General features: G+C 36.8%; 113 protein-coding genes, 7 tRNA genes and 13 pseudogenes (2 of these 133 running past the window's edge). 26 read left to right on the forward strand and 107 right to left on the reverse strand.

The window, feature by feature from the left end; translation table 11 throughout:
* Window positions 1-3,740 (reverse strand): annotated as a pseudogene (locus tag N4G44_RS20215) (CusA/CzcA family heavy metal efflux RND transporter); it reaches 620 nt to the left of the window's first position.
* A 153-nt stretch (window positions 3,741-3,893) separates the two neighbouring features.
* On the reverse strand, window positions 3,894-4,220 hold the full coding sequence (locus N4G44_RS20220; protein ID WP_474929443.1) for a DUF6660 family protein: 327 nt from the start codon (window positions 4,218-4,220) through the stop codon (window positions 3,894-3,896).
* Between the two features lie 370 nt (window positions 4,221-4,590).
* Between N4G44_RS20220 and N4G44_RS20225 the strand changes: the two genes are divergently transcribed.
* Window positions 4,591-4,944: a hypothetical protein gene (locus N4G44_RS20225; protein WP_474929445.1), complete on the forward strand. Its 354-nt coding sequence runs from the start codon at window positions 4,591-4,593 to the stop codon at window positions 4,942-4,944.
* Between the two features lie 344 nt (window positions 4,945-5,288).
* Here N4G44_RS20225 and N4G44_RS20230 read toward each other — a convergent pair whose 3' ends face one another.
* From N4G44_RS20230 to N4G44_RS20385, 32 genes and pseudogenes are all read right to left on the reverse strand, one after another.
* The gene (locus N4G44_RS20230) at window positions 5,289-6,155 is read right to left on the reverse strand and encodes a hypothetical protein (RefSeq protein ID WP_474929447.1); all 867 of its coding nucleotides are present in this window, start codon (window positions 6,153-6,155) and stop codon (window positions 5,289-5,291) included.
* A gap of 1 nt (window position 6,156) precedes the next feature.
* Window positions 6,157-6,666 carry a Rieske (2Fe-2S) protein gene (locus N4G44_RS20235; RefSeq protein ID WP_474929448.1) on the reverse strand — a complete coding sequence of 170 codons (510 nt, stop codon included), beginning with the start codon at window positions 6,664-6,666 and terminating at the stop codon, window positions 6,157-6,159.
* Window positions 6,667-6,668: 2 nt separating this feature from the next.
* Window positions 6,669-7,210, reverse strand: a pseudogene (locus N4G44_RS20240) (di-heme oxidoredictase family protein).
* Between the two features lie 17 nt (window positions 7,211-7,227).
* Window positions 7,228-7,887, reverse strand: coding sequence for a di-heme oxidoredictase family protein (locus N4G44_RS20245; RefSeq protein WP_474929450.1), 660 nt, complete (start codon window positions 7,885-7,887; stop codon window positions 7,228-7,230).
* A 227-nt stretch (window positions 7,888-8,114) separates the two neighbouring features.
* Window positions 8,115-8,484: pseudogene (locus tag N4G44_RS20250) on the reverse strand (transposase); the annotation flags it as partial.
* 623 nt (window positions 8,485-9,107) lie between these two features.
* A pseudogene (locus tag N4G44_RS20255) lies at window positions 9,108-14,272 on the reverse strand (Eco57I restriction-modification methylase domain-containing protein).
* The gene (locus tag N4G44_RS20260; protein WP_474929452.1) at window positions 14,265-14,945 is read right to left on the reverse strand and encodes a hypothetical protein; all 681 of its coding nucleotides are present in this window, start codon (window positions 14,943-14,945) and stop codon (window positions 14,265-14,267) included. Before N4G44_RS20260 ends, N4G44_RS20255 begins: the two are co-directional and overlap by 8 nt.
* A gap of 65 nt (window positions 14,946-15,010) precedes the next feature.
* Window positions 15,011-15,976 carry a hypothetical protein gene (locus tag N4G44_RS20265; RefSeq protein WP_474929455.1) on the reverse strand — a complete coding sequence of 322 codons (966 nt, stop codon included), beginning with the start codon at window positions 15,974-15,976 and terminating at the stop codon, window positions 15,011-15,013.
* A 242-nt stretch (window positions 15,977-16,218) separates the two neighbouring features.
* Window positions 16,219-17,094: a hypothetical protein gene (locus tag N4G44_RS20270; RefSeq protein WP_474929459.1), complete on the reverse strand. Its 876-nt coding sequence runs from the start codon at window positions 17,092-17,094 to the stop codon at window positions 16,219-16,221.
* A 62-nt stretch (window positions 17,095-17,156) separates the two neighbouring features.
* On the reverse strand, window positions 17,157-17,867 hold the full coding sequence (locus N4G44_RS20275; RefSeq protein ID WP_474929462.1) for a hypothetical protein: 711 nt from the start codon (window positions 17,865-17,867) through the stop codon (window positions 17,157-17,159).
* 12 nt (window positions 17,868-17,879) lie between these two features.
* The gene (locus tag N4G44_RS20280) at window positions 17,880-18,764 is read right to left on the reverse strand and encodes a M23 family metallopeptidase (RefSeq protein WP_474929465.1); all 885 of its coding nucleotides are present in this window, start codon (window positions 18,762-18,764) and stop codon (window positions 17,880-17,882) included.
* A 4-nt stretch (window positions 18,765-18,768) separates the two neighbouring features.
* Window positions 18,769-20,755 (reverse strand): annotated as a pseudogene (locus N4G44_RS20285) (type IV secretory system conjugative DNA transfer family protein).
* On the reverse strand, window positions 20,755-21,111 hold the full coding sequence (locus N4G44_RS20290) for a hypothetical protein (RefSeq protein WP_474929468.1): 357 nt from the start codon (window positions 21,109-21,111) through the stop codon (window positions 20,755-20,757). Before N4G44_RS20290 ends, N4G44_RS20285 begins: the two are co-directional and overlap by 1 nt.
* Before the next feature lie 12 nt (window positions 21,112-21,123).
* Window positions 21,124-21,993, reverse strand: a complete 870-nt coding sequence (locus N4G44_RS20295) for a DUF4138 domain-containing protein (protein WP_474929471.1) — start codon at window positions 21,991-21,993, stop codon at window positions 21,124-21,126.
* A 4-nt stretch (window positions 21,994-21,997) separates the two neighbouring features.
* Window positions 21,998-23,209, reverse strand: a complete 1,212-nt coding sequence (gene traM, locus N4G44_RS20300) for a conjugative transposon protein TraM (RefSeq protein ID WP_474929473.1) — start codon at window positions 23,207-23,209, stop codon at window positions 21,998-22,000.
* Complete coding sequence (locus N4G44_RS20305; protein ID WP_474929475.1) at window positions 23,206-23,556, reverse strand: hypothetical protein; 351 nt, start codon at window positions 23,554-23,556, stop codon at window positions 23,206-23,208. Before N4G44_RS20305 ends, traM begins: the two co-directional genes overlap by 4 nt.
* 2 nt (window positions 23,557-23,558) lie before the next feature.
* A complete protein-coding gene (gene traK, locus N4G44_RS20310) occupies window positions 23,559-24,173 on the reverse strand; it encodes a conjugative transposon protein TraK (RefSeq protein ID WP_474929477.1) in 615 nt (204 codons plus the stop codon).
* A 22-nt stretch (window positions 24,174-24,195) separates the two neighbouring features.
* A complete protein-coding gene (locus tag N4G44_RS20315; RefSeq protein ID WP_474929479.1) occupies window positions 24,196-24,984 on the reverse strand; it encodes a TraJ family protein in 789 nt (262 codons plus the stop codon).
* A complete protein-coding gene (locus N4G44_RS20320) occupies window positions 24,978-25,442 on the reverse strand; it encodes a hypothetical protein (protein ID WP_474929483.1) in 465 nt (154 codons plus the stop codon). Before N4G44_RS20320 ends, N4G44_RS20315 begins: the two co-directional genes overlap by 7 nt.
* A 1-nt stretch (window position 25,443) precedes the next feature.
* Window positions 25,444-26,274 (reverse strand): hypothetical protein, encoded by an 831-nt coding sequence (locus tag N4G44_RS20325; RefSeq protein ID WP_474929487.1) that lies wholly within the window; start codon window positions 26,272-26,274, stop codon window positions 25,444-25,446.
* 4 nt (window positions 26,275-26,278) lie between these two features.
* Window positions 26,279-26,878, reverse strand: a complete 600-nt coding sequence (locus N4G44_RS20330) for a hypothetical protein (protein ID WP_474929489.1) — start codon at window positions 26,876-26,878, stop codon at window positions 26,279-26,281.
* A gap of 67 nt (window positions 26,879-26,945) precedes the next feature.
* Window positions 26,946-27,596, reverse strand: a complete 651-nt coding sequence (locus tag N4G44_RS20335; RefSeq protein WP_474929491.1) for a hypothetical protein — start codon at window positions 27,594-27,596, stop codon at window positions 26,946-26,948.
* A 45-nt stretch (window positions 27,597-27,641) separates the two neighbouring features.
* Window positions 27,642-28,253: a hypothetical protein gene (locus tag N4G44_RS20340; protein WP_474929493.1), complete on the reverse strand. Its 612-nt coding sequence runs from the start codon at window positions 28,251-28,253 to the stop codon at window positions 27,642-27,644.
* Window positions 28,254-28,280: 27 nt separating this feature from the next.
* Window positions 28,281-31,367: pseudogene (locus tag N4G44_RS20345) on the reverse strand (TraG family conjugative transposon ATPase).
* A complete protein-coding gene (locus N4G44_RS20350) occupies window positions 31,339-31,575 on the reverse strand; it encodes a DUF4133 domain-containing protein (protein ID WP_474929495.1) in 237 nt (78 codons plus the stop codon). The pseudogene N4G44_RS20345 and the gene N4G44_RS20350 overlap by 29 nt, the downstream one beginning before the upstream one ends.
* 80 nt (window positions 31,576-31,655) lie before the next feature.
* Window positions 31,656-31,976, reverse strand: a complete 321-nt coding sequence (locus N4G44_RS20355; RefSeq protein WP_474929497.1) for a DUF4134 domain-containing protein — start codon at window positions 31,974-31,976, stop codon at window positions 31,656-31,658.
* Window positions 31,977-32,092: 116 nt separating this feature from the next.
* On the reverse strand, window positions 32,093-32,356 hold the full coding sequence (locus tag N4G44_RS20360; RefSeq protein WP_474929499.1) for a hypothetical protein: 264 nt from the start codon (window positions 32,354-32,356) through the stop codon (window positions 32,093-32,095).
* A gap of 308 nt (window positions 32,357-32,664) precedes the next feature.
* Window positions 32,665-33,318: a ParA family protein gene (locus tag N4G44_RS20365; protein ID WP_474929501.1), complete on the reverse strand. Its 654-nt coding sequence runs from the start codon at window positions 33,316-33,318 to the stop codon at window positions 32,665-32,667.
* A 367-nt stretch (window positions 33,319-33,685) separates the two neighbouring features.
* Window positions 33,686-34,108: a hypothetical protein gene (locus N4G44_RS20370; RefSeq protein ID WP_474929503.1), complete on the reverse strand. Its 423-nt coding sequence runs from the start codon at window positions 34,106-34,108 to the stop codon at window positions 33,686-33,688.
* Window positions 34,109-34,185: 77 nt separating this feature from the next.
* Window positions 34,186-34,842: a relaxase/mobilization nuclease domain-containing protein gene (locus N4G44_RS20375; RefSeq protein ID WP_474929505.1), complete on the reverse strand. Its 657-nt coding sequence runs from the start codon at window positions 34,840-34,842 to the stop codon at window positions 34,186-34,188.
* 76 nt (window positions 34,843-34,918) lie between these two features.
* Complete coding sequence (locus tag N4G44_RS20380; RefSeq protein ID WP_474929506.1) at window positions 34,919-36,175, reverse strand: hypothetical protein; 1,257 nt, start codon at window positions 36,173-36,175, stop codon at window positions 34,919-34,921.
* A 24-nt stretch (window positions 36,176-36,199) separates the two neighbouring features.
* A complete protein-coding gene (locus N4G44_RS20385; RefSeq protein WP_474929508.1) occupies window positions 36,200-36,550 on the reverse strand; it encodes a hypothetical protein in 351 nt (116 codons plus the stop codon).
* A gap of 1,151 nt (window positions 36,551-37,701) precedes the next feature.
* On the opposite strand from N4G44_RS20385, the gene N4G44_RS20390 reads away from it, so the two are divergent.
* The 4 genes from N4G44_RS20390 (at window position 37,702) to N4G44_RS20405 (ending at window position 39,841) form a co-directional block, all read left to right on the forward strand.
* On the forward strand, window positions 37,702-38,064 hold the full coding sequence (locus tag N4G44_RS20390) for a hypothetical protein (RefSeq protein ID WP_098972173.1): 363 nt from the start codon (window positions 37,702-37,704) through the stop codon (window positions 38,062-38,064).
* A gap of 150 nt (window positions 38,065-38,214) precedes the next feature.
* Window positions 38,215-38,904, forward strand: a complete 690-nt coding sequence (locus N4G44_RS20395) for a hypothetical protein (protein WP_474929510.1) — start codon at window positions 38,215-38,217, stop codon at window positions 38,902-38,904.
* A gap of 151 nt (window positions 38,905-39,055) precedes the next feature.
* Window positions 39,056-39,352, forward strand: coding sequence for a hypothetical protein (locus N4G44_RS20400; protein WP_474929512.1), 297 nt, complete (start codon window positions 39,056-39,058; stop codon window positions 39,350-39,352).
* A gap of 165 nt (window positions 39,353-39,517) precedes the next feature.
* On the forward strand, window positions 39,518-39,841 hold the full coding sequence (locus tag N4G44_RS20405; RefSeq protein ID WP_474929513.1) for a hypothetical protein: 324 nt from the start codon (window positions 39,518-39,520) through the stop codon (window positions 39,839-39,841).
* A 55-nt stretch (window positions 39,842-39,896) separates the two neighbouring features.
* Here the strand turns inward: N4G44_RS20405 and N4G44_RS20410 are convergent, their stop codons facing one another.
* Entirely contained in the window at window positions 39,897-40,478 is a 582-nt protein-coding gene (locus N4G44_RS20410) for a PDDEXK nuclease domain-containing protein (protein ID WP_474930111.1), read from the reverse strand.
* A 24-nt stretch (window positions 40,479-40,502) separates the two neighbouring features.
* A pseudogene (locus N4G44_RS20415) lies at window positions 40,503-40,936 on the reverse strand (DUF1016 N-terminal domain-containing protein); the annotation flags it as partial.
* A 286-nt stretch (window positions 40,937-41,222) separates the two neighbouring features.
* Between N4G44_RS20415 and N4G44_RS20420 the strand changes: the two are divergent.
* On the forward strand, window positions 41,223-41,603 hold the full coding sequence (locus tag N4G44_RS20420) for a phospholipase D-like domain-containing protein (protein ID WP_474929515.1): 381 nt from the start codon (window positions 41,223-41,225) through the stop codon (window positions 41,601-41,603).
* A gap of 741 nt (window positions 41,604-42,344) precedes the next feature.
* Complete coding sequence (locus N4G44_RS20425; protein ID WP_474929517.1) at window positions 42,345-42,818, forward strand: PH domain-containing protein; 474 nt, start codon at window positions 42,345-42,347, stop codon at window positions 42,816-42,818.
* A gap of 186 nt (window positions 42,819-43,004) precedes the next feature.
* Here the strand turns inward: N4G44_RS20425 and N4G44_RS20430 are convergent, their stop codons facing one another.
* From N4G44_RS20430 to N4G44_RS20515, 18 genes are all read right to left on the reverse strand, one after another.
* Window positions 43,005-43,811: a PRTRC system ThiF family protein gene (locus N4G44_RS20430; RefSeq protein ID WP_474929519.1), complete on the reverse strand. Its 807-nt coding sequence runs from the start codon at window positions 43,809-43,811 to the stop codon at window positions 43,005-43,007.
* Window positions 43,808-44,521 (reverse strand): PRTRC system protein B, encoded by a 714-nt coding sequence (locus tag N4G44_RS20435; protein ID WP_474929521.1) that lies wholly within the window; start codon window positions 44,519-44,521, stop codon window positions 43,808-43,810. The genes N4G44_RS20430 and N4G44_RS20435 overlap by 4 nt, the downstream gene beginning before the upstream one ends.
* A gap of 27 nt (window positions 44,522-44,548) precedes the next feature.
* Window positions 44,549-45,718, reverse strand: a complete 1,170-nt coding sequence (locus N4G44_RS20440; protein ID WP_474929523.1) for a hypothetical protein — start codon at window positions 45,716-45,718, stop codon at window positions 44,549-44,551.
* A gap of 75 nt (window positions 45,719-45,793) precedes the next feature.
* Window positions 45,794-46,012 (reverse strand): PRTRC system protein C, encoded by a 219-nt coding sequence (locus N4G44_RS20445; protein ID WP_474929525.1) that lies wholly within the window; start codon window positions 46,010-46,012, stop codon window positions 45,794-45,796.
* A gap of 12 nt (window positions 46,013-46,024) precedes the next feature.
* Window positions 46,025-46,642 (reverse strand): PRTRC system protein E, encoded by a 618-nt coding sequence (locus N4G44_RS20450; protein ID WP_474929527.1) that lies wholly within the window; start codon window positions 46,640-46,642, stop codon window positions 46,025-46,027.
* An 11-nt stretch (window positions 46,643-46,653) separates the two neighbouring features.
* Entirely contained in the window at window positions 46,654-47,118 is a 465-nt protein-coding gene (locus tag N4G44_RS20455) for a hypothetical protein (protein WP_474929529.1), read from the reverse strand.
* 16 nt (window positions 47,119-47,134) lie between these two features.
* Window positions 47,135-47,341, reverse strand: a complete 207-nt coding sequence (locus N4G44_RS20460; protein ID WP_474929531.1) for a DNA-binding protein — start codon at window positions 47,339-47,341, stop codon at window positions 47,135-47,137.
* Window positions 47,342-47,584: 243 nt separating this feature from the next.
* The gene (locus tag N4G44_RS20465) at window positions 47,585-47,983 is read right to left on the reverse strand and encodes a single-stranded DNA-binding protein (protein WP_474929534.1); all 399 of its coding nucleotides are present in this window, start codon (window positions 47,981-47,983) and stop codon (window positions 47,585-47,587) included.
* An 835-nt stretch (window positions 47,984-48,818) separates the two neighbouring features.
* The gene (locus tag N4G44_RS20470; protein ID WP_474929537.1) at window positions 48,819-49,652 is read right to left on the reverse strand and encodes a toprim domain-containing protein; all 834 of its coding nucleotides are present in this window, start codon (window positions 49,650-49,652) and stop codon (window positions 48,819-48,821) included.
* 373 nt (window positions 49,653-50,025) lie between these two features.
* A complete protein-coding gene (locus N4G44_RS20475; protein ID WP_474929539.1) occupies window positions 50,026-51,123 on the reverse strand; it encodes a hypothetical protein in 1,098 nt (365 codons plus the stop codon).
* A gap of 65 nt (window positions 51,124-51,188) precedes the next feature.
* Window positions 51,189-51,395: a hypothetical protein gene (locus N4G44_RS20480; protein ID WP_474929541.1), complete on the reverse strand. Its 207-nt coding sequence runs from the start codon at window positions 51,393-51,395 to the stop codon at window positions 51,189-51,191.
* A 57-nt stretch (window positions 51,396-51,452) separates the two neighbouring features.
* Window positions 51,453-52,160 carry a hypothetical protein gene (locus N4G44_RS20485; protein WP_474929543.1) on the reverse strand — a complete coding sequence of 236 codons (708 nt, stop codon included), beginning with the start codon at window positions 52,158-52,160 and terminating at the stop codon, window positions 51,453-51,455.
* 2 nt (window positions 52,161-52,162) lie between these two features.
* The gene (locus tag N4G44_RS20490) at window positions 52,163-52,414 is read right to left on the reverse strand and encodes a DUF3853 family protein (RefSeq protein ID WP_034870081.1); all 252 of its coding nucleotides are present in this window, start codon (window positions 52,412-52,414) and stop codon (window positions 52,163-52,165) included.
* Window positions 52,415-52,437: 23 nt separating this feature from the next.
* Window positions 52,438-52,974: a hypothetical protein gene (locus tag N4G44_RS20495; protein ID WP_474929545.1), complete on the reverse strand. Its 537-nt coding sequence runs from the start codon at window positions 52,972-52,974 to the stop codon at window positions 52,438-52,440.
* Between the two features lie 19 nt (window positions 52,975-52,993).
* Window positions 52,994-53,254: a helix-turn-helix domain-containing protein gene (locus N4G44_RS20500; RefSeq protein ID WP_474929549.1), complete on the reverse strand. Its 261-nt coding sequence runs from the start codon at window positions 53,252-53,254 to the stop codon at window positions 52,994-52,996.
* Window positions 53,255-53,418: 164 nt separating this feature from the next.
* Window positions 53,419-54,150, reverse strand: coding sequence for an RteC domain-containing protein (locus N4G44_RS20505; RefSeq protein WP_474929551.1), 732 nt, complete (start codon window positions 54,148-54,150; stop codon window positions 53,419-53,421).
* Between the two features lie 200 nt (window positions 54,151-54,350).
* Window positions 54,351-54,677: a helix-turn-helix domain-containing protein gene (locus N4G44_RS20510; RefSeq protein WP_474929553.1), complete on the reverse strand. Its 327-nt coding sequence runs from the start codon at window positions 54,675-54,677 to the stop codon at window positions 54,351-54,353.
* Between the two features lie 157 nt (window positions 54,678-54,834).
* Window positions 54,835-55,995 carry a hypothetical protein gene (locus tag N4G44_RS20515; RefSeq protein ID WP_474929555.1) on the reverse strand — a complete coding sequence of 387 codons (1,161 nt, stop codon included), beginning with the start codon at window positions 55,993-55,995 and terminating at the stop codon, window positions 54,835-54,837.
* Window positions 55,996-56,298: 303 nt separating this feature from the next.
* Here N4G44_RS20515 and N4G44_RS20520 point away from each other — a divergent pair, with 303 nt between their 5' ends.
* From N4G44_RS20520 to N4G44_RS20535, 4 genes are read left to right on the forward strand one after another with little or no spacing between them, the layout of a single operon-like run.
* Window positions 56,299-56,526: a hypothetical protein gene (locus N4G44_RS20520; protein ID WP_474929557.1), complete on the forward strand. Its 228-nt coding sequence runs from the start codon at window positions 56,299-56,301 to the stop codon at window positions 56,524-56,526.
* 17 nt (window positions 56,527-56,543) lie between these two features.
* Window positions 56,544-56,711, forward strand: coding sequence for a hypothetical protein (locus N4G44_RS20525; RefSeq protein ID WP_474929560.1), 168 nt, complete (start codon window positions 56,544-56,546; stop codon window positions 56,709-56,711).
* Between the two features lie 9 nt (window positions 56,712-56,720).
* On the forward strand, window positions 56,721-58,235 hold the full coding sequence (locus N4G44_RS20530; protein WP_474929562.1) for a MauE/DoxX family redox-associated membrane protein: 1,515 nt from the start codon (window positions 56,721-56,723) through the stop codon (window positions 58,233-58,235).
* A gap of 22 nt (window positions 58,236-58,257) precedes the next feature.
* The gene (locus N4G44_RS20535; RefSeq protein WP_128572504.1) at window positions 58,258-58,518 is read left to right on the forward strand and encodes a DUF6520 family protein; all 261 of its coding nucleotides are present in this window, start codon (window positions 58,258-58,260) and stop codon (window positions 58,516-58,518) included.
* 38 nt (window positions 58,519-58,556) lie between these two features.
* Here the strand turns inward: N4G44_RS20535 and N4G44_RS20540 are convergent, their stop codons facing one another.
* From N4G44_RS20540 to N4G44_RS20565, 6 genes are all read right to left on the reverse strand, one after another.
* Window positions 58,557-61,097: an alpha/beta hydrolase family protein gene (locus tag N4G44_RS20540; protein ID WP_474929565.1), complete on the reverse strand. Its 2,541-nt coding sequence runs from the start codon at window positions 61,095-61,097 to the stop codon at window positions 58,557-58,559.
* A complete protein-coding gene (locus N4G44_RS20545; protein WP_474929567.1) occupies window positions 61,084-62,469 on the reverse strand; it encodes a RagB/SusD family nutrient uptake outer membrane protein in 1,386 nt (461 codons plus the stop codon). Before N4G44_RS20545 ends, N4G44_RS20540 begins: the two co-directional genes overlap by 14 nt.
* A 107-nt stretch (window positions 62,470-62,576) precedes the next feature.
* Window positions 62,577-63,509 (reverse strand): hypothetical protein, encoded by a 933-nt coding sequence (locus N4G44_RS20550; protein ID WP_474929569.1) that lies wholly within the window; start codon window positions 63,507-63,509, stop codon window positions 62,577-62,579.
* Window positions 63,470-63,904 (reverse strand): TonB-dependent receptor domain-containing protein, encoded by a 435-nt coding sequence (locus N4G44_RS20555; protein WP_474929571.1) that lies wholly within the window; start codon window positions 63,902-63,904, stop codon window positions 63,470-63,472. Before N4G44_RS20555 ends, N4G44_RS20550 begins: the two co-directional genes overlap by 40 nt.
* Window positions 63,901-65,316 carry a TonB-dependent receptor plug domain-containing protein gene (locus N4G44_RS20560; RefSeq protein ID WP_474930112.1) on the reverse strand — a complete coding sequence of 472 codons (1,416 nt, stop codon included), beginning with the start codon at window positions 65,314-65,316 and terminating at the stop codon, window positions 63,901-63,903. The genes N4G44_RS20555 and N4G44_RS20560 overlap by 4 nt, the downstream gene beginning before the upstream one ends.
* Window positions 65,259-65,441 (reverse strand): hypothetical protein, encoded by a 183-nt coding sequence (locus N4G44_RS20565; RefSeq protein ID WP_474929573.1) that lies wholly within the window; start codon window positions 65,439-65,441, stop codon window positions 65,259-65,261. The genes N4G44_RS20560 and N4G44_RS20565 overlap by 58 nt, the downstream gene beginning before the upstream one ends.
* A gap of 650 nt (window positions 65,442-66,091) precedes the next feature.
* Here N4G44_RS20565 and N4G44_RS20570 point away from each other — a divergent pair.
* Entirely contained in the window at window positions 66,092-66,469 is a 378-nt protein-coding gene (locus tag N4G44_RS20570) for a hypothetical protein (protein ID WP_474929576.1), read from the forward strand.
* Window positions 66,470-66,829: 360 nt separating this feature from the next.
* Here N4G44_RS20570 and N4G44_RS20575 read toward each other — a convergent pair.
* The 32 genes and pseudogenes from N4G44_RS20575 to N4G44_RS20730 all read right to left on the reverse strand — a co-directional run bounded on the left by N4G44_RS20575 (window position 66,830) and on the right by N4G44_RS20730 (window position 92,596).
* Window positions 66,830-67,179, reverse strand: a pseudogene (locus tag N4G44_RS20575) (immunity protein Imm33 domain-containing protein).
* A gap of 41 nt (window positions 67,180-67,220) precedes the next feature.
* The gene (locus tag N4G44_RS20580; RefSeq protein WP_474929578.1) at window positions 67,221-67,550 is read right to left on the reverse strand and encodes a hypothetical protein; all 330 of its coding nucleotides are present in this window, start codon (window positions 67,548-67,550) and stop codon (window positions 67,221-67,223) included.
* The gene (locus tag N4G44_RS20585; protein WP_474929581.1) at window positions 67,547-67,963 is read right to left on the reverse strand and encodes a DUF2314 domain-containing protein; all 417 of its coding nucleotides are present in this window, start codon (window positions 67,961-67,963) and stop codon (window positions 67,547-67,549) included. Before N4G44_RS20585 ends, N4G44_RS20580 begins: the two co-directional genes overlap by 4 nt.
* Window positions 67,939-68,919, reverse strand: coding sequence for a hypothetical protein (locus N4G44_RS20590; protein WP_474929583.1), 981 nt, complete (start codon window positions 68,917-68,919; stop codon window positions 67,939-67,941). Before N4G44_RS20590 ends, N4G44_RS20585 begins: the two co-directional genes overlap by 25 nt.
* Window positions 68,920-68,972: 53 nt before the next feature.
* Window positions 68,973-69,506 (reverse strand): DUF4304 domain-containing protein, encoded by a 534-nt coding sequence (locus tag N4G44_RS20595; RefSeq protein WP_474929584.1) that lies wholly within the window; start codon window positions 69,504-69,506, stop codon window positions 68,973-68,975.
* Between the two features lie 118 nt (window positions 69,507-69,624).
* Entirely contained in the window at window positions 69,625-70,050 is a 426-nt protein-coding gene (locus N4G44_RS20600; protein ID WP_474929586.1) for a DUF4844 domain-containing protein, read from the reverse strand.
* A 12-nt stretch (window positions 70,051-70,062) separates the two neighbouring features.
* Window positions 70,063-70,527, reverse strand: coding sequence for a hypothetical protein (locus N4G44_RS20605; protein WP_474929587.1), 465 nt, complete (start codon window positions 70,525-70,527; stop codon window positions 70,063-70,065).
* A gap of 6 nt (window positions 70,528-70,533) precedes the next feature.
* Window positions 70,534-71,766 (reverse strand): hypothetical protein, encoded by a 1,233-nt coding sequence (locus tag N4G44_RS20610; protein ID WP_474929589.1) that lies wholly within the window; start codon window positions 71,764-71,766, stop codon window positions 70,534-70,536.
* A gap of 8 nt (window positions 71,767-71,774) precedes the next feature.
* Window positions 71,775-72,869, reverse strand: a complete 1,095-nt coding sequence (locus N4G44_RS20615; protein ID WP_474929591.1) for a hypothetical protein — start codon at window positions 72,867-72,869, stop codon at window positions 71,775-71,777.
* A gap of 13 nt (window positions 72,870-72,882) precedes the next feature.
* On the reverse strand, window positions 72,883-74,244 hold the full coding sequence (locus tag N4G44_RS20620; protein ID WP_474929593.1) for a hypothetical protein: 1,362 nt from the start codon (window positions 74,242-74,244) through the stop codon (window positions 72,883-72,885).
* A 1,174-nt stretch (window positions 74,245-75,418) separates the two neighbouring features.
* Window positions 75,419-76,033 (reverse strand): site-specific integrase, encoded by a 615-nt coding sequence (locus N4G44_RS20625; protein WP_474929594.1) that lies wholly within the window; start codon window positions 76,031-76,033, stop codon window positions 75,419-75,421.
* A gap of 53 nt (window positions 76,034-76,086) precedes the next feature.
* Window positions 76,087-76,320, reverse strand: coding sequence for a phage integrase SAM-like domain-containing protein (locus N4G44_RS20630; protein WP_474929596.1), 234 nt, complete (start codon window positions 76,318-76,320; stop codon window positions 76,087-76,089).
* A complete protein-coding gene (locus tag N4G44_RS20635) occupies window positions 76,314-76,640 on the reverse strand; it encodes an Arm DNA-binding domain-containing protein (RefSeq protein ID WP_474929599.1) in 327 nt (108 codons plus the stop codon). The genes N4G44_RS20630 and N4G44_RS20635 overlap by 7 nt, the downstream gene beginning before the upstream one ends.
* A 250-nt stretch (window positions 76,641-76,890) precedes the next feature.
* Window positions 76,891-76,964, reverse strand: a tRNA-Asp gene (locus N4G44_RS20640).
* A 32-nt stretch (window positions 76,965-76,996) separates the two neighbouring features.
* Window positions 76,997-77,070: transfer RNA gene (locus N4G44_RS20645), tRNA-Asp, on the reverse strand.
* Window positions 77,071-77,204: 134 nt separating this feature from the next.
* A complete protein-coding gene (trxA, locus tag N4G44_RS20650) occupies window positions 77,205-77,522 on the reverse strand; it encodes a thioredoxin (RefSeq protein WP_040995543.1) in 318 nt (105 codons plus the stop codon).
* Between the two features lie 85 nt (window positions 77,523-77,607).
* A complete protein-coding gene (locus N4G44_RS20655; RefSeq protein ID WP_474929604.1) occupies window positions 77,608-78,783 on the reverse strand; it encodes a cysteine desulfurase family protein in 1,176 nt (391 codons plus the stop codon).
* A gap of 1 nt (window position 78,784) precedes the next feature.
* Window positions 78,785-79,249, reverse strand: coding sequence for a hypothetical protein (locus tag N4G44_RS20660; protein ID WP_474929608.1), 465 nt, complete (start codon window positions 79,247-79,249; stop codon window positions 78,785-78,787).
* Between the two features lie 23 nt (window positions 79,250-79,272).
* Window positions 79,273-79,860: an HAD family hydrolase gene (locus N4G44_RS20665; protein ID WP_474929610.1), complete on the reverse strand. Its 588-nt coding sequence runs from the start codon at window positions 79,858-79,860 to the stop codon at window positions 79,273-79,275.
* 4 nt (window positions 79,861-79,864) lie between these two features.
* Window positions 79,865-80,590, reverse strand: coding sequence for an SDR family NAD(P)-dependent oxidoreductase (locus N4G44_RS20670; protein WP_474929612.1), 726 nt, complete (start codon window positions 80,588-80,590; stop codon window positions 79,865-79,867).
* The gene (locus N4G44_RS20675) at window positions 80,590-81,909 is read right to left on the reverse strand and encodes an FAD-binding oxidoreductase (RefSeq protein WP_474929616.1); all 1,320 of its coding nucleotides are present in this window, start codon (window positions 81,907-81,909) and stop codon (window positions 80,590-80,592) included. Before N4G44_RS20675 ends, N4G44_RS20670 begins: the two co-directional genes overlap by 1 nt.
* On the reverse strand, window positions 81,906-82,793 hold the full coding sequence (locus N4G44_RS20680; RefSeq protein WP_474929618.1) for a decaprenyl-phosphate phosphoribosyltransferase: 888 nt from the start codon (window positions 82,791-82,793) through the stop codon (window positions 81,906-81,908). Before N4G44_RS20680 ends, N4G44_RS20675 begins: the two co-directional genes overlap by 4 nt.
* Window positions 82,794-82,898: 105 nt before the next feature.
* Complete coding sequence (locus N4G44_RS20685; protein ID WP_474929622.1) at window positions 82,899-83,588, reverse strand: YiaD family glycine zipper/OmpA-like lipoprotein; 690 nt, start codon at window positions 83,586-83,588, stop codon at window positions 82,899-82,901.
* Window positions 83,589-83,613: 25 nt separating this feature from the next.
* Complete coding sequence (locus tag N4G44_RS20690) at window positions 83,614-84,105, reverse strand: lipocalin family protein (RefSeq protein WP_048503244.1); 492 nt, start codon at window positions 84,103-84,105, stop codon at window positions 83,614-83,616.
* A gap of 124 nt (window positions 84,106-84,229) precedes the next feature.
* Window positions 84,230-85,912 carry a S8 family serine peptidase gene (locus N4G44_RS20695; protein ID WP_474929626.1) on the reverse strand — a complete coding sequence of 561 codons (1,683 nt, stop codon included), beginning with the start codon at window positions 85,910-85,912 and terminating at the stop codon, window positions 84,230-84,232.
* A 76-nt stretch (window positions 85,913-85,988) separates the two neighbouring features.
* Window positions 85,989-86,609 carry a WbqC family protein gene (locus tag N4G44_RS20700; protein ID WP_474930113.1) on the reverse strand — a complete coding sequence of 207 codons (621 nt, stop codon included), beginning with the start codon at window positions 86,607-86,609 and terminating at the stop codon, window positions 85,989-85,991.
* Between the two features lie 57 nt (window positions 86,610-86,666).
* Window positions 86,667-88,313: a signal peptidase I gene (gene lepB / locus N4G44_RS20705; protein WP_474929628.1), complete on the reverse strand. Its 1,647-nt coding sequence runs from the start codon at window positions 88,311-88,313 to the stop codon at window positions 86,667-86,669.
* A 126-nt stretch (window positions 88,314-88,439) separates the two neighbouring features.
* A pseudogene (gene dapB / locus N4G44_RS20710) lies at window positions 88,440-89,140 on the reverse strand (4-hydroxy-tetrahydrodipicolinate reductase).
* A gap of 58 nt (window positions 89,141-89,198) precedes the next feature.
* Window positions 89,199-89,854, reverse strand: a pseudogene (locus tag N4G44_RS20715) (DUF5683 domain-containing protein).
* Window positions 89,854-90,744: a ParB/RepB/Spo0J family partition protein gene (locus tag N4G44_RS20720; RefSeq protein ID WP_040995519.1), complete on the reverse strand. Its 891-nt coding sequence runs from the start codon at window positions 90,742-90,744 to the stop codon at window positions 89,854-89,856. The pseudogene N4G44_RS20715 and the gene N4G44_RS20720 overlap by 1 nt, the downstream one beginning before the upstream one ends.
* Before the next feature lie 70 nt (window positions 90,745-90,814).
* Window positions 90,815-91,587 (reverse strand): annotated as a pseudogene (locus N4G44_RS20725) (ParA family protein).
* A gap of 166 nt (window positions 91,588-91,753) precedes the next feature.
* Entirely contained in the window at window positions 91,754-92,596 is an 843-nt protein-coding gene (locus N4G44_RS20730) for an energy transducer TonB (RefSeq protein ID WP_474929633.1), read from the reverse strand.
* Window positions 92,597-92,978: 382 nt separating this feature from the next.
* Between N4G44_RS20730 and N4G44_RS20735 the strand changes: the two genes are divergently transcribed.
* The 6 genes and pseudogenes from N4G44_RS20735 to N4G44_RS20760 all read left to right on the forward strand — a co-directional run bounded on the left by N4G44_RS20735 (window position 92,979) and on the right by N4G44_RS20760 (window position 100,369).
* Window positions 92,979-93,446, forward strand: a complete 468-nt coding sequence (locus tag N4G44_RS20735) for a hypothetical protein (protein WP_474929637.1) — start codon at window positions 92,979-92,981, stop codon at window positions 93,444-93,446.
* Window positions 93,431-94,579 carry a hypothetical protein gene (locus tag N4G44_RS20740; protein ID WP_474929638.1) on the forward strand — a complete coding sequence of 383 codons (1,149 nt, stop codon included), beginning with the start codon at window positions 93,431-93,433 and terminating at the stop codon, window positions 94,577-94,579. Before N4G44_RS20735 ends, N4G44_RS20740 begins: the two co-directional genes overlap by 16 nt.
* Before the next feature lie 238 nt (window positions 94,580-94,817).
* A complete protein-coding gene (locus tag N4G44_RS20745; protein ID WP_474929642.1) occupies window positions 94,818-96,722 on the forward strand; it encodes a hypothetical protein in 1,905 nt (634 codons plus the stop codon).
* A gap of 191 nt (window positions 96,723-96,913) precedes the next feature.
* A pseudogene (locus N4G44_RS20750) lies at window positions 96,914-97,739 on the forward strand (N-acetylmuramidase domain-containing protein).
* A gap of 347 nt (window positions 97,740-98,086) precedes the next feature.
* Window positions 98,087-98,881, forward strand: coding sequence for an FkbM family methyltransferase (locus N4G44_RS20755; protein WP_474929644.1), 795 nt, complete (start codon window positions 98,087-98,089; stop codon window positions 98,879-98,881).
* Between the two features lie 9 nt (window positions 98,882-98,890).
* Complete coding sequence (locus tag N4G44_RS20760; RefSeq protein ID WP_474929648.1) at window positions 98,891-100,369, forward strand: lipopolysaccharide biosynthesis protein; 1,479 nt, start codon at window positions 98,891-98,893, stop codon at window positions 100,367-100,369.
* On the opposite strand, the gene N4G44_RS20765 is transcribed toward N4G44_RS20760, so the two are convergent.
* The 4 genes and pseudogenes from N4G44_RS20765 to N4G44_RS20780 all read right to left on the reverse strand — a co-directional run bounded on the left by N4G44_RS20765 (window position 100,362) and on the right by N4G44_RS20780 (window position 105,005).
* Window positions 100,362-101,351: a hypothetical protein gene (locus tag N4G44_RS20765; RefSeq protein WP_474929650.1), complete on the reverse strand. Its 990-nt coding sequence runs from the start codon at window positions 101,349-101,351 to the stop codon at window positions 100,362-100,364. The genes N4G44_RS20760 and N4G44_RS20765 overlap by 8 nt on opposite strands.
* A gap of 199 nt (window positions 101,352-101,550) precedes the next feature.
* Window positions 101,551-102,405: a glycosyltransferase family 2 protein gene (locus N4G44_RS20770; RefSeq protein ID WP_474929654.1), complete on the reverse strand. Its 855-nt coding sequence runs from the start codon at window positions 102,403-102,405 to the stop codon at window positions 101,551-101,553.
* Window positions 102,406-102,511: 106 nt separating this feature from the next.
* Window positions 102,512-103,911: pseudogene (aspA, locus tag N4G44_RS20775) on the reverse strand (aspartate ammonia-lyase).
* A gap of 68 nt (window positions 103,912-103,979) precedes the next feature.
* Complete coding sequence (locus N4G44_RS20780; protein ID WP_474929656.1) at window positions 103,980-105,005, reverse strand: N-acetylmuramoyl-L-alanine amidase; 1,026 nt, start codon at window positions 105,003-105,005, stop codon at window positions 103,980-103,982.
* 135 nt (window positions 105,006-105,140) lie between these two features.
* Between N4G44_RS20780 and N4G44_RS20785 the strand changes: the two genes are divergently transcribed.
* The 4 genes from N4G44_RS20785 (at window position 105,141) to N4G44_RS20800 (ending at window position 105,737) form a co-directional block, all read left to right on the forward strand.
* Window positions 105,141-105,225: transfer RNA gene (locus N4G44_RS20785), tRNA-Ser, on the forward strand.
* Between the two features lie 27 nt (window positions 105,226-105,252).
* Window positions 105,253-105,327 (forward strand) — tRNA-Pro (locus N4G44_RS20790).
* A gap of 32 nt (window positions 105,328-105,359) precedes the next feature.
* Window positions 105,360-105,433: transfer RNA gene (locus tag N4G44_RS20795), tRNA-Arg, on the forward strand.
* A gap of 49 nt (window positions 105,434-105,482) precedes the next feature.
* Window positions 105,483-105,737, forward strand: a complete 255-nt coding sequence (locus N4G44_RS20800) for a GIY-YIG nuclease family protein (protein WP_474929658.1) — start codon at window positions 105,483-105,485, stop codon at window positions 105,735-105,737.
* 180 nt (window positions 105,738-105,917) lie between these two features.
* On the opposite strand, the gene N4G44_RS20805 is transcribed toward N4G44_RS20800, so the two are convergent.
* The 6 genes from N4G44_RS20805 to N4G44_RS20830 form a co-directional block, all read right to left on the reverse strand.
* Window positions 105,918-106,835 carry a helix-turn-helix domain-containing protein gene (locus tag N4G44_RS20805; RefSeq protein ID WP_474929661.1) on the reverse strand — a complete coding sequence of 306 codons (918 nt, stop codon included), beginning with the start codon at window positions 106,833-106,835 and terminating at the stop codon, window positions 105,918-105,920.
* Between the two features lie 55 nt (window positions 106,836-106,890).
* Window positions 106,891-107,610: an SDR family NAD(P)-dependent oxidoreductase gene (locus N4G44_RS20810; RefSeq protein ID WP_474929665.1), complete on the reverse strand. Its 720-nt coding sequence runs from the start codon at window positions 107,608-107,610 to the stop codon at window positions 106,891-106,893.
* Between the two features lie 45 nt (window positions 107,611-107,655).
* Window positions 107,656-108,237, reverse strand: a complete 582-nt coding sequence (locus tag N4G44_RS20815) for a Rossmann-fold NAD(P)-binding domain-containing protein (protein WP_474929668.1) — start codon at window positions 108,235-108,237, stop codon at window positions 107,656-107,658.
* Window positions 108,238-108,356: 119 nt separating this feature from the next.
* A complete protein-coding gene (locus tag N4G44_RS20820; RefSeq protein WP_474929672.1) occupies window positions 108,357-108,590 on the reverse strand; it encodes an NAD-dependent epimerase/dehydratase family protein in 234 nt (77 codons plus the stop codon).
* Window positions 108,591-108,863: 273 nt separating this feature from the next.
* Window positions 108,864-109,673 carry a T9SS type A sorting domain-containing protein gene (locus tag N4G44_RS20825; protein WP_474929675.1) on the reverse strand — a complete coding sequence of 270 codons (810 nt, stop codon included), beginning with the start codon at window positions 109,671-109,673 and terminating at the stop codon, window positions 108,864-108,866.
* A 427-nt stretch (window positions 109,674-110,100) separates the two neighbouring features.
* On the reverse strand, window positions 110,101-110,295 hold the full coding sequence (locus N4G44_RS20830; protein ID WP_474929679.1) for a hypothetical protein: 195 nt from the start codon (window positions 110,293-110,295) through the stop codon (window positions 110,101-110,103).
* Between the two features lie 702 nt (window positions 110,296-110,997).
* Here N4G44_RS20830 and N4G44_RS20835 point away from each other — a divergent pair.
* From N4G44_RS20835 to N4G44_RS20850, 4 genes are all read left to right on the forward strand, one after another.
* A tRNA-Pro gene (locus N4G44_RS20835) sits at window positions 110,998-111,072 on the forward strand.
* Between the two features lie 30 nt (window positions 111,073-111,102).
* A tRNA-Arg gene (locus tag N4G44_RS20840) sits at window positions 111,103-111,176 on the forward strand.
* Window positions 111,177-111,226: 50 nt separating this feature from the next.
* Window positions 111,227-111,481 (forward strand): GIY-YIG nuclease family protein, encoded by a 255-nt coding sequence (locus N4G44_RS20845; protein ID WP_474929682.1) that lies wholly within the window; start codon window positions 111,227-111,229, stop codon window positions 111,479-111,481.
* A 100-nt stretch (window positions 111,482-111,581) separates the two neighbouring features.
* A complete protein-coding gene (locus N4G44_RS20850; protein ID WP_474929685.1) occupies window positions 111,582-111,836 on the forward strand; it encodes a GIY-YIG nuclease family protein in 255 nt (84 codons plus the stop codon).
* 132 nt (window positions 111,837-111,968) lie between these two features.
* Here the strand turns inward: N4G44_RS20850 and N4G44_RS20855 are convergent, their stop codons facing one another.
* The 5 genes from N4G44_RS20855 to N4G44_RS20875 all read right to left on the reverse strand — a co-directional run.
* Complete coding sequence (locus N4G44_RS20855; protein ID WP_474929687.1) at window positions 111,969-112,865, reverse strand: 3-hydroxyacyl-CoA dehydrogenase; 897 nt, start codon at window positions 112,863-112,865, stop codon at window positions 111,969-111,971.
* Window positions 112,866-113,133: 268 nt separating this feature from the next.
* Window positions 113,134-114,039, reverse strand: coding sequence for an AraC family transcriptional regulator (locus N4G44_RS20860; RefSeq protein ID WP_474929689.1), 906 nt, complete (start codon window positions 114,037-114,039; stop codon window positions 113,134-113,136).
* A gap of 99 nt (window positions 114,040-114,138) precedes the next feature.
* Complete coding sequence (locus N4G44_RS20865) at window positions 114,139-114,693, reverse strand: TetR/AcrR family transcriptional regulator (protein ID WP_474929691.1); 555 nt, start codon at window positions 114,691-114,693, stop codon at window positions 114,139-114,141.
* A gap of 26 nt (window positions 114,694-114,719) precedes the next feature.
* Window positions 114,720-114,971 (reverse strand): hypothetical protein, encoded by a 252-nt coding sequence (locus N4G44_RS20870; RefSeq protein WP_474929693.1) that lies wholly within the window; start codon window positions 114,969-114,971, stop codon window positions 114,720-114,722.
* On the reverse strand, window positions 114,961-115,343 hold the 3' portion of the coding sequence (locus tag N4G44_RS20875; RefSeq protein ID WP_474929696.1) for an SRPBCC family protein. 28 nt of this gene lie beyond the right edge of the window; only the last 383 of its 411 coding nucleotides appear in the window; its start codon lies beyond the right edge, outside the window — the gene reads right to left on this strand; the stop codon is at window positions 114,961-114,963. The genes N4G44_RS20870 and N4G44_RS20875 overlap by 11 nt, the downstream gene beginning before the upstream one ends.

A 115,343-nucleotide genomic window follows, 5' to 3' on the forward strand; every position in this document is an offset into this window, starting at 1 on the left:
TGATGTTTGCCTGGGTATTCAGAAGAACTTTCAAATTTTTGTAAGCATTATTTAGATATACTTCATTTTGCTTTAAAAATAAATTGATCTCACCTTTTTGCGTCTCCGCAGTATTGATCTCGATTTTTTTAATATCTCCGGATCTAAATCGTACCGTAGCAATTCTGATAAAATCCTGATACAGACTATCTAGATTTTTCAGCTGCAACTGATTGTACTGTAAATATTCAATCTGATAATAATACGTTCTGACCTGTTTTGCCAGTTCATTTGCAGAGATCTCTTTATTAATCTGTTTTCCTTTAATTTCTTCAGCAATCAGCTCTTTTCTTGCTTTAAATAAAGTAGGAAAAGGGATGCTTTGAGAGATTGAAAAAGACTGATCAAACTTTCGACTGTTATATTGACCTAATTGAGCTTCCACATTCATTTTAGGTAATTCTTTAGCTGTTGGTTTGAGCGCTTCTGTCACCTTAATATCAAAATCTTTGGATTTTATCAGATTACTATTATTCAAAGCCATTTCAGTTGCTTGCTCAATGGATAAAGTTTGAGTATCCTGTGCTTTAAAAATTTGCCCGAAAAGCAAAAAGCCTAAAACAACAACGGTGGTACTAGGTTTCATCATAATTTTCTTCATTTTAATTTTAGTATTAAAAATGATATACAGCATCGGTAGCACAAATAAGGTAAGAAAAGTTGCCGTTACCAAACCGCCAATTACAACAGTTGCTAAGGGTTTCTGAACTTCCGCTCCAGCGCCTGTTGAAATCGCCATAGGCAAAAATCCTAAAGAAGCTACTGTTGCAGTCATTAAAACCGGTCTTAATCTTGTTTTTGTTCCTTTAAATACTCTTTTGAAAATATCGGTTTCCCCTCTTTTTCTAGTTGATTAAAGGTACCTATCAATACTATTCCATTGAGAACAGCAACACCAAACAGGGCGATAAATCCGATTCCAGCACTTATACTGAAAGGCATATCTCTCACAATTAATGCAAAAACACCTCCAATAGCACTCATTGGAATTGCTGTAAATATCAAAGCTGCTTGCTTAAATGAATTGAATGTAAAATAAAGCAGCATGAAAATGAGAAATAAAGATACAGGAACTGCAATCATCAGACGTTTGCTTGCAGCTTTCAGATTTTCGAACTGTCCTCCATAGGTAAAATAATATCCAGATGGTAATTTTACCTGTTTATCCAACCTTTGCTGAATTTCTTCTACCACACTTTCCACATCGCGTCCCTTAACATTAAAACCTATAACGATTCTTCTTTTACCCTCTTCACGGCTGATCTGGGCAGGTCCTAGTTTATAACTTATATTAGCAACTTGAGAAAGAGGTATCTGTGCTCCCGAATTGGTGGAAATCATAAGACTATTTACATCATCAATATTAGTTCTGTGAAGACTGTCCAAACGTACTACAAGATCAAATCTCCTCTCGTTCTCAAAAATCTGTCCTGCAGATTGCCCTGCAAATGCAGTACTAAGCGCATTATTAACATCTTCAATATTTAAACCATAATTAGCCATCCTCGTTCTATCATATTCTACATTAATTTGGGGAAGACCACTTACCCTTTCTATTTGTGGCTGCGTAGCACCTTTTACAGACTGAATAACATTCGCAGTTTTATCTGCATATAATGCCAGCGAATCTAAATTTTCACCAAAAATTTTCACAGCTACATCTTGTCTGATTCCTGTCATTAATTCATTAAACCGCATTTGGATAGGCTGATTCTTCTCAAAAAATACCCCTGGAATAGCTTCTAACTTTTCTGAAATTTCATCAGCTAACTCATCATAAGATTTTTTTCTTTCCACTCACTTTGAGGTTTTAAAACAATCATCATGTCAGTTGCTTCAGGCGGCATCGGGTCAGTAGGAACCTCCGCTGCTCCAGTCTTACCAACGACCATTTTTACTTCATCAAACTGTTTGATAATTCTTGAAGCCTGCATAGAGGTTTCAATGCTTTGACTTAAGGAGCTTCCTTGTGGTAAAATACAGTGAAAAGCAAAATCTCCTTCCTGTAATTGAGGAATAAACTCCCTCCCATTCTACTGAATATGAATGTAGATACTGCAAACAAAGCTATTGTACCTCCAACTAACCAGTATTTGATTTTAAGTGCTTTATTAAGTAACGGTTGGTAAATTTTCTGGAGAAAATTCATCATTTTATCCGAAAAAGTCTCTTTATGGGATATTTTTTTGATAAAAATAAAGCACACATCATTGGAATATATGTTAGCGATAGTATCAACGCTCCTAAAATAGCGAAACCTACCGTTTTTGCCATTGGAGTAAACATTTTCCCTTCTACTCCTACTAATGTCAGTATAGGAATATAAACGATTAAAATGATAATTTCTCCAAAAGCAGCACTACTTCTGATCTTAGAGGCAGAAAGGAAAACTTCTTCATCCATTTCGGATTGGGTCAACATTCTCGTCGTTTTCCTTATCCCAAGATGATGTAAAGTTGCTTCGACAATGATCACCGCTCCGTCTACAATCAGCCCGAAATCGATTGCTCCTAAGCTCATCAAGTTAGCACTTACTCCAAAAACGTTCATCATTCCTAATGCAAAAAGTAATGATAACGGTATAGCTGAGGCAACTATCAATCCTGCACGGAGGTTTCCCAAGAAAATAACTAAAACAAAAATTACAATCAAAGCTCCTTCGATAAGATTTTTCTCTACAGTATTGATTGCTCTTCCAACTAAATCTGTTCTATCAAGAAAAGATTCAATAACCACATCGGCAGGAAGAGATTTTTGGATGGTTGGGATTTTTCTTTAATACTGTTTACTACTTCATTACTGTTGGCTCCTTTGAGCATCATTACAACCCCACCTACAGCATCTACTTGACCATTATACGTCATTGCTCCATAACGTACGGCATGTCCTAAACGTACATCTGCTACATCTTTTATAAAAATAGGAACACTTCCAGTTTCATTTTTTACAGAAATATTTTTTACATCTTCTAATGAAGTTACAATACCGATTCCCCTTATGAAATAAGCATTAGGTTTTTTATCAATATAGGCACCACCTGTATTCTGATTATTTTTTTCTAAGGCAATAAAGATATCGGTAATACTTACTCCCATTGCTCTAAGCCGATCTGGATTAATAGCTACTTCATATTGTTTCAATTCACCTCCGAAACTATTTACTTCTGCTACTCCAGGTGTTCCGTTCAATTGTCTTCGTACTATCCAGTCCTGCATTGTACGAAGCTCTTTGGCATTGTATTTTTTCTCGCTACCTTTTTTAGGATGGAGAATATACTGATACACTTCTCCTAGCCCTGTACTTACAGGAGCTAATTCAGGAGTTCCAGCTTCTTTTGGAATCTCTTGTGCAGCCTCTTTAAGTCTTTCGTTTACAAGCTGCCTAGCAAAATAAACATCAACATTTTCTTTAAAAACAATAGTAATTACCGAAAGTCCAAACCTTGAAATACTTCTGGTTTCTTCTATATCTGGAACATTGGCGATGCTTTGTTCAATTGGAAATGTAACTAATTGCTCAACTTCTTGTCCTGCTAATGTGGGACAAACGGTAATGATCTGAACCTGATTATTGGTAATATCGGGAACAGCGTCAATAGGTAACCTGGTAGCACTCCAGGTTCCCCAAATGATTAGCAACAAGGTCATAATACCTATGACAATCTTGTTCTTGATGCTAAATCTTATGATTTTATCTAACATAGAATATAATTTTATTAAAAATCACATGTGTTTAATTCTTGTAAAACCATCAATAAACAACGTGACAAAAAAGACAGAAAAACTATGCAATAGTATTGCAAGGTTTCTGTAAAAGTTTTGATGAAAGACAATCCCTCCATCTCTCAATAAAAATTAAATCTTAGGTGGTTGCCATATTTGATCATATATCAAATACGCAAAATCATTCTTTTGGAAAAGAATTTTCTTTGAAAAGTATGTTTTAATCTGTTTCGGATAATCTAAGACAGGATCAATTTTAATGGATACTATTGTAATTCTACAGCAGTTACAAAAACAAAATGGTGAACAAGAATCTCCTTGAGAATGAGATTCCCACCTGTTACTGCTTAAAGAAACGGAAATGCTAGTTTCCTTCAATTTCTCACTAACAGCATCACTACATGGCATTATGGATAATGCCGTTAAGTAAATTGTTAAAAGTAATTTAAGAAAACTCATTTTGCAAATATAAAAAATATTATATTAACCTGAGTTCGGGATAAGAAAATAACAATAAATAGAATTTAATTAATTGATATTCATGGTTTTATTATTAAGCTTTGGAGATTTAGCTTTCAGATTTTAAAAAAATGACTTCATTATTTCTGGTTTATATTCATTTTTCTATCCTTACAATCAAAAAGTTAATCAAGAAATGAAAAGGTTAGATATAAACTAATGGTTTTCTGTTGCTTATATAGAATGCTTATCCCGAACTCAGGTTATATTACTACTTATTATTCTAGTAATTATATTGACTATGTAATAAAAGCACTAATTCCATTTTCAAAAAATTAGCTATTTTTGTATAACTAATAAAAAAATTAAAATGAATTTAAAAAATTTATTTTTTATCATTTTCATGTTTTCTTTGGTCTTTACAATGGCACAGGAAAAAGAATCAGGAAAAGTTGTAATTAAAACTTATATTTCTTGTGATCATTTTAAAACTTGCGAAACAGGTGGATTAAAATTTAAAACTAATATGTTTAAAATTAAAGGGGTAAAAATGTATAATTTGGATGAAGAAACAATGACCATCACCGTTTATTATAATCCTAAAAAAACAAATCTGCAGACTATAAAGCTGGCCATTGCAAAATTTGGATATGATGCTGATGATGTTAAAGCTGATACTGAGTCATATAAAAATCTTGATGGATGCTGTAAAGCTGCTTCATAAATATTTCTAAAATAAGTAAAGAAACCTGCTTTAAGGGAGGTTTCTTTATTTTGTTTTATTTTTTAGAAATAAGTGGAAATTCCAAAGCTTAATCCCACAGTAGTTTCCGGCAGATTTGCAAAGAGATCTCTTTTTTCTGAAACCTATAATTGATCCTAAAAACAGTCTGCGAGCTTGGCCTAAAACTAACTCCCGGCATAATGCTCCAAACATCGTCTCCTATTTTGCTATTGTCTTCAAAAAAGCGTCCAACATTCCAATCAACATAATCAAAACGGAAAGCAAGATTCACAGTAGCTTTTTCCCAACCTAATATTTTTTTCTAATGATAGGTTGGACAATATCTACAAACCCCCATACTGCTTGTTTCCATATTGCTGTGTATAGGTTTCAGGAACATCGACATTCACCCATGCCCACTCGGCTGTAATGAAAGTGTTCAGTTTCAATATTGTATTGTTATAATCCAAGGCAAAAACTTTTACTCTTCTTTTCTTATCTAACTCCAAACCATCATCCTGAAACTTATTGTAAATGCCTTCCATGTAGGAAATCCCAAATTCTCCTGCTTTTTTATGTCTTACGGCAATTTTTCCCGTAAAAAGAGGAACCCCACTGTTAATTTCTTCAAAACGCTCAGAATTATTTTTGGCAGCAGGTAAGTATGTTTTGTTTTGATTATTGTCAATAATTGAATTATCAAAATTCCCTGTTAAGTAGGCTTCATACCCAAACATCCAATCAGATTTATACAATTTTCCATAAAATCCAAAGCCTGCGTTACTGAAAGTTGCCGGAAGCATTTGTGTTGCCGAAATAGGACGGTCGGTAAATTCCCACTTGGGACCGTCATGATTTTGATTAAAAGAACCAATAGGATTCATGACAATTCCTCCTCTTAAATTTAATAATGGATGAAATTCTACGTCTATTGCAGCAAATTCAATATTGATTTCCTTACCTCCTTCTTCCAATTCTATTTCACTTAAAAATTTAATTTTTGAGGAAATGGCAGAGGATACAAAAAGTGTCATTCTTCGTAATTGGAACTGATGTCCTTCAGAAACCCCGTCCGTTGCCACATGTTGCCAATTGGCTTCTGCATAGCCCCCAATAGAAACAGGTACTTTTCCCAGCCCTAAAAATGGACGCTTGTATACTGCATCCATATTCAATGATTGCGTACTGTCTACCGGGATTCTTTTTAACAAATCAGAATCTATTTGAGCATTGAACCCTTGGAAAGCCAAAATAATAGTCAAGAATAAAGTTTTTTTCATGCTTGTTTTTTAAGGAGATTTTTAAAAATTCTGATTCTATCTGTACGGGAAATTTTCTTAATGCTTTTTCAGCTGGTCCATTTTGTACCAAGCCTTTATTAGAAAATTCGCTTCCGTGTGCAGGACATTGCAATTGATCTCCAAATACCTGCAATTGACTTCCCTGATGAGTACACTGCATCCACAAAGCTTCATACTCCGTATCAGAAATTCTGAAAACACAGATGGGATATTTTAGAATTTCATTTTGAATGATGATATAAGGTCTTTTTTTATCTGGGAATTTGCTATCTAAAAAATCTGATACAGGCAATAAGATATAATCATCTTTTATTGTTCCTGTAGTCATTTTGTTGCTTATACACCCTGATAAAATAGGCGGAATTGCCGTTGCTCCAATACAAGCCAGTCCACATTTTTTGATAAATTCAAGTCTGTTCATGATTATAATGATTTTAAAAATGTGATAATAGCCGCTTTGTCACCGAATGAAAGCTGCATAAATTTGTTTTTGCTGTTTGCTGCTTCTCCTCCATGCAGCTCAATAGCTTCTTCTATACTTTTTGCTCTGCCATCATGCATTAAAAAAACTGACCTCCTTGAGATTTTGGTGATAAACCCAGCCCCCAAAGTGGTGGCGTTCTCCACTCATTGGTTTTTGCAGAGCCTTCGGTATAACCATCATCTAAGGTCGTTCCCATGTCATGAAGCAGTAAATCTGTATACGGATAAAACTTTTTATTGGATAATGCTGAAATAGAAGATTGTGAGGTTTTTAATTCCGGAATATGGCATTTGGTACAGCTAATCTGATTGAATACAGCATACCCTTGTTTTATTGTCGGATTTTCTGCATCTCTCTGGATTGGAGTTTTTAATGTCCTAAGATAAAAAACTACATCAGCTATTGTTTTATCAGAAACTTCAGGGTCAATATTTAATCCGGAATAAACATCCTGCGGATTGTATGAGGAAGTAATCCCCATATCCTGGTTATAAGCATTTACAGTTTGATGCAGTAAGCTGTAAGCTGCTCCTTTTTACCAAAACGTGCAATATATTTTCCGTTTTTTGGAATGGCAAAAGGAAATGGTGATTGATAGGATGGTAATTCTATATAATTTGGAACTCCCGAAATACCATCATTATCTGAGTCAAAGGGATCTGCCATTGCTAAAATATCTGTATCAGATACTAATTCGATGAAGCCAAGCCCAGTATTTGCAGGTGGGGTAAATTTAGAAAAGGTTGCTCCGGTAGGAATTGTTTCAGGAGTATAGCCCGGTATTGCCCTATTTTGCAATTGAGGACCACCTAAATGCAGAAATAAATTTCCATTTTCATCAATTTGACCAAAACGTGTAAGGGTAGTAAAAGGAGTACCTTTTCCGTCACCAGCATGACAGCTGCCACAGCTTGTTGCTACAAATGTAGGACCAAGTCCCTTCTCGGTAGTAAAAATTTCATCATTAAAAGCTACATCCCCTCTCAAAAACTGCTGATTTTCAGCATAAGATAAGCCTTCAATAGGACCATCCAATAATTCACTTTCATCTATTGCTTCCGGCTGAAGTTGATTGCAGCCCTGAACAACCAGAAAGAGAAAATAGCATAACATAATAATTGATAAATATCTCTTAGCCATTTTTAATATTTTCTGCAAATATAAAAAAATGTTACATTAATCTAACATTTTACTTTTCTTAATCTAATATTATTTTGAAATTAAGAAAACTCATAAAATATCTAAATCGGGGGCTTATTTATATATTCACTACAGAAATTTGTAAGTATTATAGTAACGGCAAAAAATTTTAGTAATAATTTTATTTTTAGGGATTATGTGTAAAAATATCATAACCGAGATAGATAATATAATCTGAATTCGGTTTAAGCAAAATTTAAAAATAATTGCCCGTCATTCACTTTTTGTAAATTGAGTGACGGTTTTTTGGGAAAGAAAAAATATGCAGTAAGACTTCCTAAAATATTCATCAAAGAGTTGTTCACACTTCGATGTCTTGTGTGTTCCACTTGACATTTTTTTTAATTCATCGTTGATGGTCTCAATAGTCTCGCTTTCGCAAAGCAGAATTTTATCTTCCGTTCTCATATTCTTTCGGAGTTTGGTGAAAAGTTGAATTCCATCCACGAAAAGCATCTCCCAAAGTGCTGTACAAGTATCCTTTGTCTGCAAACAGTTTTCCAAAAAGCTGCTCGGCCATTTTTTGATATGTTTCGGATTTCTGTCATCCACATTGTATATTCTCAAATTTTATAATTTTCTTAGAATAGTTTTCAATTACCTAACTATTCTTAAACAGAGATCTTGTGAATACAACTCGGTAATCAGCCAATGCAAACCTGGGAATTCCAGTTCAAATGCTTTCCGAAATTCCTGATGTGTAATGGACAAGCCATCCTTTTCAAGTATATCGGAACCATAGTCTGGACGGATAAAGCCAAGAAAACATCACATTGCTCAACGCTTCCAACACAAATATTCTGACTGTTCAAAATACTATTCCAAAGGAAGGCCCCCTTTATAAGACATCATTACATCACATCCATAATCATCTAATAGTTAATAAATACGATCTAAATCGGCTTGAAAATTATATACTGTTGAAACGACAAATATTTTAAGATTATTGCGTTTATTTAAGGTCATGGTTTATTTTAGATAAAATATCTTTTTCATCAAATTACCTTATTGAGTAGAATATCAAATATATAGCTTTTTTCTCTATTATTTAAAGTCAATTACTTCAAATCAATAGTCATAAAATTGCTTGTCTAAAATTAATTAATATTTCGGTCAACTATACTAATATTCTGAAATTCAATTATTTTTTTTAAACAGCTCACTAACTCTAATTCCATTTATCTTTTTCTGGTTATAGCCGATACATTATCCAAATTCATATCTTCTCTTGGTAATGATATTACATCTAATGAGATTTTATTATCCATAGTATTTATAGGACTCACGTTCAATAAAGTATTATATAGATTTTTATTCTCTTCTGCCCTGCCTTTTACATGATCTATATGCTTATTAATTTTAAGCTGCTCTTCCTTTTCTGTTTGGTATTGTTGTATTAACTTCCCTTTTATTTCAGGAAGCTCTTCCAGTTTTTTATCCAATTCAGCTATTTTATCCTCTGTAGCCTTGGTTTGCTTCTCAATTTCTGCAACATTCACTCCTTTTTCAGCTAAATGCCGGATTGCTTTTTGAACTTCTTCTTTTGCCAGCTCTATCGTTTTTTGATAAGATGGAAGCTGATTTTTCCAATATTCCCCATTCTCCCCCTCTTCTTTAGAATAACCTAAAATCCTATTATAACTATACTCTGCTTTGGTCACTCCCTCCTGAACTTTGATAAAATCCTCGTATTTCCTTAATACAAAGGCACTATCCGCAAGGTGTTTATTTTTCTCACTTTCAATCCGTTTTTTCATCAGTTCAATCTCAATATTAGCCCTTGTTTCCGGATTGGTAATGATTGATGTCTTGAGTTCCTGGGTACTGATATCCGAAACATCCAAAACATCTGCTCCTTTTTTCATCGCTTCTAAATATCTTGCCTGCTTAGCCTGCAATTTTTGAAGCATAAAAACATCAATACTGTCATTGGTTAGCATAAAATTGACTCGCACATTTTCATTTTTATTCCCCTGTCTCCATATTCTTCCTTCCACCTGTCGTAAAGAAGTAAAATTATACGGTAAAGAAAGCAGATAAAGATCGGTTGTATTTTCCTGAAGGTTCATTCCTTCCTGAATGGCTTCGCTGCCTATAATAATTTTAATTTTCCCGGAATTAAAATCATCCTGGATTTTTAACCTGTTAGGTTTACTTGTTGCTCCGGTAATGATTCCAATCTCTTCAGGTTTATAACCAATTTTCTGTACAAGATATTCTTTCAATTTAGGAAATTCTGCAACAGCTAATTCAGAATAAATAATCTGTCCTGAATCCGGAATGTCTGTTTTATTCTGCCGGATCAGCTCCATCGTCTGCCTTAGCTTCGGAGAATTTTCTATAAATTCCCGTATTGAAGGCTCTTCTCCATCATAATAAGGTGACAAATACGGAGAAATGGCAATCAATCTTGCATTAAGGATATGGGTAAGAATCGCTCCTTTCTCCGTTTCACTAAAGCTTTCATTAAGCAAATCATATTGCTCTTTCGTCAGGTCATTCTGTTCAATCTTGTATTCTTTATTGATTTTGTTGGGACGCTTCAATTCTGGGTTGTCTTCTTCTCCTTTGATGTCAATGAATTCTGAAAGCAGCTGCTGAAACAGAGAATTATTCTTAAACCTCCGGACATTAGCTTTGAATCTCACATCACCTTTGGCATCAATTTCCATATCATTATCAGCTTCCATAAAGGTTTCAAAAAATGTATTGACATTGAAGTAACCGGACTCTTCCAAGCGTTTATTAGCAATCAGGGATAAAATGGAATAATACTCCAAAGGCTTGTTTGTAAAAGGGGTAGCAGAAAGCAGTGTAACATTCCTGCCATCATTCTTATCCTGAATGTATTGTGCTGCCATCCATGTATTGATTCCCAGTTTTGATGTCTGCTGGTTCTGGCTCCTGAAATCCGATGCAAATCTCCGGTCTTCTACCCTAACTTTTCCGACAATATGATTGGCATTATGGACTTCATCATACGTCAGATGGTCAAAGCCAAAATCTTCCCAATCATAGATTTTACCACGCTTCATTTTTCCCTCCAGTTCTTTTTCTTTTTCCAGTTCTTTCTGAAAATCCCTTTCGCTAATGGAATTAACACTTTTTAATTCACTTTCTGAAATGTAAGAAAATCGGGAAGCCAGCTCCTGAGTAATATTTTCAGAAAAACCAATGTTATTAAAGCCTTCATAGGTAACAATGGTAATCTCTCCGTCCTTATTATCAAACTTTGATAGATCATAATCTTTACCCAGGTTTCCCAGTACATTCATTTTGGCATGAGGAATGGTTTCAAAAATAGTTTCTACCCATTGTTTGAGAATACTCTCATTAGGAACAACAATTAAAGGTCTTTTTGCATTTCCTCGTTCCATTGCTTCGTGCATAGATAAAATTCCGGATAAAGTTTTCCCAAAACCGACTTCGTGAGCTAATAAGCCAACCCCTTTTGTAGTTTGTCTTCCGATTCCCGCTCTTTGAACCTCGGTTAGTTTCAGCCCTCTGCCTTTGAAATTGAGATGAATTTTAGAAAATAGTGGAAATTTGGCATAATCAGGAACGTGGATGTTGTTGTAATTCCGGTTGAAATCTTTGACAAAACGCTCTCTTAGTTCATCCGATAATTCTTCTCTCAGAAATTTATAAAACAAATCGTTAGCAGCGGCTTTTCTCCTCTCACGGACGAGAGCGTTTCTTTCCTTATCACTCCCCGTAACCGTTTCATTATCCACAAAACCTCTAACTTCCCACGACGATGATCCCGCAAAGGCATTACTGGGTAAACTGCTTACAAAATCCTTAAATTTTTCTGCAAGTGTATAATTTTCCGTAACAGGCTCTGTACTTTTTGTAATTGAATTATATCGTAACCTTTCAATAGTCCCTAAACTAAATTGATGAATGAATTCATGGTTGGGGCTGATATAAATTTCATAAAGGGATTTAGATTTGGGTAAAACGCTTTCCAGTAGAGCCTTTTGCTTTTCATATTGATGTTCGGTTCCGCCAACAGCATATTTATCTGAAAAGTCTCTTTCTAATTGTTCCAACTTTGCATAAATATTCCCTTCGGCATAGTAAAAGTCATGTACCCATTTTCCACCTAAGTAGTTAGCAAATTGATAATGCTTTCCTCGATTATGTAAAGTTCCGTCATATGAGGTATCTCTAAAGGCTTCAATCTGTGCCTTAGAAAGATCAGAACTGTTTTGAAGTGAAGAATTTACAATTTCATCGGATTTAAGGAATTGATACTTTAGAACTCCTTTTTTAAACTCCGGTTTGGTCTGAATTCTATACTCTGTATTTTTTTCATTTTGAGACTGAATAATTTTCTCCGCTTTTTGGAGAATTTCATCAATTTGGCTTTGATCGAATTTCTTTGGCTCGCTGGCAATTTGGGATTGAAGTTTGTTGTATTTCTCAATCTCCTTTACAACTGAAGGAGATTTGAATTTTATGGCGTCGAGCGATGAAAGTACCTGTTCAACCTTTTCCTGAACTTCAGTAAGATTTATCTCACCAGGCTCAGAATCTGTAATTTTTTCCGGTTTAACCTCCGAAACCTTATTTTGTAAGGTGATTTTAGGCCCCTCTTCAGCTTCCAGGAATAAATCTTCAAAAAGATTCCCGATTCTTTCGGTTTCTTTTTTGCCTCTCAGCTGCTCAATTTTTAATAAAGCCTCCTCTAAATTTCCGTGGACATAGTTTTCCTGACGCCCAAAACGGTTGGTTTTTTCCCGGGTTTCACCCAGAATTTTTTCAGGATTGTTTTCAAAATAGTCGGAGATATCCGTTGAAATTTTCAGAGGGTCTTTCTTAAGAAGAATAATATCCGTACCAATGGCGGTTCCGGCAAAAGCACCGCTAGGCAAACGGAATCCCTCTACGAGCTCGGCATTTTTTAATTGGTTTTGCCTGTTTAACCAACCTGACGGAAGCACCATTGCCAGAATCCCACCGGGCTTTAAGGAATCTAAAGAGCGTTTAACAAAATAATTTTCATATTTTGAGATTTTCGGCTCTTCACCCAAACCTTTGTATAACCCTCGATGTTCTCCGTAAGGCGGGTTACCAATAACCAGATCGTATTTTTCGGAAAATTCTTTTTGCCACCTTTCTCATCAATAAATTCAGTTTCAAAGGAACGCAAATGGATATCAGCTTTAGGATGAAGGATTTTGGCAATTTTTGCTGTGGTCTCGTTGATTTCAAAAGCCGTAATACTGGTTTTTATACCTAAGTCCTTTGCAGCATAGAGGAAGTTTCCTGTTCCTACACTCGGTTCCAATACTGAAATTTCCTGATGGTTTTTAAACCGGTCTTTGATTAAATTTCGCACGGCATCTACAATCCTTGAATCGGTGTAGTATTCATCTAAAATCCCCCTGCCTTCTTTAGATGTTCCACCGCTTTTGAACTGGCTACAAATACCTTTCAACTCATTTGTAAGGTTAAGATTTTCATTTAGAGAAATTTTGTGATTCCCCGAAACAAAGCAAGCTGCGAAAACCACTTCCGCAACTTGCTCATTAGTCAGCTTCTGACCTTTATACTTTGAAATGAGAATATCTAAATCCTCATTATTTTTATGGAATAAATCTAATCCTGATCTATTGGATAAAGCTCTCCCGGATACGATTCCGCCCACGGGGTGTTTTCTTCCTTCATTTTCTTCATCATTTTGCGGTTGTGCTCTGTCAGGGGATCTTCTTTCTCCTCCACTTCCCAAATCGCTCCGCTTGTTGCCTTTAAGTCCATTTCCAGCATGGTTGCTGCCCACAGCTTGTCCTCCCGGGTGATTTCCGTTTTGCCCGGATTGGCTTCTTTGGAGAGATTCTCCAGAATTTCGTTCAGAAAGTTGGGTTCCCACGTGCTGAGCGTCGGAAATTCCGTTTCGTTTAATACTAAGGTTTGCATCTTCTGAATTTTTTGGTTCGACTAAAGTAGTATTTTTATTTTGAAGACCTAGTTTGTTTTCTAAATATTCACTTAGGTTTTGATTACCGTTTTCTGAGATTCCATATAAAGGACGGATATCCTTTATATTTTTCTCATTCAGTTCGGTAAGGATTTTCAGTGTTATCATATTTCCTGTTCTGTCACCATTCAGGCAAAGGAATATTTTCCCCTCATAGTTCTGATACCTGTTAATCAACTTTTTGGTATTTGCACCGGAATGAATGGCAACAAGGGTTCTGTTATTATTCTGATTATTTAATTTCAGCAGTTCCAGGAATGAATCCCTGTCCTTACTGCTGTTAAAAACAATCAGTTCATTTTTATTCCCTTCTATTACGGAAATATCATCGATGTTATATGCTAGCTGATTTTCATTCACTTTCCCGTTTTTTTACAAAATGATTAAATTCAAATAGTTCTTTCGCAGTATCATCCCAGTTTTTTCTGGGCAGTAATTGAAGCGTTACAAAAACGTCCTCTTTTTCATTGTAAGAATCAATACGTTCCAACCGTCCGCGATAATCCTTTTCGGCATGTCTGTACAGTGAATAAGGTAAAATAGTGTCTGTCGGATAGATATAAAATCTTGTGTACATCCAGGGAGAATTAATCTCAAAACGTTTGTATTTCTTATGGAATAAAACCGTGTCTGGCAGGTTTCTTCTGTTCCTATAGTTGGGAATCCATTCTTTCGAGAATATGGCTCCCTCTTTCTTTTTCCAGACCAGAAAAGGCTGCCCCTTTCTGGAAAGATCAGAAAAGATGAGATTACGTTCCATCAGGTTAATAGGATAACAGAGTGAATCTCTGATATAATACACCTGTCTGTTAATTTCGGGAAATGAAAGGTCCGGAACATATTCTATTAGCTGATCGTGAGAATAATTTATTTTCGAGACATGAAAACTCTGCATGTTGTCCAGTCCCTTGGATGCATCAAAATAGACATTGGAAATCAAATCAATTCCACCTTTCTCGGATTTGATTTCTTTGTAACAGGAACTGATAGTGAAAAGAAAAAGCACGTACGGCAGTATTAAATGTATTTTCATAAGATAGGTTTTTAAAAAGCGGCAAATCATCATCGGACTTACCGCTTTCAGGTAATGGGAAATTTTTATCGTTTGATGCTTTGCTCTCTTACATTAGCTTTATCATGTTCTCTCTCATCTTCCAAACCCTGCAAAGGCTTGTTGGTATTGATCCGGTTCATCTCCTGATCATACAGATTGAGATTCTTGTACTGGGGATTGAGAACTGCTTTTCCTTCTATAACCCCGTCGTCCAATTCAAACTTCACCTTCACTATATTTCCTTTTTCCAAAGATTTTATGGTATTTTCCTTGTATTCCGGCTTATCAAATATCAAATTGGACTTTTCTACAATTTCAGGAGTATCAATACCATAATTTTTATAAAAATTCTGGAAATTATAATTTCCTTTCTCGGTTTTGGGCTCATTAAAATCCAACTTGACAAATGCAGGCTCTACCTGGTCTGTTTTCGGATTGTGAAATTCTATTTTAACAGAACGGCCTTCCAGAAGGTTAACAGCCTCTTTAGCGGTAAAAGAGCTTTCTTTGCTCACATAAAAATTGTGGGAAAAACTTTCGTTTTTTTCATTTTTCAGTGTCGCCTGATAAGAATTAAAGAAAACACCTCCATTTTCGCTTTTATTGAATTTCAAACTAAAGTCTACGGTATTTCCGGGCAGTGCCTTGTCTGAAGCTGTGTTGATTTCAAACTGCTGTTTGGGAGACTCAATACCTTTTTCCAAATCTTTGTGAAGTGTTGAATCTTCGCCAAAGCCAAGGTATTTTAACTGGTCTTTTAGGTATTGAACCTGATCGAATTCTTTTGTTGTTTCCATAATGTTGGGATTTTGTTTGTTAGTAATTGATTTATGATGAATCAGGGCCAGAAGTCTTTTTATTTCGTTATCAATAAAAGACATAGCAATGATACCATCGTTCACTTGTTCTATTTTATACTGTTCTTTCTTTAGCTTTAATAGATTTTCTAATTCGCCATCTGACAGATTCATTAATTCACTGTTGCTATACCCTTCGATGGTAGTTTCCATATGGGGATTATTTTTTTCCATTTGAGGGGACGATGTTATTTCATACATTTTCCTATCACTATTAGCATAAATTACTGACTGATCTGTATTAATGGGCTTAATTATTGATTTAGCTTCCGCCGAAAATTGAGTTGAAAGATCATGTACTAAGACTTTGAATGCATCCGGCGCTCTTTCGACATTGGATTCATGGATCATATGAATATCAAAATTGTACTGATCAAAAACTGAATAAGCATTTTCTAAAAAAGATTATATTTTTCTATCTTTAACTTATAGGATTCCTTTGCTTTCTCATAAGAAGATTCTCCCCTGTCATAAGAATCATCCCTGAAGTCGTAAAAATCAGGCTCAAGTGGCGGTTCTGAAAAAATGTATGTCAGAACTTCTTTCTTTAACGGTTCATCTGCATTTTGAAGAAATAATGCCAGTTCCAACGTCTTAATAGATTTCGGATGGGTAAAATCAAACATACTTTCCTGCTCTTTTTCATAATATTGAGTAAGCATATCCTTGAGTTCATCAAGCTTCAATGCTTTGTTCTCTGCAATACCTAAATTCTCTTGTATAACATTTCGAGCTCCGGGATCAAAACTTAGATTATCTTTAATAGATTCATTCCTGATATCTTTTGTTTTTACTTCACCCCTTACTGATTCTCTACTTTCAGGATAAGAAACATTCATTTTGTTTTTAGAATTTTTATACCCAAGAATCTCTAAAAACTTGATTTCTCTTGCCGTAAAGACTCTCTCACCATCTTGAAAGAAATGTTCAGGTGATGTATTTTCTTTTTCTTTTACAAAATCTTTATAAGCCCGGGTTATAGGAGTAATATTCTTATCATACCAGCTTAGATCATTTGTTGTTCCCATAATGCCTGGATTTTGATTGTTAGTAATATGGTCTTGTAATTGTTGCCCTAAATTGATGGGTCGTAAATCAAATGGTTCTGCATCCAGTCCGTAATCAAACGTATAGCCGATAGCTTCGCATTCTTTCTGAAAGACCTCACAGTCATTGTAATCAAGTCCCCAGTATGCTGATTTTTGCTGCCATTTGTCACAGACCGCCTTGAGTTCTTCCGGAAGGAGGTGATACTCTTCAAATAAATCCATTTTAAATCTTACTTTGAAATTTTATATATTCTGAAACAGTTTATCAGAGGCATCCATAGAATTTATCTTCTAAACCTTCGCTTTTCTTCTTGCTCTTGCTCCTCGTCTTCTCTCATTCGGTTGGCATCCTGATAGAGATCAGGATCATTTACGTTCAACTCGATATTGGATTTCTCCTGTTTTTGAGAATCATCATGCTGCCTGGCAAGAATTCCATCAACTGTACTGATCTCTTTTGAGATAATATTCAAATCATTAGTAATTTCTTTAGCGATCTCAGGCGGAAGTTCCGCTTCTAATTTATCTTGGATGAATCCTTTAAGCTTTAGTAATTCATTTTTATATCGCGCGGTTTCAGTTGCATCCCGTAGGTCAGCAATAATTGCCGTCAATTCCGTTGTATGCCTGATGAAATCAAACTCGACCACTTTGCCGGTTTCCTGATCGAAAATAAATGCTTTCTTTTCCAACGCCGAAAGCTCCGGTGGCAATTTATTTGATAACCCCTTGATATCGGAGTATTCTATTCTTGTTTCACTGTTTTTAAGGATTTCAGGAAGGCTTTTATCCCTTTCCAGGAAGATGACTTTCAGCTGGGTATTATTATCCGTGAGCTGAAAAGCTGCCCTATTTTTATCGTTGTCAGCGACAATGGTGTATCCCTGTAGAAATCTCTGAATATCTTCTGCACTTAGTTTTTTAGAAAATGTATGGTCTTCACCAATAATTCCATATTTTTTCAGTTCGTCTGTAGGTAAATTGCTGTTTTTCATTGTTAATTTATTTTAGTAGGGTTTGTATAGAGCCGTATCGGTATTATGATAAGCTCCCATGAGATGAGTGGCTTTTATTAAATCATTTAAAAAATGAGCAGGGTTAACACTTTGTCCGAATTCTTTCACCGAAAAATGCAGGTGAGGCCCTGTTGAATTTCCAGTATTCCCGCTTCTTCCCAAGATAAATCCGGCTTTTACCCTTTCTCCTACTCTATAATAAATTTGAGACAGATGAAGGTAAGCCGTTTCAAAGCGGTTAAAGTGTCGTATTTTTATATAATTGCCCCCGCCATGTGTATCCCAGCCTGCTGCCGTTACGATTCCATCCATGACGGAATGTACATTTTCATAATGCGCTTTCAGATCAATACCACTGTGCATTTTCCGGGTTCCAGAAATGGGATGAACCCTTGTCCCATAAGAAGAAGTGATCGTCATCTTACCCGCCAAAGGCATAACAATTTTTGATAAAGATCCTTTAGGCTCCTCCACAAAATCATATAAAGCCTGGGAGCTTTGATTTTTTAAAAGATCTTTTTTCTGTTCTGCTCTAATCTTAGTGGCCAATAGCAAAGAATCTTTCATTTTTTGAAAGTTTTGTTTTCCGGAATTATTGGTATGCTTGTACTCTTTTAACAGTATTTTTAAAGAATCCAATTCATTTTTTAAATCCGACTTTGTCGTCGTATTGAAGATTTTTTTCCAGAAATTTTTCCCATTTTTTTGCTCAGTAGATTGCTCTTCTTTTGCAGTTTCAATACGAGTCTGACTTTCGGGCTTTTGAGGCTGGGCAGGCATTAAGGTATTGAACTGGGCAAAAGTAAAGCTGCCCGCAAACAGAAACATTGCAACTATCATTTTATAAATCCGGATATCAATTACTTTACTCTTCATAAGATTATGCTTTTACTGATTCTCTGATGATTAACTCCACTTCTTTATTAATTTTCCTGAAGTTGGTCATTAAAACTTCTTCTTTACGGTTAACTCCTGCCTTATCAACAAAAGAATAATAGCTAGGCATGGACGGAAGTTCCGCTTCCTCTTTTTTAATACTTTTCATATCCAGGTTGATTTTACCGTTCACAGCGGAGGTTTTGTATTCTTCGGTATCATTTTCTTCTCCCTGGGCAATTATTCCTACCATTTCCCCGGTTTTAAGTGCTGCAATTTTTCCGGCAGGAATCATATGGTCCATTTTCTCGTTGATACTGGTCGTCGTACCCTGCTGGGAGATGGATTGGGAATACGACTTCTGCTTTATTTTTCCAAATAATTTTTCGAGCCAATCCAAGGTATTCTTATCCCTTGCAGAGCCGGACAGGATATTTCCTACAATAGCAGAAATGGTATCTGCAACTTCTTTCTTATAAAACTGGCGAAGCTGTGGAAGCTCCTGAAGCCCAAGCATTACTGCAACCCTGTTACTTCTTGCCGTAGCCACTACATTATCAATTTTATGAATATAAATCGTGGGAAATTCATCGGCAATGATTCCTCCAGGGAGATTGCCCTTTGAATTGATCAGTCTTAAAGTCCTGTTAAGCACCGAAGAATACAAAGCAGAGTTGATGTCCTGAGTTCCCGGGTCTGACGCTAAAATAACAATGGAAGGATTGTTCCGGTCTGTTATTTTGAGTTCCACTTCATCCCTGAAAACACCCAAAAGCTTTCTTTGGTAGCCAGTCGGGACAGGAAAATCTTCAATGTTCCTACCTGCCCTTCCAATTGGTCAAAAGCTTTGTTATCATAGGCTGATTTAAAAGGCGATAATAAAGAATACAGTTCTTCATGACCAAAAAGGGTATCAAAAATTTCCTTATAGCTTCGGTTCATAAAGGAAAGGATATGGGGCAGATCCGAGTACTTTCCGTTTTCATGGGTGGCAAAGAAATAAATGCAGGATGAAAGGAAATTAATAGCCGATTGGGTAAAGAACTGGTCAGCACCGCCTCCTGAACTGGTACTGCCTTTTTGTAAGGAAGATACCATTGCTTCTGCCATTTCCTGCGCTTCGGCCAGTGTTTTTACGTACTCCTTTTTGAAAGGGTTCACCCTTTTGGATTTCTCCACTTCATTGAGGTTAATAACATAAAAATTGTAATTATATCCTGATTCCTTACTTTTTTTGAATAAATAGTGGTAATAAGCAATCTGCGCCAGGTCGGGGAACTTAAAATCGTAAATTACCAGACAAAATCCTTTGGCAATCATCTGCCGGATCGCTGGATTGATGACCCCGAAAGATTTACCAGAACCTGGCACGCCAATCACCATCGTTCCCCGGAAAGGGTTAATATTCATCCAGCCTTTATTGCTCTTCCCTTTATACCGAAATAAATAAGGGATATTGATAGAGGTATCGGTATTCACAAGTTCCTGGTTCTGATCAAAAGATTCTTCTTCCACATTCCAGCGGTCTTTTCCCATTTTCTTCTGCATCAGCTTGGAAATGCTGTCAGCACCCATCTGAACGATAACTGCTCCCAAAAAAGAAAGAAAAGCATAAAGCACCTGGTAGAGATTCATTCCCGGAAAGACTTTAGGAAGGTTGGGATTTCCGGCTTCACCTTCCCAAACCAGAGAGGAAAACATCATCACTAATCCCAATACCATAGGAAGCACTATTTCCGTAGCAATACTAAGGTCTCTTTTTTCTTAGCTTTTGTTCCAATCGCCACTAACCCAATCAATAGAAGGGTCGCCAGTTTAGCATTGACAGGAGGATAAATGAAGCTCATCCTGGAAAAGTTCTTCAATAAGCCGGATACCACCGGAATATTCGCTCCCAGATAAAAGAGTGAAACACAATCCAGCGCTACCACGGCATATACTGCTTTTTGCAGGAAACCGTAGATTTTGATCTGATGTTGCTGCTCTTGCATTAGGAATAATTTTCAAAAAAATTGTCCAGTGATGGCTCCTTCTCAGACTGGTTATGATTCCGCTTCTGCTGTTGCAATTTTTCATAATGTTCCTGTATTTTAACCAGATCAGTCTTCAACAGATTCAATTGATTCTTGATTTCATATCCTCTTTTTGTTAGCCTTTCAATCATGTAAGAGTAACCTGCCTCTTCAGACATTTTCTCAAACTCATTTTTAAGGATTAATAATTGCTCATAATCCTTTGCATATTGGTTCCATTTTTTTCCAAAAATGATGAGACAAACACAGCAGTATACAGTTGCAATTAGCATGAGTCCATATACTATAATTGCGGTAGTTATAAAATTGTCCATAATAGTAATTGTTTAAAATGTATCGGCTTTTAAAATGTCCGAATAATTGATTTTCATTTCGATGGTTCTTCCTGAGAGCTGCTCTTCGATCAGGCGGATCATCATCACTTTAGAGTTCGGGTAGGTAAATTTTTTGAACACATAAATATTCCGGAAATTCTTCCTGAAATGCTTCTGAGGGTTCAGCTGAAATAATGGGGTCATCTCGATACTTTGGTTGTTAGTCGCCTTATGGATCTTTTTATCTTCTAAGGAGAATTTCATAGCTTCCATATCATAACTTAAGTTGGAGCTGTTTTTAAAGGTCATATCCAAAAAGATATAATCACTCATAACATAGACATTATTAAGCTGAACACTGAGCCCGAGATTCTTCTCTTCCCGGATCGGATTTTTTTCTGATTTTTTCTGAATAATATCCATCGCAAATTTTCTCAGCTCAAGATTGGAAAAGACCATTTTATCAAACTCGATGGGCTGCATCTCCTCCGGCTGAATATGGATATTGGTAACGGTATTCAGGTTTTCAGAATTTCTGTAAACAGCTTTGTACTGCGCAATAAAAGATTGCCCCACCACCGTGATCACCCCGATTTGATCTCCGTTATAGTGCAGAAATAGATTTTGGCTTTTTTCTTTGTCGGTGCTTTCAGGCTTATCGGCAATTTTAACACGGGCAATCTGGGTTGAAGGTAAATCCCCTGTGAGCTGCTGGTTGGAGAGGTCCACATATTGAATGGGTTCCGGAGAAATGATATGAAGACTGATTCCTTCGGTAAATCCGAGTTCCGGTAAATCCGAAATAATCTGTTCTTTAGTGGCTGTTTGTGCCGTAAAAAGCTGTGTTATGAAAATCAGTAATATGTACAATATGGCTTTCATTTCTTTATTTTTTTTGTTGGTTCTGTGAATCTTTCAATTGTTTTTCGTCAATCAGGAATACATAAGAGTTGTATTTCAATTTGGCTTTGTTGGTTTTAATCAGGTTAGCAATGGACTTGGAAGTGGATGTAAACAGTTTAGAGCCAATACTGGTAAAAAATCCCTGTCCGCCCATATCCATCTGCGTTCCCTGTACGGAATTGCTCCCCATTTCCCGGATCATATCCCGGAAAATACTCTCCGGAACATAGAGCCCTTTGCTTCCATCGACATCGTAAACCGATAAGTTGACCGGATAAATTTCTCCTTTAGTGAATACAGATACGATACTGAGATTCACCCTTTGCATCGCAAACCCTGAAATCTGCCCATAGAGTATGGAACCTTTGCTGAGCTTTTTGTTCCCGACAAATATGTCTTCCAATAATCTCAGTCGGATCCGACTCCCCAAATATCCCTTGTTATTTTCATCAATGACCGCTTTGATAAAGCTGTTTTCCTTTTCTTTGTAAAAAGCATTGAACTCGCTATTGATACCTGATTTGCTGACATTAAAGGTTGAATTAAGGAATTCCTCCATTTTTTCTTTGCTAGCTTTGAGTCTTTCCTCTGCTACGAGCTTACTTTGATACTCCGGGTCCCTTGCTTTTTCCAAAGAATCCATAACCAGCATCTGCTGTTTCAGATATTTGACCGGATCAGGATTTTGCTGATGAGTAGGGGTTGTTTTTGAATGCTCTGAAGCATAGCCACTTTCCGGTTTGCCATAGGATTGAGCGTTCAGCATCCGGATAATTTCTGAAGACCTTTTGTAATCCTTGTCGTCATTCTGCTCTTGTTTCGGGTTATAGTAAGAAGATAAATTTCCTTTCGATTGGTCTCCGTTTCGCCTTCCGGACACCGCTTTGAGCGAGTCTATTTTTCTCTTCTGAGCTAATGATAGCTGGTCTTCGTAGTCTAGCAAGCTATCCTTTTCTTTGTCCAACCCTTCGAGCATTGTCCTGTTATCCTCTTTTTTGAAAAATGCATCATAGGCATCATTTTTACTCATAATCGAATCCTGCGAGTCACCAAGGGAAAGGGAGAGCTCTTTGGGCTTGTCTTTGGGCTGTTCTTCTTTGGCGAACTGGGTTCCCACATAGATAAAAAGCACCAGAAACGGTAGTGCCAAGAGAGGCAGTATGTATTTCTTCTGTTTGAAATCAAGTTTTTTCATTGAGTTTTTAATTTTTGAAATTGGTTAAACAAATATTCAATCCTTAGGCTGTCTTCTTTCTGTAACTGTTTTTGGTCTCTTTTCACTTTCAAGGTCTTGAGCTCTTCAACTATCTTTTTCATCTCTTTCTCGTTATTTACAGTGGAATGCCGAGACATCTGACTTTTAGAATAAAGGACAGGCGGTTTAATGGTAAAAACTGTTTCTCCGGGAAAGAAAATTCCCTGGATCAGAGTACCTATGAACGACATTGACAAAAAAATCATCGAATAGGTAAAAACCTTTTTAGGGTGATGGACGATCCATTGCAGGCATTTCTGTCCGGCGTGTTTGAATGGAGTATTCATTGTTAATACGAATTTTTAGTTTGATGGGTAATTTCTTCATTATCAAGGATGCGCCAGTTTTTGAGGATCACTCCATGCGGGTTATTGGGACTTCGGATGATATCTTCAAAGAAACCCTCAGTGATGAGCTTTCGGGTAATGACAGATGACTTTCTTGTGATCATCTGTTTTCCGAAAAAGACGAATTTCTTTTGTTCCATATCAAGCTTAACCGAATCAGTATGAATACTGACCATGGAACTGGACGCTATAATCTGGTTATAGAAACCTTTTTCCCTGAGGTTGGTGTATTCTTTCTTTCCACTGTCATCGATCAGGTATAATGATTTCTGGATATTATCCTTGATATAGGCATCGTCAGGAGCTAATGTGAAAAATAACCGGTGAAAAAGCTCAATCTGGGCCTTATATTCAACAGGCCTGTTGAGTAAGACATCGGTTTGCTTGGCCAAAACCGGCACACCATTATCTAGGATATAAATGGATTTTCTGGAATCTTCAATCATTTTATAGGCGAAGAAAAAACCACCGATAACAATGAAAACGGCAAAAGCGATAGCAGCCAGAGAAACGACCTTATTCACCTTGATTCTTTGTTCTATATTTTTGATAAGCATTTTATAGTAATATTTTTCGAGATTATTTTTTATTTTTCATGGCCTGCTGAACTCTTCCCGATGCAGAACCTGCCGCAGCGGACTTGGCAGCCGTAGCAGCTACAGAAGCTCCTCCGGTTTTAACAGCCAGAACCGCAGTTTTAGCAGAGCCCGCCATTTTGCCCACAGCACTTTTCATCTTGGTCATGGCTCCGGCACCTCCTGCCGACACAATGGTATCTGCAATCGTAGGGGTCATCAAAACCCCGATTCCGGTAACGATATAGGCAACACAGGTAAAAAGCTGGTTATAGATCATTCCCGAATTACTAACATAGACCATTAGGGCATCCAAATTGGTTACCGTTCCATTCGTTAAAAGCGTGTCATACCTTTCTATTTCCATCATATAGCCGGAAGCGATAAGCTGCTGGCCAATGTTGATAATGGTATACGCCACAAAAGTGTAGAGATTGATATTGATAAATTTGGAAACCCAATTGTAGAGGGAATTTTCAAATCCCGGAACAAGAGCCATACCCACGGCAATCGGACCTAATATAATAAGGATGTACGCCCAGATCTTCTGAATAAAGAAAATCAGGTAGACACAAATTCTCAGAACGGAAAGGCAGATAAACTCAATCACTTCAGCAACTAATTTTTGCATCTGGAACTGCATCCTGATCTGCCACTCCTTAATGGGCTGGATGAGCTTATCCAGTCCCTCACTGATATCAAACCAGGAATCATCGGCATCTTTTCCGGTATTCTCAATAACTTCCTGCTTAGCATCTTCATCTGCTTTGAGCTTTATAACAGCATCTAACAATTGCTGTTGTTTTTGAAGCGCTGCACCCGAAGATCATTGACTTCTGATTCTATATCGCTGAAAATGCTGATTCCCGGCTCTGCAATGGCTTCAAAGGGAGCCTGAATCAGATTGACAAATCCCGTCCAGTAAATCAGGGTAAATCCGATCAGAATGGGTTTCAGCATCGGGGTAACTTCCCATTCCCGGTCTCCGGCAGCCATCTGCCATCCCATGTATCCGAGGTACATCAAAGCCCCCAATCCGCCAATGGCTTTTCCGACCAATGCGGCATCATTAGCATTGTCCTGAACACTGGTATCCAGTTTGGTAAATACCTCCATGAACCATTTCTCAAAAGCACCATCGCCTTTCAGGAACTGGAGTAAATTGCTGTAATCGCCATCGGTCTGGGCAAAGCCCATCACCGGCAATAAAAGAGCCAGAAGGCAACAGCATAAGGTTACTGTTTTATTCATTTTAATATCGGTTTTTATATTTGAACATGATGTTTTGAATAACCTGCCTGTCTGATGCAGGACTCCAGGCTGTAGGCAAAGCATAAGGAGAATGATTTTTCAGGATATTTTTATAATCCAGAAGAAGGGTCGTTTTGTTATTATGTTTCCTTAATTCCTGAGCAAATTTTCTCCAACGCAAAAGGGTTTCATGGTACATCAGAAAGCGTTTTCCTCTTGGCATATCCATAGACCGGGACATCGAATATTTTTCTTTGATCATATCCAGCTCCTCTTGAAGTCTTTTTAATGTTCCTATACTATTAAGTGTTTCGTAGGTCTCCTGGTCTTTGAGCCTCCACTCCATAAAATTCTGCGGAGTATCCGGAAATTCAGTAATGGGCTTTAACATGCGTTTGTAATACAAGAGCCAAAGCGGGTCTGCATCAACGGTAGCAGAAGTCCAATGGGCAAAATCCTGGACACTCCTTTTATAAATGGTATCGGAAGCAGCTTTTATTTTTTTGGCTTCTTCCTCCTCATATTTCACTTCTGCAAATCGCTGATTTTGTACTCCCGTAGGTTTTAAGGGTCTAATATCATCTCCATCCTTATAATCCCTGTTGATTTTGGGAGCCCACATCCCCCATACCGTGGCATAGGCAAAATTGGTCTGAACTCCCAGGAAGTATTTTGGGTAAGGACGCCAGTCTCCCCAGCTTTCAAAAACCATTCGCTTATGCTGAGCGACAATGGCAGGGTCATTGAGGCGTTTTACACTCAGTTGTGCGGAAACGACAGCAGCTACAAGCAAAAATTGCAGCCTGATTAATTTTATAAATAAATTTTCCATTGTTTTAGTTAAAAATGTATTTGTATTTCTGAATAATGTCTCCCACAATGGCCCTGTCGATATTGATGTAATTCCTAAGGACAGGAACCTGATAGAGATAAGGGATCTTCTTTGCATTCTGTAGCCGTAAAATGATATAGAGAATATTGCCGTTGATATTTCTGACCCGTGTCAATACCTTCTCAATCAGCATTTCCCGGTCCATTGCATCCATTAGAAAATCTTTGTTTTCATTCAGAATATCCTGAGTGACCTCCTGTTGGAGCTTCAGGGCTTGCTGTCCTATGGCCGCATAATATTTTGAAAACAGTACGGCATATTCCGGATGCTGCACAGATAAATCCAGCATGGTTTGGGAGTTGCTAACAATTTTTCCTAAATACTGATAGAGGTAGATGAGCTTTTTACTTTGGGTAAGTGCTGAATTGACATTTTTAAGCTGCTGGTAGATATATTCCTGAATGGCAATCACCTGGGTCGTTTTGTTTTTAATCTCGTTATAGAGCTCATTTTGCTTTTCATAAGAGTCTAAAAAAGCCTGCTCACTCCCTAATCGAACACCATGATTAACGGTAATCTGGGACAGCAGCTTGTCATTGATCACGATCTGCTGGCTTTTTACGGAAACGCCTGAAAATACTAGGGTTCCCCAAAAAATATTTTTTTCATTTTTAAAAGGATTTAATATTCTTCATAATGTTCTCCACCACTTGCTTATCCCTGTTGACGTAATACTGGAAAGCTCTTTTATTGCGCAGTACCTTGGCTTTAATATCCCGTATCTTGAGCAGCATATGGGTTGAGTTCCTGCTCAGGGTTTTGACTTCACCCAGTGCATAATCCAATAAAATCTTGCGTTCCGATTTTTCCATTTGATTGATTGCCCCATAAGAGAGGATAATTCCGGTGATCAGGCGGAGTACCATTTGTAAATCATCTACATACTGTACTCCGGAAGGCAGGACCACTGCGATGGAATAAGGCGCAGTACTGATTTCGTCAATAATCGCAGCCTGGTTTTGAGTGATCTTACCTATCTCCCGGCTCATCGCCACTCCTGTAGGGATCGCCTGCAAGGCAAATGAAACAATCCTAAGCCTGTCCTGTATTTTAACCACCTTATCCTTAAAGCTGTTCCACTCGTTTTTATTGATGGTTTCAATTCCGGCATTAAGCGTCTGGTTTTGCCGCATCTCCTTTTGTCGGTCATGCTCTTTCATCGTGGCATTGATTTCCAAATCCATCATCGGAAAGGAAACATTTTCTTTTTGCCAGGCGGGTGTGGACCCTCCTCCGGAAGAAGTGATTACGATGTAAACCATCGGAATGAATACGCTTAAAAAAAATTCTTTTTCATCGTATAATTTTTAAAAATTCCTTTTGTACCGGTTCATAATGTCTTCAACAATGGCTTTGTCCGTATTGATATAGCCCGCAAAGGGATTAATGGAGTTCCAGAATCCCAGCCTGTTGGCTTTTTCCAATCGCAGCTTGATAGCCAGAAGCCACAGCTTTAAATTTTTTACGTTTCCCGAGATGTTATGCAGTATCTTATAGCGGTCTCCTGCGGTAGCAAGGTTCAGCTCTCCTGAAGCCAGAATGTCCGATACATCCGTTACGATTTTCAGGCTTTGCTCATAGGTTTTTTGCGAGGCTTTAACCCCGAAAATGGCATATTGGGGATGCGTGGAAGCCAATTGAACCACGTCTGAAGAATACCCGTAGCATTTATTAAGTTCTGTGTAAATCTCTTTTACCTGAATTCCATTTTGTAGGGTTCCGGAAACTTCTTTTAAACCTTTAAGTATCTTATTCTGGATATCATTGGCGGCTACCATCTGGGTTCCTACCCAGGTTTGGGCATCTTTCAGCTTGGAAGTTTCATCTATGACTTCATTCTGCTTTGCTTTCAGGTTTTCTGAATACAGGATCATCGCTGCCGTTACGGTAGGATCTATGTAGGTGTTTTGTGCATACACTACACTTCCAATTCCTAAAAAAATAAGCTAAACTTTTTCATATTCATTCAGTTGTTTATTTATTAATTCCGAAAGGCTGACATTATGATCTTCTAATTCCTGTGTGATGATTTTGAAGATATTTTTACCGTGGTTAGCCTTCTGGTTCTTTATTCCTTTGTAGAAAGCAACGACTTTTGAATCCAGAGGCTTTTGATAGAGGTTTACTAAGGAAACCATGCAGTCCATGTCATCCCCGAAGCTTTTCACCTGTTCTACAAAGATTTCTAAGGCTTTATCGTAGTTTCCATACTGCCCAACGTAGTATTCAACTGCCGACTTTTCGGGTTTTTCCGTGGTGTAGGTCAGATATTGCTCGAGAGCCACTTCATTGCCATATACTTCTCCTTTGCTGCCCCGTTTAAGGTAAAATTCCTTGAAGCGGCTCCGACCAAATTTGTTGTTGAGATTGTTAATCGTGAAAATCTTGTTCTGTTCTACTTTATTAAGCGACAATAAAGCCGCTATCCGGTCAAAATTATCTTTGAATTTGGTCTGATCCAAAAGAATAAACGTATCAGAGTTGTTGATAATGCTGTCTTTTACCACGGCATTTCCGATAATATCGTCCAGTTCCTGGGTCACCACCACCGCTTCCCCCAGAATTTCCGTACAGTTTTGTAGAGATAGAGGATGTACCCACCCATTAATTTTGAGGCTATAGCCTTCCATGCTTCTTCGATGATCAGGGCTTTGCGACGGTCTTTTCTCAGTCTCATCTTCTGGATGAAAGTGTCCATAATGATGAGTGTTACGATGGGGAAAAGTTTTGGGTTCTCCTTGACGTTATCAATTTCGAATACAATGAAAGGCTCATTAAAGAGACTATTGTCTCCTTCATTATTTAGGGTCGTCCCGTAACGTCCGCCTTTGTAAAAATCCCTTAATACAAATAGAAATGTCCTAAGATTAAACTCCGTTTCTCTAATTTTATGCTTTTTATTATTCAGGTAAAGGGGAAGAAATTTTTCGCAATATTCATAAAACCCATTGAAGGAAAGTTCTTTTATAACAAGTTTTTCTTCCAGCTCCTTGATTTTTTTGATCATGGCTTTCCTAAAAGATTCATCCCAGTCTTCAGCGTTTTTGGGCTGTTGTATAATTTCATTAGCCTGAATAAGAATCAGCCGGGTTTCATTATAGGCTTTGCGTTTTTCCTGATCACTCAGAGTTTCATAAGCCTCATAGATTGTATAGAATTTTTCGCTGTCATAATCGGGGTTATTCAGATTTTTATCCGGATGATATTCAATCGCGAGTTTTCTGAAAGCTTCCTTCACTTCATCAAAACCGGCATCGAATGCTATTCCCAGAATATCATAATAAGTATGTTGTTCCTTGGACTGTTCTTCGTATGCTGCATAGACATCTTCTTCGTGGATATTGTATTTGCTTAAATAGAGAATGAGCTCTTCAGAGGTTTTATTTTCATACCATTTCGTTCCTGAATGGAAAAAACTGTGATAATACGACATCAGGACATTATCCAGTATGGATTTCTGTGCGGAGGACATTGTCGCATCAGCTCCCTGCCAGATCAAAAAGATTAGGTTAGTTAAAAACTCTATTTTTTCAATATTGAATTCTTTTTGGTCCATCAGGAAAGGATTCATCGTAATGGGTTTTTCTTCCATGTATTGGATATATCTTCCGCCTTTATATTTGCAGGTTCCCGAGTAGGAATCTCCGGTATCCACAATAACTACATCATAATTGTAAGTGAGGTATTGCTCCACGATATTATTCATTAAAAAGCTCTTGCCTGAGCCGCTGGGGCCCAGCACAAACTTGTTACGGTTATTGATTCTTCCGGTTTTCATCGGTAAATCCGAGGGATCTACTTTTAGGGGAACGCCCTGTCGGTCGGTAAATCTGAGGTAGAAACTACTTTCTTCATTCATGGGGTAGCTTTCTTTAAAAAAAACAAAGCGCCGCTTCGCTTGTCGTCATAAACAGATCATACTCCCTGAGTTCTGTGGCGTTACCCGGTAGGGCTGCCCGGAAAAGCTCCAGCTGGTTATAGGCATTTCTTGAAACTATGATCCCTTTGGTAAACAGCTTATTTTCAATCTGAGACTGGATGTTTTCCATCTTTTCCAAAGTGTTTGTTGAAAACAGAATAGAAAAATGGGCGTTCACAATCAACTGGCCGTCTATGGCGATATGATGAAGCAGGCTCTGGATTTCCTCAGCAATAATGGCATTGGATGGAGAGTTATTTGCCGCTCCTTCGTGCTTTTTCTTCTTCTTGTCCAGTTCCCTTTGCTGCTGTGCCTGATGTGGAATCGTAATGACCTGGTTATAGATAATGGTTTCGTAATCTTCCAGTTCATTGATGAAGGTAAAATTATCCACTGCCGTTTCTGCGGCAGCTCCGTTTCCTCCTAAGATGGAATAAGGCTCTATTTCAGAAGGCAGATCTATGTTTTCAACATCGACATAAGAAATATTTTTGACGAATCGGTTTCCGATTTGCAGGTATTCATGGGTACTTTTGATATTGTCAAAAACCGGGATACCCGAAAAATGCATGGATAAAGCTCCGGAAATATAATATTCAAAATCTTTTTCAAATAGAAATTCCGGTTCACAGTCATTTTGTTTTAAAAGCATAAACACCTTCTGACATTTGTCCCGAAGTTCTTTATAACTCTTTTCTGTTATATTGCCACCGGTCGCTGACCGGCCGTTTTTTTTATTTTTATCATGAATAATATCTGTAAACAATAGTACGGTTTCGATAGTCTTAAAAAGCCTGCCGTCAAAATGCTCCGAATATTTCTGTTGGAGGAACTCCTTGGAAGGCTCAGCTGAATATTTCTTTTTTGAAAAAATATCAAGCTTCTGAACAATTCTCCCTTCCCCGATGATGGACACCACCTGGTTCAGAACCGTATGGAAATGGAGATAATAATCCGGGTCTGCTGAATATTGTTCCACCATATTTCTGATTCTGATGCCAATGATGGGGTTTCCGTACTGACCGAAAAGAACATCAAAATCCCAATGGTGATCTTTTCCATAATCATACCCGATGAAAGGAATATTAAATGCCTGTTTTTTTGTTGTTGCCATGCTGTAAAAATCTTTTGTTGTTCAACCTTTTAGGGAAAATGAAAATCTGATCGAAGTTTTTAGTTTTATCGTACAAACCGTGCTTATCCTGTCTTTTGAAAATGAAATAAACCCCGCCTCCGGTGGCTACAAGCCCCAATAAAGAGCCCAGTAATCCAAACCTGGATAAGATGAGCGCGGCTATGACCCCACCTCCGATAACACCCACCGCATAGAAAATGTATTTTCCTTTGAGTCCGAAGAATACAAGGGGTTTTTGAGCCCCTTGTAGAGGTAGAATCCCATAGCTTAAGCAAAGAATGAGGTTACGAATTCCGGAACGACAATCAGGAAGATCATGGCTCCCCCATAACCCAGGATTTCTTTGTTAACATCCTGATCACCGTTAGTCCATTTGTTATACACTCTGAGACCTCCGATGAAGCCGACCAGTCCACCCACCGCTTTCAGAATCAGTTTAATGGGATCCCAATAGTCCTTAATATCATTGGCTGCATTGGAGATGGCTGTTGCTCCGCCCTGGGCAAATACAGGCGCGACAGCAAGAAGAATCATACATGCAGTCAATATCTTTTTTACTGCCGCATAGCGTTTTAAATTGTTGTTCATAATGATTAATTATTGGTTTAGAATTAAATTTTGTGCTCAGAAATTGGCATAAGGGGTATCCTATCCGTATCAAATGATAGGATGATATTTGGTCAATTTGAAGTGTTCCTTACTGCTTAAATGACGGAGTGGTAGACCTTTTGGCCTTCGTAATTAGCCACGAGCTGAACGGTGGTTTCCGATAAGTTCAAAAGCTCTTTCCAATGGGACTTTTTAGGCTCAGCCTTTTCCCTTTTAGGATACTCTTCTGCTTTGACAGGCATATCCTGAGGTTGGCTTGTGTTATCGGATGGGCTCTTTTCTGCTGGTGCTGATTTGGTATTGTTCGCCGATGGAGGTATATCGTCAATATCCTGCTCTGCTTCAAATCGCTTTCTCATCTCTTCTAAATCCGGCTGCTGCTCGTTAGTAGAAGATGGTTTTTGGAAATCAAGCTCCTTTTTCAAAAAGGATTTGGGGGTACTGAGATTTTCAACATCTTCAATTCCAATCCGGCTTGGAGGTTCAGCATCAGTTTGTGCAAAACCGCTCAGTGAAAATTCTTCCGTCAGATCGACGTGAGTAATCTTTTCTTTTTTAAGAAAAGGTCGTACAGGATATTTCCGGCATAATACAGGAAATAAGCTGCTAACAGGATGAGTGAATACTTTATCATATCTTTTATTTTGTTTTTTCTTTGGAATCAGCCTTACAGGGCGATTTGTAATGCTTCACTTATTTGCTCAATGATTTCATTGAATGGCTTTTTTATGGCGTATCGCTGCTCGTAGGTAAGCTTCCTCGTATTAATGGTTTGTAAACAGTTCCTTTTGTACACGGGACTTTCAATCAGGGTTCCGTATTTTGCGATCTCGATATCCATTTCCCTTTGGTTGAGATATTTATAGCCTTTGTCATATTTGGAGCGGATAAAAATCCTTTCTGCTTCACTTTCCAATAGACCCAGCAGGTTTTTGAATACCAGGGTCGATTTTACTGATACATCGGAATATTCAAAAGGAATGATAATAAAATCGCTGTAAATGAGTAAGTCACTGTATTTCTGATCCAGCGTGCCTGCCAGATCAAACAGGTATATATCTTCGCTTTCCTTTAGGCTTATAATTTTTTCCAGATCTGCAAAAGGCTGTTCTTCTTCATCATCTCCGACGAGCTCTACTTCATAAAGCCTGGGCAGCTCTAAATATTCGTCCTCTTTCCATTTGTTGAAAAAAGATTTCTGAAAATCAAAATCATACGCCTTGATTTTCCTTTGGGAGCCCTCACAAAGGTAATTGGCAAATGCAATGGCAAGAGTGGTTTTTCCCGCTCCGCCCTTTTGGGTGGCAAAGGTGATAATCATAGTTTTAAATCGCTAATGTTTAATGGGAAGCCGAACTTCGGCACTTCGGGCTATCGGTTTTTCTTTTTACGCCTTTTCTTACGCTCCTCTTCTCCGGGATCTTTTCCTGATCCTCCTGAAGATTTGCTGAATTGAAAAATCAAATCATAGATGCTTGCATTCAGTTCTTTTGAAAGTCTTCCATTTTGGATTACTGAAACCTGCTGCTGGTTTTCAGCCGGATTCAGGAATATCTGATAATCTTTTTCTCCGATCAGCTGTTCCAGTTCTCCTACATAGTGTAGTTTGGAGTGAATAGCATAATATTTACCGTCTTCGGATCTTATAAGGTGAACATTTCTTAGATTCTGTGTTCTGAGATATTGCTTTACTTCGCTCCTGACAATGCCAAATATTTCTTTATTCTTCCTTTTTTAGTTTCAAAAAGCATAAAGCTTTTTGGCACATGGTCAGGATTCTGGCGTTTCAAATACTCTAGTAAAACTTGCTTAGCAGGCTCATCTGCTATATTGTAATCCTTTAAGCTTTCAAAAAGCCTTTTGTCAATGACATCGGAAGTGAACTCAAACAGCTCGTTCATTTTCATAATATCGCTTCCTTTATACACCGATCTTGTCTTATGGTCAATCAAAGTATATCCAAAAGGTTTAAGATTAGCAGCTGTTTTTTCTTTGTTAGAAATATGGAATACAATATCAATCCCAAAGACATCTCTCAATTTTTTCTGAAACTCACTCTCAAATTCAGTTTTCGGCTTCCGGTTCTCGTTTTGCTTTTCTTCAGGCAGCATACCTTCCCCAGCCCTGCGGTCTTCAATCCTGAATACCTTGCATGAATACAGTTCTTTGTATTTTAAGAGAATCGCCTTTAGCTGCCACGCCCTGGAATCTTTTTTTGACTGCTGAAATTGAGTTCGGCGGCGTTAATGGTTTTTTCCAAGGCTCCGTTTTTTAGTATATCCAAGGCTCCCTCATCATTCCTATTGGGAGAAAGCCGGAATCCGTTTCTTTCCAAAAGCAGTTCCAATTGTTTAATAGAATTGTATCGGTAACCCAATAATTTTTCTATTTGCTCCTGTGTACTTAATCCGTACAGCTTTTCCATGGTACGGCTTAAAGCTTGCTGTGCCTTAAGCTTTTCAAAACTGTCATTAATTTTCTTTCCGGTCTGTTTATTGACACGGGTAGAAACAATATGGACATGATGATTTTCCGTATCATTATGGAACACCACAATAAAAGGCTGTTTTCCATAACCCAGCTCATCCATAAAATTTTCTGCAATCCTTGTGAGCTCTTCTTTGGTGTGTTCCCGGAACTTCGTGGAAATGGCAGCATGGAACTGAGGCTTTTCTACCCTTTCATTCTTTGAAATGGATTTTAAATAATCCCGCACCTCTTGCTGGCTGCTGTCTTCGTTAATAAATGAGGGAAAATTTTTCATCAGCATCAGCTCACCACTCCTTTTCTCTACCTTTTTATCATTATACTGTACCCCTGGAAAACCGGAGCCCGCAGGATCCATAATTTTTACGATCAATTTTTATGGTAATGTTAACCGCCTACTTACGGATTATACTTTAAGGTTTGTTCCTCTTATTTTATATGCCTAAAATTTGTTTGATCTGTATTTTTTGTGCGGGGGTTGCTGTTTCGAGAAGGGATATGAAGGCTGCCACATTATCGTTAATTAACCCCAGTTTTCCATCCGGCCTTGCAACTACTTTCAGGGTATAAGAAGCATCAGACTGCGGTACTATATGATAGGTAGGATTGAGGTTCAATGTCCCATTGATTTTGAGCCATCGCTCTGCAAAGTCCCCGACGACCAAGCCATTGGTCCAGGAAGCGCTCAGATCAACAGCGTTCTCTGTTCCGATAGCTTCGGAAGGAACCAAGCTTGCATTGCTGTGTATGACCAGCCTGTTGTTTACAGTTTCTACAGTATTTACCGTATTGCTGTGCCCGGCTCCCGTTCCGATAAATACATTGTTTTCTCCCCGGATATAGCCTCCGGCCTGTGCCCCGAGCATCACATTTTTATTTTCCGTCGTAATAAACTGCCCCGAAGACTGACCTATAATGGTATTATAGCTTCCGGTATTCAAACTGTTCAGGGCCGACTGGCCTATTGCTATATTCTTATATCCGGAAGTCAGTTTTGCCAGGGTTGCATTTCCAAGTCCTACGTTCACATTTCCCGTAATAATTTTTCCGGCATTGGAAAGATCATATCCCGAAATATGGCCGATAAAGGTATTGTATGCTCCGGTTGTTACTCCATTCAAGCTGTAGCTTCCAAAGGCGACATTCCCTGAAGCAGTGGAGAGCTTCTGCAGGGCCCCGTATCCGTAAGAAAGATTATACGTTCCCGTGTGCAGCTGGTTCATATTTCCAAAATACATCGAATAGGTCTGCGGATTCATTCCTAAGGCAGCATCTGTTGTACCTTGCTTTGTGATGGAGCTTCCCGTAAACGAAATATATCTCGGGGCAAAGTTTCCTCTTTCAACTACATCATATAAGCTCCCATAAAGCGGCTCCCATACCGAACCGTTGAAATAATAATAGGTATTAGGACTTTTGATATGGACAACCTGACCGGAAAGTACCGGTGCTGCTTCGGTCACATAGACTAATGCCCCTTTTTGCAAAGCTGTGTACGTATAGGAAGCCAACTCGCTTCCTTTCACTCTCGGAGCAATAATGCCATCCAATGCTTTGCTTTTATCCGTATTACCGATAACATCAAGGGTTACTGCCGGGCTGGTGGTATTGATACCGACCTGACCCTGAATATTTCCGGTCGCTGCAAGAAGGAAAAATAATCCTGCGAGATTATATATTAATTTCTGCATATTATTAGATTTTTGCTGTTTATTTTATTTTCCGATCATGGAATAGATCTTTTTAAAAATGCTATTCTGCTCTTTTTTTAACTCAATAATCTGATTCAACTGCCTGTTGAAATAGTCTACTTCTGAAGAGGTTGTGGCCTTCATGGTATTGATATACCGAGCTACCTGATTGATATTCGTTTCTATTTTTACAAAAATGTTGTCCTGCTCTTCAATAAAATTCAATACTTTCCGCCTCTCATCATCCAGAATCCTGTTTTCTACTGAATGGATAATCAGGCTGGACAAGGAGATTTGCTTTTTTGAGCAGATTTTCTTCCAGTTGTCTTTTCTGGATTTTTGGATTCGTATGTAAATCCTTACCTCCTTTTCCATTTTCTATTTTTAATTTTTCCTAAAGTAATAACTCAATGAAGCTTTCCGATTTAAACAGCTCTGCGCTTCTTGGCATGTAAGGGTTAATATTGCCTCTCTGATAAATAACAGAAAAATAAATCTGTGTTTTCATTTTGCTTTCTGATTAAAATTTCTTTTGCAAAATTGGGGCATAAAAATCGTGAAAACAATAGTATTCATAGGGCGTGGGCTAAATAAGAACATACTGGGCTCATCTGGAATATATGGAGATTAAAAAAGAATATACTGGGCTAATCTGGAATATTGCTCCTAATTTCTTCGAAACAAAAAAACAAGTTCCGCAGTTTTTTCTCCTTTTTGCAAAAAAGGCAAGATCGTCTTTGGAATACAACTTGAAAAGTTTGTACGTACAAAGACACATCTTGCTATATAAAGCCGCCCACTTTTTTCAGAGTTCTGAAAAGCTTTCTCATCAAACCATAAAATACTAATAACCAGAACATTGATTTTACTTATATGATTTTTGCTGTTGAAAGAAAAAATATTACAAATACTGAAGTTGGGAGAATGCACCGACCTGTATCCATTTCACTCAGGGTAGGTAGATGACCTGATACATTTTTACACAGGTTCTGTAATAGGGTGGGTAAAATTAACTCAGGTTAGAATAAAACATGGGTAATTTTTACGCAGGTTGCAGCTTTGACAATTAATATTCAAGATCAGAATATACTAGACACTTTTTTATGCAGGCCTTATAATAAGGTGGGTAAAAATTACTCAGGTTAGGAAAAAACATGGGTAATTATTACGCAGGTTCCAATTTTTGCCTGTGATTATTTAAGATCAGACATGTACCTGGTACTATTTTGTGCTGGCACTACACTAAGGTGGGTAAAATTTACGCAGGTTAAAAGAAAACATGGGTAATTTTTACGCTGCTTCAGCTTTAACAGTAAATTTTTAAGATATAATAATGTATACCTGATACTATTTTGCTCACGTTCTGTAATAAAGTAGGTAAAATTTACTCAGGTTAGAAAAAACAATGGGTAATTTTTACTTAGGTTCACTTCATCAATAAGTATATTTTACCCTAAGTAAGTAATTAATCCCTGCAAGAGAGATATTTTGGAAATTAGTTGTATTTTAGATTAAATAAAAATAGTATGGCTGAATTTACCAACAAATCATTTGAATACACAGATATCGTAGAGGGCATTGAATATAAGATCAAGGTATTGATTGTCTCTGCACCTGATGATATTCAGATCTCTAATGTGGATACTCAAGAGGCAAAGGGATTTATCTTTAACATAGCTGTTAGCACTGAGCCACGCATTTCAAATGACTATTTTGATACAGCAAAACAGTACGTGTACGTATTTGGCAGGGAAGATGAGCATAAATTTGGCTATCTTGAAAACGGTAATCTGGTTGAGACTGCTGAAAATCGCTTTATACAACTACTGACGGTTCATACGCAGGAAATTCTTATGATTGCCGGGAATGAAGGCCACTTCTATTTATAACTGTTTATGTTCTTCACATTTTTTGATGGTATTTTAGAATATTGTTTTAAAAGACTTCGCAAGGCAAATGTTTTACTATCAGTTTTATGTATAAAAGAATTATATGGAGAATGAGTCTCAAAAAAGACAAAACCATAGAGATTATAGCAAATGAAGAAGCAAAAGAAGAATTTTGATTCATTGATCGAACCAATCAACAACTATTTGGAATCATATCACGCTGAACAAAGGATTGCGAATACAGAGGCGCATTATTCAAAAACATTGGATTGTGTTAATGCTCTTGCCCAAATTTTTGAAGAATGTTTATCTTATGGGAATTTTAAAGACGAATGGGATTATGATAAATTCTATGAGTTCCTTTATGGTCCCGAATTAATCATTACGTCAATCAAAACAAATTGTGGTTATAAATTAGGGATTAACGATAAGGGATTATATCTATCAATGAATTTACATTATAGTGAAAACTTGCGTTACATGGATGACAAATACTGGAAGTTGTTATTAGCACTCTCTGATTTTAAGGATTTTGAATATGAAGAATATGAATTTATCAGAGATGAGAGAAGAAATGAATTTCCAGAACTTTTCAAAACAAACAAGAGTATGATTTATAGAATTATGCGTAAATATATATTTGATTTTACTGAAACACATTCAAGCTATCAACCAGGTAGTGTAGGAGAATTTAAAATTATTGCCCCTTTTAATGAAGACTTTAGTCAAAGTGTTATAAAATTTTGTGAAACATTTAAGATCATGTATAAACTGAATTATGATTTATGGAAAATTACCGATCTAAAAAATAAGAAGACAGCAACTAAAGATAGCTATTAAATAGTGATAGATTTAATCCAGCAATTATTGTAAAGCACATTAAACTTAATTTAGTCTTATTACATCTTAGGTGAAGCTATTTACTCTATATGGATTTGTAAATCGACAAATACACTACATAAACTGATTTTGGAATCAAAATATTAATGCAATGGCAGAAAACTATATACAATACGCAAGTGGATTTCAAAAAGACAATATTGATGAAGCAGATATAGTAAAAGCTATATCAGACATTCAGCTAATGGATGACGAGCATGGGGCATTTTGGGTCTCAGTTATAACAGATGATGAAAATGTAATTGAAGTAAGTAAAGACCTGTCACTTTCTGTAATTTTCGGAGGACAAGAAACTAAGTACCATGCTATAGATTGGAAAGAAGTTAAAGAACTTTATAAACTACTGTTGCTTGAAAAATTCGATAAAATAGCCTCGAGAATAAAATAGCGAATGCCTGGTACTAGGTTTACGTCGATGGGCTTGTGTAAAAACTTGAAACTTTGTAGTCCGAAACCAACCCAAATTCAAAACCTTTTGGAAAATTCCAAACCCAATAAAAATTAAATCCATGATTGTACTTCTATGTATTGATTATTTTAGAAAATCCGTAAATTGGAATTACCCATTTCTTCCAAGAATCGGAGAAAAATTATTTACGGCAGATTTCTTCCCCATGAAGAACTTAAAGAACCGGAAGATTATTTGGTTGTCACTGATGTGATTTGGCATAGAGAAAACGGAATCGAAAGAATTGTGTGTAAGTTTACTATTAGATTACCAAAAATAAAGATGAAAAAAAATAAGCTTTATATTTTCGTAATAATAGCAGTAATAATCTTACTTCTGATTTTTATTTTTGAGTATGAAAAAGGAGTAAAAATAGGAACCTGGGGAGTGAATAGATCGATTAACTGGGGATGGAACTTCGGATTTTGATAAAAATTAATCTCACAAAACAATGTGTAAAAGCTATGAGAAGTTTTTTGACCTTTTATTGTTCTTCGTCATTGTTTTTGTCAAGCTGCTCAATATTTTCTTTTACCAGTTGCTCTAATTGGTAAGTGGCAACTCCCAATGGTTTATCCATTCCTCTCATAGCATATTCTACTTTTACATTACTTTTTGATGCACAAAGTAATAATCCGATAGTGGGCTCGTCGGTTGGGGTTTTAAGCTTATCATCTATGGCACTGATGTAAAAATTAAGCTTCGAGATATATTCGGGTAAAAACTCTCCTGCCTTGAGCTCAATAACAACATACGCATGTAATACCGTATGATAAAAAAGTAAATCTATTTTGTAGTCCGTATCATCAACTTCAACCGGATACTGTCTGCCTACAAAGGCAAAACCTTTTCCCAGCTCCAATAAAAAGTCCGTAATTTTATGGGTCAGAAGCTTTTCTATTTCAAGTTCTTTTACTTTTTCAGAAAGCATTAAGAAATCAAAATGATAGGGATCCTTAAAAATACTTTTTGCTAGATCGGATTGATATTCTGGTAGAGTTTGTTCAAAATTATGGATTGCCTTCCCTATTCTTCCATATAAATTACTCTGAATTTGTAGCAGCATCACATTTCGGCTCCATTCATTTTTGACGGTTTCTATGATATAAAAAGCTCTTTCTGCTGTATTCTTCACTTTGGTTAACAGACTGATATGATGATACCATGTAATTTGTGCAAGTGGCACTTGCACAAGTTCACCACCAGATTGTGCAAGTGGCACTTGCACTATTGGAAATTCCGGATATGCTTCTGCAAAAGCACGCATATATTTGAGATTTCTAACAGAAAACCCTTTGCTTTCAGGAAAATTCTTAGCCAAATCTGATGCTAGAAGGTCAATAATTTTACTCCCCAACCATTTTGTTTTTGCTTTTCAATGATAGAATTTCCGATTTCCCAATACAGGGTCAATAATTCTGCATTGACCTTTAAAGCTGTCTGGGTTTGGGTAAACTTTATTTTATTGGCTATAAATGCTGTCCAATCCTGGTAATCTTTATAATAGATAATTTCATTACTCATATAAAAGCATATTTTTATCCTTACAAAGATAACAAAAAGACTCTGGCTGTAAATTGTAACAAAGCAATAAAAGCCTACAAACTACCCGATACAAAGAAAAATTAACAATAAAGAATTGCTATTGATTGATATTTCTTTCTTATCACAATAATTTCTCTATCATTACCAAAATTTATATGACAATTTAAGATTAAAATTTTAACTTTATTAGCCATTTGATATTTACATTTGTATTCTACAGAAATGTTTTATATCTGTATTTATATTAAAATCACAAAACATTAAAATGAATTTTTTAACAGGAAAAGAATTAAACGAAAAAATATATGATACCATTTATAACTCAGAAAAGTATCTCCTAATTCTATCACCATTTATTCAATTAGACCCGTATTTTAAAAATGAGGTCTTCAAAACACATTTAAATAATTCAAATGTTCATATTATCATAGGTTTCGGGAAAAATGAGAATAATGTAAACAAAAGTTTTGGAAAAGAAGATTTTGACTATTTTACACAATTTCCTAATATTACTATAGTTTATATTCCTAATCTGCATGCAAAATATTATGGAAATGAAAATAAGTCTGTGGTTACTTCTATGAATTTAATAGATTACTCTTTTATAAATAATATTGAATTTGGTGTTTATTCCGAAAAAAACTAATATCCATCAACCAGAATTCATTTTTCGAATCTGCTGTCAGTACATGTTTTAATATTGTTGAAGAAGAAGGCTATACGATCTTTGTTAAAAGACCTAAATATGAAAAGAGATCAATATTTGCCAAAAACTATGTAGGTTCAGAGGTAGAGCTAAATTACATCGAAGACTTAATAAAATTCGGTCAGGTATCTAAAAGAAGATTGTCCGATTTTACAAATGAAAAGTATGTAAATATTGCTCTAAAAGACCAAAGGAGATCAAGAGAGGAATATCATGTTGAAAATACCAGTAAACAAAGCAAAATAATCAGCAACAAAGGATATTGTATTAGGTGCAGGACTACCATAAAATTAGATTTGGAAAAACCTTTATGCTGGGATTGTTATAAAACATGGTCAGTATATGAAGATCCTTTTTACAAGGAAAAATTCTGTATTTCGTGTGGGAAAGAAAATAATACAAATTTTAATAAACCTGCCTGCCTTACATGCTTCAAGGAATTAAAGAAAAAATAAAACAAATATAAAATCCGCAGCCTCTTTTAAAAACATAAGGTAATAGCTTTTGAATTGTTTTTAAATGGGGTCGCTCCGTTTTTCGCAAAAATGCGTTTCCAACCAAAAGAAGGAATTGCATTTTTGCCACATGATTTTTCCTTAACTAAATTTCAGGTAATCTTCAATAGTTTTTCATTATTTTTCACTAAATTGGGATAGTTTTATTTTAAGAAAAGCTTTGACCATGAAAGACTTACTTACTGATTTCAAAACTTCAGCCGAATCTGTAAATTATGAAGCCCAAGTTCATTGGATCTCTTATGTTATTCCTGTTTTCTTTATAGTAATCGGTTCTGTGGGGGTTCTCTATTTTCTATTGCTCGGATACAAATTTATGTTGGGGTTTATGGGCATTATTTCCTTGTTCCTTATTTTTCTTTTTATCAAAGGGATCATCGCTGTAATTCGGAATAAGAATACCAAAATCTGCGTTACGGATAATCATCTTTCGTTTACCACTGGGATGTTAGGAAAAACACTTTCCGATCTCTCGTTAAATAAGCTTGAAGGAATGCAATTACACCAAAGCTTTTTAGGTAAAACATTAAATTTCGGAACATTGGTTGTTACTACCGGAGGAATGACTCACTCATATTTCATTGCAAATCCGATGGAGCTAAGGAATGTTTTGCTTCATTCTCAAAAATGGTCCGATTAAAGAATAGTTTATTTAATCTGGAATAATTGCTATAAATCAATCTCGCAACCTTTTTTCAAAAACATACCCTGCTAAAATGTGGCAATGTTTTTAGAAATGGGGTTGCACCACTTTCCGCAAAAATACGTTTCCGACCAAAGGGAGGAAATGCATTTTTGCCGCCCGATTTTTCTCAGGCGACAGAAATTATGCAAGTTTTATCGGTTGGGAATGAAAACTTTTCAAATTAAGAAAAAATCCCCTGTTTTCTGTCAATCCGTTACGAAATAAGCTCCATAATAGAGAGCTCCCCATCTGTGCCAATGCTGAATTGATAAACAAATCCTGCTTCTCCAGTGCTTCTGTCAGTGAACAGCTAGGCGTATCGTCGAACTCTTCGGATTGTTTTAGCAAATCTCCAAATTCATCAGTGATTAAAGGTAAATGATCCACCGTATCATATTTCTCAGAATTGGGTTGTTTTATTGTTCCTATGGTAGCTAATATTGCCTGTGCTGTATGTTGATTATTGCCATAGTCTAACCAATAAAGGGGACGGTCAGCATAATATCTGCCATTATTCAGACTTTTTAATATATCAGCAATTTCAAATCTTGCACTCACACTGTCAACACATGATATATAAATATTTGAAAGAATATTTTTAGAAAATTTTTCTGATTCACTCTTTTTAAATTTTTGTGTTTCTGCTTTCCAATTCGTTCCCATCCAACGGTTAGCACGGTTGATTAATGCAACGGACTTGTATAATCCTATTTCCGATTCTGCAAAACGTTGCCTCCCTAAATTTGCTTCGGTAATGAGATCATCATCCCACAACCGCACTTGTAGCCCTGCATGTCCCAATTGAATCAGGCTGTGATTCATTTCCATTAATGCTGTCAATACTTTTGAGCCTGTTCCCCCTGCACCGATTAGGTTGATGGTGACAGGGTTGGTCGGATTAATCAGGTAATTGTCCGTAAAATGGACATTTGTTTTTTCGCTTGTCATGGCAGTATATTTTTAAGGGTTTTATTGGTCTTTTTTAATATTTCTTTTGGAAAGATTTTGTCTGTATTAACGAGTTCTTTCCAAAGGTTTACACAGTTGCTATTGGTAGGATTATGGTTTAAATGGCTGAACCTGCTGTTAAAAAAATAACTTTCCCAAGCTTGTATAAATTCTTCAACCGACGCTGAATTTTTAATATCTACATTGACTGTTCCCATACAGACACTTCCATTTTCATACACATTAAAAAAAGGAGCATGAAATAAAACTGTTTTTTCTGTGGGTCTTTTGTCTGAAGTGAGAGCAAATACGGTAAGATGCTGTTTTGAAGCCATCCACAGCATAGGTGGAGTATGTGCTACACCATTAGGAATTTCAAGGGATTCGGTAAAGAATAGTTTTACTTTTTTGGCTTTGGTATACCATATCACTGAACCCTTTTCGGTAGGATTGATATATAGAACATGGGTGGGCAGAATACTTTCAGGTTTTAAAAATGCTTTGCTTTTTTCTTTTTCCGTATTAAGCGATTTTGCCAATATTTTAGCTTCCCTTTCACTCAGAGGGTGAGCATTAATGGGATTTCCGTATTTATCCATATCGAAATGCTCCACATAGGTGTCCCCATTATCATCTTCGCTAGCCTGATAAATGATGAGTGCTGAAACAGGATGGTATAATGTTCCTAAATGATGGGTTATATCTTTCATGATGTTATATTTAAATGGTATTATAGCTTAAATGCTGTTCAGAATATCAATTAATCTTTCTATCAGGGGAAAAATGCAGTTTTCAAAATCAAGGCTGTCATTGCTTACATTTTCTCCGTCAAATTTCTTTTCAATAGATGGTTCTTCCACTTCCATACATTCCTGAAATTCAGCATTAACAGAATCAAATAAAGTCTGAAACAACACCCCTTTATCATCTGCACAGAATGAAACATATTTTTCCATTGTGATGGTTCTTTCATGATAATCCTCGTCGTAGTCGTCATTATTTGTATTTCTTTCCTTCCTCTGAATATTTCGGTAAATAGTAGCATCAGGAAACATTTCGTAAAGAGCAAGGGTATCACAGGCTAAAAGGAGACAATCGGTTTCAAATGAATCTCTATTTTCAAAACGGTTGATCCTCTCTTTAAATAAGATTAAATTCTGTGGATTGTATATTTTTTGTTCCATATAGTCACCAATCCATTCACTTTGTTTTATTTCACGTAAATATTCAGGGGTATCTTCGGTTTCATCATCAATGAGCCACTCCGAAACCATTTCATACATCCAACACAGGTAGCTTTCCTGCTGTCTGTAATAGGGAACACCTGCTATGTGACACAAATATGAGCAAACGGACTGTACGAGCTGTGTAGCCTTTTGATAATCGGGATTTTTAGATAATTGGTACAGTGGAACGATTGGAATATAATATAAAGTAGCCCCCGTATTATATCTTTCTTCACTCAACAAATAGGTTTTCTTATTATCCTGTACCAAACGGATTTTCTCCCAATTCTTCACCTTACTTTTTAACTGCTTTTTGAGATCTTCTAACGCAAAAGCAATATTGTAGGGAAAACCTAAATGTTTTGACGGTGCAGGTGTGATTTCGTAATGTTCAGCCAATTGGGAAAGGGAATGATAAAAGTCCCTTTCCATTTTGCCTGTTTTCTTTCCATCCTGTATGGATGGTGTGTCTTTTAGCTTAGGTAGAAACGAGCATTTTAGAAAAGCATGGGTAGCATGGCTATCGGTACTGCTTTCATTTTGTCTTTCTGTATTTCTCCTGCATCCTTTGGTCTTTGCATCCAGTGGGCGAACTCGCCCAACTGTTTGTGCAGTTGCTTTTGTTTTTGCTGTTCGGGAAGCTGTATTTTTCCCGATATGATTTTTCGTTGCATTCATCATAATTTAGTGATTGATATTTCGTAAATAATGGTTGGATTTGAAGCAGATTACTAAAAATCCAACCATAATAATGTATCAGCCTTTCGTACCCATTACACTTTCAAAACGGTATTCTACCGTGTCATTCCTGATTTGTGGTACGGATACTTTTGCAGTTGTTAGGATGGGATATGTATTGGCGTAAAAATTCATGACGGCTTCAACACTCCATTTGGGTTCTGGGTCTGTTAATCGGATTTCCTGTCCGTTATCTCTCAGGATAAAAACTCTTTCTAATTGGGTGGCGAGTAGCATATTTGTTGATTTTTAAAGTTGAAAATTTTGTTCCTGTTGTTCTTGTTCCTCTTCATATTCTTGCTCATGTTCTTGTTCCTCCCCCTGCTTTTGTTCGGTATTTTCTACATTTTCGGTGTTGAAAAGGCTTGGGGCAAAGTGTCTTTCGTATTCATTCTGCTTTTTGCGGATAGCTTCTGCATATTCAGGGTATTCCGAAACTTTCGGTAAAGCTGACCATGCACCTTTATAGTTGCCTTCTTTTTCGAGTTCTTCGGCTTTCTCAAAAGCATCTTTGTATTTTTTCTCTTTAGCTTCCTTTTCTTTTTTCTCCTTATCGGATTTTTCTTTCTCTATTGCGGATTGCTTTTTGGCTTCTTCTAATTGCTTCATAAAGCTTTCCATATTGACCATCAGTCCCGAAGCGGTTTGTAATGGGGCTTTAATGTGTTCAAAAAATCCGGCATCAAGCTCGTCTGCCGTTCCTTTAAGGTTAAGGGGAGGAATGATATTTTTTGCTTTATCTCCACATCCATCATTTTGTACTAATATGGAAGCCACTATTTGACTTTCGTTGGCTTTGGTAATGGTTAGAATCAGCTTACTGTTAATATCCATTTTGGTTATCAGATTGAAAAAATTCGTTTGCATAATTTGTTGGGTTATGGATTAATTACTAAATGAGTATTGAAGTCTATAAGTTCCCATAATGAAAACTCCACCGTCCTGAATTCTTCTTCCGTATGCTTTCCATAGGCTTTATAAATAGCATTTCCATCCTTAGATATCTGCATCTGGTAATGACACAGACTGTTTTTAGGTTGTTTCAGTTCTTTTAAATCCTCTTTCTCTAATTCAATGAAAACTCTGTTTCTCTCAGAGAGCCACTCTTCAACCACAGGATAATATACTTTCGAAAATCGAAAGAACTCCACATGGGTGTCGAAATAGTTTAGAGACTTTATATCTTCATCAGTTTCAATGATTTTTATAACTTCAAGGCGTTTCTTTTGGGTTTTTTTCCACTCCCTTGTAATGTTGATAATGGCAAAGTCGCAAGCATCCCATTCACTGCTGGTTTTTGCTTTTACAAGTAAATATTCCGTTGGTATATCAGATCGTTTCATTTTTTCTTTTTTTATTTTATGAATTATTCTTTACAGAGGTAAAAACCCCATTAATGTAGTAGCCGATAAGCTTTTCCCAAAGCCGTATTAAGCCATTGGTATCTACATAATATTTTTCCGCCCGACTGCAATAAATGATGTATACAGGGACATCTGCGTACTCTTTATTATAGCTATATGCTTTTGCCAGTTTTTGGGCTTCGGTTTTTGATTTTGTTTTCATAGTCAGGATTTTTCATAAATATATGTTCCACTTGTTTTGAGAGGGTCTGCACCCTCAGTCAATCGGATTTCCATATTAAATTTCAATGACAAGCTTCTTGCATAGTGTATCGCTGTTGTCCTGTCACAATGGATTTTGAAGTATATGGCTACCTGCTCCCATTCTGTTCGGTCATTTCGGGATTTCATCTGAAAATTATATTGTGATTCCATACGTTTTTTTAAGGTAATCTTGGGTTAATTATTAAAATGGTAAATCATCATCTGTGTCCCCTGCAAAAGGATTGTTTGATTCTTGCGTTGCATTTTGCTTCGGTTCACTTTCAACATTTCTTCCACCTCCATAAACCTGAATGTATGAAGTATGAAAATTCAATCCCGAACGGATTTCGCCGTCTTTACCTATCCATGCGCTTGAGCTTGCCCTGCCTGTTAATTCTACCACCGTTCCTTTGATAAGAATTTTGGCAACATTCGGGCTTATCCAATACGAACAATTGTAATAGGTGGTCAGCTCCCTGCGCTCTCCCTGCTTGGTCTTGTAGCTGTCATTGATAGCTACTGAAAAATTCACGACCTGTCTGTCGTTTTTCAATGTGTTGATTTCTGCGTTTTTGGTAATTCTACCGACAATTGTGTTCATAATATTTTGTTTTAATTGTTAATCATTACTTTTTTCCAGTTGTAAAACTTCGAGTGATTTGATTCGGTATCGAGGACACTCGGCTTCTTTCTTTTAACCTTTTCCAATGGGAAAAGCATTATTTATTTTTTTTGTTTGATTATTCTTATGTTAAAGAGCGACTGTTTGATTCGTATAACTGAGGTTCCGACTTTTTCTTTGCTAAATGACCATAGTACAGGATCAGGCACTTAAAACCTGAATGGAAAAATGAAATGAAGGCTCCGAAATCTTTTTGTCCGAAGGATTCAGGAGTGTCTGGAAAAATTGTTGGAGCGGAGTGGAGAGAATTTTTGTAGAAACCCAAAAAGATTTTTTTGAGTGAATGACCTGTACTACATTTGCTACAGTAAAAAGTGAAAAACCACAGTTATATATATGAATTGAATGGGTGATATTTAACCCTAGAATGATCTAAAACAATAATGAATAATTGGATTTTTCCTTGTGTTGATGTGATTTTGAAGTTTATTTTCTTAAGACCGTCATCAACATTCAAGACCGGAATTCTAAAAATTAATGGTTTTTATTGAAGGTTTTATATTTTTGTTAGTTGAAGAAGCTGAAAAAATCAGTTATATAAATCTGAATAATAAAGCACTTGTGGTAGCCAATAAAATGAGGTTACATAAATTACTTGATACTAAAAACATCTTTATAACCTTCACAATCAGCAAAAAAGCCTCCTCATAAAGGAGACTCAAAAAATGATGATTGTTGGAAAAGTTTTCATTTCAAATATAATGATTCTAAATAAACTCACTTACAAAAATGACCATTCAGAACCAGTTACTCATTATATACTTTGGCAAAACCACTCATTAAGATCCTTAAAATCTCGATAAATTAGAGAACAGTCCTCTACATGTTTATATTTCGTTAATATTTTGTTTTTAGTGATATCTCCATTAGAATCATTATCAAGAAACAGGTAAATTTTATCGTATTCACCAAGTGTTTTTATTGCTTTGAAAAGCATTACCGTAGAATTGAGAATCAGATAATCAGAATTTTTAGCTTTATCTATATTTTTGAAAGTCAAATAATCTAAAAACCCCTCAAATACCGTGATTTCTTTATTGTTTTGTTCGTCCTGAATCAAAGTCACATCCTTTTTTCCTAAACAGATTTTTGAATATGGATTGCGGATTTCAAAACCACCTGAATTATTTTCAAAGCCAATTCCGAAATAATTTTTCCCGTTTAATTCGTAATGCAGTTCTTTAACCAGATCTATCTGCTGATAAACTTTCCTTAATTTCAGGTATTGAATTAAAACCGGATGCCCGATTCTTTTTACTTCCAATATCCTGTAATGAGGCCCTGTTGTAACCTCTTCCTTTTGTTTTTGATCCTGTATTGAAAAATCAAATTTTCCAAGGTATTTCAAAGCTTCCGAAACAGAACATTTGTTCACCTTCTGAACAATGGAAATGATATCATAACTCTTTCCTGTTCCAAAATCAAATGCTTTATTTTTAATAAAATCGACAGAAAGACTAGGAATCTTTTCGTCCCTGTCAAGCGCAAAATAAAAGGCAGTTTTCCCGTTTTCTTTCACAGGAAAAAGATTGAAGGATTCTAAAACCGTCCGGATTCCGACTTTCTGTTTGATTTTTTCGCAATTCATTTTTTTCTTTTTAAAGCAATTTTTTACCCGGGATTTCCCTTTTAATAAAAAAAGACTTTTATTATCTTTTAAATAAACTTTTAATAGTTCTCGGTATCTGCCTGTCGTAAAGCGTTTGCAATGATTTTCAAATGAGCGCAATTCCGAAAAGAGGCCCTTTACCGCATGAGCGCAAATCCGAATTGAACTATGTTTTCTTCATTTCTTTTTAGCGTATCTGTCATTTTCACTGGCTTTACAATATCGGAATGAGTGCAATTCCGAAATCAGCTTCATAAAATTCTAAATTTTAACATTTTCTTAACTTCAGCGAGTGCAATTCCGAATTCCGAATGAGTACAAATCCGAAATACGGATGAGCGCTATTCCGAAATCACAGAATAACAGGATAACCGTTAGGCAGTATTTCCCCCATTTTTGTCTCTCTGTAGAATTGTACAATAAGTTCCTGTATCTTGCTTAAAAAAGCCGTTCCCTGATAATTCGTGGATTTTATTCCTTCCAGCCTGTTCATCCTTATAAATTCGCCAAAAGCCTTTTCTATCAGTTGACGGGTTTGCGGAATAGTTTTGTATTGGTAGGAAAACTGGAGCATTTCCCGTTGTCCCAGGCCATACCTTTTCTGAAAATAATAGAGCCTCTTTGCAATTTTTGATTTCTCTGCTGTATGCTCCGACATATCGGTACCGCTTACCATTTTATTGTAAAAAGGATGAATGAAAATAAAATCACCTTTGTAATGATAATTGAATGAAAGGGTATTGTATCTGTTGAAATTTATTTTTGCAGTTTTGAGAAACTTGAAGCAAAAATCATTCGCGGTTTTATAATTCAGTCCAAACTTTTTGTTCAGTGATGAAAGTTTCATCATGGTTCCACCTTCGGGAAGTTTTGAAAGCCAGATGGCAAAAATAATGTGCTTGTTGTTTCTGATATTATATACCAGATTATACAGGATGTAGTTATATTCGGGAATAATCATCAGCTTTTTCAGCCAGTAGCTGCTGATCAGAAAGCTGGTATAACCACGTTGGTCGTAACTCGGGGTGGAAATAAGCCCTCCGAATGTTTTAATCTCTCTTCCTTTTGAATTTACGGATTTATACCAGCCCATTTTGAACCGGGCAAGAAACTCATACGCTTCCGCAACCTGTTTGGTTGAGCCACTCGGAGAGATTTTATTGTTCCTGATTTTAATAGATGCAAAAATGTTATTTTTGGTTTCAAATTCTTCATCAAATAAAGAGAGCTGCTTCGGACGGTCTTCAGGCCGGAACTGCTCACTGCTGATAATCGAGATAATATTAAAAATAACACGTAGTACATTGATCGGAATATCAGCAGTTTCTTGATCTTCAAAAATAAAATCGTCCACAAAATGATTGCCCAGACGTATTCTTTCGGGAATTCTCTCATCTTTATCTTCAAATATCCTCCTGACAAGCCTTACATCTTTTTCCGGAATAACCATAATTTATATTTTTAGCCTGCTTTAATTTTGATCTTTAACAGAACTTTGTTCAGATTGAAAGACCTTTATAGAAATTTAATTTTCTCACTTTTTAATGTTTTTGAGCCCTCATTAAGGTTATAATACAGGTACTCCCCTGTTTCATCTATTCTGAAAACTCTTTTCTCCACTTTCCCGAAATTGGGTATTCTAACTTTTTGAATTCCCTGATACTCGGCAATAATTCTATTGAGATTTACTTTCTGTCCAGGTTTTATATCTGATAGTTTCATTTTTACAGTTTTAAAATTTTAAATAGATAAACACCAATACTTATGTTCTTTAAAGGATCATTTTGGAGGTTTAATAGTAGGGATTGCATCTAAAGACAGGAGTCCGTTATCTGTCCCGTTTTTTATATAGGGCAAAAGATTTTTCAATGAGGATTTCCAGCTGGTTATGGGTTTCCCCAAATTATTACACCAGTTACTATTTACCCATAAAGCGTACCTCTCCTTAATAGCGGAATGCATAAATTCTTCATAGCCGCTCAGCGTTTTAGCATAGTCTATAAATTCTTCCAAAGAAGGGATGTTGGCTATTATTTTAAAAGGCTCAGGCTCCCTATTATCAAAGGATGCCATCTCTTTCTGTTCCGTAATTTCGATAGTACTGACGGATAAATCAACCACAGGCAAATTTTCATTTTCTTTAGCGATCGCTACTGGGGGATTACGTTTGATTTTTGCCTTTTGGTCTTCTTTATCCTTTTGGATTGATAAAGGATAATCTGGAACTATTCTGTAAGAACAGGAGTACCCATTTTTACTTTCGTACCGGACCAGCCCTGAGTTCCGCAGCGCTTCTCTTGCAGATTTTACCGTTTTTCTTGTTAGTCCTAGTGTATTACCAATCGCTACGTCGGAAACAGTAACATCGTATCCGTTATTATCATTTGCCAATTTCAGCAAATACAGGTATATTGCAACAGCAGTGGTACCCAATTGCGCTTTTGGGCCAGATTCCCAAAATTTTTGTATAAGCTCCTGATAATACATCGTTATTTCCGGCCAAAAATTTCCAGTACTTTTTGCTTATCAATGATGATAATTTTCCCCTTTTGGATAATGGCTTCATCCAGCATTCCGGAGGATTTTATTTCCGAAGCTTTTGAAACGGAACATCCCAGAACTTTTGCTAATCCTTTGAGCCCGTATTCATGCCTGTTTTCCGAATTGAGGTTTTTAATAATTTCCAAAAATTCCTCGACCGTCAGCTTCCAAAGGGGTGTTTGCGGATCTATCTTTTTCATTTACTTTCTTTTATTAATTTTAGCTACCTATTTTTTTCCTTAGAAATCCAATTCCTTGCAGCAGCCTGCCAGCTGTTCATTAATTTCCTGTCACTTAATTTCCAATTCTGAGAATCATAAAAGGAATAAAACTCATGTGCCTGAGCAGAAGGTAGATCACGTTCATTAAAATATAATTCTACTTCATAAAGCTTAGGTGCAGAAAACACGCTTACCTTTTGTATGGTTAATTCTTGCTCCCAGAATGTTTTGTTTATTAATGATTCAGGCTGATCAAAATCTACAATCTCAATTAAGCTTCCTTTATAAGGGTCGTAACTGGGGAAATACATAATAAATCCAGCCAAATGTAATTCTCTGATACACCTGTGATAGGTTCCTAAAGATTTTACCTTACCCAATTGCATAACTTCTGCGCGAGAAATGCGAAAAGGGCTCTGAAACCTGTTCATGCTCCAAAGCTGAAAAAGAGCAACATATATACTGATATGAGAAGGATACATCCGGCTATCTTTAATGACATGCCCGAAAAAACTAATGATATCTTTAGTCTGATTCATGATTTTTTGTTTTCTGTGACTATTTAGAATCCGTAAGCAATTTCTCAATGTCCTTGTAATTATAATACAGAATCCCCCCTATCTTCGTATAAGAAAGGGTTCCGTTAATCCTCAAATTCTGTAAGGTTCCCGAAGAAATATTCAGAAGTTTTTTGACCTCGGATGTACGAAGCCATAATTTTTGTTCTGTCGTTCTTACCTGAAGCAGGCTTTTAATATCTTCCAGTAATTCAATCTTAAATTGCTGAAGGTCTTCTTTGGTGATAATGGATATTGCCATGATTTCAAAAATTGTTTTATTTGACAAATTTTCGGAATCAGGCGGGATTTCTTTCGGTAGGTCTTCGGTACTACCGAAAGATTTTTATATACCCCTTATCAATAAAGGAATTGTGGGAAAAGCACTAATAATTTGATTTATCGTGTACAAACAGGGAAAAATGCCTATTGATCACCATCCTGGAATGATTGATTCAAATGATCACTGAGCAGCTGAAGGAATTTAGTCGGGTTGGTTTTCCTGCTTTTTATCTCATGAAGTGTCTTATAAAAGTTTCCCAGGTTAATATTGAGTGACTTTTCAGTAAATTTAATAATCTCGCTAAACTCAATATTGCCACCATTAAATGAACGGGTATTGTGGAGCGCATACAAAAGTTCCACCAAAGCAGATTTTGAAGCCGACCATTGGAGCGGGGATTTATCGGTTATTTTTTCGTATACATACACGTTAATTTCTGCAATAGATTTCAAAAGGAATTTTTCCAATCGGTCATTGGCAATAATTTGGGAAATAAGGTGGTCATGTGAAGTAGCAAATTTTTCATCATAATCATAAAGACCGGATTCTATTTTCGTTTTCAGATCAAACTGATTCCGGACGAAATATTTTTGATCAAGATAGGTGGCTCTACGCCTATAGTACTCATAAAAATCGATGTGGTTTTCATAAAAATTTTTCAATGCTTCCAATTCGCATTCAAAATATTCTTTCAGGCTTAACTCTCCTGCATTTGGTTTGGCTGCCTCAATTGATAAAAGCTTTGAAAAATAAATAAACTGCGAAATGAAAACGGGCTTGATTTCCTTGAAGAAATAAACTTCGTCTGCAACAGTTGAAAACTGATATAAACTTACCTCCTGCTTAATGATTCTTATTACAGAATCAATTTCCATCAATGATCTCTCATATAAATCAATAGGAATATTTTTTTGATCAAAACTAATCTGTTGAAGCTTTTTCCCTAAACTAGTCTCTAATCGCTTACACTTTTTAAAAAACGAATTGGCATGCATATTTTAAATAATAAGTATGAATTTTAAAGAATTATAACAAACGCTTAATGGTAAATTACACAGCATGAAACCCAATAAAATTATGAATCACCAAACTCATCATTGATTTTTTGAATAAATTCTGAAGGAGTTAAAGCAGTTAATTCTATAAAAAATTTAGAAAATTTGGGTCTGTTGGCAAATCCGCATTCATCAGCTATCGTATCAACAGAATACTTCCTCCATTGCGCATTGGTTCTTAGCATTTCCTTAACATACTCAATCCTCAAGTTATTGAGATATGTATTATAATTAGTTCCTTTATATTCATTAATAACCGCCGATAAATAAGCAGTATTCGTTTTTAGCCTTTTCGCAAGCTCATTTTGGGTAAGCCCTTTTTCTAAATAAAATTTGTTTTGTTCCATTATTTTGAGCTTATTCAATATTTCATCTGCCAGGTTCTCAGGCAGCTTAGATAGTTTGGTCGAAACCGTATCTTTATGGTTCTCTTCTCCTAAAGTCTGATCACCGGCAATCTGGTACTTTTTAACCCTTTTTTCACCTTGAAATATCTTACAGAAATTAAAAGCAAAGCTCCGAAAGAAATCCCGGCCACAATATATCCGTAAAATGATGAGGATTCCAGTCTTTTTTGGATGAAAGCAAGTCATTGGTATCATATTCTTTAATGATTTTTCCTGAAAGGTATTTAAAATCATTATGCATCACCCGGTCAAACTGCAATAATTGTTTGGTATAATACAATTCTTTCTTATTATCATTTTTGTCTTTGTAATGTGTGATAAGCAGCTCAAACACCTCTCTTACCGAAGGATGGGCAAAATTTCGCTTCAGGAAAATACTATCTACTTTTTCTAAATAATTAATACCCTCATTTTCTTTGCGGCTTCTTAATAGAATTTTACCTTTTAAATAATAGATCAGCGATGTATTAGTAAAATCACTTTTCTTTTCAATCCCTGCTAAAGCGATGTTAAAGTCATATAAAGCTTCTTTGTCATTTTCCCTTAGATAAGCTAAAATCCCGCTGAGCTTATAAAAATAGCTTCTTTCTATATAAAAATTTTTATCTCCGGCTGAAGCTTGTAATCCTTCATTAATGAGCTGGGAAACTTCTTTTATTTTTTTCAGATAAAACAGGCAAATAGCCATCTGGTGAAGGCTGTTCAGATAGCCTTTTTTCATGTTATACTGAAGGTTAGGAAAATCCGGAGGAACATTTGTATCCCTATAATAGGAACGGCATTTTGAAAAAAGTGTAAAAGCCTCTTCATAATATCCAAGATAACTTTTGACAACTCCTATATGATACATATTTTTATGATACAGATAGGGATCCTTACTTTTGCTTAAGTATTGCCAAGCCCTCAGATACTCATCAAGAGCCTTCTGATACTTTCTGTAGGTAAAATAGTAAACACTTCCTTTTGTTAGGTAGGAATTTCCAATAAGATCAGGGTCACTTGCTTGGGATGCCGCCCATACAGCACTATCTGCATATTCTATTTTTTTATTTCTTGAAAAGCTGACAGCGTCCCGATACGCTTGGGTTAGCTCCTTATAATTTTTAAATACTTTCGCTTCTTTAATATATGCATTGACAAACTCAAGAGCACGTTCATCGTTTTCTTCAAAATTATCATAACGTACCCTGTAATCAGAATATTTCTGACCATTAACTAAAAAGCAAAAGAACACGAAAAAACAGAATATTATTTTCAAAATAAAAACAATTTAACAATATAATGTCAATGATATTATAAATATCATTCAAAATTAAGCAAAATGAATCAAGCAAAAAATTATTTCTTCACTTTAGGAATTACACTTAACAAATTCAATAAAAACATCTGATTTACAATTAATTATATTATTACTACATATGGAGCCTATTTATAAATAGGCTCCTAAAAATTTATAAATGGGCTCCATCAACCTTTTTTTCGAAAAATTCATGCTCTAAATTCGCTTTCAGAATTCTAAAAAACTACCGGCCGGGATTGTTAATTATTTAATCCCAAAATCATGAAAACCAAAATATTAATACTGCATATTATTGCAGGAATTTTACTTTCAATTGTTATTTTATCCTGTCGCGAAGAAAGCCTACCGCATATTCCGTATCCGGATGTACCTATCATTACGACTGAAAGAATCGTCTTAAAATCAGACAGTGCTCAACTTGAAAAAGAATCGGAAATCGGTGAAACCGACCCTCCAAAAGATCGGGATAACTGGAAAATCAGTAAGTAACCAAACTTTGAACCAATATGGAAACTCAGCCGCTACTCATCATTGAATCGGGAACAGCCTGTCCCGTTAGTGGAATATGGAAAATCACAGGGACTTTCACTACGACTATCACGGTAAACGAAAAATCTGCTATGCCTACCTATTGTGGTGTAAAAGTATTCTGGACATTATTATACCATTGTTAAAATCTTATTATGAAAAAGAAACTGACACAACTTCCCATATGGATTGCTTATTTTTTTATCCTGTTGTTTTGCTACGCAGCCATCAGCAAAATATTTGATTTTGAAAACTTTCAGGTTCAAATCGCCCAGTCTCCATTGTTAAGTGCTTATGCTATAATAATTACCTATGGAATACTTTTCCTTGAACTTTTGGTCTGCTTCTTTTTGATATTTGATAAAACGAGATTCATTGGATTGTACGGTTCCTACATACTGATGCTTCTCTTTAGTATCTATATTTATTTTATCCTCAATTATAGTGAGTTTATTCCCTGTTCCTGCGGTGGAATTCTTGAAAAAATGGATTGGCAAACACATCTCATTTTTAATCTGATATGTGTCCTGGTTGCTGTAGTTGCCCTTAGTATCGAAACGTATGCAAACCACAAAAAACAAGGGAAGCTCTTCTTCAGCCTTCTAATCACAGCAGGCCTCTGTATCACCGCAATGCTCATCATGTATCAAAAGTCAGAATATATTCTTAAGAAAGATAATGGTTTTCAAAGAAGATTTTTACAGCATCCTATTCTTAAAAATGGTACGTATGATTTAAAACTGAACTCCTATTATTTTGCCGGCTTTTCAGGCGATACCCTATATCTTGGGAATTACACAGCATCGTTTTCACTCACAAAGATTACCAATTTTACGGGAATGGAACGAAAAAATCTGCAACTCAGCCGCACAGACATTAATTTCAGGTCTCCCCTGCTTGAAGTTACAGACGGTCTTATCACATTGTATGACGGAACAATCCCGATCATTTTTGAAGGAACAACCGGGAGCAATAAACTCCCTGAGCAAAATATTGGAAAAACATATTTCAGGAAAATCAAACGAATTGATCATAATCACTTTCTCATAGGTGCTTTCCACCGCAAAAAGCAGATTCAGAGTCTGGGGATTATCAGTAAAGGAAGCAAGGATTCTGTAAGGTTTAATCCAGAGCTTTTGGAAAAGAATAAAGAAGGTTTTTTTGAACCCGATGGGCAATTAAATTATGATTCTTTTACTGGTAAGGTTGTTTATGTTTACCATTACAAGAACATGTTTGTAGTTACTGATCGAAATCTGAAATCAAAACATGTATTCAGGACTATTGATACCGTCAGCATCCCGCGGCTAGGTCTTTCCCACTTAGCCGATGGCAGCAGAAAGCTTAACAATCCGCTGGTGGTCAACAAAAGGTCAATTGCCTATAAAGGGGTTCTGTTTGTGGAGTCGGACCGCAAAGGAAAGCTGGAAAAAGATAGGGGTAATAAAGCCATTATACTTGATCTTTATTCTATTCAAGAGCAGAAATACCTTGGCAGTATCAGTATTCCCAACAGGAATAAGGAGCAACGTGTACAATTTACCATACAGGGAAACCAATTGTATGTAATGATAGAAAATGAACTGATCAGATATCGTTTTGCGCAAAACATCACTCAACATTTCATTTCAGGGAAGCCGAAAACCTGTACAAAGAGTAGGCACCAATAATAAATTTATAACAATGAAAAAAATGAGAAAAATCGCATTGCCATTGGCTATCCTGTTAATCGGAGCAGGCAGTGCGTATGCTACCAATGTAGCATCAGAGACTAAAAAAGCTGATATTCCTGGATGGAAAATTGATCTTGAAAATCCGGAACAGCCTTGTGTCATGACTAGTCAGCTGTGTACGACAGATAATACTGGTATTGTCTGTACGGTAAGTGACGCTTCCGGTGTCCATGACCTGTATGAATCCAGTTGCGAAACAGAATTATTCAGAATTCCTTAACTGTTAGCTATTACTAACTACTAAAAGAAGGGTGCACTTTATTGAGCACCCTTTATGTATTTCTGTATCCAGGGGATATTTTTTTCATTCTTCAAATGATAATTAAACCAATCCAGAATTTTCACGGTCAGGTCTTTCTGTGCTTCTACCCTGCTTAAACTGTGACCTTCCTTAACATAAAACAGGGCAATAACAGGCTTCCGGTATTTCCTTAAGGCAATAAACATGGATTTGGTTCCTTCTGGGCTTACATTGCCATCATCAGTCCCCGTCCACAACAGCATGGGTGCACTGACATCCTGAACAAACATTATCGGATTATTTTTGATATATTTTTCAGGATTTTCTGCCATCGTAGCCTTAAACCAGTACTGGCGCCCTTCATACCTGTAATAGTCGGGAGCATTAAAATGATAATTGTACGCATAATAAGTCCGTACCACATCAGAAACTGCTGATCCTGAGACATAGGCTGCAAAACGGTTTGAATGACCCGCAATAAAATTGGTTTCATAACCGCCAAAAGACTGTCCCATGAGTCCAATCTTTGTCATATCTACATTCCTAATCTTCTGTAATTCGTCTAAGGCATTATTAATGCTTTCCAGTGCTGAAATTCCTGCTCCTTTGTCAGATTGCGAGATATCAGCAAGCAGTACGGCGAAGCCCTCCTCCATCAACAGCGGGATATTCAGCCCTGTGGGATTCGAGAAGGAAGGTCGCAGGAATCTTTTGGTCATATAATCCTGCTTCTCATACACATGGATAACAACGGGGTATTTTTTTGAGCGGTCATAATTCATCGGCATATACAAAGCTCCGCTTATGGTTTTTCCATCCGAGCCTTTGTAGGAAATCTTAATAAGCTCTGCCTGTTCAAATTTCTGATTCTTCTGATCTGAAACATAAAGAACTTTTGGATTTTCTTTCTCTTTCTTTACTACAAGCCTTGGCCGTTTATTATAGCTTTCCTCAATCCAGTAATAATTTTCACCCTGATTCAGCTTTTTAAATGCCGTGATCTCATCAGGGGTAGGCTTTTGGATGATTTGCAGCTGCCTGTTTCTTAAACCGGCATAAGTGATATGACTGGTCTTCGAACCCGTGATTTTTAACAGCAAACTCTTTTTGATATCTACGGTCCTGAAATCTCTTCCGTATCCTAATTCCGTACTGATTCTTGTAAAATTCACCAGCTCGATTTCTGAATCATCATTTGCGGTAAACATTTCTTTCATTTTCTCAGTGGCCAGATTATATTCAGAGATCCTGTTTCCTCCTACCCATAGAACTTCTTTCTCAGAAGTAAAATAAGGAACCATAGCCGCAGAAACCTTTACATCTTCCATCACCAAGGTTAGCGTATTGTACAGCTGCCAGTTGTTTTCCCTCTGAATTAGCAGGTACTGACCGGACGGTGAGATTACCATCTGTTTCCGCAGATCCGTAATCAAAGTATAGGTATCAGTTACCGCATTCCAGAGATACAGCCTGTCATAGCTATTTCCTCCTGCTTTATCCATTTTATCCACCTGCTGCTTATCGGTTTCATACGTCAGGTAGCGTGAATTGCCGATCGCCGTTTCTCCAAAATGTCCGGAACGGGTCATCAGAACCTGCTTTCCGCTCACGGGCTCCCAGTTCACCTGGATGTATTCAGTTACCGCTTTTGCATGTTTCTTAAGGTCGAAGTCCGTTCCGTACCAGATATCAACCATTCCTTTTTCTGGCAGGATTTTCTTTCCTAATTTAAGGACAATACTATTATCAGAACGGGAAGGATTCAGCATCATCTGATCATAGTCAGCGTAACTGCTTCCATCAAAAATATATTGTTTTTTATCCTGAGAAACATAATAGAGGTTGGTCTTACCTTTCTTTCGGGTCTGAATCACAAAGCCTTTCTGTTTCATTCCTGAAGGCAAAATATTGCTCAGCTCATCATGGGTCGAAAAGATTGTTTCAAAAACTCCATTCTTTAAAATTAATGCTTCAATCAGATCACCTGTCTTTCTCCTGGCGATGGTCTCATCCCCTTCAGAATAGATATGCTGAATACCGGAAATACTTTGTCGACGGCTAAGATCAGTATCATAAACTTCCAGCCTGCTTTCATCTTTTTCAGTATACAGCACCATAAAGGCATGCTGCTGTTTATTGTAGATAAACTTTTTTACGTGATAAAAAAAACGGGACTTTTCGGTTTCGGGATTAAGATACTCCAATGTATCTTTTGTCTGTATCGCGAGATCGTTTCCCACCCAAATGATAAAATCAATATTTTTTCTTTCCGTTCTGTGGTCTTTATTTCCTGTTCTTTGCAGCATCATACTCTTTGTCCCGTCAACAGAGAATATATACCATGCCAGCCATTTACCGTTATCAGAAGCCTCAGGAAATTTCATTTCTTCGGTATCCTTAACCAGCTTTTCCAGATGCTCATACCGCTGGGCTGAAAGGTTTTGTGGCATAATAATGAGAAGAAATATCCATAATATCCATACTACTACAGAGAAATTTCGCCTTAGGAAAGATTTGAAAGTGATATAATCAATATGTGACGCCTTAATATCCATCATTTTGTGGTGTTAAGTGACTATTCAAAAGCATTTCTTTCTGCGGCAACGGCAGATATTGATTGGTCGCTTTCCAGTTAGGCTTTACAGGTTGTAAGAGATACAGTTGTCCCCACCGTTTCAGGTCTATAAACCGACTTCCATGTTCTGCAAAAAATTCTTTTCTTCTTTCACTTTTTATTTCTTCCATCGCCTGAGCCTGCGAAATGGAAGTACTGAGTGGTGTTAACCCCGCCCTTTGTCTTGTCTGATTGATGAAAGGAACTGCCTGGGTTGTTTTGTTCTGCATGGTTAAAGCTTCTGCCAGCATCAGGCATACATCCTCTAACCTGTAGATGATAGAATATTCTGTCGTATTGGTAGCGGTAGTTATTTTATATTTGGTCTGCTTGTAATTGGTCTGGGAACCAAACACCACAGCGGTAAAATAGTTTTGCCGTCGAAGATCGGTGGCTGAAAAAGAACTTATAAGATCCGGATTCAAAATAAATGAAGTAGGCGCGCCCACAAAGTTATAGAGCACGGCTTCACTTGTCGGGTCAGTATTGTTCTTAGGTTTCAGCTGCCAGATAATATGCTTTCCTGTTTTCTGAAATACTTTAGAAGGGTCATTTTGAAAAACATAGTCAGCATTCTGAATAATCGTCTGGCATAAAGCTTCGGTTTCCTGCCATCTTCCCAGCATCATTTTCATTTTTGCCTGTAAAACCAGGCCTGCTGCCTTATTAATATAAATCCTTTCTGCATTCCGGTATGCTGAGGGCAGAAGGTTCACCGCTTCCGATATATCGGCTTCTAGTCTTGGCAGGAATTCATTCTTAGGTATTCTGCTTAAAGTCGAGTTATAGACATAATCTGTTGTAGTAGTGTAGGGAATCTCCCCATACATCTGGTAGAGGTAATAGTAAATAAGGCTGCGGACGAGCATTGCCTCTCCCTTTATCCTGCTTTTTGCTGATACCGAAAGGCTTTTGGATTTTTCCACACCTTCTATAATGCTGTTGGCCATATACACCTGCTGATAAGCCGTAGTCCATACCTGGTTCACGGTAGCATTGGTTGCCAGCGGCTGGTTATGATAGATATCCAGGATGCCGTTTCCGGCGCTGGTGAAAACGCAAGTAATATCATCGGTATAATTTCCGAGTAAAGCACCGGAACCGTCTGTCGTGCCACTGATTACTGAACCGGTCCATAGTCCCGAGTATAGTCCAGCGAGCGCCGCATCTGCGGTTTTCTCATCTTCAAATACCTGCTCTGTGGCCAGCTGGTTGTTCGGAAAATCTGTTTCTATAAATTTCTCACACGATACTGCGCTTAAAGCAGCATAAAGCATCAAAAGAAGCGCTATTATAGAGTTTATAATATTTTTCATTGTTAGTTGCTAAAAGTTATTACATATAAAATCATCAATTATCTCAATTGTTAATGATCCCAAATCTTTATCTTTAATTTTTAATCACTAATCATCAATCTTAATCGTTAAAAAGTCACCTGAAATCCCAGGGAATAGGTTTTCAGTGGTGGCAGGTAGCCTACGAGATAAAACTCCGGGTCCATTCCAAAGTAATTGGTGATGGTCAGAAGGTTTTGTCCCTGCACATAGATCATAGCTTCTTTGATGCCCAGCTTTTGCATGGGAATGCGGTAGTTAAGCTGTACATTCTTCAGCCTGATATAGGAAGCATCACTTATTGCCGCTGTTGAGTTCTGAAAGAACCCGTGCAGGGAAAGCTTCTGGGGGTTGTACCCTGCTGAATATTCCATATAGCTGCCTCCCGGGTTAGATGGAGACCATGCGTCCAATACTTCTACAGGCTGATTGCTGAGTGCCCCGGGCAGAAGCATCTGGCGGTTGTAATTCCAGTTTCTCTGTTTTACAAACTGCCACAGGAAAGATGCTGACCAGTTTCCAAACCTGAAATGATTCGACCATCCTCCGAAAAACCGGACACCCAGCTTTTCCACCGCCTTATTATCGTCAGGAGAGGTAATCTTTCCGTCACCATTGAAATCTGTAAACTTATACAATCCGGTGGCAGGGTTTATGCCTTCATACTGGTACACCTTAGCAATGGTTGTCGGATAGCCGATCATATACTGATTGGAGTAGGTAGAACCTTCGAGATTCGGGAATTCTACAAGCGTATTCTTGGGAATGCTCAGGTTAAAAGAGGTTTCATATCTGAGTTTTCCTTTTCTTAAGACCTGAACGGAAGTGTCGAATTCCCAGCCTGTATTCCTGATCTTTGCCGGAAGGTTGGACTGAACAGAAGGAAAGCCCGTGGTGGCAGGAAGCGGAATTCCTACCAGTTGATTGGAAGAGGTGTTTTCATAATAGGCCCCTGAAAAATTAAAACGTCCGTTGAAAAGTCCTATTTCCAGTGCCAGTTCTTTTTCAGAGTCTTCTCCCAACTGAAATTAGGGTTATACAGCCTCGCCGGATTTAAACCGGTCTGCCCGTTATAGATACCCGATGAAATAATATAGGTATTGAGATATTGGTAATCTCCTATCTTATCGTTTCCCGTGGTTCCGATGCTTCCCCGAAGCTTACCCAGGCTCAGCCATTTTATATCTTTCAGAAATGGCTCTTCTGAGAAAAGCCATGCTGCTCCTACCGCTCCGAAGTTTCCGAAACGGTTATTGGCACCAAATCGGCTGGAACCGTCACGCCTTCCGGTAAGGTTTAAGATATATCTTTTCTTCAGCTGATAATTAAAACGGGCAAAAACTGCCGTATAGTTATACTGGCTTCGAACCTGATCAGAAATGGTCTTTACGCTGGCGGCTCCAATATTATCAATCAAAGCATTGCTTTCAAAGCCTTTTCCTGAATGGCTCCCTGCTCCGATTGTGTTTTCTGCAGGGTTGCTCCGAGTAAAAATTCAAACTGGTGATTTCCGGTTTTGTAAGCGCCCACCAGTTGGGGTTCGAGGATATAGGAAAAGTTCACCTGGTTATTCCGGGAAGAGGTGGAATTCATGCTGGTCTGTCCAAAAGAAGGGTTATTGATCGTATGGGGCTTTATCGAGCGTTCTTCGAAATTCTGATAGCTGATTCCGGCGTTCATTTTTAATGAAAGGAAAGGAAACAGCTTATAGGACACATTAAGGCCGTTATTAAAAAAGGCGGTCTTATTGGAATATTCGCTCAGAAGCGAAGCCACCGGATTGTTAAAGGTTCCGTTCTCCCAGTTGATGTTCCCTTCTGCGGTATAAAGCGTCGGAGCATTGGGGCTCAGCATAATACTCTTTAGCGTAAGGTCATCATTCTGCACATTGTTCTGCTGAAAAGAGAAGGTATTTACCAGGCTAAATTCCATTCTCCTGTCGGGAGTAAGATAACTGAAATTGGCATTGATGTTATTGGTTTTATATTTGAAGTCAGCCGGCAAAACAGTGGTCTGCTCATTATGACCATAGCTGATCTGGTAAGAAAAGTTTTCAGAGCCGCCACTCATCGACAGTTGAACGCTGTAGGCATCTGCCATGTTTCCGATCAGTTCTTTCTGCCAGTCGGTGTATCGGGATTGGTTCCAGGTTCCGTTGATGTCATACATGGTAGCGGGATAGGCTACATTATCATTCTGGAATGCCTGGCGACGCATACTGATGTACTGCTCCGTGTTCATCATTTCCATAGGCCTGGTAATCCTGCTTAAGGAATACGAGGTATTAAACTTGAGCTCAGATCGTCCTTTCTTTCCTCTTCTAGTGGTTACAATAATCACCCCGTTGGCTCCTCTTGATCCGTAAATAGCTGTCGCATCCGCATCTTTTAAAATCTCAAAGCTTTCAATATCATTTGGATTGATAGCGTTCAGGGGATTGATGGAAGACCATGGAAAGATTTTATTAGAATACAGCGAAGGGGTCTCGGAAGCCTGTGGAACCCCGTCTATAATATATAAGGGTTCATTACCCTCACGTCGGATACTGTTCTTTCCCCTGATCTGGATCTCAAATCCACCTCCCGGAGTTCCGGTATTCTGGGTAATGCTTACCCCCGACATCCTTCCCTGGGCAGCAGACAGTACATTAGATACAGGCTGGTTTTCGATATCTTTTGCCGATACTTTTGCTATGCTTCCAGTGCGCTCCTTATCTTTGACTTTATAATACCCTGCATTGAGTACTACTTCTTCAATATGGTTTACTTTTTCTAAAGCGGGCTTATTTGAAGGGGATAAGGTATCGGTTTTTTCCTGAGTACGGAAGATTCAGGAGGAATTTTTCGAGGAATAGTATCAGAACTGCTCTGTACCTGTGCCTGAAAAGAGACGCCTGCTACCGTCAGCATAAAGACAAAAGCTATGCTCCCTATGCTGGTATAGGATTTTTTCATAAATTTGAAAAGTTTAATTTAATTAAGCAATTAGGCTCTTTCCTGCTCAGCTGTCAACTTTTGCGGAAAGGGCTTTTTTATTTCTTATTGTTCTGTAACAAAAAGATAACTAAGTATCGTTATAATAGGTGCTGCTTATTTTCATTTGATGGCCTTTTATGGTTACATTGTGTTTTAAATATTGTCTAGGAGGAAGTTTTGGGAGATTACAAAACCTCCAACCTAAACACATCATAAAGAATTAATATGAATGAAATTAACCTCGAGTGTGAACTGTAAAGCTCCAATGGATGCGCTGCCATTGTATCCTATCTAATCTTTATAGTAAAAGCAGCTTAGAGAAATGTAGAGAAGGCGGACATCATTGAAAAAAACAGCGTGGAACTCTACCTACCGTATCAGAGGTACTGGCATACCCTTTACCACGAATAAGAGAGCCCACGCTTAGAACGTGAGCAATCTGCTTATTGTCTTGTGGTAAAATGAAAAGTGCCAGTTTTCTGATACAAGATTCTAAGCGAATAGCTTCTAATATTTTTTGAAGTTTCGCAAAATTACAATTAAGTAACTTCTTTTACAAAGATAAGAAAAAATATTTTGGTATACAAAACTATACCAAAATATTTTTCATTATGTGCTTAATTGCATTTATGATTAAAGAAAGTGAAAAAATTATAATTATAAAAACTGCGATTACTTTGCGTAAAATGCTAAGTAACAATAAGAGTTCCTCAGCGAAATCAGATGGTAGTATGGACATAGTCAATAGTTATGATAAAATAGCTGCAAACTCTAATTCAGAACTGACCAAAGCTACAGTAAATGGTGCTTTTAGCGGAAAGAAAAGGTCAACGATGGCAACTATTGTTCTTATTGTTGAGTCAATGGGTTATACAATGATTAATTTTGCTGAAATTTATGATAAGCTTTCGGAAAGAGATGTTAGTAAATTCAGAGAAGAAATGCTTAAAAAAGTTAGTAAATTCCATAATTATATTTCAACCATTCTGTTATTTGTTAATAGGTAAATAGACTACAAGTAATTTATGGGAGTAATGATAAAAGAATTAGAGAGCAATTTGCTCTCTAATTCTTCTAAAATATAAATTGTACAATCTGTTAAAATTGACCAGTGTTCAGTTGATTTTGGATGAATATAAATCGTCTCTTTCAATGCCCCTTCTTAAAGGTTAGCTAAATCTTGCTGATAATACTGCATGTATCGCCATCATAAAAAATCCACTCCTGACCGTTATCATCGGTAAAATGAATTTCTTCATTATCAGTATAATAAAGCCCTACGAATCTTTCTCCTATTTGTATTGTAGAGCCTTATTCTAATTCCTGTTCAATTTTTAGAACTTCAAAAATAACATGATACTCAGTCATTATACATTTAATAAATTTTCATCGAACCATACATCTTCATAGCCTTTATTATCTATCAGAAAACGATTTCCTGCTGGAAGTCCTAAATATGACATAACAAAAGAAGCATTTTCCAATAAATGATATGCGTGTGAAGGCTGAAAAAATCAAATGCTTCTGAGTATTCTCCTGACCAAATATACCAACCATTTAATGTTTCTGTTCGAGGATGTCTTAATCCATTTATTTGAATATTGGGATTAAAATTTCTGCCCAATGCAATTAGCGTATCTAATTCAACCAAATCTGATATTTGAGAATATTTCATGCAAATTTTTAGTTGTTTTTCTAAATAGTCTTTATTCATCATTCAAAAAGATTTAATACTTTCCAATCTCCGTCTTTAGATCGCTATATCCATAATTTATTGAATGTAAAATTTCCGTTTTGATAGATAACCTTTTCTTCAATTAATTGCTGATCCTGTTTCTCTTGTACAAGAGTAAAACACCTTTCTATATTTTCGAAATTTGGAAATTCGTTTGATTGATAAGTTTCATATAGAGATGATTTTAATGCTTCTGTTATTTTATTTTTTATTTCTGTGGTAATAATTGCGCCTCTTTCCTTCAGTAAATTTTCCGCTTCCATTGCAAAATCTTTACAAGAAAAGACTCCTTTTAAATCGTTATTTGAGTAATAATTTTCAATTTTAATTATAGCTCCTTCGGGTGTAGTCAAATCCGGTTGAAAAAATCATTTCCACCATCAATTTTTACTCCGAAATCAATGTCAAAACTTATTTTTGCTTCATCATCAAGAGTATTTCTATAATGCCGTATAGTATAGCCGCCGATCAGCCTTCCGTTTTCAATAATCATCCAATCAACAACATCATTTATCAGGATTTTTTGAGAATTACCATTTTCTGCTAAGTTGCCTAAATAATAATTTTCTTCAATTTTTACATTTTCTAACCATACATAGACATTTTCAGAGTTTTTAAACTTTACAGACTTATATCCTGAAAACTCATTATTTATCAAATGGTTAAAATACCAAAGTGTATTTTTAGCTTTATATAAATGGTATGTATACTCTTTTGTTTCTTCAATTTTTCCACTATTTTTCATTCCAAAATGTCTTTTATCCACTGTGCGGATTTTAAAAATCGTTTTGCTGTATCGTCACCCCATTGCACTCCATAATCAAATGCATAGATTTTACAGTTTTCATTTTTTAAAACAGTATGTACAATTTGTAAAAGCATTTTGTTATCAATAATTGCAGATAGTTCTTGAAATTTATTGTTCCAACTGGAATTAGGATTAGCACCTCTGGCAGTATCTAAAAAATTAATTAACTGAATTTTTATCTTAAAGTCATTCCAATTATCTTTTAAAAAATCCAAATTCAAAATATCATTAATAATCTTATAGCAACCTTGTTTATTTTCTACTTGAAAGTTCTTCAGATAGGAAATTAATTCGGAATCTTTTTCTGATACTGATTTTAAAATCTTTTTAAAACAGATAATATCATGATGATAGGTTTTCTGATATATAATCTGTAATATATTTTTCAAAGTTTCAAACTTAATTTTGGTAGTAGCCTGTTTGAAAATACCACGAACATTTTCTATTTTTAGTATATCTTCTAAAAAGTTGCTGTTGGGAGAAACAAAATAATTATCCTTGAGATAAATGGTAACATTGAAAAAATCTTCCGGTGAATAAACTAATTTCTTATCATTAACAAGTTTGGGTATCAAATTCTCTCTAAGTAAAAATCCCAACCTTGCAACATAAAGTGATCTGAAAAAAGCACCGTTGAATTCATTATTGTAATTCAATAATTTTGGAAGAATATATTTATAACTTTTCCTTTCGATTTCTGATGAAATAAGCTCGTTAAATTTGGCTTCTAATTCTTTTTCAGTTATTAATTGCTCTTCATGGTTGCTCGTTGCTTCTTCATGTTTCAATAGTAATAAGTCAAACCAAAATTGTATATTAATAAAATCAGTTTCAGAAATATTCAGTTCTTTGGCTAAAATTTTTGATTTTGCCAGTTCATCATTTTTAAAAGTCAAATATGGATTATTGGTCATAGTTTTTTTGCATTTTGGGGACTTTACCTTCTAAAAATTCTTTTCTCTGTATTTCATCGCCTAAATTCATTGTAAAATTCGTCCTTCCCCCAAAAAGTTTTTAACTGCCATATTCCATTCTCCTGTGACATCGTCTGAGAATTGCCAAAGAATATGATAACCATTCTCATTTGAAAATCCTTCATTATCTGCCTGAAAAAACTCTCTATCATTTTTTTAAAATCATCTTCTGAACTTATACTATTCATTTTATCAACAAGTTTAATTTTAAGAATATTATTTAGTTCCTCAATTCTTACAGAATCAGAAATATCAATATCCAAATTAAGTAATTGTGTAATTCTATTTTTCTCTTTTTCTTCCAATGAAGAAACTTGCTGAAAAACGTGCATGGTCAAACCATCCAATGGAATAGAATTAATAATATAACCATAATTAATATAAAATGAATTGCTAAATTGAGATTTTTGCAAATGAACAACCTTTGTTAATTCATTTCCGCTAATTACCCAATAATTGCTCTTTTTCTTAAATCCATTAGGTATTAATAATTTGGATAAAATATTTTCTAATATTTTACTTTTCATAATAATTAGGAATGACCTAAAACAGTATTCCAAATTCCACCGTATTGTTTTTCAAATAAGGTTTTATATTTTTCTAACTTTGCTGCACCAGATTTCATTCCTTTTGGGTTAAATGATTTTAGAAACGTTTTCCATAGAGCCATTCATTAAGAATTCCACCCGAACTTTTTAATCCTATTGCATCCATTATTCTTTCAAAAAATCCACAGATATATTCTCTGTCTTCAGTATCTAAATTAAAAGAATCAAATTTTGAAATATTTTTTCTAATTAAATCCTGATATTGTTTATTGTTATATCCATTTTTAGCTCCTTTTTTAAATTCGTCAATGACTTCATCTAATTTTTTGGATAGAGCTTCTCTTTGTTGCTCATTTGCAAGACCCGGATATAAACCCTCTTGTTTAAACTTTGGTGCTTTTCTTAATTTTTCAAGTTTTTCAATTATCATTCCTGAGTTTTCATTTTTATTGCAGGAATAAATTATTGAGCAGAGAAGCAGAATTAAAATAACTTTTAAAGGAAAGTTCTTTCTAAGTATCATTGCCAAATTGTTTTATATAAATTCATTTTTTTTAAAGAAAATTTCGATATCGGATTTGAATTTTTCAGCATCAAAATCCTTGATTTTCTTTGAGAGCTTGTCTAAGTGATTAAACGAATCTAATATCTTTAATATTAAAATCTTTTTACTATTTTCATCAGATGCCTCTACAAATTCATCATATAGATCATAGTCGAATTTAATATCATAACTAAAAGTTTTTATAATTTCCATAGGAAGCCCTGTAATGCGGTTTTTAGAAGCCTTATAAGCTGTATATTTAGGCTTTCTTTCTTTATACCATTCTTCATATCCGGGCTTTGTTTTAACTCCAACAAAACCAATAAGAAATGTTTCGATATCGGAGCCATAATTTTTGTCCTTTAGATAATTTTCTAAATCATTTGATACTTGTTGAATAATATCGCTTTTCTTTCCTGATCTTGTGTCTACTTCTTGTGTTATTGCAAATTTCATAATATTTTATCTGAAAATTTTATTACCCGGAGGTAGTGTACCATTTTGAAAGAAATAATTATAAATTTTAGTTTTTTCCATCATTTTAATTTGTCTTTGAGTTCCACTAAACTCATTTCGTTGTATAAGTCGTGCTTGATTTAATTCTCCTTGGGTATATCTGTCTGTTGATGTAGTTTCCCCATATTTCCAGACATCTCCTCTATTCAAAAATGTAGAGCCTGTTGGAGTAGAAAAGCCAGAAGAATAAACAGGATATTGTCCAGATGCAGATGCACGTAATGAGTATTGCCATCCAGTAGGGCCATCCGGCTTTTCTTCTATTTTAGACATTTCATAATCCATTTTCTGGATTAATGCCCCTGTTGCGTAGATAGATAATATTCCTGCCGCAACAACATCCGCAGGAACATCTTCAGGACCACCACCTACTGTAATTGCTCCTGCCGCCGCTGTAAGCCCTTGCTTCATTGTCTTTCCGGAATTATCTACTGCATAATCAGCATAGTCTACACCTCCTAAAAGCTGTGTCCCATTCTTCAAAACAAAGCCGTGATCTCCTAACTGATAATGGTTTCCGTCTGAAGCTGTATATGAACTTCCAGCTCCTCCCGGAGCAATATGCTGAGCACCTTTTCCATAAGCCTTTTCTGCTTCTGCTTGATTGGTAACACGACTGTCATAAAAAATTGCATTAGCAGTTCTTACCCAGTCTTTAGCTTCTCTCCCATCTGGATCAACAAACCTCGTGGGATTGTTAAAGGCAAAGTTGTAAGGTGTCCAGTTTGAAAACTCCTCACTCAAAGGATCTGGCGAAAACCAACGTCCTGCGGTATCGAGATACGGCTGTGCATCCGGATCAGTCAGGTCAATTTCCCTAAACTCAACAATATCTCTTGTTTTTCTGTTAAAACGAACAGAGCCGATACTAATAATACTATCAATATCGTGAACCTCCAAATATTTTCCTTTGCTTAAAGTGGCTATTTTAGGATAAAAACCGTACTTTTTAAATGGATTCGCCAGTTCAATATTTTTTCTCCTTCTTTCGGCTTCCTGTGGAGTGAGTGAATCTCTGGACTTCAAAACCTCGCTCATATATGGGCGTGATCTTTCTTCCTTTGTCAACTTTACAGGATTTACATAAGGCTTTTCGGGCTTTTGAGAAGTTTTGCTTTTTACCTGAGCATGGGAAAATCCTATCAGCAGGAAAAAGATAAAGTAAAAAAATTTTTTCATGATTGTGATTATTTGCTAAAGTTATTTAATAATTTTTTATTCTCATATTTATTTCTCTCTGTTTTTAACGATACAAGCCATTCCAGATACATTTCTTCGGGCATTTGCCTGTAACCAAGATCATAAATGTGACCGTATTCTTTTTTCATGAGTTCCATCAGCTCCAAAGCTTTTGGATCTTTCTGAGCAATCTTAATATTTTCCGGAACATCTTTGCCCAGGTTCATTTTAAACATAATATTTTCAAACTGTTTTTTGTGTGTTTCGGCTCTTAAAATTAGAGCCTTAGCAAAATTGGGATAAACTTCTACTGCCCTGTTTACAGTTTTTAAAACAAACTCTCCATCGTTTTGGGGATAGCTTCTATTATATGCCTGAGCGAGATCAAAAAGACATAAAGCAAGGCTTTCCTTGTTATTAAGTGCTTTCATAAACACTCCGTTTTTAATTGCATCTAAATGAATATATCCTGAAGCCATCAACCAACCGTCTTCCGGAAAAATACCACTTGTAAGCTCGGTATTAAACCAACCGATAGATTTAATTTGATGTTTGATATACACATGATTGGGAGCTAATGCGAGGTTGGCATCTACCCCCAATTCCTCTGCTAAAATTTTGTATAGATAAGGCATAGAATTACAATTACCTTTATGGGTAGCCAGTAATTTAGATACAAATAGGTTAGGGAGGTCGTTATGCCCGAAAACATCTGTAAAATCATATTCAAAAGGCTTGTACTGAATAACTGTATCTTTTACCGCTACCGGAAGAGAACGGCACATAATAGAGTAAACCGCAGAATATTTGCTAACTTTTTCCTTGTCGGCTTCTTTATATTCCAAATCTCTGCTTTTTAAAATACTCTGTGCAAAACTCTTTAAAAATTTAATTTCTTTATTGAGTGCCGTTGTATCGAGTTTTCCCTGATAATATGCTTCTTCTACGCTGAAAACAGCATCTTTAAAGCTGTATTTTTGCCTGTCTTCCAACATATTGTCAATGGTCTGGTAGGCATCATTATAAAATTGGTTGTTCTGAGCTTTCGCAGTTCCCAAGTTCAGGAACAAAATAAATATTGTGAATGGTAATAAATTTTTCATAAATATTAATTCATTATGTTTTAAGATAAAATAGTCTTCGTCTCTCTTCCTCTTCTTTCTTTTTCTTCTCTTCAATTCGTCTTTTTTCTTCCTGTGCTTTTTTCAGTTCCTCCTGTTTTTTTCTCTGTTTTTCAGCATTAATTTGCTTTATTCTTTCTGCAATTTCTTCGCTCTGCTGTCTATTGGCTTCCCTTCCCATGTTGCCGAGCCATTCCGAATAAGCAGAGCTTGACATAAATTTGAATCCTAAATTATCAATTCTATCAAACTGTGCTTTCGTTTCCTGAAGAAGTTCCACCGCTTTAGGAAAATAGCGAATGTTTTGGAGTTCCTCCGGATTTTCATTATTCTGAATTCCTAAATTATCGGTAACGTGCTTAAACCTTGCCTGTTGATACATGGATTTAAGCAAATTTGCGTACATATTATTAGGGTAATATTCCAAAGCCTTATCCAATGTTTTATCTACAAATTCATCCATTCCGTATTTATGAATGTAGCCGTTCGCCAGATCAGCATAAAATTGTGACATGAGTTCCTTTTTACTCAGACTGTTCATGTACAAGTTATTTTGCAAGGCTTCTGAGCCGATATATCCGGACTCCAAAATCATGGAATTTGTTGTAAAAATTCCGTTTGTCAGCTCGATATTCTGCCACTGATCCTCACTATCTAAAAATTTAATATAGGTGTGGTTCGGGGCAGTAGCGAGAGAAGCCTGTGCGCCCATTTGCTCAGCGATCATCAGATACAACAAGGGCATTGAGTGGCATTGCCCCTTTCCTGTTTTCATAAGCTTTGTAGTAAACATTTTAGTCCAGTCTTTCGCTCCGAAATAATCGTCAAAATCATATTTATAATTTTTAGAAAAGTGCTTAAACAGAGCAATGTTTTTCATGGTGTTGTCTTCAGTATCGAGCTTGTCAGCTCTCATTTTCTGAAGTACCTGCTTTGCAGTCTGTTGTATTCCGGCTTTAAACTGCTTAAAATTTTGTTTACCACCATAAAAAGCATTCTCTACGATAAAATTAGCTTCAGTTGTTGAATAGTTTTCAGAATCAAGAGCAGAAAGTTTATCAAAGGCATTATAATAGGCATTTGTTCCTGCCTTTCCAGAAAGCGAGGGCAGATTATATCCTGAATCTTCCAACGCCTTTACCCTGCTATAAAATACAGATCTTTCGGCTTCTGCCTGTTCCTGTTCAAACCGCCTGATATCTTCCTGCACCCTTTTTACATCCTGTTGATATGCTTGGGGAGTTCTTACATTATTATTGTAGTTCTGGGAAACTACAGAAGTTGTACTGTTCCTTTTGGGATTGGTAAAGCTCTGGTCAGAATAATTCTGAAAAGTAGAGGGATTGGGATTTTCCATAGTTGGTAACTTAGGAATCTGAGCGAATCCTAAGGAGCTTAAACAGAGGAAAAAGGATTTAAAATAAAAATTTTCCATTGTATATTGTGATTAACTGCAAAAATAATTTTTTTTAAAATCATCCAATAGTGATCTCTCAATATTCTACTTTACAAAACTAAATCAGATTAACGTCAAAACTTGACGTATAATCTTTTATTTTCATTATTTGTAATTCTAAGAAAATTAGAAGAAATACATATAGGTATTTACACTCTTTTTCTTCCCGTATTTTTACGGATATTTTTCTTAACAATAAAAAGAGCGTGAATTGACATCATCCTCCGTTCAGGCTACTGGAATAACCTACTAAAGAAATGAGCAAAACACGCCCCGAGAGGGCGCATCTTACAGTCATAATTCTTTAGTGATAATATTTCCAGTATTTGAACGAAGAAAATGAACTGCTTAACGCAATATTTTTATATGTATTTTCAGGCTACTCTTATAATTTTCTAATTTTAGATTTAAAACAAATATATTAAGAAAAGGTGGATCAAAAAAATAAATGTAATTTCTAATAATAAATCTCTTTAAAATTGTTTAACTTAGAAGATGTGTAATAACATAGAAAAAATAGTATTTGATGCACTGTTTTAAGTAGACTTTATATATAAATGAATCGGAACTAATTCCAAAGAGACATTTAACAATTCTCATTGGGAAAACTAGGCAAACCACAGATAACAATAAAACCCTTTTGTAATTTTCGATTTTTTCACCATACTTACCAGATTAGTGCTTGAAGATATTTCAAATCTTCCATAAAACTTTAATATATATGCATTAAAATACGAATGAAGTTATTATCTTTGATTTGTAAAATGAATCAAAAACCTACATTTTCAAAGTGAGTAATTCGGTGAGTAGCCTGAGACTCAGCTTTAAAAGATGTTGATAAATAAAGAGGTTTAAAGAGACGGTTCGAATCCCTCCAAAAAAAGTACCTCCTTTCTTACATCGAGTTCATGCTAAAAAAATGCTGTCAATAATGACAGCAATAATTTGGTATTAAAATATCGACTTAATATCTATTTTTATCATATTTCTGATTTTAGTTGTATGTGTTGTACAGTATAATATCTTCCAGCCTTTATTAATTCACATCGAGTCTCGCTATTTGATCTAATTAGTTCTAAACAATCTTATTACGAAATTTTTGTTTTAAAGAAATCATATCTTCACTCACTTTGCTATCCAGAATCTTGGCATAATGCTGAGTTGTTCTCATATTTTTGTGACCAAGCATTTTACTCACACTCTCAATGGAAACTCCGTTTGACAGGGTAACTGTTGTCGCAAAGGTATGTCGGGCAATATGATAGGTCAATTCCTTATTGATACCACACAGATCAGCAATTTCTTTCAAATAGGCATTCATTTTTTGATTGCTGAGAATAGGAAGTAATCTTCCACTATTTACACAGGTCGGATGATCTTTATATTTCTCAACGATATTTTCGGCTTGAGCAAGCAATGGAATGTTAGAGGTGGTTTTCGTTTTTTGTCGTTTGGTAAAGATCCATCGGGTTCCATCTAATCCAATATTGATGTTGTTGGTAGTTAACTTTTGAGTATCAATATATGCCAACCCCGTATAGCAACTGAATAAAAAGATATCTCTGACCAATGATAATCTCTCATTTTTGAAGTCCTTAGTTAAAAGCCTTTTCAGTTCCTGCTCATTAAGAAATACTCTTGTTACCTCATCAAATTTTGAATCATAATTCATAAATGGATCTTTTTCCAACCAACCATGATTCAAGCAAATTCTGATGATCTTCCCAAAGTTCATAACATACTTTACGGCTGTATTGTTACCACAAAGTTTTTCAGTTCGTAAAAAAATTCAAAATCATTGAGAAAGGCATAATTAATTTTCCTAATATCAATATCAGAAATGTCATATTTCCACCATAAAAATTCTTTGGTATGGCTTAAGCAGGTTTTATAGCGGGTTAAGGTTCCCTTAGCATACTCCTTCCCTACTAACTTCTCCATCCTGTCATTATGATCCTGAAATATTGGGATCAACATTCGATTTTTTGATCTCTGCCCAATAGTCTGTTCTTAATAATTTCACAGCTTACCAGTTCACTTTCTCTTATTAGTGCATGATAGGTATCATAAACTTTCTGCTCAAATGTCTTAAGATAAAAATTTAGTGATTTGCATTCTTCCGAAGACCCTTTTACACTTTGAGCCGGGGAGTTCCATTTGGAAGGCAATACGGTGCGTTTTGTACTGATTTCAGAAATTTTTCCGTCAATAGTAATTCTCATGTAGATGGGTGCTTCTCCCTGAGTGTTGATTTTAGCTTTTTTGAGATAAAAAAGCAGGTTGAATGTCTTATTCATATGTGCCGTTTTTAAAAATTTCAAATTAAAATCATTAAAAACTTCCCACAAGATGTTCAATTTCTGAACAAGCCCATGAACAGGCTTTTTTCTTACTTTTCAGTGACCTTTTTTCAACCTTTCTAACAGGTCACTGAATAGGTCACTTTCAGATTGTGGTTTTTTAGCTCCATTTGGAACCGACATAAAACAAAAAATGCTGTAAAACATCTATTTTACAGCATTTTGTACTATTTTGATTTAATAGTTGCGATCCGGACGGGACTCGAACCCGCGACCTCCGCCGTGACAGGGCGGCATTCTAACCAGCTGAACTACCGGATCTAATTTTTTTAAAAGTAAATTATAAACTTTTGCGATCCGGACGGGACTCGAACCCGCGACCTCCGCCGTGACAGGGCGGCATTCTAACCAGCTGAACTACCGGATCATTTTCTGTTGTTGTAAAGAACGTTGTTTCTTTTTTGTGATTGCAAAATTACACCTTTTTTAATTCCCTGCAAATTATTTGTTAAAAAAAAGCCTCCCAAAAATGGAAGGCATTCATTATCAAAGTTATTTTTTTTATAAGTGTGCGCTTAGTTTTTCTGCGATCACCTCTTTTGGAGCCACACCAACTAATTTATCCACTACTTCACCGTTCTTAAAAATCAGAACTGTAGGGATATTTCTGATCCCGTACTGCATAGAAATTTCCTGGTTGTTGTCTACATCCACTTTTCCTACTACTGCTTTTCCTTCAAAATCTGATGCTACTTCTTCGATGATTGGTCCTAAAGTTCTGCATGGTCCGCACCATACTGCCCAAAAGTCCACCAATACCGGCTTATCTGATTTTAAAACCGTTTCCTGAAATGAGCTGTCCGTAATTTCTAAAGCCATTTTGTTTCTTTTATTTAAATTAATATTATATTCTTATTTCAATCCTTAATCGGATATTCAAAATTACGATTTTTAAGCAATAAGACTATCTATGCTCAACATTTGTTTTTTCTATAGCGAAGTCTTTTGAAATTTCCGCTAAAGCGTCTGCAAGAGCATCTATATCTGCTTTTGTTGTCATATGGCTGAAAGAAATACGTAATGGGGTACAATGTTCCATTTCATCCTCTGTAAGCACCATCATCATGACCATGGATGGCTTTGATGCTCCTGAAGAGCAGGCGCTCCCCTGAGAGATGGCAATTCCTTTCATATCCAGCTGAAGCCCGATCAAAGGATCTTTGTATGGAAGCAATGCACTTAAAACACTGTCAACACTATTCTCCAACTCACCGCTTCGTCCGTTGAACTTAATATTCGGAACCTTTACAGATAGTTGTTCAATAGCGTATTCTTTAATTTCTCTTATATGGGCGGCATATGTCTCCATATTGTTGATGCAAAGCTCTAAAGCTTTCCCCAGACCTACGATACCGGCAACATTTTCGGTTCCCGCTCTCAGGCTTCTTTCCTGAGGACCACCGGTAATAATTCCTTTCAAACCGGTTGACTTTCTGATAAAGGCAAAGCCTACTCCTTTCGGACCGTGGAATTTATGGGCACTGCAGGAAGCAAAATCTACAGGGATATCTGAAAAATCGAATTTCATATGAGCCATGGTCTTCACCGTATCAGAGTGGTAAAGAGCATTGTTTGCTTTGCATAATTCTGCAATTTTTTTAATATCTACAATATTTCCAATCTCATTATTGGCATGCATTAAGCTTACCAAAGTCTTTTTATCTGAAGATTTTAAAAGTTCTTCCAGCTTATTAAGGTCGATATCTCCTTTTTCATTTGGACGAATATAGACTACCTCTACTCCTTTTCTGTTCTTCATATCTAAAATGCTCTCCGAAACACATTTGTGTTCCAGCGGAGAACTGATGATTCTTTCAACTCCAAGGTTTTCTACGCTGGATTTGATGATCATATTGTTTGACTCTGTTCCACACGAAGTAAAGATAATTTCCGCAGGAGTTACATGAAGATAATCTGCCACCTGTCTTCTTACATTTTCGATAAGAATCTTTGCTTCCTGGCCAAAACTGTGGGTAGAAGAAGGATTTCCGAAGTTCATCTTCATGGTGCTCACCATTGCATCTATAACTTCTTCGGCAAGAGGGGTTGTTGCAGCGTTATCTAAATATATTTTGTTCATTTTAATTGGAATATTTTAATTTTACTGAGGTAAACTGATAATCTGAAGGAACGGCAAAAATAAACCATGGATTAGAAAGTACCTGAATCTCCATCCCGCCTGATGGCTCAGCCGGAACTTCCACGTACAGGGTGTTATTTTCCACGAATGTATTTTTGATGTTGGTAATTCTATGACTGCCCGATCTGAAAATTCCCATGTGATACAAAATCACCTTTTTGTTTCGCGGAAATTCCGGATAGTTGACAGACGGTTCTTTTTTTAAACCTATAAGACCGAAACTGCCTTTAATGGAGTTCCGGAATTCCTTTTCATTCTTAATAATAGTAAATCCCGCTTCATCTGTACCTCCCTGCGATTCGGAAACAAGCAGCTCTGCATTTTCAGCTCTGCCTGATGCTTTTTGAGACGGCGCAGCGGTACAGTTCATTAAGATTGCAGTAGATAAAACAAGCAGTCTTTTCATTATTACATTTTTACCACCCAAAATTAGTGAAAAAATTGGTAATGTCCTTCATTTGCCCATTTAAGCATCTGGCGGTCACCGGAAGTATCTCCGAAAGCAATTATTTTATCGTATTTGGAGTCGTTTATTTCTGCTTTTATTCTTAAAAGTTTTTCTTTTCCGTTGCAGTTTTTGCCAATAAAATTCCCTGTAAAAACACCATTTTTAAACTCCGCACGTGTGGATACCAGCTGCATCTGAAGTTTTTCGGCAAATGGTTTTACCCAGATATCCAGTGAAGCGGTCACCAATAAACTTTGTGTATTATCTCTATCGATATTATTTATAAAGTCCAGAGCATTTTCCCTTACAATTTTTGGATAGTGTTGTTCAAAAAACTGTTTGGATTTCATTTCAATTTTTTCCTGGGTCTGGCCTTTCAGGATGGAACCAATAAAGCTTTTCTTCACTTTTTCAGTTTCAGCAAGCTTTAGTTTTAATAAAATAAAAAGGGGAACGTGTCTTAAAAATTGTATCCGGAATTTGGTAGAATCATAGAATTTAAGATACATAAACATGGTATCTTTATACGTAATAGTTCCGTCAAAATCAAAACAATACAATTTTTTCATTTTACTAAAGCTTTAATTTTTTAAATATAAATTCAGGGATGTTCCTGATGATCATCATAATAATGCCCCAGACCGGCAATACATAGGCTACATTCTTCTGCTTTTTGAAAGCTTTGTAAATACAGTCTGCCGCCTGTTTTGGGGTTGCAGTCAGTTTGGGATTCAAAGGCAGTCCTTCCGTCATTTTTGTGGCCATAAAACCCGGTTTTACGGTAAGAACATGTACTTTTTTATCAAAAAGATAATTACGTAGGCCGCTCAGATAGGCTGTAAAAGCTGCTTTTGCACTTCCGTAGATAAAATTACTCTGTCTTCCACGGTCTCCTGCCACTGATGAAAGCCCGATAATCGTTCCTGATCTTCTGCTTTCAAATTTCTGTGCAAAAAAGTTCATCACCGGAACCAGCTTTGAATAATTGATATTAATAATCCTTTCTGTATTCCTGTTATCATAAAGGCCTTCTTCCGTTCCATCTCCCAAATATCCTGCAGCACAAAATAATACATTTGAACTGACATGATCAAATTTATTGTAATCAATCTCTTTCATCAGATCAATTTCAATGACTTCCGACTGCTGCAGAAACTTTACATCAATGTGTCTTGCAAATCTTTCCGTCGTTTCCCTACTTGAAGTAAAGAGATATATTCTTTCAAATTTTTCGCCTTCCTGCAGGGCTTTTTCCACAAATGCCTGTGCCACTTCAGACGTACTTCCCAGAACTATCATTATGAATTGTTGTTTATGATTCTTTTGTGCTGTAAAGACACAAATTTTGAACTTTGAATATTCTTAAGGTAATTGGTGAGCGAAGATCTGCTCATGCTGTCTTTCGTAAGGTAGATCCTTCCTCCGAACTGCTGCACGATATCATCCAATTTATCCACCAGTTTTTTCAGTTTAGAATTGACCTTAAAATCCAGGGCCAGAGTATATCCTTCAAACGGAAATGAATTATAAGCCTCCGGATTGTTTTTCCCGAACAGCTTTAAAACCGCTAAGAACGATCCGTTCCCGCTTGCTGCAATAGTTTCAAGGATCTGCTTCATTCCTTCCTTGCCGGCTTCTTTCGGGATCACCATCTGGTACTGGATGAACCCTGATTTCCCGTAAATTTTATTCCAGTCAGTAATGGCATCTAAAGGATAGAAAAAGGTTTCATAATCAATGAATGACTTAACTTCTTTTTTAGCCTGTTTTTTATAGTACAGCAGATTGAAGATTTTCACTGTCAATGCGTTCAAAACAAAGCCTGGAAAATAAAAAGGAACCGTGGGCTGTAGTTTTTTCTTCAGTCTTAACGGTTGTTTTGCAAGATTTTGCGGAAGCTCGTGCTGAAAAGCGTGCTCACCTCTCATTAAAATACTTCTTCCCAGGTTTTTTCCTTTCTGAAGGCAGTCGATCCACGCCACTGTATACGTCCAGTTTTCGCTTTCTTCAAAGAGCCTGAAAATTTCATCCAGATTCTCTGCTTTTATGCTTTCCTGACGGATGTAGGCAGATTGTATATTTTTAAGTTTAAATTTTACAGTAAGGATAATTCCGGTAAGCCCCATTCCTCCAATAGTAGCCCAGAATTTATCTGAATTTTCCTCTCTGGAGCAGGTAATGATCTCCCCATTTTCGATCATCAGCTTGAATTCTATTACATATTCTGAAAAACAGCCTTCTGCATGATGATTTTTACCATGAACATCGGAAGCAATAGCACCTCCCACCGAAATAAACTTGGTCCCCGGTGTTACATACAAAAAATAGCCCTGCGGAACCGATATTTCAAGCACATCGGAAAGCAAAACGCCGGATTCGCATTCGATAATCCCGTTAAGACGATCGAAACTGATAAATTTATTCAGTTTTTTGGTAGAAAATATGGTTTCTCCCAGAGAAGCGTCACCATAGCATCTTCCGTTACCTCTTGCAATAATTTCGTTATGACTGAGTACAAATTCTTTTATTTTTTTGAAGCTGTCCTCAGATCTCATTTCTTTTTCTACCACCGGGAAATTGCCCCAGTTGGTAACTTTTTGTGTGAAATTCGGCTTCATTTTTTAAAATAAATCTGGATTAAAAAGGCAGCTACCCAAAGTACTAAAGTGATCTGGATATAGCGGTCTCTGTACACAATTTTCGTGGGGGATTCTGTTCTGTTGTATACCAAGGTTTGCTGAAGGTATCTTAAGAAGGCAAAAACGACAAAGATTACCGTATAAAAAACTCTTTCATGGAATCTTGCCTGAACTTCAGGGGAAAGGGTAAACATCAGATAGCAGACAATAGCTAATGTAACTGAAATAGAAAGAGCAATATCCGCAAACTGTACATTGTATCCATCCAGCGCTTTCCTGGTTTTACCGGAAACCTGGGCATTGATGAGCTCACCCCTTCTTTTTCCGATAGCTAAAACAAGGGCCAACACAAAGGTAAGTAAGATTGCCCATTGTGAAATCTCAATTTTTGTGATGTAACCTCCGGCCAAAACCCTGAACACAAAACCTAAGGCAATGATAAAAATATCAATAATCGGTACATGTTTAAGTTTAAAGGTATAAGCCAGATTCATTATAATATAAAGCCCGATAATGGTAGCAAACTTCCATAAAGGCTCATGAAAATAAAGCCGGGCAAGGAATACCAGTGCAATATCAAGGATAACAAGCCCTGTAAGAATTCCTATCGCTTTGGATTTTGAGATAGCTCCACTTGCAAGAGGCCTTCTTCTTTTTTCTGGGTGTTTTCTATCTGCTTCTATATCATTATAGTCATTCAGGATATAAACGACACTTGCTGCGAGGGAAAAAATAATAAAAGCAAAGATGCTTTTGGTAAGCAGATCTAAATTTGTAATGTTTCCGGAAAAGAACAGGGGGACAAAGACAAACAGGTTTTTCACCCATTGCTCCACACGGAGGAGTTTAAGATATTTCTTCATTTATGCTATTTCGGTTACAAAAATAGGGAATTCAAAATTTACACCATAAAAATACAAAAAAAACCGCCGAGGCGGTCTTTTACGAAAATATTTATATAAAATTAATTACTGCCCTTGCTGAGCATCGTTAATCATTTTCTCATTAGCTGTAATGGCAAATTCCACTCTTCTGTTTTTAGCTCTTCCTTCTTCTGTATCGTTGCTGGCCACAGGCATAGCCTCTCCTTCTCCTTTAGTAATCATTCTGCCGGATGCAATTCCTTTTCCTGAAAGATAAGCTTTTACAGCATCTGCTCTTCTTTGTGAAAGAGACAGGTTGTAAGCATCTGTACCTTTGCTGTCTGTGTGACCATAGATATTGATATTGGTATCCGGGTTATCAACAAGTACTTTTGCCAGTTTATCAAGGTTAGCCTGAGCGGTAGAAGTAAGATTGGAAGAGTCAAAAGCGAAGTTCACAATGCTCTCGTTCATCGTAATCTTAATACCGTCTCCTACTCTTTCTACTTCAGCTCCAGGTAGAGTTTCTTTGATCTCCTTAGCCTGCTTGTCCATTTTATTACCGATCACGTTACCTGCAACACCACCGATAATACCTCCAAGCACTGCACCTAAAGCTGCATTTTTACCTTTACCTACATTATTACCCAAAATACCCCCGATTACAGCTCCGGATGCAACACCTACTGCTGTACCTCTCTGCTGGTGGTTAGAATTCTGAACAGCTTCACAGCTGGTTAACAATAATGCTGATGATAAGAAAAGAGCTCCTATATATGTTTTAGTAAATTTCATTTTTTTAATCTTTATATATTATAAATTATTTCATTCCTGTTCTCTGGAAGTTGTAAACAACCTGTACTGTGCTTCCGTCGAAAGGAACGTTCTGTACAAGTGAAAACTGGTCTGTAGACTGGTTAGTGATTGTTAAAGAGTATCCTACAGTATTTTGCTTAGCTTTTGTTCCCGCAGCGATTTTTTTAAACAGGAAAGTATTGCCGTCTTTTACTTCAAATTTAATCGGTTGTGTAAGGCTTGGACAAGCCCCACCTCCGTTTAAAGTATAGGCACCGGTATAGTTATTTGGAATTAATCTCCAATGACTTCCTACAAAACACTGAGCGTCTGCTCCTTCATCAAAAGGCTTGATTTTAAAACCTTTTTCATAATCTACACTTACAATTTGCCAATCACCTTTTAATTTCAGGTATTCGACTCTCTGGTTTTGTGATGTTTCTGCTTTTTTCACTGAGGAACAAGACACTGCAAAAAGTGATGTTCCGATCATCCCTGCAAGTAGTAACTTTTTCATTTTGTTGTTTATTATTTTGTTATTTATAAAGTTACAAAAAACCGTGCCAAATTGAATAATAAAAATAAAAAAGTCCGAAAATTTCGGACTTTAAATGCTTTCTCCTTATATACAGGGAGATATATTATTTTTTAACAGCCTTTTTTACGGATTTCGCAGGCTTGGCTTTGCTTGATGATTTACCATCATAAAAGTTGGTATAAGCATATTCCGCAGCTTTCTGAAGATCGATCACTCCTCCCGCCTGAGAATAGTCTGAAAATTTATTCTCGGCATTCGGATTACTGCTTTTCACAAGTGCTTCAATGATCTGGTAAGGCTTCAGATTAGGCATGTAAGCCAATAGCACAGCTGCCGCTCCGGCTACTACCGGCGATGCCATAGAAGTTCCCTGAAGGTATTTGTATTCGTTTTTAGGCACTGTAGAATAGATTTCTTCACCTGGTGCAAAAACGTTTACCATTTTCTTGTTGTAGTTGGAGAAACTTGCTCTAAGCTCGTTATTTCTGTTGGTACTTGCTCCTACAACCAATACGTTGTTTACAAATGGTTTTTCATCTGCTGCATTTTTAAAGTTGGTAGGGTAAGCAAGGTGCTCAGCCACATCTTCGTTTTCGTTACCTGCTGCTTTTACCAAAAGAACTCCTTTATCTTCAGCATATTTAAAAGCATCCCATACTACATTTTTACCAGGAGAAACCGGTTTTCCAAAGCTCATGTTTAATACTTTAGCACCGTTATCAACTGCGTATCTGATGGCATTGGCAACGTCTTTATCTCTTTCATCCCCGTTCGGAACGGTTCTTACAGACATGATTTTTGCTACTTTGGAAGCTACGCCATACTGTATTTCTTTTCCCTGAGGAAGTCCGGCAATGATTCCTGCTACGTGTGTCCCGTGCTCCGCATCAGGTCCTTCATAATCGTTGTTACCGTAATTCTTTTCGGAATAATCATCATAGTTATCCCCAACGATTTCTTTTCTCGGATCATAGCTCAGATCGTACTGCTTGGACTGCGGTGCAAAATGATCGATAGCTTCTTTCATCTGCTCCTTCATCAGTTTTTCGAAATCTGCTGATGATTTCCCTTTGAATTCAGGGCTTTGAGAAACCTGTCCCAAAATATTAAGTGCAATAGCATCTTTCTGGTCCGTCGGAGGTTTAATTGCATTGATAGTTTCTGCCGTAACAGGCTTGCCTCCCAATAGTTTTACCATATTCGGGATAAGCGTATTGATCATGGTATAGGTCTGAAGGTTCTGTTTTGCCTCTACACTTTTTTTAGTGAAAAGATCCTTCGATTTCATGTACATGGCAAACTCTTCCGGCATTTTTGCCTGGTTCTCTTTGTTTTTTGCAGAGTCATCTCCTTCGAAAACAGGCTTGTATTTAGCAACAACTCTTGTTACCTCCATATTGTCGATATCGATATCACCGTTTTTTCCGCCGATAAAGTTCCAGCCATGTATATCATCGATGTATCCGTTTCCATCATCATCTTTTCCGTTTCCGGGAACTTCATTGGGATTTGACCAGATATTTTTCACAAGCCCCGGGTGATCTACCTGAACACCGCTATCCAGAACCCCTACTACAACAGTTTTCGGCTTAAGGCCTTTGGATTCTAAATATTTATAGGCATTCGCCGTATTTACTCCGTATACTTTTGATGTAGAAAAATCCTTATGATACCAAGTCATAAGATCTTTATCTTCTTTAGGATCTACACTCTTCGCCTGAGATTCCTGAGCGTAAGAGAAACTAAAACCTGCCAGAAAAACAGCAGCTAATAATACCTTTTTCATATGTTGATACTTATTTTTTAAGGTCATATGTCATTGCCAATTGACTGGAATATTTTCCGGTTACCGGCAGTCCATACTATAATTGTTTAATACTTTTTATATATGTCAGAGATTCGGGTCCTTTGTTACAAATAAGATCCAGAACCGACAAATCTTCCAAAAATCCCAGCTTATCAGAGAAGGTTTGGTAATATTCTTCCATTTGAAATTCAGAAGGAAGTTTAGCCGAAAATTTCTCTCTGAAATTAATGCTTTCAGGATTTTTGATATATTCTTTATTCAAAGACTGTGCCTTTTCTGTTTTAAGGATCTGCTGAATAACTTCCAGTCCTTTCAGGTTGAAATCAATGAGAAATTTTTCTTTCAGATCATATATTTTCCTGAATTTATCTTCATAATATTCAAAATAAGGCGAACTCTGATAGGCTGTTTTGATGGATTTCCAATGCAGGTTTCTCCAGTCTTCACGATACGAAATTTCAATGTCTTTGTACTCTCTTTTCCCATTGTGATTGATGGGAATTATTAAGGAAAGTTTTCCGTTTGCCCCATAGATATTGGCTCTGTTTCTGTAGGTCTGCTTCGGGAAATTTTCGAACTGTTCAAATATAATCTCATTTTCAGGATTTAAAAACACTGAAAACCATGAAATCGGTGGCATATAAAATACCGGCAATAATACATTCGTCATATTCATCATATAAAAATGAAGTATTTTTTCAAATACTTCATTCTATTTTAAGTTTAAATTTAATTATAATTCGTCTTCTGTTTTTTTCTTTCTGAATAATTTCATGAAATAATCCCAACCGAAGAATAATATAAGGATCATAGCTGCGATCCACCAGTATGAAGTTTTATTGGCCTCACCTGTATTGGTTGCTTTGAACATTCTTTCCCAACGGATCTTAAACGGAGCTTGATAAGAGGAGCTGCTGTCCTTGAATGCACCCTGAAGGCTCATCCATGTGAACATTGGTTTTCCAACGATATTCTCTTCCGGAACGAAACCGAAGAATCTTGCATCCAGTGAAGCGTCCCTGTTGTCCCCTACCATCATATAGTAATCCTGTTTGATGGTATATTGAGTGGCTTCTTTACCATTGATGAAAATTTTACCGTTTTTATTTTCCAGACTGTTATGTTCATATTCTGAAATAATCCATCTGTATTCCGGTAAAGTCTCCTGGTTAAGCGTTACAACATCACCTTTTTTAGGAATTTTCAAAGGTCCGTACCAATCCTGGTTCCAAGGTTTGTTGATCGGGAAGATAGACTGTGTAGTATCTATTTTTGTTTTTGCTTCATCTTTATAATATACTGCTGCTTCACCTTTTGCTGTAATATCTTCTTTCATGTCAATTACCTGCGGAAGCTGTTTGATTTCCTGAGCGGTTTTATCAGTCAGCCCCTGGAAGGCATAAATATATCCTTTTTCACCCTGAATCTCCTGTACCGGCAAGAATCCATAAGTGTTATATAGTGCAGGAATATCCAGTTGGCTTCCTGTATTTACAATATATCTGTGCTGTACTTCCTGATCACCTAATACGGTCTCTGGTTTTCCATTAACGAAAAGTCTTCCGGCTCTCATTTCAAAAGTATCACCGGCAACCGCTACACATCTTTTAACGTAAGGGTCTTTTCTGTCAATCGCTGTATGCACAGAATCCTGAGGATAGTTGAAAACCACTACATCATTTTTGTGAGGCTTATTGAACTGGAAAATTCTGGTATAAGGAAGCTTGATACCATCTATGTAAGATTTGGGATCGTCTTTTGGATTACCTTTCTGTCCGGTATCCATGATAGTTCCCTGAAGGAATGGTATAGCTACAGGGCGCATCGGCATTCTGTATCCATAGCTCCATTTGTTCACGAACAGGAAATCTCCCACAAGAAGCGTTCTTTCCATAGATCCTGTAGGAATCCCGAAAGGCTGCGTTACAAAAACGTGGATAATGGTTGCAAAAACAACCGCAAAAGTAATAGACCCAATGAATGTATCTTTCTTCTTTGCATTTTTTTCTTCGTCTGTAGTAAACAGGTCATCAGCATTTTCATCTTCTATTTCCACATCTTTGGAATAGTTCACCGTAGCCATGTAAATAAACGGCAGGATAACGGTAAGAAGCTGGTTCTGGAAAAGATTTTTCCCGAATTTCTTCATTAAATAAATATGGAAAACAGACATCATAATAGGTCCTACTATCGGAAGGTAAGACAGAATTGCCCACCATTTCGGATGTTTTGTTTCCTTTAATATAATGAAGTAATTATAGAAAGGGATAAATGCAAATAAGGGACTGTACCCCATTTTTTTGAACAGCTTCCAAGTGGAAATCCCCATCAGTAAAGACAAAATGAGAACATATACTGTATAAGTTAAAAAATAATTCATAGTTTTTTGTGCCTATTCTAAATATATAAATGATGAGTAATAAATGATTACAGCATTCTGCTATTTACAATTTACTATTCATCATTTTCTTTTTAATTGGTCTGCAATTTAAAGAATTTGTTACAATTAAAGTCCCAAAACATCCTTCATTGTGAAGTTTCCTTTTCTGTCTTTGATCCATTCTGCAGCAACTACCGCTCCGAGGGCAAACCCGTTTCTGTTGAACGCGGTATGTTTTATTTCAATTTCGTCTACTTCACTTTTGTAATAAACGCTGTGGGTTCCCGGAACCTCATCTTCCCGGATGGCAAAGATTCCAAGCTCATCTCCTTTGGTTTCTTCCAGTTTCCAGGCATTAAATTTTGGGTTATTTTTGATGATCCCCTCAGCAATGGAAATTGCAGTTCCGCTGGGAGCATCTTTTTGTGTATGTGATGAATTTCTTCCAGCTGGCAGGAGTATTCATCCACATTCTTCATAATTTCGGCTACTTTTTCGTTCAGTGCAAAAAATAAATTGACACCCAGACTGAAATTTGAGCCGTATAAGAATGCACTGTTATGGTCCACAGCCATTTTTTCAACCTCTTCTTTTTTCTCCAGCCATCCTGTAGTACCGCAGATTACCGGAATTTTGTTTTCAAGGCATGCTTTGATATTATCATATGCAGCTTCAGGCAGTGAAAATTCGATCGCTACATCAGCATTATTAAGGTTTTCAGCTGTTGGGGTTTCTTTCAGGCGGGCTACTATTTCGTGCCCTCTCTTTTGGGCAATCTCATCAATAATCTTCCCCATTTTACCGTATCCAACTAATGCTATTCTCATATGATATTTTATTTTAATCTGTGAACTTTCAGTTCACATGATGTGTATTATTCTGTTTTTAAAATCTGTAACTTAAACTTAAACCTGTTTTCGGAGTAGAAAACCCATACTGATCCTGAATTACTGTAGGGTTGAAGCTGAGATCCGGGTCGTGCCGGCTTTCGTAAAGATGGGCATCTACTACAGCATCTACAATATTCAGAATGTAGATGAGACCTGTAATGGCTATAGCGTAATCTCTTTGTCTTTTGTACCTGTCCTGGGCGTTTCCGAAAGCTTTTTTATCCAGCCAGGGATGGCTGTCTACAAATTCATTAGGAGTTCCGTTAAGTTTCGCGATATAATATTCACGGTATTTTTTGTACTGGTTATTACTCCAGATCGTATACCCGATACCGGCTCCTACAGCCCCCACACAATGGGAATTTTAATGTATTTTTTATTGTAATACTGTCCAAGACCAGGAAGTACGGCAGAGTACAGCCCGGCTCTTGTAGGATTGAGTTTGACGGTTTTTCTGGTAGGTCCGTTTGCATTTTCAAGATCTTCAACAATCTTCGCTTCTGTTTTTGCAGGTTTTGCGGGTTTTACAGTTTTAGTAACAACCGCACTGTCTTTCGGAAGAGGCCCCATACGAACAGTATCGCCGGGAGTAACCTGCGAGTAAGTGAAAGCAAAAATGCATAAAAAGAATGTGAAAAATAATTTATTCATTATTTAATGTGGGATAAAATATACTCCAGTTCTTCTTCATTTTTGAAGTCCAGGAGAATTTTACCTTTTTTTCCGTTTCCGGAGGTTTTGATTTCTACTTTTACATCTAAAATATCAGCAATCGTTTTCTGTGCTCTCTTATAATTGTTGGAAAGCTCAGTTTTCACTTTTTTTGCTGCCGGTGATTTAGGATTCTTCAATGCTGTAGCAGCCTGCTCGGCCTGACGTACATTGAGTTTTTCTTTGATGATCAGATCGAATAAAGTCTGCTGGTGCTCTTCATTTTCAAGACTGATGATGGCTCGTCCGTGTCCTGCAGAAATCTCACCGCTTCTGATGGCATTCTGAATATCAGGATTCAATCTCAGGAGCCTGATGGAATTGGTAATGGTACTTCTGTCCTTTCCTACTCTCTGGCTCAGGTTTTCCTGGGTAAGACCGATTTCGTCCAAAAGCCGCTGATACGTCAGGGCAATCTCAATAGCATCAAGATCTTCTCTCTGAATATTTTCAACAAGAGCCATTTCCAGAAGCTCCTGATCATTTACTAAACGGATATAAGCAGGAACCGTCGGAAGACCGGCAATTTTACTGGCACGGTAACGTCTTTCCCCTGATATGATTTCGAATTTCTCACCGTCTTTCCTTAAAGTAATCGGTTGGATTACTCCCAGGTTTTTAATTGACAGGGCAAGTTCGTTTAACGCTTTTTCGTCAAAATAAGTTCTCGGCTGGGTGGGATTCGGATAAATATCTTCAAGGGCTACCTCTACGATATTTCCTACAAACTTGTCTGCTCCTTCATCAGTAGCGGAGTTGACACTCGCTTTGGATTCAGCACTCAAGATGGCGCCCAAACCACGTCCCATAGCTCTTTTTTTGTCCTTCATATATATAATTGATAAATGATGATTGATAAGTGATGGTGCTCATTCACTTATGAGTGCATTTATTATTAAATTAATTTTTTACTAAATTTTCGTTTTTCAATAAAACCTCTTCAGCCAGCTGGATATACTGAATTGCTCCTTTGCTTTCTGCATCGTAATTCAGGATACTTTCCCGAAGCTAGGTGCTTCGCTCAGCCTAACGTTTCTGCTGATGATGGTTTCAAAAACCATGTCAGGGAAGTGTGAATTCACTTCTTCCACCACCTGGTTGGATAATCTTAACCTGCTGTCATACATCGTAAGAAGCAGCCCTTCTATACCAAGCTCTTTATTGTGAATCTTCTGTACATTTTTAATGGTATTCAAAAGCTTACCAAGTCCTTCCAATGCAAAATATTCACACTGAATCGGGATAATCACAGAATCTGCTGCAGTAAGGGCATTCACCGTAATAAGTCCTAAGCTCGGTGCACAGTCTATAATGATATAATCATAATCATTTTTTACTTCTGCCAATGCTTTTTTCAGCATATACTCACGGTTTTCTTTGTCCACGAGCTCAATTTCCGCTGCTACCAGATCAATATGAGAAGGAATGATATCCAGATTAGGGCTGGCAGTTCTTTTGATACATGTTCTTGTATCTGCACTGTGTTCCAGAAGATTATATGTAGAGTACTGAACATCTTCCACACCCAAACCTGAGGTTGCATTGGCCTGAGGATCAGCATCAATGATCAATATTCTTTTTTCCAATACCCCCAATGCAGCTGCAAGGTTTACAGCCGTGGTAGTTTTTCCTACTCCTCCTTTTTGATTAGCGATACCTATGATTTTTGCCATTATTAGAACTTTAGGTTTCAAAAATACACTTTTTTCTTTGCTCACGATGAGTGGCGAAATCCAAAATTGAGTTAAAGTATTGTTAATAAACGGTTTAACAATTAAAAAAATTATCCACAAAAAAAATTCTTTGTGGATAACTATTTAAGATTGGTTTTTAACCCAATTATTCAAAGTTCATGGTGATCGGAAATTTGAAATAACTTCTTACCGTTTCGCCCTGCTTATTTTTAGCCGGCTTCCATAATCCTTTAACATTCTTAATGGTTCTTATGGCTTCATTATTAAATTCAACATCCTTTCCATTAGCTTTTAATCCAGAAATGGTACCATCTTTTTCTACAACGAAAGTTATAATTGTTCTCATGGTATCTCCATTACCTTCAAATCCTGAAATGTCAAAATTGTTCATTACCTTATTTCTGAATGCATCAATTCCGCCGGTAAATATCGCTTCAGAAGCTAGCTCACTATCACTTGCAATATGATTATCAGGAACTTTTGCCGGTGGCGTAGGCGGAATATAAGGTACTGCCGGCCCTGTTCCTGCCTGAGGTGGCACAGGATGATAATTTGTTGTTGCAATAGTTCCTTCCGGATTACTTATCGGTCCGGCAACTGCTCCTTCAATTTTTTCTACCACTTTTTCAGTTTTTACATTCGCTGTAGGCTCAGGAATGGTTGCATCGTACGTTTTAACCTTTTCAGGTTGAGCCGCAGGTATATTGATTTCCACTGGTGGCACAAAATCGGGCTGATCAACATCTTTAACATTAAATGGCCCAAAATCGCAATATATAGTATGATCTATAATCTTAGGTCCTTGCAATGCCGAAATCACAAACGGCGTTATAGAAATAGCGGCCAATAAACTAATCCCTACAAAAAGGGCTTTGGTCAGTATTTTATCTGATTCATTTCTTAATACATAGGCACCATATTCTTTGTTGCGGTGCTCAAAAAGAACTTCGTTGAAACGAAATTCCTGGTTTTGATTTAGGTGTTTCATCACTATTAAATATTTAAACTGTTAAAATCAGTGATTATTAGTTTTTGTGTTCTTATCGATAAGTATTGTTTCGACATCAAAACATTTGCCAAAATTTTATCAAAACATCAATAATTTAAAAAATATTATAATAAAATAAAAACTTTAACATTCTGATTGATCAGAAATATTCAAAAGAAAACAACAATTCATTTTATTATTCGCAAAAAATTAGTTTTAAATTACAAAATATTCACCATAAAATTAAAAACAGTAAAAACCCCATCCAAAAACAGGAAAAACACTGATGAATTAATTTCAAAACCAGAATACATTTGTACCATAGAAAATCGGGGATGCTGAAAACCATAAAGAGTAAGCAACTAAAAAAAAACTTATAATTATGCCAACTTTAACACAAGAAGCAAAATCAACTTCATTAATGAGCATGCTTTTAAAGCAAGTTTATGACACCTTAACCAACGGAGGAAATCCTGAATACCTGGGAACTAATGATTTCATAGCATTTGATCCGGTAGGGATTACATTATCGGAAGATACTTTCGATTACGCACTGAATGGATTATTCGGGGATGCTCCTTCACCAAAACCTATGCTGGACGGAACAGGAAAACCAATCCTGGATGCCAACGGAAATCCTAAAATAGATATGGAAACCTACCAGACTGCCCTATCCAACAGCAAATTCAAAAAATATCTTCAGATGGAGCAGTTTGCCGCCATGGTAGATTCAGTACCTTCTCATTTGCCGCCGCTTACTGAAGACGGAAAAGGAAGAACCATTACCATTATGACTGATTCTGAAAAAAAGTTTCCAAAGTATATGAGGATCTTTTGCAGTGGTCCGTAGTGGTGGACACGGATTTCGATAAGAAAGTAGAAAAGAAACTGGACTCCCTGAGAGACAAATTATTCAAAATAAAAAAGGTGAAGAATCCTGATTTTGATGAAAATGCTCCGGTAGATGATCTGAACAAGCCTGAACTGATCCATACGTTTGTAGCGCCTACTTATGCAAAATATGTAGAGTACCAGATGAAGTATTATGATATCGTAGATGCCAATAACGAAATCCGAACTGCTGCAGACAATGGGGATACCGATGCAATGGCCAAAATATCCATTGACGGAAAAAACATGAAAAAGCGTGAAGATGCCGCTTTGAAAGCATGGCAATCTTTAGGTTACAAAGAAGCTGTGGAAAGAATTCAGAATTACCTGAGCGAGATTGAAGAAAAGCATATGCTGGTCATCAAGAAAAGAATCCAGGCAGAATTCAGAAACAGCCAGAGAACAAGAATTCTAGATTACACCAATTATTCTCCATGTATTCCGGTAGCAGCCAATGCCTTAAGAGAATCAAAAGGGTGGCCTGAAATCTCCATATCACAGGGGAAATCGAATTATGATTATTCCAAAACCATTCATAACTGGAGTGCCGCAGGAGGCTTCAGCATGGGACTATTCTCAATCGGAGCAAAAGGAGGAGGAAAAAATGAGAAAACCCAGATCAATTCCGATTATTCCAGCATGAATATCTCTTTCAAAATCGGAAAAGTAAAAGTAGAAAGAGGCTGGTTCAATCAACAATTCATAGAATCCAAATACTGGAAGCTTCATGAGCAGTCTCCACAAACACTGAACGGCGATATGATCAGCGATGGAAACGGAAAAGGATTAATGCCATCCATCATCACAGAACTGATTATTGCCAAAGATGTTTCCCTTGACTTCAAAGACAGCAGCTCAGCTTATACAGATGTTAAAAATTCCGTATCCGCAGGAGGTGCGGTAGGAATAGGACCTTTCGTTATTGGCGGAAACTACAGCTACGATAATCAGAATGTAAAATCCAGCTACGAGTGGGACGGCAAAAAACTGGTTTCAAAAGGAATTTACATTATCGGTTACAAATGCCATATCGTGCCGAAATCTCCGAACCCGAACCCTGAAATTAAAAAATGGGCAGACGGAAAATCATAGTCAGATAAGGAAGTCTGAAGCCGGGAAAAGGAAGTTACTTAAAGCCGAAAGTATAAATTTTGCGGCAACTATTCAAAAAAACAAGTACCCATTAGAGCTTCCAGCTCCGATCTTCAAACTTCCAGATCTTTCAATCTTAATTTCACTCACCTGAATTTAGATTACTTATATCCTTCTCAATAGAATAACCGGTGGAAGTTTTTCTGCCGGTTATTCACCTAAACCAAAAACGATAACCATGAAATATTTTGTAGCCGTCTACCAGAAGCTGAAGAACATTTATATGTCCCAAAGTTCAATGGAAAATGACCTTCCGATGATCTGCCCTTCCCTGCGCATCTATGATAATGAGGAACTGGAGCTTCTGAAACCCCAGAGCTTACTGAATGATGAGCAGAAGAAAGCTCTTTCGATTATTAAAAAGCAAAATGTAGCGTATGAACTGAATTCAGTTCCTATTTCGCCCAACTTCTGGGATTTGAATCCCAATAATTCCCTGTTTGATATTTACAGGGATATCCTGGATAAAAATAACCTGAAGGACCTGGAAGAAAATCTTGATAAAGTCCTTGAAACCAAAAGCACGGTTCTTTTTGATGCCAAAAACAGCGATACCAAAGAGTTCAAAGCTTATAAAAAATACAGAACACTGCACGAAGACGCCGTGAATAAAGTGATGGATCACCTACTTCTGCTCGACAGCCTTGAAACTGACGAGGAAAAAAGCAACTGGAACGACAGGCTTATCACTTTAAATAATCTGAAAGAACTGGCTTTTTCCGAATGGAAGGTAAAAGGCAGCAAGGATGTTATTGAAAAAGAACTCACAAGAATCAATAAATCTTCCGATGCCGACCTGTATCTTGCCATGGCACAAAATGCCAAGCATATTTTTGAAGCAGCAGAAAAAACTGATGTGATCAGCAATTCTTCCATTCACGACATCAATTTTATTCCGTATGATTTCATGGAAAATGAATCGGGATGGAACAGCATGCGTATTGAAAAATCCGAACTTGAAGGACTGCACTCCGAGGCAAAAAACAGCAATGAAAATATTCCTTCAGAGATTTTATCCATAGATTATGACGAAAGCATGATCCAGGCTGTGGAAATGGATTATTCGTTTGTTCATCTGAAAAGGAACTGGTTCAATAAAAATTTTATGCTGTCTGATTATTTTGAATGGAAAGAACCTAAAAAAATATCAGACGGACAGACCATTTCAAACGATTTCAAACTTCCTGCATTCCCAAAAACAATGATCCTGATTAAAAACCTGAAAGTAATCCTGGATCCTTCCATCAACAGCGCCAATGTGAGCAATACCGAACAGCTGATTTATTTCGGGCCCATGGTCATGAAGCAGCAGGTTTTTGTGAATAAAAACAATAACCAGAAGTTCCTGAAAGCCATCACCAATGTAAAAACGATCAAATCCGACCAACTGAATTACTTAGCCAAAAAAACAGTTATTGCAGAGACCCAAAAAGCAAATATCATCAATAATTTTTCAGCCAGAACAGCACTTGAGCCTGAACCGGCAGAAAATATAAAGACTGCGGCCAATGCATCATTTGCCGGAAAAACGAATATGGGAAATATTCTGAATAATATTAAGAATTTAAGCCCACTGAATCCAGTGCCACACGGGGCCAGCCCGGTACAGCCTGCTCCTCAGCCTACCAACCCTATTAAAACACCGTGGGGATCATGGGGTCCAAAGTTTCCGACTATTCCCACTCCTACTCCAACCCCTGTACCTACTCCCGTTCCCACACCAATTCCAGTCCCTGTTCCGCAGCCACCTACAGATGCTGTTGTACAGTTCCGGATTTCTGATAAGATCAATAATGAACCTGTCTATAAATGTGCTATTTCCATTAAGGGAACTAACAATAACAGGATTTTTGAGATTGAAAGCAATGAAATAGGCATCATCAGCCAGGCAATCCCAATCGGAGAATATAGCATTGAGCTGAGAATTGATGATTATGCGGTTTTAAATCAGAATTTCAGTGTTAACAGTGCTATGCCGCTTAACCTGGAATACAAACTCCAGAGGGAAGAAGTGAAATTCAAATCATTTTTCCTGATTGGAATGATCTGTGAGAGAATGCCGCAGATACCGGTTAATCAGTAATTGACGAGAGAAAAGAATCAAGAATCAAGAACCAAGAACCAAGAGCCAAGACATCAGATATCAGATATCAGATATCAGATATCAGATATCAGATTTAAGACTTAAATGCTAGATAATATCTCATCGTACTTTATCTAAAAATATCATTTATCATTCATCATTCATCATTCATCATTTATAAAACTATCGCCATGAAACTTTTAAAATATTACACCAAAGCACCGGAAGTGCTTACATTATGTGAGATCCTTTACAAACTGGGATATGATCTTAAAATTACAGATTCTTTCACTCTGGAAGTGGATGCTGCCGTGAAAGATTTTCAACAAAAAAATTCTCTGGTTGTAGATGGAATCGTAGGGGTAAAAACCTGGGCCGTCCTTCTTGAAAAGGATGAAAGACCGGAAAGCCAGACTCAAAAATTCTTACAGGAAGCAGATCTTATCCACTTCGCCGATGAATACAGCCTTGAATTGGCTGCGGTAAAAGCAGTTAATGAAATCGAAAGCAGCGGAAAAGGTTTTCTGATCAATAACAAGCCGAAAATATTGTTCGAAGGCCATATTTTCTGGAATGAACTTAAAAAAGAGGCATTGATCCCAATTCTTACTACAATTCGGAAAGCCGGAACGTTCTTTACCCGAAATGGACAAGGGCATACTACGAAGGCGGCGTGAAAGAATATGACCGGCTCAATGAAGCCATCAGTCTGGATACCAATCCTGAATTCAAAGAAGCGGCACTGTCTTCTGCTTCATGGGGAAGTTTCCAGATCATGGGTTACCATGCCAAAAGCTTAGGATATGCTGATGTAGATGACTTTGTTTCGAAAATGGAACTGAATGAAGCTGAACATTTAAAAGCTTTTGGAAAATTCCTGAAAAAAACGGCTGTCTTGTTCATCTGAGAAGTAAGAACTGGGCAGGCTTTGCCAAACTTTATAACGGCGCCGGCTATAAGGAAAATAAATACGATGAAAAGCTGGCGAAGGCTTATGCAAAATATTCCCAAAACTAAACAGGTTGTTTTTACAGTTCCCACAGATAGTATGGATTTTGAGAGAATTCCGTGCAGTTTGTGGGATTTTTTTGTGCGCCTGTAAAACCACCCCGTCAAAAATTCTTTAAATTTTCGCCACCCCTCCGAAGGAGGGGAATTCTGGACCGACAAATTTTCTTTTCCCGTTTACACACTTCAGGCGGAACTCTTCCATATGGTACTCATCATATCAATCTGCCGGAATTCGGTTTTTCTTAAAAACAACATTCAAAGTTATATATTGATAATCAAACGGTTATATTTGTTATTTTTTAACATTAGTTTAACATTTTTGTTTATCTTTGCTTTTCGTCAAATACCCAAGAATGTCTTTATATCAAAAAATTGCAGAAAATCTACAATATATAAGTCCGAGTTTTTACAAAAAAAGATATTTTAAAAATTTAAACAATCTTACTAAGGATAATTTTTCGGCACGTAATGTAGAACCGGAGCTGGTATGGATCAAGGAGTACCTTCCCAAGAATGCTGTAATACTGGATATAGGGGCCAATGTAGGAACTTTTCTTTATCAGTTGGAGCACAAGCTGAATCATGAGCATATTTATGGTTTTGAACCTAACAAGAAGCTTTACCGCCGGCTGAAAAGACTTTTCCCAAGAATGAGAATACTTCCCCTGGCGTTATCTGACGAAAACACGACCGCTGAATTTAAGGTCCCGATCATTAATGGCAAACTGATTGCCTCCCGGGGAACTTTAAACACTTCTTATAAAGAAAAAGGTGAAGAGAGAAGCTATACGGAAAAGGTAAAAGTGATCAAGCTGGATGAATGGGCTGCTATAGAACATTTTGACAGGCTGGATTTCATCAAAATAGATGTGGAAGGCAATGAAATGAAGACTTTATCCGGAGCCCAGAAAATCATCAGAAAATTCCTTCCGACACTGATGGTCGAAATGGAGCAGAGACACCACGAAAGCCCTATCTGGAAAGACATTTCTGAAGTTAAAAGCTGGGGTTACGAAGCCAAATATCTTAACCGCGACAGTTTTAAGCTGGAACTCCTGACGGAAGAAATCTTAATACACAACACCAACGATGAAAAAAACAAGACCAGCTATATAAACAATATTATTTTTACGCCAAAAAACCATTAAAAGAACAGTATGAGTGTAGTAGCGAGACAGGGCTTCAAATATTCCATCATAGGTTATATTGGTTTTCTGCTGGGTACCATATCCGCCATTTTTATTTTTCCATACAATTTCGAATTTTATGGCAAGCTCCGGTATATCCTTCCTACTGCCGAAATGCTGGTTCCTGCCGTAGTACTGGGGATCTCGTATTCGAATGTAAAATTTTTCCATAAAGTGGAAAAGGACGGCAAAAAGCAGAATATGTTGTCGCTGTCTTTGCTTACGGTCTTCATTAATTTCATCATTTTCATGGGCGTATTTTTTATACTTCCCTATATTTTTCCAAAATTCAGGCATTCTGAGGCGTGGAAACTAAAGGAAATGATTCTTCCGCTGATCCTTATCCTTTCTTTCTGTGCTATTTTTAATAAATATACCTCCAATTATAAAAGGATTGTTGTTTCCAATATCTTTGACAATCTTTTTCCTAAAATAGCAAACCTGGGAGCTTTCTGCCTGTTTGCCTATTTTCTACTTTCCCAAGAGATCGCGTTTGCTTTCTTTTTCGGGATGTTTGCTTTAATGCTTTTCGGATATATTTACTATACCAATAAACTTGAAAGGATAGAGCTTGATTTCAATACGGATTATTTCAAGAAGGATGGTTTCTGGAAAGAGTTTTTCAACTACAGCTTTTTTGGATTTCTGGGAACTTTCGGAAATTATTTAGCCATTAATAGCTTTATGATCGGCGAGTTTCTGGGAATGGAGGAAGTGGGAATTTATTCGGTTCTTTATGCTCTGATTTCTCTAATTTCCATTCCACAGCTGGGTCTGTTCAATATTTCCGCCCCTATCATTAATAAAACGCTGGTGGACGGTGATATGGAAGAGCTTGACCGGTTTCACAAGAAGACGTCTTTATCCTTATATTTTCTAGGGGCCGTATTGTTTTCGTGCATCATGGTCGGTTTTCCTTATCTGACGCAGTTTATGCCTAAAAACGGGACCATGCTAAGAGAATATGAGCCCGTTGTATGGATCTGGGGTTCTGCAGTTCTCATTGATCTGGCAACCGGATTTAACGGAAATATCATTTCGCTTTCCAAATATTACAGGTTTAATATCCTCATCATGCTTCTCCTGGCTGGACTTACGATCTGCCTTAATTATTATTTCATTAAAAATACAGATCTTAAACTGATAGGAATTGCTTTATCTACAGCTATTTCACTCACTACTTATAATGTGATCAAGATTGCTTTTAATTATTTTGTCTTTAAAGTTTCTCCGCTGACGATCGAAATGATCTTCGTTTCCATTATCTGTACTTTAGCGATAACAGTGGCCATCGTACTGCCTAATTTCAACAGTAACTTTATCAACCTGGTATACAAGCCTGCCGTTGTCCTGATACTGATTTATATCGGAAATCATTTCACAAAAGTATTCCCGATAGAGGATTACCTGAATGTAAAGTTTATTAAAAGTATCTTTAAGTTTAAATAGAAATAACAGCGGACAGAGCGTCTTCCAGCCTTTTGAGGACTGACTTTCTGCTGTAGTTTTTCTGGAAATCAAACCGGGTGTTTTTAAGCGTTTTAAACTGCTCAAGGATATTTTCTTTCTCAGAAACAATGAATTCCGATTTCGAAGGGTAATCTTTGGGAAAAACGGCCGTTTTACCATACTTCACAGCATCTCCCAGGTTTCCGGTCATTTTGGTAAGACCGTAAATTTCTGCCCGGCTGAAAAATTCTGTTTTCTGCCTGATCGGGCACCACAGCACATCTGCTTTCTGCATTCCTTTTTCAAAATCATCATTCGAAACGCGGTCTGCAAAATACTGTATAGAAACATTTTCAGGAAGCTTTTTTGATAATCTTTCAAGCTGTTTCAACTCATTATCTTTAGCTTTTCCAAGAAATATGAATTCGCATTTCTCTTCTGTTTTTAAATGTTCAATTGTTTTAAAAACGTGATGATAATCTCTCCTTTTCTGCGAAACACCCCCGGGAATAACAACAGTAAGGCCTCCTTTGGCCTGATTTTCAAAATATTTATTGTAAAAAAGAGGCAGAAACTGATATTTCCCTGATGAAATCTCTTCATCCAGCACCCATAAATTTCCGGCATTTCCATAGACTTTAGAACTGTAAAACAGCCCTTCTTTCCACCAAAGCTTCAGCCTGTAGATCAGGTCGCCTTTTAAAATACTCTTAATCAAAGCTCCTTTTGATGCTTTTGAAAAATTGATATTGTGAACGATCACAGATGCATTATATTTCCGGACCAGAGCGTGAAAAGTATTGAAATACCGGTGAACCGTTCCGATAATAATCAGGTCATATTCCTTTAATTTCAGCTGTTCCAGGATCATTGAACTGTCTGACAGAAACACCGTCTCCCCATTCTCCTGAACCAGATCCTTTATCTTTTTCGAAAAATAATAATCTACGCTGAATTCTGAAGAATCATTCATAATATCCATGAATGCCTGTGCAATTTCTGCGTGAGTATCTATTTCTATGTAGGCGATTTTTTCAACGGGTTTCGGGTTTCGGGTTTCGGGTTTCGGGTTTCGGGTTTCGGGTTTAACAAAGGTAAAGGGTATGGTTGAATACGAACTGTTTTTTATAGCTTTTTTACTATTATTTTTCAGTTTTACTTTTTGTAATGCCCCTTTCTTTCTACATTTTCAGCCATTTTTTCTTCAGCATTTTCCATCGTTTGTCATTGATGGCTTTTTGTTCTTCTTTTGAGATTTTAAGCTCCAATTGATCAGCTTTACAGGCTTCATAAGCTTTGATGATCTTAAAGAAAAAAGGAACGGATTTACTTTTTGCCGCTTCTTTGGCAGAGGCAACGTAGGCCAGAAACCGGTTCAGCCCCAAAAAGTAAAAATACCTGCCATAGTAATCTGCAGGCCTTATGGTGTAATCTGCTCCCTTCACCTTGATCAGCTTCACATGCAGCTCAGGAAGAACAATTTCTTTCCAGCCAAGATTTTCCAACAGAATAGAATCAATATTATCCCAACCCAGGGTTTCCCTCAGTCCTCCGATCTGAACGAAGCATTCTTTACGGTAAGCTTTCAGGGGCCCCCGTACATGACGTTTGTTTGAATTCCCTTCATACACCCAGCTTCCCTCCTTTTCTACATACAGCAAACCACCAACAAGTCCATATTCAGGATTGTTTTTAAAAGCATTCCGTACTGTTTCCAGATAATTTTCAGGCAGGATGATATCGGCATCAAACTTACAGATGATATCAAATTCATCCGCATTTTGTGTTCCCAGTCCATTTTTGAAGGCATTTACCACTTTAGATCCCGGCTGGTGAGCGGATTTCTGAAGATCCACCGTTTCAAAACGAGGGTCATTTTCTGTGTACTTCCTGATGATTTCCGCCGTTTGGTCCGTAGAACCATCATTAACCACTACAGTTTTGAAATCTTTAAAGCTCTGCTGCTGTAAAGAATCCAGGGTGAACGGAAGATTTTCTTCTTCGTTATGGGCGGGAATTATGATTAAAAACCTCACGCTTTTATTATGAGTAATGATTAATAGTTAATGAGCAATGAAATGATAAGTGATAAACTACTGACACGAGGTCATGATTCATCACTTATCATCTTTCAATTATGATTTATTTGTTATGCGGTTTCAGCATGTTTTTAGGATCCAGAATCTCATCCAGCTTTTCCTGGGAAAGAACTCCTTTTTCCAGAACCAGATTGTAAACACTGTTTCCGGTTTCCAACGCTTCTTTTGCAATTTCCGTAGACTTTTTGTATCCGATGTATGGGTTAAGCGCTGTTACAATTCCTATGCTGTGCTTCACCATATTCAGGCAGATCTCTTTGTTGGCAGTGATTCCCACTACACATTTTTCACGAAGGGTATCCAGGGCATTGCAAAGGAAATTGATGTTTTCCATGATAGCATGGGAAAGTACAGGTTCCATTACGTTAAGCTGTAACTGTCCGGCTTCTGCTGCAAAAGTTACTGTCAGGTCATTTCCGAATACTTTAAAACACACCTGGTTCACCACTTCCGGGATAACAGGGTTTACTTTTCCAGGCATAATGGATGATCCCGGCTGCATTGGCGGAAGATTGATCTCGAATAATCCGGCTCTTGGCCCTGAAGAAAGTAGTCTCAGGTCATTACAGATCTTGGAAAGCTTTACGGCAAGACGTTTGGTAGCAGAGGAATAAATAACATAAGAACCCGTATCCGGTGTTGCTTCGACAAGATCCGGTGCGGAAACAACCGGAAAACCGGTAATCTGGGCCAGGTTTTTCGCACAAAGGCTTGCATACCCTACCGGGGCGTTCAGTCCTGTTCCGATAGCAGTGGCTCCCATATTAACTTCCACGAAAAGACTTGCATTGTTATTCAGCTTGGAAATATCTTCTTCCAGAGTAGCAGCATAGGCTTCAAATTCCTGTCCTAAAGTCATGGGAACCGCATCCTGAAGTTGGGTACGTCCCATTTTGATCACATCGTGGAATTCTCTTCCTTTAGCACGGAAAGCTTCAACAATTTTCTCAAGTCGGTCAACAAGTCCGGTATTCATATGCAGAAGTCCCATTTTGATAGCTGTAGGATAAGCGTCGTTGGTAGATTGGGAAAGATTGACGTGGTCGTTTGGTGAACAGAATTCATATTCACCTTTATTCTTTCCTAATTTTTCCAGAACAATATTGGCAATTACTTCATTTGCATTCATATTGATTGAAGTTCCTGCTCCTCCCTGAATCATATCTACAGGAAACTGATCGTGGTATTTTCCCGCTACAATCTCGTCACAGGCTTCCGCTATTTTGAAATATAAATTTTCATCAAGCAAACCCAGCTCATAATTGGTTTTTGCCGCAGCTTTTTTACAAAGGCAAGACCTTTAATAAAGTCCGGATATGCTGACAGAAGCTGTCCTGAGATCTTGAAGTTATCGATTGCTCTTTGCGTCTGCACTCCATAATAAGCATCTGCAGGCACATTGAGTTCGCCCAGCAGATCACTTTCTTTTCTGAAATTTTCCATTACAGATTATTTAACTTTTTATTTTTTAAATATAGCAAAAACGCACCTTTACCGATGCGTTTTAATTATTATTTCGCGGGATATTTCTGATTTAATGCCTGAAGGACAGCCCATGTTTCAGCATCCATGATCCCGTCATAATTCTGCGGACGGAAATGATACTGTAAAGCTTCGATGGTTCTTTTTGTTCCATCATCCCATTTTCCGCTCAGATCAAGATAGTATCCGAATTTCTGCAATGCTGTCTGAACAGCAAAGATGAAGGATGGGTCATTATATTTTAAAGGCACTTCTTCCTGTGCTAAAGCAAAGAAATTCTGCTTAACCGCTTCATCATACCACATACCAAGCTGGTATTCGTCATACAGCTTTTTCCATGGAAACATTGGTCCCGGATCCTGCTTTCTGGTAGGTGCAATATCTGAATGAGCCAGTACATTGGTTGCCGGAATCTGATACCTGTTGACAATATCTTTTGCCAATGCTGCCACCTTTCTCACCTGCTCATCGCTGAAAGCCGCAAATATCTTTTTTCCTTCAGCATCTGTTGTATATCCTGTATTAACGATTTCAATCCCTATAGAAGTATCGTTAAGGTTTTTATCATTTCTCCAGTTACTTACTCCCGCATGATAAGAACGTTTGTTTTCATCCACCAGCTGGTAAATCTCATTATCGCCGGTATTATTAACCAGATAATGGGCACTTACTCCCTGCTGGGTAAGAACTGTAATGGATTTATCGTCCGGAAGTGCCGTATAATGCAGTATAAGATAACGCTGTCTGAAGTTCTGTCCTATAGCAGGAAAATAAGTCTTTACCACTTTATATCCTGCCGGTTTTGCTGACACGATAGAACCGTAGCTTATCGTGTTATCATTTTTTGTGGCATCGGCTATATTGGTTGTAAAAAACTCTACGCCGTGATCGTTGGTAATTTTAGGTTTCGGAGCTTCGGCTACCGGGGTTTTAACTGCCGGTTTAGCCTGTGATACCGGGGCTTTTGGCTTGTAAGTATTTTTCTTTACATTTTGCTGGGAAGTACATGAAAAAACAAAAGTACTTAATCCGATGATATATAATGTCTTACGCATCCGTTTAATTTTTTAATCATTTATCAGCTCAAAAATACGCAAATTTTTCTTGAATTTTATTTGGTAAATAAAGAAATCTGTTCTATATTTGCACTCGCAATAACGGAACAACGATCATTAAAAAATAAGAAAAAAGGAGGGTTGCCAGAGTGGTTAATGGAGCAGTTTGCTAAACTGTCGACGCGAAAGTGTCGCAAGGGTTCGAATCCCTTACCCTCCGCATTTTTTCTTACATCAATATACACTTCGGGGCGTAGCGTAGTCCGGTCATCGCGCCTGGTTTGGGACCAGGAGGTCGCAGGTTCGAATCCTGCCGCCCCGACAGTTTTATTAATTTTCTCAAAATTATTTAATGGGTGCGTAGCTCAGCTGGATAGAGCATCTGCCTTCTAAGCAGACGGTCAAAGGTTCGAATCCTTTCGCGCTCACTTAAAACTCACAATTTCTATTGTGAGTTTTTTTATTTATATTAGTTCCATGTGTTTTTGCTACATACTTTACTCTCAATCTTTAGATAAATATTATATCGGAAGTTCCTGCGAAGATTTACAGGAAAGGCTTAGAAAGCATCTTTCAAACCATACAGGATATACTTCAAAAATTAAAGACTGGATTATTATTTATTTTGAAGAATTTTCTGACAAAAGCTCTGCATACAAAAGAGAATTGGAAATCAAATCCTGGAAAAGTAAAATTAAAATTCTTGAATTGACTGAAAATTCAACCGGATAGAGCATCCCGATTCATCGGGACGGTCAAAGGTTCGAATCCTTTCGCGCTCACTTAAAGAGACAACTTTTAAAAAGTTGTCTCTTTTTTTATGCCCGTAAAAATGTATAACCCAACCTTTATACCTTGGATTTTCAGAGTTCATTTGATACTAATTTTAACGATTAAGTTATGATAAGACAATCAGTTAAAACTTCCTCTGAATTCCAGCGGACTTTGGGCTGTCTTGCTTTTAAACAACTTGCTGAATGACTGAGAATGTTCAAATCCCATTTCATAAGCAATTTCACTGACAGATAAATTTGTGGTGGATAATTTTTCTTTGGCTACTTCTATCAGTTTGTTGTGTATATGCTGTTGTGTATTTTGTCCGGTCAGTGTTTTCAGCAAAGTACTTAAATATTTGGGGGAAATATTGAGCTCATCTGCAATAAACTGTACGGAAAGCAGTCCTTTCTCTGCAATTCTATGTTCAAAATATTCATCAAGTAATTTCTCCAGCCTTTCCAGAATCTGATGATTGCTTTTTTCCCTTGTTATGAACTGACGATTGTAAAATCTTTCTGAATAATTAAGCAGGCTTTCAATCTGTGAAATGATAATCTGCTTACTAAACTGGTCGATATTCGTTTGATATTCCTGTTTAATGTTATCAATAATGCTATTCAGCGTTTTTTGTTCCTTTTCGGAAAGAAACAATGCTTCATTCACTGAATAATCAAAATATTCATATCTCCTGATGCCTTTAGCAAGTGCCGTGTTCCACAAAAAATCAGGATGAATAAGCAACAGCCAGCCTGAACGTTCTTCTTTGGCCGCAGGATCAGATTGAATCCTGAAAACCTGGTTGGGCTCCATAAATGCCATAAGCCCGTCATCAAAATCAAACTCCTGTTGTCCATAATACATCTTTCCACCAATTCCTCTCTTTAAGGAAATCATATAGAAATCTAAAACCAGATTTACTTCATCAATGTTAGCAGGTCTTTTGATAGAAGAATAATCAATAATACTGACAAGCGGGTGCTCAGGATTTGGCAAACCACGCAATCTGTGGAATTCGCTTATTGTTTTTATTCTTTGTGTCTCTCTTTGCTCCATATCCCAAATTTAATTTTATTTTTCCGGTTAATTGCTTATACATTCATTGTTTGTTTTACCAAGGCAATTCATCTCCATTCCTGTCAAAAAATTTACCGGTGGGTACATCAGATAAAGTGGAAAATTTCACAATTATACCTGCTGCCTGTTCTGCTGTTTGTGTTCCCTGATACTGATTAAGGTTAGTGGCCGTATAGCCTGGTTCAACGCTTACTATTTTAAAACGGGTATTTTGAAATTCTTTGGCCAGCAACAGAGTGAAAGCATTCAATGCAGTTTTAGAAGAGCTGTATGCATCGTATATCCTATAATTAGGATTTTGAGAACTGCTTTGAACAGACAGTGAACCTAAGGGGCTTGAAACATTAATAATCCGAGGTTCATCTGACTTTTCCAGCAAATCAATAAACTGCTGGGTGGTCTGCACAGCACCAAAAAAATTGGTTTCGAAAACATTTCTTAAATTATTGAGGTTATTTGCAGACATATTCTGGGGCTGTTCGCCTACAATAGCCGCATTGTTGATCAGTACATCCAACTGCTGCGCCTTAGCCGCCAGTTTTTCTTTGGCAGATCTTACTGAATCAATATCTGTGACATCCAGTTGAATAAACTCTACATTATCCAATCCCAGTTCGTTTAATTTATTTTGAGCCTCAATTCCGTTGGCTTCATTGCGGCTTCCGAGATATACATAATAGCCTAATTGCGACAACTGTTTGGCGGTTTCAAAACCAATCCCCTGATTAGCTCCTGTAATAAGTACCTTTTTCATTTTTTGATTTTTAATTGGTTATCGTGCTCCGATATGCGCAAATGGTTAAAAATAATTTTGCTTCATATCGTCTATAAGTCCGATATGTTCAGGTTTCCAGCCTAAAAGTTCCTTCGTTTTAAAATGGGTTGCAGGGCTGTTAAAAGCTATAAATCTACTCAGCCATTCAAAATGTTTTTCTGTTTCTTCTTCAGACAGGGATACAACAGGTAAATTTAGTTCTGAGCCAATCAGTTCAGCAATTTCTTTCATTTTAATTCCTGTGTCACCCACACCATTATATATCGCTCCTTTGATTCCTTTTTCAAATGCCAGACGAAATAATCTTGCTGCGTCCAAACGATGAACAGCCGTCCACCGATTCAATCCTTCACCAGGATATCCTGATAAGCTGTTGATACGAGCCTGCCCAATGATGAACGGAACAAAACCTTTGTCACCCTTATCATGAACCGATGGCGCTAAGCGTACAACTGAAGCATTTATGCCTTTTTCAGCCAATGCCAAAGCTGTAGTTTCGGAAGATCTCGGAAAACCAGGTGAAAGACTCTCCTCTGTAATATTTCCGTCAATAAGGGGTAATCCTAAAATTCCTGCTGTTACTACAATAGCTTTGTCTGTTCCCATCAGTGCCTCTCCTATTGCATTAATTGCATTTTTGTCAATTTCCGCAGCCTTTGCAAATTGAGTAAAATCATGGAAAAAACCCGCGTGAATAACACCGTCTGAATCTTTGGCACCCTGCTTTAAAACTTCCCAGTCTTCAAGATCTCCCTTAACACTTCCGCACCTTCCCTGCGAATTACTTCTGCTGATTGTTCTGAACGTGCCAGGCCTACTACCTGATGTCCTGAAGCAATTAATTCTTTAACAATCGCAGAACCAATGAAGCCTGAGGCTCCTGTTACAAATACTTTCATTTTATGATTATTTTTTGTTGGTACAAAGTTCCAATGAATAAAAAGAACAGGTGTAATCAAATGTCAGATTATTGTATCCAAAAAGGAAGATCTACAGGAAAGACTCAGAAGCATCCTTCAAGCCATACAGGATATGCCTCAAAAGTTAAAGACCGGATTATTATTTACTTCGAAGAATTTCCTGATAACGCCCTCTTCCTAAGTCTAATAAAGTTCAAAAATTCATTAGCTTGAAGTTCGAAAAGGCTTACTGCTAAGCTCTAAATTTAAAAGCACCTCTAAGAAGAGATGCTTTGGCTAATAAAAAATTCAGTATTACAACACAATTTTTTTCTATTTTTTTATCATTTTAAATGTTTCTGTACTTCCCTTCTCCGTTTTACCTGAAATAATATACATTCCGTTACTTAACCCTGAAACGTTGATATTTCCATTATCCGCATCTACCCTATTCGTCTGCACTTTTTTCCCGGCAGCATCGTAAATATTAATCTCCTTCATTTTTTCATCACTTGTAAAATTCAGAAGTTCTTTAGCCGGATTTGGATAATATTTAACCAATGTTTTCACCGGTTCTGAAATATCCTGGGTACTTAAATCATTATTGCTTATTGTAACATTGTCTATTAATGTTGAATATCCCTGGGCATTTTCACATTCTATAGCTACCTGATAAACATTAGGAGGCATTCCGATATTGGCAAAATGAAACCAGGAAGCAAAAGGAGGCTGAAATCCCAACAAATCTATCCATGGATCCGTAGCCGACATTCTGTAATAAATCCTGATCCAGTTTGCATTGCCATTCTGCTGTGGATTAATAAGATAAAAACTAATTTTTGGAGAAGTAAGATTAGCTGTATTAAATGGCGGGCTCACTAATTTTGTTTTATCTGTAGAAGAAGTATTCGCCGGAAAATTGGCAAATTTGGTACCATCAAAAGCCGTAACTCCTATACTTCCTGTAGTTGCAGTGGACACAAAGGTCCAGTCTACATTATTTGTTTCATGTATCTGTGTCCAGCTAGCTCTTGTTGGTGAACTATCTTCAAAAGTTTCCTTCCATGGAAATGTAGAAATCTGAGCGCTAAAACCAATTGATAAAAAAACCAACAAAAGCACAAAAAATTGACGATTCATCATAATTTTAAAAAATAAATTTGTTCTCATTATTAAATTAATTAAATATTAAATTCATAACAAAAATATAAATTAAATAATAATAAATTAACATAATTAAATAATAATTAACATTAATTTAAAATTAAAAATAAATAATCAATAAAAAAAACTACTATAAAAATAGTAGTTATCATAATTTTAAATAAAGCCTTTTCTTATTAATATTCAGTCGCCATATGGCTCTTAACTTTTGTAGGATTAGTTTTCAAGCTTCAGATTTTTTTACTCAACCCATCTTTCAACGTTTGAGTTATCATCATTTTTGTTTATAGGTTATCTTATTTTCTAATTAAAAAGAGCACAACATCAACTTAAGAGCACTAAACGCTATTCTTCCTGCTATTTATTAAACAGTCTAAGTCTGACGAAAGTTCTTTTTGGGAAGTTTCTATTTTGCAAGTGTTCCTTTTACAAGAAGCTGATACAGATTCTCCAGTTCTTTCGGAGGCACACCTGAATCAAAAGTTGAAGATTCGTAAACTTTACCGTTGACTGTTATGGATACAGTAGAAGATAAAGCCCTATCTGTAAACCGACCTTCTGAAGGAGCTTTTAATGAGGCTATTTTATCCAGATGAATCATCTGCACTTGATTTATAATACTCTTCCAATCTTCGTCTGATAATTTAGAGTTTGATACATTCCCATTTACGGATATGATTTTAGAGCCGGGAGTAAATGTCATTATCCTGTTTGTACCTCTGGTTTGTTCTGTAACCTCTATCTTTTCAATCTTGTTCTTTTTTTGTAAACTATCCTGAGTGCTTTGATCCGGGATATTTTTTTGCTGTGATGTACAATTGATATTGCATAGAAGCAAAGGAATCAACATAATAAAAAATCTAAAACTCATTTTTGTTTATTTATTAAATACAGATCAAAAATTATGACAAAATAAATATATCTGTGAAATTAATTAAAATATAAATTACAAAATAGAACCCGGTCCTATTCAATATCCCATAAAATTTATAAAAAAAATAAATTAAATTTTATCCTGCTTTTTGGTGACAACAATTAATTCCCTTAAAAAATTCGGAGATTTTTTATTTATAGCAAGGTCTACGAAAAATCAAAAACTGAGAATATCCTGATTATAAAATCCTGATATTTAATGTACAATATTATTTATTCTCAGAAATCTACTATTTCCCATAACTATTACCGTTGCGTTCATATTATTTTTAATTAATTTTTTCTGAAAAAATATTTTTATTATTCAAAAAAAGATTCTATCTTTGCACTCGCAAAAACGAAGTAAAATTCGCTTTAGATGACCATCAATCGGGGCGTAGCGTAGTCCGGTCATCGCGCCTGGTTTGGGACCAGGAGGTCGCAGGTTCGAATCCTGCCGCCCCGACTTTTTAGTAATTTTTCAAAATTATTTAATGGGTGCGTAGCTCAGCTGGATAGAGCATCTGCCTTCTAAGCAGACGGTCAAAGGTTCGAATCCTTTCGCGCTCACTTAAAACTCACAATAGAAATTGTGAGTTTTTTTATTTATATTAGTTCCAATGTGTTTTTACTATATACTCTACTCCCAATCTTTAGATAAATATTATATTGGAAGTTCCTGTGAAGATTTACAGGAAAGGCTCAGAAAGCATCTTTCAAACCATACAGGATATACTTCAAAAATTAAAGACTGGATTATTATTTATTTTGAAGAATTTTCTGACAAAAGCTCTGCATACAAAAGAGAATTGGAAATCAAATCCTGGAAAAGTAAAATTAAAATTCTTGAATTGATTGAAAACTCAACCAGATAGAGCATCCCGATTCATCGGGACGGTCAAAGGTTCGAATCCTTTCGCGCTCACTTAAAACTCACAATTTCTATTGTGAGTTTTTTTTATTTATATTAGTTCCATGTGTTTTTGCTACATACTTTACTCTCAATCTTTAGATAAATATTATATTGGAAGTTCTTGTGAAGATTTACAGGAAAGGCTCAGAAAGCATCTTTCAAACCATACAGGATATACTTCAAAAATTAAAGACTGGATTATTATTTATTTTGAAGAATTTTCTGACAAAAGCTCTGCATACAAAAGAGAATTGGAAATCAAATCCTGGAAAAGTAAAATTAAAATTCTTGAATTGATTGAAAACTCAACCGGATAGAGCATCCCGATTCATCGGGACGGTCAAAGGTTCGAATCCTTTCGCGCTCACTTAAAGAGACAACTATTTGGTAGTTGTCTCTTTTTTTATCGTCCAGAGAGGCCTCAATATATTTTCCTATGGGACCTTGAACTATTTTAGGAAATCTGCTTCGAGATATTCAGGATTGGGATATTTATAAAACCCTTCGCCGGTGGCAACACCCAATTTGCCATTATCTATGTATTCCTCCTTAAGCCTTTTGGCAGCCTGATGCAGCAGCGGGTCATTCATTGTGGCAGCTAAGGTGCTGGTAATATTATAGGCCGTATTAAGTCCGGCAATGTCTGCAAATACAAATGGTGCAAAATTTGAACCTGTCCCAATAATCCAGGTTTTGTCAATCGTTTTGTAATCGGCTACCTCACCACTCCATAATTTCAACGCCGCTGTTACCCATGGTACGATCAGAGAATTGGTGATATATCCGGGCTGTTCCTTATGTAATGGCAACGCTACCATTCCAATAGATTTGGAAAACGCAACCACTGCGTCGAATGTCTCTGCGGATGTCTCCGGGTGCCCCATAATCTCGGCCGTATTGCGGGACCAGATCTCATTGGCGAAATGTAGCGCAAGGAATTTTTCCGGGCGGCCGGTTTCTGCGGCAAACTGGCTGGGCAGCAAAGTAGATGTATTCGTCGCAAAAATGGTTTTATCCGGCGCCAGTGCCGCTACTCTTTGATAAAAATCACGCTTGATGTCCGCTCTTTCAGGGACAGCTTCTATCAGCAAATCTGCATCTTTTACGCTTTCTGCCAAATCTGAAGTGTAACTTAAGTTGGCAAATGTGGCATCTATCTGCTGCTGTGTAGCATTTATATCCGCTTTGTAGCGTTCTGCCAAATTTTGAAATTTTGCTTTTGCTTTTTCCAGAACTTCATCGTTAATGTCATAAACAAACACTTTAAATCCGTGAAATGCAGTTTGAAAGGCAATTTGATAGCCTAATACGCCACTTCCTGCAACTGTTACATTTTTAATGCTCATAATTAAAAAATTTTTATTGTTATATTATTTTTCCAGGTAAATTATTATCGATTTAATTTCGATTTTTTGAATTAATAATAAAGCGTAAAGACTGGTCGTGTGTAATGAAAGCAACAGACCGGTTGAACCAGGTTTTAATGCGGTTAGGTGCTTGTTACAATTATGCCGGTTATAGTTCAAAATTCCTTTATTGCGAACTATATTTGTGATTGTGGCATTTTAGGCAATAAAAGTGATTTGCTGTTTTGCGAGCTGTTGTATGTAATTTTCATTTATTTTTTGCCCTGAACATCTTCGGAGACATTTTCATTTTCTTTTTAAAGAATTTACCAAAGAAAGACTGATCACTGAAATTGAGTTCTTCTGCAATCTGTGTAATGGAAAGATTAGAATTTAAGAGCAGATCGCGAGCTTCAATAATAACCGAATTGGTAATAACGGTGCGGGTAGATTCACCAGAGGCTTCTTTTACAATTCGTGTCAGATAGCTTGGACTCACAAATAGTTTCTCAGCGTAAAACTCAACAGCTCTCTCCTTTCTGGAATGCTCGGAAAGCAGTATAAGAAACTGATTGATAAGATCCTTCTTTCTTGATGTTTTAGAATCAATCGTCCTGGTGTCATTGTAACGGTATAATACCATCAGCTCAAGGAGCAACGCATTAAAATAATGATTGATGATGTCTTTCGAATAATAATTTTCCTGTTCATCCGCCTGGCTGATCTTATCAAGCAGAAACTTTATGGTTTCCCTTTCATTAAGGCAGGGATGCAAAATCGGAGTATTTCTTTCGGAAAAGAAAATGATCTCATTGATGTAATGCATGTGGCGGATATTTTTTTGAACAAAAGAATCGTTGAAGACAATTCCCCTTGCCCGAATGTGCGAATCTTTGTGGGCTGGATAAATGATTGAATTTGGCGTAAAAATAACAATATCATCTTTTTTAATGCTTATTTCTTCAAGATTAATCTGTATTTTACCCTCCCCTTCTGTAACCAGCATGATGGCACCATTATCTGTTCTGAAAGGATATTTGTAAGAATTTTCGTTCAGGTCATGAGATTCCCGGATGATAAAAAAATCATTGTTGTTTTTTTGATGATCACCGTTTTTGTCGATCATTTTAAACAGATCGTGGAGATTATGAAAAACAATATCTTTATGAGTCATAGTTTTAAATATGAACGTTAGTAAAGTTAATAAATAAGCCGCAGGATTATGCTATATACCCGATAATTCATCGTAAAGCTTATTTTTCAATTTGATAACTTACTTTAAAAATAAATTTATAATACTTTCAGCTCTTTGGTGGTAGAAAGATGATGATAATACAATATCTGATCTTTTCCTAAAGAAATCGGCAGAGATATGAAAACCTGAAACCATGGAAACAAGATCGACAAGAAACAATAAGGGATTGTTGTAGCTTGTTCTTTCTTCACGGATACAAGCTGAGATCTCAGGTATCATTTCCTTCAACGGGAAAAATAATTTTTCCCCGAATCCTGAACCCTCATTCTGGGTGATAATATAAACATCCAGATAAGGATATTTTTTACTTTTTTCAGTATTGAAATCAATATATCTTTTCAGTTTCTCCTTCAGTGAGAGCTCCTTAATATCATTCCAGGCCGGAGCTGGAAATTCATTGATTACTTCCCCAATGATCATGTTAACAAGGTTAGCTTTCGTGCGGAAATAATAATGTATTGCCGTTCTGTCCATACCTGCGCTTTGTGCGATCTGATGTGTTGTGGCATAGAACCTGCCTTCCACGAAAAGCACATATTTAGCAACTTCCTTTATTTTTTCTTCAGTATTCAAGATTTTTATTGGTGGATTATTCATTATCAGGATATGACATGCAACCTGCCTCTTGAGCTATTTCTTTCCACAATAGAGAATTCCGTTTCATACAATTCAAAAACAGGTTTAAGCTCATTTTCTGAAAATAAAGTTTCAGAAGATACACTCAATAGTCTGAAATTGTTGTCGAGATATTCGCACTGGCAATTGGGAATTATTTCCAGGATATCTTCCCTGAGCCAGAAAGCATCTATAATTTTTTTGAATTTTGTTTTAAAAAGCACACTATTTTTCATTTCTATTTTTTATGTGTTCAACGATTATGTTAAGATCTTCGGGAGTATCGCTCACAATTCTTTTCACCACCAACAAATTCCATAGCCCGGCCAGAAAACCTGAAACAGAAGTAATAATGGTTATTTTCAATCCCTCTTTAGTAGCTTCCAACACATACTTTCTGTAAAGTTTGGCTCCTGCAAGCCGGATTCGGAATGTGAAGCGTTCATAAGGTATAAATTCTTCAACAAGACCTTTGGTTTTAAGAAAATTACGGTGTTTCACTACAAATACACTTAACTCTCTAACTCTAGTTTCAATACATTTCGAATGTTCGATGTTGAAATCCCATTCATGCCAGCGGTCAATATCTGTAATTAATTCCCAGACTT

This window comes from Chryseobacterium sp. GTID13 (assembly GCF_056172655.1).

Coding starts and splice junctions, on each gene's coding strand:
- N4G44_RS20225 (WP_474929445.1), top strand. CDS start 4,591: ATGAATTTAAAAAATTTATTTTTTATCATTTTCATGTTTTCTTTGGTC.
- N4G44_RS20620 (WP_474929593.1), bottom strand. CDS start 74,244: ATGGAAAATCCCAATCCCTCTACTTTTCAGAATTATTCTGACCAGAGC.
- traK (WP_474929477.1), bottom strand. CDS start 24,173: ATGCTTATCAAAAATATAGAACAAAGAATCAAGGTGAATAAGGTCGTT.
- N4G44_RS20270 (WP_474929459.1), bottom strand. CDS start 17,094: ATGGATTTATTTGAAGAGTATCACCTCCTTCCGGAAGAACTCAAGGCG.
- N4G44_RS20450 (WP_474929527.1), bottom strand. CDS start 46,642: ATGCAAACGAATTTTTTCAATCTGATAACCAAAATGGATATTAACAGT.
- N4G44_RS20525 (WP_474929560.1), top strand. CDS start 56,544: ATGGAAACTCAGCCGCTACTCATCATTGAATCGGGAACAGCCTGTCCC.
- N4G44_RS20220 (WP_474929443.1), bottom strand. CDS start 4,220: ATGAGTTTTCTTAAATTACTTTTAACAATTTACTTAACGGCATTATCC.
- N4G44_RS20395 (WP_474929510.1), top strand. CDS start 38,215: ATGAAGAAGCAAAAGAAGAATTTTGATTCATTGATCGAACCAATCAAC.
- N4G44_RS20390 (WP_098972173.1), top strand. CDS start 37,702: ATGGCTGAATTTACCAACAAATCATTTGAATACACAGATATCGTAGAG.
- lepB (WP_474929628.1), bottom strand. CDS start 88,313: ATGAATTATTTTTTAACTTATACAGTATATGTTCTCATTTTGTCTTTA.
- N4G44_RS20500 (WP_474929549.1), bottom strand. CDS start 53,254: ATGGCAATATCCATTATCACCAAAGAAGACCTTCAGCAATTTAAGATT.
- N4G44_RS20675 (WP_474929616.1), bottom strand. CDS start 81,909: ATGAAGCCGAATTTCACACAAAAAGTTACCAACTGGGGCAATTTCCCG.
- N4G44_RS20845 (WP_474929682.1), top strand. CDS start 111,227: ATGTGTTTTTACTATATACTCTACTCCCAATCTTTAGATAAATATTAT.
- N4G44_RS20635 (WP_474929599.1), bottom strand. CDS start 76,640: ATGAATAAGACATTCAACCTGCTTTTTTATCTCAAAAAAGCTAAAATC.
- N4G44_RS20655 (WP_474929604.1), bottom strand. CDS start 78,783: ATGAACAAAATATATTTAGATAACGCTGCAACAACCCCTCTTGCCGAA.
- N4G44_RS20565 (WP_474929573.1), bottom strand. CDS start 65,441: ATGAAAAAATCCTATACCAGCATAGGGAGCATAGCTTTTGTCTTTATG.
- N4G44_RS20420 (WP_474929515.1), top strand. CDS start 41,223: ATGAATTTTTTAACAGGAAAAGAATTAAACGAAAAAATATATGATACC.
- N4G44_RS20755 (WP_474929644.1), top strand. CDS start 98,087: ATGTCTTTATATCAAAAAATTGCAGAAAATCTACAATATATAAGTCCG.
- N4G44_RS20400 (WP_474929512.1), top strand. CDS start 39,056: ATGGCAGAAAACTATATACAATACGCAAGTGGATTTCAAAAAGACAAT.
- N4G44_RS20440 (WP_474929523.1), bottom strand. CDS start 45,718: ATGATGAATGCAACGAAAAATCATATCGGGAAAAATACAGCTTCCCGA.
- N4G44_RS20355 (WP_474929497.1), bottom strand. CDS start 31,976: ATGAACAACAATTTAAAACGCTATGCGGCAGTAAAAAAGATATTGACT.
- N4G44_RS20325 (WP_474929487.1), bottom strand. CDS start 26,274: ATGGAAAATTTATTTATAAAATTAATCAGGCTGCAATTTTTGCTTGTA.
- N4G44_RS20700 (WP_474930113.1), bottom strand. CDS start 86,609: ATGAATATGACGAATGTATTATTGCCGGTATTTTATATGCCACCGATT.
- N4G44_RS20810 (WP_474929665.1), bottom strand. CDS start 107,610: ATGAAAAAGGTACTTATTACAGGAGCTAATCAGGGGATTGGTTTTGAA.
- N4G44_RS20805 (WP_474929661.1), bottom strand. CDS start 106,835: ATGGAGCAAAGAGAGACACAAAGAATAAAAACAATAAGCGAATTCCAC.
- N4G44_RS20295 (WP_474929471.1), bottom strand. CDS start 21,993: ATGAAAGCCATATTGTACATATTACTGATTTTCATAACACAGCTTTTT.
- traM (WP_474929473.1), bottom strand. CDS start 23,209: ATGAAAAAACTTGATTTCAAACAGAAGAAATACATACTGCCTCTCTTG.
- N4G44_RS20590 (WP_474929583.1), bottom strand. CDS start 68,919: ATGACCAATAATCCATATTTGACTTTTAAAAATGATGAACTGGCAAAA.
- N4G44_RS20460 (WP_474929531.1), bottom strand. CDS start 47,341: ATGAAAACAAAATCAAAAACCGAAGCCCAAAAACTGGCAAAAGCATAT.
- N4G44_RS20455 (WP_474929529.1), bottom strand. CDS start 47,118: ATGAAACGATCTGATATACCAACGGAATATTTACTTGTAAAAGCAAAA.
- N4G44_RS20670 (WP_474929612.1), bottom strand. CDS start 80,590: ATGATAGTTCTGGGAAGTACGTCTGAAGTGGCACAGGCATTTGTGGAA.
- N4G44_RS20825 (WP_474929675.1), bottom strand. CDS start 109,673: ATGATGAATCGTCAATTTTTTGTGCTTTTGTTGGTTTTTTTATCAATT.
- N4G44_RS20855 (WP_474929687.1), bottom strand. CDS start 112,865: ATGAGCATTAAAAATGTAACAGTTGCAGGAAGTGGCGTATTAGGCTAT.
- N4G44_RS20605 (WP_474929587.1), bottom strand. CDS start 70,527: ATGAAATTTGCAATAACACAAGAAGTAGACACAAGATCAGGAAAGAAA.
- N4G44_RS20815 (WP_474929668.1), bottom strand. CDS start 108,237: ATGGGAACAGACAAAGCTATTGTAGTAACAGCAGGAATTTTAGGATTA.
- N4G44_RS20660 (WP_474929608.1), bottom strand. CDS start 79,249: ATGAAAAGACTGCTTGTTTTATCTACTGCAATCTTAATGAACTGTACC.
- N4G44_RS20380 (WP_474929506.1), bottom strand. CDS start 36,175: ATGCAGAAATTAATATATAATCTCGCAGGATTATTTTTCCTTCTTGCA.
- N4G44_RS20530 (WP_474929562.1), top strand. CDS start 56,721: ATGAAAAAGAAACTGACACAACTTCCCATATGGATTGCTTATTTTTTT.
- N4G44_RS20235 (WP_474929448.1), bottom strand. CDS start 6,666: ATGAACAGACTTGAATTTATCAAAAAATGTGGACTGGCTTGTATTGGA.
- N4G44_RS20430 (WP_474929519.1), bottom strand. CDS start 43,811: ATGACAAGCGAAAAAACAAATGTCCATTTTACGGACAATTACCTGATT.
- N4G44_RS20630 (WP_474929596.1), bottom strand. CDS start 76,320: ATGTTGATCCCAATATTTCAGGATCATAATGACAGGATGGAGAAGTTA.
- N4G44_RS20410 (WP_474930111.1), bottom strand. CDS start 40,478: ATGCTGCTACAAATTCAGAGTAATTTATATGGAAGAATAGGGAAGGCA.
- N4G44_RS20510 (WP_474929553.1), bottom strand. CDS start 54,677: ATGGAACAAAACAAATTTTATTTAGAAAAAGGGCTTACCCAAAATGAG.
- N4G44_RS20490 (WP_034870081.1), bottom strand. CDS start 52,414: ATGAAAAAGATAGATCCGCAAACACCCCTTTGGAAGCTGACGGTCGAG.
- N4G44_RS20830 (WP_474929679.1), bottom strand. CDS start 110,295: ATGATTCATCTGGATAAAATAGCCTCATTAAAAGCTCCTTCAGAAGGT.
- N4G44_RS20320 (WP_474929483.1), bottom strand. CDS start 25,442: ATGAATAAAACAGTAACCTTATGCTGTTGCCTTCTGGCTCTTTTATTG.
- N4G44_RS20385 (WP_474929508.1), bottom strand. CDS start 36,550: ATGGAAAAGGAGGTAAGGATTTACATACGAATCCAAAAATCCAGAAAA.
- N4G44_RS20480 (WP_474929541.1), bottom strand. CDS start 51,395: ATGAAACTATCAGATATAAAACCTGGACAGAAAGTAAATCTCAATAGA.
- N4G44_RS20465 (WP_474929534.1), bottom strand. CDS start 47,983: ATGAACACAATTGTCGGTAGAATTACCAAAAACGCAGAAATCAACACA.
- N4G44_RS20305 (WP_474929475.1), bottom strand. CDS start 23,556: ATGAATACTCCATTCAAACACGCCGGACAGAAATGCCTGCAATGGATC.
- N4G44_RS20520 (WP_474929557.1), top strand. CDS start 56,299: ATGAAAACCAAAATATTAATACTGCATATTATTGCAGGAATTTTACTT.
- N4G44_RS20800 (WP_474929658.1), top strand. CDS start 105,483: ATGTGTTTTTGCTACATACTTTACTCTCAATCTTTAGATAAATATTAT.
- N4G44_RS20680 (WP_474929618.1), bottom strand. CDS start 82,793: ATGAAGAAATATCTTAAACTCCTCCGTGTGGAGCAATGGGTGAAAAAC.
- N4G44_RS20505 (WP_474929551.1), bottom strand. CDS start 54,150: ATGGAAATTGATTCTGTAATAAGAATCATTAAGCAGGAGGTAAGTTTA.
- N4G44_RS20475 (WP_474929539.1), bottom strand. CDS start 51,123: ATGGTTATTCCGGAAAAAGATGTAAGGCTTGTCAGGAGGATATTTGAA.
- N4G44_RS20690 (WP_048503244.1), bottom strand. CDS start 84,105: ATGAAAAAGTTACTACTTGCAGGGATGATCGGAACATCACTTTTTGCA.
- N4G44_RS20600 (WP_474929586.1), bottom strand. CDS start 70,050: ATGATACTTAGAAAGAACTTTCCTTTAAAAGTTATTTTAATTCTGCTT.
- N4G44_RS20280 (WP_474929465.1), bottom strand. CDS start 18,764: ATGAAGAGTAAAGTAATTGATATCCGGATTTATAAAATGATAGTTGCA.
- N4G44_RS20780 (WP_474929656.1), bottom strand. CDS start 105,005: ATGCGTAAGACATTATATATCATCGGATTAAGTACTTTTGTTTTTTCA.
- N4G44_RS20545 (WP_474929567.1), bottom strand. CDS start 62,469: ATGAAAAATATTATAAACTCTATAATAGCGCTTCTTTTGATGCTTTAT.
- N4G44_RS20610 (WP_474929589.1), bottom strand. CDS start 71,766: ATGAAAAAATTTTTTTACTTTATCTTTTTCCTGCTGATAGGATTTTCC.
- N4G44_RS20535 (WP_128572504.1), top strand. CDS start 58,258: ATGAGAAAAATCGCATTGCCATTGGCTATCCTGTTAATCGGAGCAGGC.
- N4G44_RS20425 (WP_474929517.1), top strand. CDS start 42,345: ATGAAAGACTTACTTACTGATTTCAAAACTTCAGCCGAATCTGTAAAT.
- N4G44_RS20265 (WP_474929455.1), bottom strand. CDS start 15,976: ATGGAAACTACCATCGAAGGGTATAGCAACAGTGAATTAATGAATCTG.
- trxA (WP_040995543.1), bottom strand. CDS start 77,522: ATGGCTTTAGAAATTACGGACAGCTCATTTCAGGAAACGGTTTTAAAA.
- N4G44_RS20860 (WP_474929689.1), bottom strand. CDS start 114,039: ATGACTCATAAAGATATTGTTTTTCATAATCTCCACGATCTGTTTAAA.
- N4G44_RS20765 (WP_474929650.1), bottom strand. CDS start 101,351: ATGGATATTATGAATGATTCTTCAGAATTCAGCGTAGATTATTATTTT.
- N4G44_RS20745 (WP_474929642.1), top strand. CDS start 94,818: ATGAAATATTTTGTAGCCGTCTACCAGAAGCTGAAGAACATTTATATG.
- N4G44_RS20760 (WP_474929648.1), top strand. CDS start 98,891: ATGAGTGTAGTAGCGAGACAGGGCTTCAAATATTCCATCATAGGTTAT.
- N4G44_RS20695 (WP_474929626.1), bottom strand. CDS start 85,912: ATGAAAAAGGTATTATTAGCTGCTGTTTTTCTGGCAGGTTTTAGTTTC.
- N4G44_RS20370 (WP_474929503.1), bottom strand. CDS start 34,108: ATGCTGCCTGAAGAAAAGCAAAACGAGAACCGGAAGCCGAAAACTGAA.
- N4G44_RS20720 (WP_040995519.1), bottom strand. CDS start 90,744: ATGAAGGACAAAAAAAGAGCTATGGGACGTGGTTTGGGCGCCATCTTG.
- N4G44_RS20540 (WP_474929565.1), bottom strand. CDS start 61,097: ATGATGGATATTAAGGCGTCACATATTGATTATATCACTTTCAAATCT.
- N4G44_RS20615 (WP_474929591.1), bottom strand. CDS start 72,869: ATGAAAAATTTATTACCATTCACAATATTTATTTTGTTCCTGAACTTG.
- N4G44_RS20445 (WP_474929525.1), bottom strand. CDS start 46,012: ATGCTACTCGCCACCCAATTAGAAAGAGTTTTTATCCTGAGAGATAAC.
- N4G44_RS20335 (WP_474929491.1), bottom strand. CDS start 27,596: ATGGTTTACATCGTAATCACTTCTTCCGGAGGAGGGTCCACACCCGCC.
- N4G44_RS20375 (WP_474929505.1), bottom strand. CDS start 34,842: ATGGATCCTGCGGGCTCCGGTTTTCCAGGGGTACAGTATAATGATAAA.
- N4G44_RS20685 (WP_474929622.1), bottom strand. CDS start 83,588: ATGAAATTTACTAAAACATATATAGGAGCTCTTTTCTTATCATCAGCA.
- N4G44_RS20435 (WP_474929521.1), bottom strand. CDS start 44,521: ATGAAAGATATAACCCATCATTTAGGAACATTATACCATCCTGTTTCA.
- N4G44_RS20485 (WP_474929543.1), bottom strand. CDS start 52,160: ATGTATTATCAGGAGCTTATACAAAAATTTTGGGAATCTGGCCCAAAA.
- N4G44_RS20365 (WP_474929501.1), bottom strand. CDS start 33,318: ATGATTATCACCTTTGCCACCCAAAAGGGCGGAGCGGGAAAAACCACT.
- N4G44_RS20495 (WP_474929545.1), bottom strand. CDS start 52,974: ATGAATCAGACTAAAGATATCATTAGTTTTTTCGGGCATGTCATTAAA.
- N4G44_RS20870 (WP_474929693.1), bottom strand. CDS start 114,971: ATGAAAAATAGTGTGCTTTTTAAAACAAAATTCAAAAAAATTATAGAT.
- N4G44_RS20730 (WP_474929633.1), bottom strand. CDS start 92,596: ATGAAACACCTAAATCAAAACCAGGAATTTCGTTTCAACGAAGTTCTT.
- N4G44_RS20595 (WP_474929584.1), bottom strand. CDS start 69,506: ATGAAAAGTAAAATATTAGAAAATATTTTATCCAAATTATTAATACCT.
- N4G44_RS20470 (WP_474929537.1), bottom strand. CDS start 49,652: ATGAATTGCGAAAAAATCAAACAGAAAGTCGGAATCCGGACGGTTTTA.
- N4G44_RS20275 (WP_474929462.1), bottom strand. CDS start 17,867: ATGAAAAACAGCAATTTACCTACAGACGAACTGAAAAAATATGGAATT.
- N4G44_RS20665 (WP_474929610.1), bottom strand. CDS start 79,860: ATGAAAAAATTGTATTGTTTTGATTTTGACGGAACTATTACGTATAAA.
- N4G44_RS20735 (WP_474929637.1), top strand. CDS start 92,979: ATGCCAACTTTAACACAAGAAGCAAAATCAACTTCATTAATGAGCATG.
- N4G44_RS20360 (WP_474929499.1), bottom strand. CDS start 32,356: ATGAGAAAGCGATTTGAAGCAGAGCAGGATATTGACGATATACCTCCA.
- N4G44_RS20260 (WP_474929452.1), bottom strand. CDS start 14,945: ATGAAAATACATTTAATACTGCCGTACGTGCTTTTTCTTTTCACTATC.
- N4G44_RS20570 (WP_474929576.1), top strand. CDS start 66,092: ATGATTAAAGAAAGTGAAAAAATTATAATTATAAAAACTGCGATTACT.
- N4G44_RS20290 (WP_474929468.1), bottom strand. CDS start 21,111: ATGGACAATTTTATAACTACCGCAATTATAGTATATGGACTCATGCTA.
- N4G44_RS20850 (WP_474929685.1), top strand. CDS start 111,582: ATGTGTTTTTGCTACATACTTTACTCTCAATCTTTAGATAAATATTAT.